This is a genomic window from Paenibacillus ottowii (assembly GCF_050516475.1).
Classification (GTDB): domain Bacteria; phylum Bacillota; class Bacilli; order Paenibacillales; family Paenibacillaceae; genus Paenibacillus; species Paenibacillus ottowii.
Genome location: NZ_CP191577.1, coordinates 3,557,334 through 3,672,676, shown reverse-complemented (window position 1 = coordinate 3,672,676; position 115,343 = coordinate 3,557,334). Strand labels below are relative to the sequence as shown.

Annotated in this window: 106 protein-coding genes, 1 pseudogene, 3 CRISPR repeat arrays and 1 other annotated feature (2 of these 111 cut by a window edge); of the genes and pseudogenes, 93 read left to right on the top strand and 14 right to left on the bottom strand. The window is 45.3% G+C overall.

What is annotated here, in order from left to right; all coding sequences use genetic code 11:
* The 49 genes from ACQQ6X_RS17015 to ACQQ6X_RS16775 all read left to right on the top strand — a co-directional run.
* On the top strand, nt 1-2,716 hold the 3' portion of the coding sequence (locus ACQQ6X_RS17015) for a PolC-type DNA polymerase III (protein ID WP_305166304.1). It extends 1,601 nt beyond the left edge of the window; 2,716 of the gene's 4,317 nt are visible here — the last part of the coding sequence; the start codon falls outside the window, past its left edge; its stop codon occupies nt 2,714-2,716.
* Nucleotides 2,717-3,031: 315 nt separating this feature from the next.
* The gene (gene rimP, locus ACQQ6X_RS17010) at nt 3,032-3,493 is read left to right on the top strand and encodes a ribosome maturation factor RimP (RefSeq protein WP_305166303.1); all 462 of its coding nucleotides are present in this window, start codon (nt 3,032-3,034) and stop codon (nt 3,491-3,493) included.
* Between the two features lie 102 nt (nt 3,494-3,595).
* A complete protein-coding gene (nusA, locus tag ACQQ6X_RS17005) occupies nt 3,596-4,693 on the top strand; it encodes a transcription termination factor NusA (protein WP_063208885.1) in 1,098 nt (365 codons plus the stop codon).
* 23 nt (nt 4,694-4,716) lie between these two features.
* The gene (rnpM, locus tag ACQQ6X_RS17000; RefSeq protein WP_007430067.1) at nt 4,717-5,025 is read left to right on the top strand and encodes an RNase P modulator RnpM; all 309 of its coding nucleotides are present in this window, start codon (nt 4,717-4,719) and stop codon (nt 5,023-5,025) included.
* Complete coding sequence (locus ACQQ6X_RS16995) at nt 5,018-5,341, top strand: L7Ae/L30e/S12e/Gadd45 family ribosomal protein (RefSeq protein WP_007430068.1); 324 nt, start codon at nt 5,018-5,020, stop codon at nt 5,339-5,341. The genes rnpM and ACQQ6X_RS16995 overlap by 8 nt, the downstream gene beginning before the upstream one ends.
* Nucleotides 5,334-7,862: a translation initiation factor IF-2 gene (gene infB / locus ACQQ6X_RS16990; protein ID WP_305166301.1), complete on the top strand. Its 2,529-nt coding sequence runs from the start codon at nt 5,334-5,336 to the stop codon at nt 7,860-7,862. Before ACQQ6X_RS16995 ends, infB begins: the two co-directional genes overlap by 8 nt.
* A 20-nt stretch (nt 7,863-7,882) precedes the next feature.
* Nucleotides 7,883-8,233, top strand: coding sequence for a 30S ribosome-binding factor RbfA (gene rbfA / locus ACQQ6X_RS16985; RefSeq protein WP_013370723.1), 351 nt, complete (start codon nt 7,883-7,885; stop codon nt 8,231-8,233).
* Nucleotides 8,234-8,287: 54 nt separating this feature from the next.
* A complete protein-coding gene (locus tag ACQQ6X_RS16980) occupies nt 8,288-9,265 on the top strand; it encodes a DHH family phosphoesterase (protein ID WP_305166300.1) in 978 nt (325 codons plus the stop codon).
* Complete coding sequence (truB, locus tag ACQQ6X_RS16975; RefSeq protein WP_305166299.1) at nt 9,262-10,200, top strand: tRNA pseudouridine(55) synthase TruB; 939 nt, start codon at nt 9,262-9,264, stop codon at nt 10,198-10,200. The genes ACQQ6X_RS16980 and truB overlap by 4 nt, the downstream gene beginning before the upstream one ends.
* 167 nt (nt 10,201-10,367) lie before the next feature.
* A complete protein-coding gene (locus ACQQ6X_RS16970) occupies nt 10,368-11,306 on the top strand; it encodes a bifunctional riboflavin kinase/FAD synthetase (RefSeq protein ID WP_149032788.1) in 939 nt (312 codons plus the stop codon).
* 132 nt (nt 11,307-11,438) lie between these two features.
* On the top strand, nt 11,439-11,708 hold the full coding sequence (rpsO, locus tag ACQQ6X_RS16965) for a 30S ribosomal protein S15 (RefSeq protein ID WP_007430074.1): 270 nt from the start codon (nt 11,439-11,441) through the stop codon (nt 11,706-11,708).
* Nucleotides 11,709-11,923: 215 nt separating this feature from the next.
* Nucleotides 11,924-14,026, top strand: a complete 2,103-nt coding sequence (gene pnp, locus ACQQ6X_RS16960; RefSeq protein ID WP_305166298.1) for a polyribonucleotide nucleotidyltransferase — start codon at nt 11,924-11,926, stop codon at nt 14,024-14,026.
* Between the two features lie 221 nt (nt 14,027-14,247).
* Entirely contained in the window at nt 14,248-15,255 is a 1,008-nt protein-coding gene (locus tag ACQQ6X_RS16955; protein WP_305166297.1) for a polysaccharide deacetylase family protein, read from the top strand.
* 66 nt (nt 15,256-15,321) lie between these two features.
* Nucleotides 15,322-16,581: a M16 family metallopeptidase gene (locus ACQQ6X_RS16950; protein WP_149032791.1), complete on the top strand. Its 1,260-nt coding sequence runs from the start codon at nt 15,322-15,324 to the stop codon at nt 16,579-16,581.
* Nucleotides 16,565-17,011 (top strand): dUTP diphosphatase, encoded by a 447-nt coding sequence (dut, locus tag ACQQ6X_RS16945; RefSeq protein ID WP_305166295.1) that lies wholly within the window; start codon nt 16,565-16,567, stop codon nt 17,009-17,011. The genes ACQQ6X_RS16950 and dut overlap by 17 nt, the downstream gene beginning before the upstream one ends.
* Before the next feature lie 202 nt (nt 17,012-17,213).
* Nucleotides 17,214-18,113, top strand: a complete 900-nt coding sequence (dpsA, locus tag ACQQ6X_RS16940; protein WP_305166294.1) for a dipicolinate synthase subunit DpsA — start codon at nt 17,214-17,216, stop codon at nt 18,111-18,113.
* A complete protein-coding gene (locus tag ACQQ6X_RS16935) occupies nt 18,110-18,703 on the top strand; it encodes a dipicolinate synthase subunit B (RefSeq protein WP_305166293.1) in 594 nt (197 codons plus the stop codon). The genes dpsA and ACQQ6X_RS16935 overlap by 4 nt, the downstream gene beginning before the upstream one ends.
* A 134-nt stretch (nt 18,704-18,837) precedes the next feature.
* Nucleotides 18,838-19,875: an aspartate-semialdehyde dehydrogenase gene (locus tag ACQQ6X_RS16930; protein WP_305166292.1), complete on the top strand. Its 1,038-nt coding sequence runs from the start codon at nt 18,838-18,840 to the stop codon at nt 19,873-19,875.
* A 36-nt stretch (nt 19,876-19,911) separates the two neighbouring features.
* The gene (gene dapG, locus ACQQ6X_RS16925; RefSeq protein ID WP_305166291.1) at nt 19,912-21,129 is read left to right on the top strand and encodes an aspartate kinase; all 1,218 of its coding nucleotides are present in this window, start codon (nt 19,912-19,914) and stop codon (nt 21,127-21,129) included.
* A 41-nt stretch (nt 21,130-21,170) separates the two neighbouring features.
* Nucleotides 21,171-22,052 carry a 4-hydroxy-tetrahydrodipicolinate synthase gene (gene dapA, locus ACQQ6X_RS16920; protein ID WP_305166290.1) on the top strand — a complete coding sequence of 294 codons (882 nt, stop codon included), beginning with the start codon at nt 21,171-21,173 and terminating at the stop codon, nt 22,050-22,052.
* Nucleotides 22,053-22,395: 343 nt separating this feature from the next.
* Entirely contained in the window at nt 22,396-24,075 is a 1,680-nt protein-coding gene (locus tag ACQQ6X_RS16915) for a ribonuclease J (RefSeq protein ID WP_013370737.1), read from the top strand.
* A 228-nt stretch (nt 24,076-24,303) separates the two neighbouring features.
* Nucleotides 24,304-25,152: a ClpP family protease gene (locus ACQQ6X_RS16910; protein WP_305166289.1), complete on the top strand. Its 849-nt coding sequence runs from the start codon at nt 24,304-24,306 to the stop codon at nt 25,150-25,152.
* Nucleotides 25,149-25,361, top strand: coding sequence for a YlzJ-like family protein (locus ACQQ6X_RS16905; protein ID WP_305166288.1), 213 nt, complete (start codon nt 25,149-25,151; stop codon nt 25,359-25,361). Before ACQQ6X_RS16910 ends, ACQQ6X_RS16905 begins: the two co-directional genes overlap by 4 nt.
* Nucleotides 25,362-25,464: 103 nt before the next feature.
* A complete protein-coding gene (locus ACQQ6X_RS16900) occupies nt 25,465-28,143 on the top strand; it encodes an FtsK/SpoIIIE family DNA translocase (protein ID WP_305166287.1) in 2,679 nt (892 codons plus the stop codon).
* A 225-nt stretch (nt 28,144-28,368) separates the two neighbouring features.
* The gene (sleB, locus tag ACQQ6X_RS16895; protein ID WP_142612982.1) at nt 28,369-29,205 is read left to right on the top strand and encodes a spore cortex-lytic enzyme; all 837 of its coding nucleotides are present in this window, start codon (nt 28,369-28,371) and stop codon (nt 29,203-29,205) included.
* A gap of 161 nt (nt 29,206-29,366) precedes the next feature.
* The gene (gene yfmF, locus ACQQ6X_RS16890; RefSeq protein WP_305166286.1) at nt 29,367-30,647 is read left to right on the top strand and encodes an EF-P 5-aminopentanol modification-associated protein YfmF; all 1,281 of its coding nucleotides are present in this window, start codon (nt 29,367-29,369) and stop codon (nt 30,645-30,647) included.
* A gap of 2 nt (nt 30,648-30,649) precedes the next feature.
* Complete coding sequence (gene yfmH / locus ACQQ6X_RS16885) at nt 30,650-31,930, top strand: EF-P 5-aminopentanol modification-associated protein YfmH (RefSeq protein WP_305166285.1); 1,281 nt, start codon at nt 30,650-30,652, stop codon at nt 31,928-31,930.
* 20 nt (nt 31,931-31,950) lie between these two features.
* Nucleotides 31,951-32,718 (top strand): elongation factor P 5-aminopentanone reductase, encoded by a 768-nt coding sequence (ymfI, locus tag ACQQ6X_RS16880; protein WP_305166284.1) that lies wholly within the window; start codon nt 31,951-31,953, stop codon nt 32,716-32,718.
* 102 nt (nt 32,719-32,820) lie between these two features.
* On the top strand, nt 32,821-33,075 hold the full coding sequence (locus ACQQ6X_RS16875) for a DUF3243 domain-containing protein (protein ID WP_064798078.1): 255 nt from the start codon (nt 32,821-32,823) through the stop codon (nt 33,073-33,075).
* A 240-nt stretch (nt 33,076-33,315) separates the two neighbouring features.
* Nucleotides 33,316-34,077, top strand: coding sequence for a DUF3388 domain-containing protein (locus tag ACQQ6X_RS16870; protein WP_142612986.1), 762 nt, complete (start codon nt 33,316-33,318; stop codon nt 34,075-34,077).
* Between the two features lie 30 nt (nt 34,078-34,107).
* Complete coding sequence (locus ACQQ6X_RS16865) at nt 34,108-35,199, top strand: RodZ domain-containing protein (RefSeq protein WP_305166283.1); 1,092 nt, start codon at nt 34,108-34,110, stop codon at nt 35,197-35,199.
* An 84-nt stretch (nt 35,200-35,283) separates the two neighbouring features.
* Nucleotides 35,284-35,448 carry a hypothetical protein gene (locus ACQQ6X_RS16860; protein ID WP_013370749.1) on the top strand — a complete coding sequence of 55 codons (165 nt, stop codon included), beginning with the start codon at nt 35,284-35,286 and terminating at the stop codon, nt 35,446-35,448.
* A gap of 144 nt (nt 35,449-35,592) precedes the next feature.
* Nucleotides 35,593-36,084, top strand: a complete 492-nt coding sequence (locus ACQQ6X_RS16855; RefSeq protein ID WP_013370750.1) for a YajQ family cyclic di-GMP-binding protein — start codon at nt 35,593-35,595, stop codon at nt 36,082-36,084.
* Between the two features lie 210 nt (nt 36,085-36,294).
* A complete protein-coding gene (gene pgsA, locus ACQQ6X_RS16850; protein WP_063208837.1) occupies nt 36,295-36,882 on the top strand; it encodes a CDP-diacylglycerol--glycerol-3-phosphate 3-phosphatidyltransferase in 588 nt (195 codons plus the stop codon).
* Between the two features lie 86 nt (nt 36,883-36,968).
* The gene (locus tag ACQQ6X_RS16845; RefSeq protein ID WP_305166282.1) at nt 36,969-38,237 is read left to right on the top strand and encodes a competence/damage-inducible protein A; all 1,269 of its coding nucleotides are present in this window, start codon (nt 36,969-36,971) and stop codon (nt 38,235-38,237) included.
* 226 nt (nt 38,238-38,463) lie between these two features.
* Nucleotides 38,464-39,525, top strand: coding sequence for a recombinase RecA (recA, locus tag ACQQ6X_RS16840; RefSeq protein WP_025679773.1), 1,062 nt, complete (start codon nt 38,464-38,466; stop codon nt 39,523-39,525).
* A 212-nt stretch (nt 39,526-39,737) separates the two neighbouring features.
* The gene (locus ACQQ6X_RS16835; protein ID WP_305166559.1) at nt 39,738-40,487 is read left to right on the top strand and encodes a regulatory protein RecX; all 750 of its coding nucleotides are present in this window, start codon (nt 39,738-39,740) and stop codon (nt 40,485-40,487) included.
* A gap of 359 nt (nt 40,488-40,846) precedes the next feature.
* Nucleotides 40,847-42,391: a ribonuclease Y gene (gene rny, locus ACQQ6X_RS16830; protein ID WP_013309958.1), complete on the top strand. Its 1,545-nt coding sequence runs from the start codon at nt 40,847-40,849 to the stop codon at nt 42,389-42,391.
* 76 nt (nt 42,392-42,467) lie between these two features.
* Nucleotides 42,468-43,262, top strand: coding sequence for a TIGR00282 family metallophosphoesterase (locus ACQQ6X_RS16825; RefSeq protein WP_058710511.1), 795 nt, complete (start codon nt 42,468-42,470; stop codon nt 43,260-43,262).
* A gap of 129 nt (nt 43,263-43,391) precedes the next feature.
* The gene (locus ACQQ6X_RS16820; protein ID WP_007430104.1) at nt 43,392-43,652 is read left to right on the top strand and encodes a stage V sporulation protein S; all 261 of its coding nucleotides are present in this window, start codon (nt 43,392-43,394) and stop codon (nt 43,650-43,652) included.
* A 118-nt stretch (nt 43,653-43,770) separates the two neighbouring features.
* Nucleotides 43,771-44,838 (top strand): dipeptidase, encoded by a 1,068-nt coding sequence (locus tag ACQQ6X_RS16815; protein ID WP_305166281.1) that lies wholly within the window; start codon nt 43,771-43,773, stop codon nt 44,836-44,838.
* Between the two features lie 185 nt (nt 44,839-45,023).
* Nucleotides 45,024-46,109 (top strand): low temperature requirement protein A, encoded by a 1,086-nt coding sequence (locus ACQQ6X_RS16810; protein WP_305166280.1) that lies wholly within the window; start codon nt 45,024-45,026, stop codon nt 46,107-46,109.
* Nucleotides 46,110-46,252: 143 nt separating this feature from the next.
* Nucleotides 46,253-46,825, top strand: a complete 573-nt coding sequence (pduL, locus tag ACQQ6X_RS16805; RefSeq protein WP_013370759.1) for a phosphate propanoyltransferase — start codon at nt 46,253-46,255, stop codon at nt 46,823-46,825.
* A gap of 295 nt (nt 46,826-47,120) precedes the next feature.
* Complete coding sequence (gene miaB, locus ACQQ6X_RS16800; protein ID WP_305166279.1) at nt 47,121-48,674, top strand: tRNA (N6-isopentenyl adenosine(37)-C2)-methylthiotransferase MiaB; 1,554 nt, start codon at nt 47,121-47,123, stop codon at nt 48,672-48,674.
* Nucleotides 48,675-48,761: 87 nt separating this feature from the next.
* On the top strand, nt 48,762-49,214 hold the full coding sequence (locus ACQQ6X_RS16795; protein WP_305166278.1) for a RicAFT regulatory complex protein RicA family protein: 453 nt from the start codon (nt 48,762-48,764) through the stop codon (nt 49,212-49,214).
* Nucleotides 49,215-49,334: 120 nt separating this feature from the next.
* On the top strand, nt 49,335-49,757 hold the full coding sequence (locus tag ACQQ6X_RS16790) for a PaaI family thioesterase (RefSeq protein ID WP_305166277.1): 423 nt from the start codon (nt 49,335-49,337) through the stop codon (nt 49,755-49,757).
* A 65-nt stretch (nt 49,758-49,822) separates the two neighbouring features.
* On the top strand, nt 49,823-50,611 hold the full coding sequence (locus tag ACQQ6X_RS16785) for an NUDIX domain-containing protein (RefSeq protein WP_149032811.1): 789 nt from the start codon (nt 49,823-49,825) through the stop codon (nt 50,609-50,611).
* Nucleotides 50,612-50,678: 67 nt separating this feature from the next.
* Nucleotides 50,679-51,245, top strand: coding sequence for a cysteine hydrolase family protein (locus ACQQ6X_RS16780; RefSeq protein WP_305166276.1), 567 nt, complete (start codon nt 50,679-50,681; stop codon nt 51,243-51,245).
* A 118-nt stretch (nt 51,246-51,363) separates the two neighbouring features.
* The gene (locus tag ACQQ6X_RS16775) at nt 51,364-52,827 is read left to right on the top strand and encodes a nicotinate phosphoribosyltransferase (RefSeq protein ID WP_063208817.1); all 1,464 of its coding nucleotides are present in this window, start codon (nt 51,364-51,366) and stop codon (nt 52,825-52,827) included.
* Between the two features lie 66 nt (nt 52,828-52,893).
* Here the strand turns inward: ACQQ6X_RS16775 and ACQQ6X_RS16770 are convergent, their stop codons facing one another.
* A complete protein-coding gene (locus ACQQ6X_RS16770) occupies nt 52,894-53,409 on the bottom strand; it encodes a MogA/MoaB family molybdenum cofactor biosynthesis protein (RefSeq protein ID WP_305166275.1) in 516 nt (171 codons plus the stop codon).
* A 261-nt stretch (nt 53,410-53,670) separates the two neighbouring features.
* Between ACQQ6X_RS16770 and ACQQ6X_RS16765 the strand changes: the two genes are divergently transcribed.
* From ACQQ6X_RS16765 to ACQQ6X_RS16755, 3 genes are all read left to right on the top strand, one after another.
* Nucleotides 53,671-54,000 carry a four-helix bundle copper-binding protein gene (locus tag ACQQ6X_RS16765; RefSeq protein ID WP_305166274.1) on the top strand — a complete coding sequence of 110 codons (330 nt, stop codon included), beginning with the start codon at nt 53,671-53,673 and terminating at the stop codon, nt 53,998-54,000.
* Nucleotides 54,001-54,077: 77 nt separating this feature from the next.
* Nucleotides 54,078-54,336 (top strand) — a binding site (T-box leader).
* A 59-nt stretch (nt 54,337-54,395) separates the two neighbouring features.
* Complete coding sequence (gene argS / locus ACQQ6X_RS16760; RefSeq protein WP_305166273.1) at nt 54,396-56,120, top strand: arginine--tRNA ligase; 1,725 nt, start codon at nt 54,396-54,398, stop codon at nt 56,118-56,120.
* A gap of 137 nt (nt 56,121-56,257) precedes the next feature.
* Nucleotides 56,258-57,226, top strand: coding sequence for an S-layer homology domain-containing protein (locus ACQQ6X_RS16755; RefSeq protein WP_305166272.1), 969 nt, complete (start codon nt 56,258-56,260; stop codon nt 57,224-57,226).
* A 119-nt stretch (nt 57,227-57,345) separates the two neighbouring features.
* Here ACQQ6X_RS16755 and ACQQ6X_RS16750 read toward each other — a convergent pair whose 3' ends face one another.
* On the bottom strand, nt 57,346-59,436 hold the full coding sequence (locus ACQQ6X_RS16750) for an ABC transporter ATP-binding protein (RefSeq protein ID WP_305166271.1): 2,091 nt from the start codon (nt 59,434-59,436) through the stop codon (nt 57,346-57,348).
* On the bottom strand, nt 59,436-61,193 hold the full coding sequence (locus ACQQ6X_RS16745) for an ABC transporter ATP-binding protein (protein ID WP_305166270.1): 1,758 nt from the start codon (nt 61,191-61,193) through the stop codon (nt 59,436-59,438). The genes ACQQ6X_RS16750 and ACQQ6X_RS16745 overlap by 1 nt, the downstream gene beginning before the upstream one ends.
* A gap of 50 nt (nt 61,194-61,243) precedes the next feature.
* On the opposite strand from ACQQ6X_RS16745, the gene ACQQ6X_RS16740 reads away from it, so the two are divergent.
* Together ACQQ6X_RS16740 and ACQQ6X_RS16735 are read left to right on the top strand one after the other, a co-directional pair.
* On the top strand, nt 61,244-61,444 hold the full coding sequence (locus ACQQ6X_RS16740) for a hypothetical protein (protein ID WP_305166269.1): 201 nt from the start codon (nt 61,244-61,246) through the stop codon (nt 61,442-61,444).
* A 334-nt stretch (nt 61,445-61,778) separates the two neighbouring features.
* Nucleotides 61,779-62,081, top strand: a complete 303-nt coding sequence (locus tag ACQQ6X_RS16735) for a HesB/YadR/YfhF family protein (protein ID WP_064798065.1) — start codon at nt 61,779-61,781, stop codon at nt 62,079-62,081.
* A gap of 134 nt (nt 62,082-62,215) precedes the next feature.
* Here the strand turns inward: ACQQ6X_RS16735 and ACQQ6X_RS16730 are convergent, their stop codons facing one another.
* From ACQQ6X_RS16730 to ACQQ6X_RS16720, 3 genes are all read right to left on the bottom strand, one after another.
* Nucleotides 62,216-62,728, bottom strand: coding sequence for a hypothetical protein (locus ACQQ6X_RS16730; RefSeq protein WP_063208793.1), 513 nt, complete (start codon nt 62,726-62,728; stop codon nt 62,216-62,218).
* A 121-nt stretch (nt 62,729-62,849) separates the two neighbouring features.
* On the bottom strand, nt 62,850-63,293 hold the full coding sequence (locus ACQQ6X_RS16725) for a DUF441 domain-containing protein (RefSeq protein ID WP_063208791.1): 444 nt from the start codon (nt 63,291-63,293) through the stop codon (nt 62,850-62,852).
* 22 nt (nt 63,294-63,315) lie between these two features.
* A complete protein-coding gene (locus ACQQ6X_RS16720) occupies nt 63,316-64,287 on the bottom strand; it encodes a YpdA family putative bacillithiol disulfide reductase (RefSeq protein ID WP_305166268.1) in 972 nt (323 codons plus the stop codon).
* A 294-nt stretch (nt 64,288-64,581) separates the two neighbouring features.
* Here ACQQ6X_RS16720 and ACQQ6X_RS16715 point away from each other — a divergent pair, with 294 nt between their 5' ends.
* From ACQQ6X_RS16715 to ACQQ6X_RS16705, 3 genes are all read left to right on the top strand, one after another.
* Complete coding sequence (locus ACQQ6X_RS16715; protein ID WP_305166267.1) at nt 64,582-65,178, top strand: metalloregulator ArsR/SmtB family transcription factor; 597 nt, start codon at nt 64,582-64,584, stop codon at nt 65,176-65,178.
* A gap of 475 nt (nt 65,179-65,653) precedes the next feature.
* Entirely contained in the window at nt 65,654-66,751 is a 1,098-nt protein-coding gene (gene rsgA, locus ACQQ6X_RS16710; protein WP_305166266.1) for a ribosome small subunit-dependent GTPase A, read from the top strand.
* An 82-nt stretch (nt 66,752-66,833) separates the two neighbouring features.
* Nucleotides 66,834-67,172: a L,D-transpeptidase gene (locus ACQQ6X_RS16705; protein WP_305166265.1), complete on the top strand. Its 339-nt coding sequence runs from the start codon at nt 66,834-66,836 to the stop codon at nt 67,170-67,172.
* Between the two features lie 119 nt (nt 67,173-67,291).
* Here ACQQ6X_RS16705 and ACQQ6X_RS16700 read toward each other — a convergent pair whose 3' ends face one another.
* Nucleotides 67,292-68,311, bottom strand: a complete 1,020-nt coding sequence (locus ACQQ6X_RS16700; RefSeq protein WP_305166264.1) for a flagellar motor protein MotB — start codon at nt 68,309-68,311, stop codon at nt 67,292-67,294.
* 213 nt (nt 68,312-68,524) lie between these two features.
* On the opposite strand from ACQQ6X_RS16700, the gene ACQQ6X_RS16695 reads away from it, so the two are divergent.
* Entirely contained in the window at nt 68,525-68,674 is a 150-nt protein-coding gene (locus ACQQ6X_RS16695) for a hypothetical protein (protein ID WP_023988262.1), read from the top strand.
* A 126-nt stretch (nt 68,675-68,800) separates the two neighbouring features.
* Here the strand turns inward: ACQQ6X_RS16695 and ACQQ6X_RS16690 are convergent, their stop codons facing one another.
* Nucleotides 68,801-69,040 (bottom strand): hypothetical protein, encoded by a 240-nt coding sequence (locus tag ACQQ6X_RS16690; RefSeq protein ID WP_013370782.1) that lies wholly within the window; start codon nt 69,038-69,040, stop codon nt 68,801-68,803.
* Between the two features lie 390 nt (nt 69,041-69,430).
* Between ACQQ6X_RS16690 and ACQQ6X_RS16685 the strand changes: the two genes are divergently transcribed.
* The 22 genes and pseudogenes from ACQQ6X_RS16685 to ACQQ6X_RS16580 all read left to right on the top strand — a co-directional run bounded on the left by ACQQ6X_RS16685 (nt 69,431) and on the right by ACQQ6X_RS16580 (nt 98,573).
* Complete coding sequence (locus ACQQ6X_RS16685; protein ID WP_013370783.1) at nt 69,431-69,751, top strand: hypothetical protein; 321 nt, start codon at nt 69,431-69,433, stop codon at nt 69,749-69,751.
* Between the two features lie 67 nt (nt 69,752-69,818).
* Nucleotides 69,819-73,814: a type VII secretion protein EssC gene (essC, locus tag ACQQ6X_RS16680; protein WP_305166263.1), complete on the top strand. Its 3,996-nt coding sequence runs from the start codon at nt 69,819-69,821 to the stop codon at nt 73,812-73,814.
* 16 nt (nt 73,815-73,830) lie between these two features.
* Nucleotides 73,831-74,673: a hypothetical protein gene (locus ACQQ6X_RS16675; protein ID WP_305166262.1), complete on the top strand. Its 843-nt coding sequence runs from the start codon at nt 73,831-73,833 to the stop codon at nt 74,671-74,673.
* Between the two features lie 5 nt (nt 74,674-74,678).
* Nucleotides 74,679-75,215: a WXG100 family type VII secretion target gene (locus ACQQ6X_RS16670; protein ID WP_305166261.1), complete on the top strand. Its 537-nt coding sequence runs from the start codon at nt 74,679-74,681 to the stop codon at nt 75,213-75,215.
* 257 nt (nt 75,216-75,472) lie between these two features.
* Entirely contained in the window at nt 75,473-75,748 is a 276-nt protein-coding gene (locus ACQQ6X_RS16665; protein WP_007430133.1) for a WXG100 family type VII secretion target, read from the top strand.
* A 201-nt stretch (nt 75,749-75,949) separates the two neighbouring features.
* On the top strand, nt 75,950-77,995 hold the full coding sequence (locus ACQQ6X_RS16660) for a hypothetical protein (protein ID WP_305166260.1): 2,046 nt from the start codon (nt 75,950-75,952) through the stop codon (nt 77,993-77,995).
* Between the two features lie 84 nt (nt 77,996-78,079).
* A complete protein-coding gene (locus ACQQ6X_RS16655) occupies nt 78,080-78,832 on the top strand; it encodes a vWA domain-containing protein (RefSeq protein ID WP_013370788.1) in 753 nt (250 codons plus the stop codon).
* 17 nt (nt 78,833-78,849) lie between these two features.
* Complete coding sequence (locus tag ACQQ6X_RS16650) at nt 78,850-79,686, top strand: hypothetical protein (RefSeq protein WP_305166259.1); 837 nt, start codon at nt 78,850-78,852, stop codon at nt 79,684-79,686.
* Between the two features lie 262 nt (nt 79,687-79,948).
* Entirely contained in the window at nt 79,949-80,758 is an 810-nt protein-coding gene (locus ACQQ6X_RS16645) for an SDR family oxidoreductase (protein WP_063208772.1), read from the top strand.
* 243 nt (nt 80,759-81,001) lie between these two features.
* A CRISPR array of direct repeats spans nt 81,002-82,241; the repeat unit is 32 nt; unit sequence GTCGCACTCTATGCGAGTGCGTGGATTGAAAT.
* A 263-nt stretch (nt 82,242-82,504) separates the two neighbouring features.
* The gene (locus ACQQ6X_RS16640) at nt 82,505-82,594 is read left to right on the top strand and encodes a hypothetical protein (protein ID WP_305166258.1); all 90 of its coding nucleotides are present in this window, start codon (nt 82,505-82,507) and stop codon (nt 82,592-82,594) included.
* Nucleotides 82,595-83,005: 411 nt separating this feature from the next.
* Nucleotides 83,006-83,370: direct repeats of the CRISPR family, unit length 32 nt.
* A 455-nt stretch (nt 83,371-83,825) separates the two neighbouring features.
* Nucleotides 83,826-84,140 (top strand): hypothetical protein, encoded by a 315-nt coding sequence (locus ACQQ6X_RS16635; protein ID WP_305166257.1) that lies wholly within the window; start codon nt 83,826-83,828, stop codon nt 84,138-84,140.
* Nucleotides 84,141-84,144: 4 nt separating this feature from the next.
* Nucleotides 84,145-86,628 (top strand): CRISPR-associated helicase/endonuclease Cas3, encoded by a 2,484-nt coding sequence (locus ACQQ6X_RS16630; RefSeq protein WP_063208768.1) that lies wholly within the window; start codon nt 84,145-84,147, stop codon nt 86,626-86,628.
* A 114-nt stretch (nt 86,629-86,742) separates the two neighbouring features.
* Complete coding sequence (cas5c, locus tag ACQQ6X_RS16625) at nt 86,743-87,459, top strand: type I-C CRISPR-associated protein Cas5c (protein WP_063208766.1); 717 nt, start codon at nt 86,743-86,745, stop codon at nt 87,457-87,459.
* Nucleotides 87,460-89,406 (top strand): type I-C CRISPR-associated protein Cas8c/Csd1, encoded by a 1,947-nt coding sequence (gene cas8c, locus ACQQ6X_RS16620; protein WP_305166256.1) that lies wholly within the window; start codon nt 87,460-87,462, stop codon nt 89,404-89,406. It abuts the gene before it with no gap.
* A 42-nt stretch (nt 89,407-89,448) separates the two neighbouring features.
* Nucleotides 89,449-90,324: a type I-C CRISPR-associated protein Cas7/Csd2 gene (cas7c, locus tag ACQQ6X_RS16615; protein ID WP_305166255.1), complete on the top strand. Its 876-nt coding sequence runs from the start codon at nt 89,449-89,451 to the stop codon at nt 90,322-90,324.
* Nucleotides 90,311-90,970, top strand: coding sequence for a CRISPR-associated protein Cas4 (cas4, locus tag ACQQ6X_RS16610; protein WP_305166253.1), 660 nt, complete (start codon nt 90,311-90,313; stop codon nt 90,968-90,970). Before cas7c ends, cas4 begins: the two co-directional genes overlap by 14 nt.
* Nucleotides 90,967-91,998 (top strand): type I-C CRISPR-associated endonuclease Cas1c, encoded by a 1,032-nt coding sequence (gene cas1c / locus ACQQ6X_RS16605; RefSeq protein WP_305166252.1) that lies wholly within the window; start codon nt 90,967-90,969, stop codon nt 91,996-91,998. The genes cas4 and cas1c overlap by 4 nt, the downstream gene beginning before the upstream one ends.
* A gap of 10 nt (nt 91,999-92,008) precedes the next feature.
* Nucleotides 92,009-92,299, top strand: coding sequence for a CRISPR-associated endonuclease Cas2 (cas2, locus tag ACQQ6X_RS16600; RefSeq protein WP_063208753.1), 291 nt, complete (start codon nt 92,009-92,011; stop codon nt 92,297-92,299).
* Between the two features lie 181 nt (nt 92,300-92,480).
* Nucleotides 92,481-93,472: direct repeats of the CRISPR family, unit length 33 nt; unit sequence GTCGCACTCTGTATGGAGTGCGTGGATTGAAAT.
* Nucleotides 93,473-95,881: 2,409 nt separating this feature from the next.
* Nucleotides 95,882-97,272 (top strand): annotated as a pseudogene (locus tag ACQQ6X_RS16595) (helix-turn-helix domain-containing protein).
* 418 nt (nt 97,273-97,690) lie between these two features.
* A complete protein-coding gene (locus ACQQ6X_RS16590; RefSeq protein ID WP_430493472.1) occupies nt 97,691-97,795 on the top strand; it encodes an aspartyl-phosphate phosphatase Spo0E family protein in 105 nt (34 codons plus the stop codon).
* Nucleotides 97,796-97,888: 93 nt separating this feature from the next.
* Nucleotides 97,889-98,083 (top strand): XRE family transcriptional regulator, encoded by a 195-nt coding sequence (locus ACQQ6X_RS16585; protein ID WP_305166251.1) that lies wholly within the window; start codon nt 97,889-97,891, stop codon nt 98,081-98,083.
* Nucleotides 98,084-98,204: 121 nt separating this feature from the next.
* Entirely contained in the window at nt 98,205-98,573 is a 369-nt protein-coding gene (locus tag ACQQ6X_RS16580) for a DnaJ family domain-containing protein (RefSeq protein WP_305166250.1), read from the top strand.
* A 64-nt stretch (nt 98,574-98,637) separates the two neighbouring features.
* Here the strand turns inward: ACQQ6X_RS16580 and gluQRS are convergent, their stop codons facing one another.
* Complete coding sequence (gene gluQRS / locus ACQQ6X_RS16575) at nt 98,638-99,633, bottom strand: tRNA glutamyl-Q(34) synthetase GluQRS (RefSeq protein WP_305166249.1); 996 nt, start codon at nt 99,631-99,633, stop codon at nt 98,638-98,640.
* Nucleotides 99,634-99,971: 338 nt separating this feature from the next.
* Between gluQRS and hrpB the strand changes: the two genes are divergently transcribed.
* From hrpB to ACQQ6X_RS16560, 3 genes are all read left to right on the top strand, one after another.
* Nucleotides 99,972-102,500 carry an ATP-dependent helicase HrpB gene (gene hrpB, locus ACQQ6X_RS16570; protein ID WP_305166248.1) on the top strand — a complete coding sequence of 843 codons (2,529 nt, stop codon included), beginning with the start codon at nt 99,972-99,974 and terminating at the stop codon, nt 102,498-102,500.
* A 118-nt stretch (nt 102,501-102,618) separates the two neighbouring features.
* Nucleotides 102,619-103,203, top strand: coding sequence for a general stress protein (locus ACQQ6X_RS16565; protein WP_063208742.1), 585 nt, complete (start codon nt 102,619-102,621; stop codon nt 103,201-103,203).
* 242 nt (nt 103,204-103,445) lie between these two features.
* Nucleotides 103,446-104,618, top strand: a complete 1,173-nt coding sequence (locus tag ACQQ6X_RS16560; protein ID WP_305166247.1) for an acyltransferase — start codon at nt 103,446-103,448, stop codon at nt 104,616-104,618.
* A 341-nt stretch (nt 104,619-104,959) separates the two neighbouring features.
* Here ACQQ6X_RS16560 and map read toward each other — a convergent pair whose 3' ends face one another.
* Both map and ACQQ6X_RS16550 read right to left on the bottom strand, forming a co-directional pair.
* On the bottom strand, nt 104,960-105,706 hold the full coding sequence (map, locus tag ACQQ6X_RS16555) for a type I methionyl aminopeptidase (protein WP_305166246.1): 747 nt from the start codon (nt 105,704-105,706) through the stop codon (nt 104,960-104,962).
* A gap of 26 nt (nt 105,707-105,732) precedes the next feature.
* Nucleotides 105,733-106,467 carry a TetR/AcrR family transcriptional regulator gene (locus ACQQ6X_RS16550; RefSeq protein ID WP_305166245.1) on the bottom strand — a complete coding sequence of 245 codons (735 nt, stop codon included), beginning with the start codon at nt 106,465-106,467 and terminating at the stop codon, nt 105,733-105,735.
* Nucleotides 106,468-106,847: 380 nt separating this feature from the next.
* On the opposite strand from ACQQ6X_RS16550, the gene ACQQ6X_RS16545 reads away from it, so the two are divergent.
* Together ACQQ6X_RS16545 and ACQQ6X_RS16540 are read left to right on the top strand one after the other, a co-directional pair.
* Nucleotides 106,848-107,210: a helix-turn-helix transcriptional regulator gene (locus ACQQ6X_RS16545; RefSeq protein ID WP_063208734.1), complete on the top strand. Its 363-nt coding sequence runs from the start codon at nt 106,848-106,850 to the stop codon at nt 107,208-107,210.
* A gap of 19 nt (nt 107,211-107,229) precedes the next feature.
* Nucleotides 107,230-108,234 carry a Gfo/Idh/MocA family protein gene (locus ACQQ6X_RS16540; protein WP_305166557.1) on the top strand — a complete coding sequence of 335 codons (1,005 nt, stop codon included), beginning with the start codon at nt 107,230-107,232 and terminating at the stop codon, nt 108,232-108,234.
* Nucleotides 108,235-108,348: 114 nt separating this feature from the next.
* Here ACQQ6X_RS16540 and ACQQ6X_RS16535 read toward each other — a convergent pair whose 3' ends face one another.
* Nucleotides 108,349-108,918 (bottom strand): TraR/DksA C4-type zinc finger protein, encoded by a 570-nt coding sequence (locus ACQQ6X_RS16535; protein ID WP_305166244.1) that lies wholly within the window; start codon nt 108,916-108,918, stop codon nt 108,349-108,351.
* A gap of 143 nt (nt 108,919-109,061) precedes the next feature.
* Between ACQQ6X_RS16535 and ACQQ6X_RS16530 the strand changes: the two genes are divergently transcribed.
* The 7 genes from ACQQ6X_RS16530 (at nt 109,062) to ACQQ6X_RS16500 (ending at nt 113,139) form a co-directional block, all read left to right on the top strand.
* On the top strand, nt 109,062-109,439 hold the full coding sequence (locus ACQQ6X_RS16530; protein ID WP_013370831.1) for a DivIVA domain-containing protein: 378 nt from the start codon (nt 109,062-109,064) through the stop codon (nt 109,437-109,439).
* Between the two features lie 97 nt (nt 109,440-109,536).
* Nucleotides 109,537-109,971: an Rrf2 family transcriptional regulator gene (locus ACQQ6X_RS16525; protein ID WP_305166243.1), complete on the top strand. Its 435-nt coding sequence runs from the start codon at nt 109,537-109,539 to the stop codon at nt 109,969-109,971.
* Nucleotides 109,972-109,995: 24 nt separating this feature from the next.
* A complete protein-coding gene (locus ACQQ6X_RS16520) occupies nt 109,996-110,496 on the top strand; it encodes a metallophosphoesterase family protein (RefSeq protein WP_305166242.1) in 501 nt (166 codons plus the stop codon).
* Between the two features lie 36 nt (nt 110,497-110,532).
* On the top strand, nt 110,533-110,859 hold the full coding sequence (locus ACQQ6X_RS16515; RefSeq protein ID WP_305166241.1) for a (2Fe-2S) ferredoxin domain-containing protein: 327 nt from the start codon (nt 110,533-110,535) through the stop codon (nt 110,857-110,859).
* A 128-nt stretch (nt 110,860-110,987) separates the two neighbouring features.
* Nucleotides 110,988-111,266: a hypothetical protein gene (locus ACQQ6X_RS16510; RefSeq protein ID WP_305166240.1), complete on the top strand. Its 279-nt coding sequence runs from the start codon at nt 110,988-110,990 to the stop codon at nt 111,264-111,266.
* Between the two features lie 106 nt (nt 111,267-111,372).
* Complete coding sequence (locus tag ACQQ6X_RS16505; RefSeq protein WP_305166239.1) at nt 111,373-111,975, top strand: nitroreductase family protein; 603 nt, start codon at nt 111,373-111,375, stop codon at nt 111,973-111,975.
* Between the two features lie 240 nt (nt 111,976-112,215).
* Entirely contained in the window at nt 112,216-113,139 is a 924-nt protein-coding gene (locus ACQQ6X_RS16500; RefSeq protein ID WP_305166238.1) for an NAD(P)/FAD-dependent oxidoreductase, read from the top strand.
* Nucleotides 113,140-113,149: 10 nt separating this feature from the next.
* Here the strand turns inward: ACQQ6X_RS16500 and ACQQ6X_RS16495 are convergent, their stop codons facing one another.
* A complete protein-coding gene (locus tag ACQQ6X_RS16495) occupies nt 113,150-113,479 on the bottom strand; it encodes a hypothetical protein (RefSeq protein WP_305166237.1) in 330 nt (109 codons plus the stop codon).
* 143 nt (nt 113,480-113,622) lie between these two features.
* Nucleotides 113,623-113,943, bottom strand: coding sequence for a winged helix-turn-helix transcriptional regulator (locus tag ACQQ6X_RS16490; protein ID WP_014599691.1), 321 nt, complete (start codon nt 113,941-113,943; stop codon nt 113,623-113,625).
* 291 nt (nt 113,944-114,234) lie between these two features.
* Here ACQQ6X_RS16490 and zwf point away from each other — a divergent pair, with 291 nt between their 5' ends.
* Nucleotides 114,235-115,343, top strand: the 5' portion of a protein-coding gene (gene zwf, locus ACQQ6X_RS16485; RefSeq protein WP_305166236.1) for a glucose-6-phosphate dehydrogenase. 394 nt of this gene lie beyond the right edge of the window; only the first 1,109 of its 1,503 coding nucleotides appear in the window; the start codon lies at nt 114,235-114,237; the stop codon falls past the right edge of the window.

The window sequence follows — 115,343 nt, the reverse complement described above, 5'->3', positions numbered from 1 at the left end:
GGAACTGGCTCGTTTGCTGTTTCCTACGTTGAAAAATCATCGTCTGAATACACTGACCGCTAAATATAAAGTTGCATTGGAAAGCCATCACCGCGCTATTGATGATACAGTTGCATTGGCAGAAGTATTGAACGGACTCCTCCATGATGCAGAACAAATTAAGGGTTTTAAAATGCTCGACCGTTTAAATGATTATGTTGGAAAAGACTTATCGACGGTTCGTCCTTTCCATTGCTGCATTTATGCTCTTAATCCGGTTGGTAAGAAAAATCTGTATAAACTGGTTTCTATGTCTCATACCGAATATTTCAAGCGTGTGCCATGTATTCCTAAATCGAAATTGTCCGCGATGAGAGACGGATTGCTTATTATCTCTGGTTGTGAAAAAGGTGAATTCTTTGAGGCTGTGTTGAACAAGTCAGAGGAAGAAGCCGAGGAGATTGCACAGTTTTATGATGTGCTAGAAATTCAACCTTTGACGATGTATATGCATCTGGTGGAAAAGCAATTGGTAAGCGGGCCTGATGCTATAAAAACGGCCATTCGCAAAGTATGCGAAATAGGAAAGCGACTTGATAAGCCTGTAATTGCTACTGGCAATGTTCACTATTTGGAAACTCGTGATAAGCTATACCGCGATATTACCATTCACGGCATTACTGGATTTAGCCCGCTAAAGGATATTCGAAAGCCAGATGCCCATTTGCGGACAACGGATGAAATGCTGGCAGAGTTCGAGTTTTTGGGTGAAGAAAAAGCATATGAAGTCGTTGTGACAAACACTAGCGAGCTGGCGGACCGTTTTGAAGAATTGGAACTGTTCCCCGATAAGCTTTTTACACCATTGCTGGATGGAGCAGACGAGGAAATTCGTAATACATGCTATGAGACGGCTCAATCCATTTATGGCGAACCCTTGCCTGAGGTCGTAGTAGCGCGTCTTGAAAAAGAATTGGAACCAATTATTAAATATGGATTCTCGGCTAACTATCTCATTTCTGAGCGTCTAGTTAAAAAGTCTAACCAGGATGGATACTTGGTAGGTTCACGGGGATCTGTTGGTTCTTCTGTAGTAGCTACGTTTCTCGGTATTTCTGAGGTAAATCCGCTGCCTGCCCATTATATTTGCGGTAATCCTGAATGCAGACACAGCGAATGGTTTCTGGACGGTAGTGTGCCGAGTGGTTTTGACTTGCCAGATAAAAACTGTCCGAATTGCGGTGGCAAGCTTAAGGGAGAGGGACAGGATATACCTTTTGAAACGTTCCTCGGCTTTAAGGGAGATAAAGTTCCCGATATTGACTTGAACTTCTCTGGTGAATATCAACCTGTTGCCCATAACTATACGAAAGTCCTGTTTGGTGAAAAAAGTGTTTTCCGTGCAGGAACCATTGGTACAGTTGCTGAAAAAACGGCGTTTGGTTTTGCCAAAAAATATGAAGAAGCACATCATAAAAAATGGCGCGGAGCTGAGCTGAACAGGCTGGCTTCTGGTTGTACGGGTGTAAAACGCAGCACCGGACAGCATCCGGGCGGGATCGTGGTTGTTCCCGATTATATTGAGGTCGAGGACATTACACCGGTGCAGTACCCGGCTGATGATACGAGCTCGGAATGGAAAACGACACATTTTGATTATCACGCCTTTGATGCGAACTTACTCAAGCTCGATATTCTGGGCCATGATGATCCGACCATGATGAGAATGCTCCAGGATTTGACCGGGGTCGATCCTACGACCATTCCAATGAATGATCCCAAGGTGATGAGTATGTTCAATTCCACGGAGGCGCTCGGTGTAACACCGCAGCAAATCCGCACGCCTGTCGCCACCTATGGTGTGCCAGAGATGGGGACAAAATTTGTACGTCAGATGCTGGTAGAATCGCAGCCGAGTTCTTTTGCCGATTTACTGCAAATTTCCGGTTTGTCTCACGGTACGGGGGTATGGCTGGGGAACGCACAAGAGTTGATTAAAAATAATACATGCAACATCAAGACCGTAATTGGTTGTCGGGATGATATCATGCTGTTTTTGATTTATAAGGCAGGGATGGATGCAGGTCTGGCCTTTAAAATTACGGAGAGCGTGCGTAAAGGTAAAGGGCTTAGTGCCGAATGGATTGAAGAGATGAAAAAATGCAAGGTACCGCAGTGGTACATTGATTCTTGTCTAAAAATCCAATACATGTTCCCGAAGGCGCATGCTGCAGCCTATGTTATTTCAGCGGTGCGTACGGCGTATTTCAAGCTGTATCATCCGATTGAGTACTATGCAACTTACTTCTCAGTACGTGCAGCCGATTTTGATATTGACCTGTGCTGTCAGGGGTATGATGCGATCGCACGGAAGATTGTCGAAATTGAGCAACTTGGTTTCCAGGCTCCACCGAAAGAAAAAGGAATGCTTCCAATCCTGGAGATGGCTCTGGAAATGACGGCTCGCGGGTTTAGTTTTAAATCCATTGACTTGTACCGTTCCGAAGCGACTCGTTTCAAAGTGGACGGGGACTCGCTCATTCCTCCATTCGGAGCCCTGCAGGGTATTGGAGAGAATGCGGCACGTAACATCGCAGCTGCCCGTGAGCAGGGTGAATTTTTGTCTGTTGAGGATTTTCAACAGAAATCGAAGGCTAGTAAAACGATTGTCGAAATGCTGTCGCAAATGGGTTGCTTTCGAGGTCTGCCAGAGAGTAATCAACTGTCTCTCTTTTAAGCAGAACTACAGTAGTCAAGCTCTGGCACTTGTCACATAACTACGGTTATGTTATAATTTTTTTGGTAATCATGGAGATAAAACCGTTGCTAAAAGAGTGGGGAAACCCACTCTTTACTGTTTGATATACAGTTACAACGTGAAAAAAAGGGTATTTTTGGGCAGGCAACCGGTACGCCGGTTTATTTGCAGTGAGCCCAAAATGAACATTACATCAAATGAAAATGAAAATGCCGGTGATGGAGAAGCATTGCCCAAGGCAATAGGGTATCTCTTTTTCACCACAGGAAAGTTCACTTTTGGAGGTTATAATCTTTGAGCACACCAAAGATCAAATCAGTAGTAGAAGAAATGGCCCAACCTTACCTCGATGAGCATGGTTTTGAACTGGTCGATGTCGAGTATGTCAAAGAGGGCAGCAATTGGTTTCTTCGCGTTTTTGTAGATAAAGACGGAGGAATTGATCTGGACGACTGTAGTATGATCAGTGAATATTTGGGTCAAAAGCTGGATGAAAATGACCCTGTTTCTACAGCATATTTTCTTGAGGTGTCTTCACCAGGCGCCGAGAGACCGCTGAAAAAAGCGGAGGATGTTACTAAAGCGGTAGGCAAAAACGTATTCGTTACTACATACGAGCCGATTAACGGTCTGAAAGAATTTGAAGGCCGTTTGCTTTCTTTTGAAGATGGGGAACTCACCGTCAAAAGCGGACAAAAGAAGCATACCATTCCTTATGACAAGGTAGCTGGTGCAAGGCTCGCGATCATATTTTAATTCAGATTTGATTGTTGTTGTTTGACATGTACTACATGTTTTTTTGCCTCGTGTGCCGACCAGTACGCAGGTGTCATCATTTGAAAGGGGGAGCAGTAATCCATGAGTATGGATTTTATTGAAGCAATGAACGAGTTGGAAAGAGAAAAGGGGATCAGTAAGGATGTGCTGTTTGAGGCCATTGAAGCAGCCCTGATTTCCAGCTACAAACGGAATTTCAATACTGCACAAAACGTGCGTGTTGATATGAACCGCAACTCGGGAGTCATTAAGGTATATGCCCGCAAGCTGATTGTTGAGGAGGTATTGGATCCTCGTACCGAGATTTCGTTGCCGGCTGCCCGTGAGATTAACCCACATTTTCAGTTGGAGGATATCGCTGAAATTGAAGTCACACCACGTGATTTTGGACGGATTGCTGCACAAACAGCGAAGCAGGTCGTGACCCAACGCATCCGCGAAGCGGAACGGGGACTGATCTACAACAAGTTTGTGGACAAGGAAGAGGATATTGTAACAGGAACTGTACAGCGTCAAGACCCACGTAATATTTATATCGATCTTGGCAAGGTGGAAGCGGTTCTCCCGTTGAGTGAGCTGATGCCTAATGAGAAGTTTAACCATCTGGATCGGATTAAGGCTTATATTACCAAGGTGGAGAACACAACTAAAGGACCGCAAATTATGCTGTCCCGATCACATCCGGGTCTGCTTAAGCGTTTGTTCGAACTCGAAGTGCCTGAAATTTTTGACGGTGTTGTAGAGATTCGTTCCGTAGCGCGTGAAGCAGGCTTCCGTTCTAAAATCGCAGTTCATTCTCGTAACGCCGAGGTTGATCCGGTAGGTTCTTGTGTGGGACCAAGAGGAACGCGCGTACAGACCATTGTAAACGAGCTGCGTGGCGAAAAAATCGATATTGTACGCTATTCTGATAATGTTGATGAATACGTGGCTAATGCTTTGAGTCCGTCCAAGGTGCTTGAAGTACAGGTATTTGAAGAAGAGAAAATGGCGCGCGTCATAGTGCCTGATTATCAGCTTTCGCTGGCGATTGGTATCAAAGGGCAAAATGCTCGCCTTGCTGCCAAGCTAACTGGCTGGAAAATTGATATTAAGAGTGAAACACAGGCGGAGGAAGAGTTCGGCAGACCGAGAACATCCACCGATGAAATGCATCAGGATTCCGTTTCTGTAGATTAAGCGGAGTGTAGGGGGGTTAATGCATGAAACAGAGAAAGATACCTTTGCGTAAATGTGTCGCCTGTCATGAAATGATGCCAAAGAAGCAGTTAATCCGTGTCGTCAAAACCCCTGAGGACGAAGTGTTGATTGACTTGACTGGCAAAAAGTCGGGACGCGGCGCTTACTTGTGCGGCAAAGCCGCCTGCTTCAAGCTGGCTCAAAAGAGCAAGGCACTGGATCGAGCATTGAAGCACTCGGTCCATCCTGATATTTATGAGCAGCTAAGTCGTGATTTTGCTGCCGTCGAGGAAGAATTCCTGGCGGCACAAGGCAGCGTGCAGGATGAATAAGGCGCTGTCTGGATTGGGGCTTGCCATGAGAGCCGGCAAGCTGCTAACAGGTGATGAGATCGTTTATAAAGCGATCAGGTCTTCAGAAGCCAAGCTGGTCATTCTTGCTAAAGATGCTTCAATGAATACTCAAAAGAAATTCCGCGACAAATGCGGAACGTACAAAATCCCCTTATTGATAGGATTTGACCGGGAAAGCTTGGGAAGCAGCATCGGCAAACCTGAACGGGTCGTGCTAGCTGTGACGGATCAAGGATTCGCGAAATTGATCATGAAACATGCGGGGATAATGTCGGAGGTGGAGTATATTGAGTAAACAAGAAAGCAAAGACAAAGTGCGGGTATACGAATACGCCAAATCGTTAAACATGAGCAGCAAAGAAATTATCACCATTCTTAAACGGCTGGATATTCCCGTAAACAACCATATGAGCGTCATAGAACATGATGCCGTAGGTAAAGTGGAAAATTTTTTTAAGAATATTAAATCCAATGCTGCGGTCAAGCAAGGCGAAGCAGGCACGGCGCAAGTAAGCTCGAATCAGACCGGTTCAAGCCAGAATAGTAATCAGTCAACGGAGCAAACCAAAAATCAACAGGAAAAGCAGGTAAGTATGAATAGGACAAACAACAACCAAAACAGTAACCGAAGTAGCGCTCCAAAAGCGCAAAGCAGTCAGCAGGGCGGTCAAAACCGCAGTCAACAAAGTTCTAGTAGACCAGGCGGCCAGCAAGGCGCTCAGAACCGTAGCAACGGTCAACAGCAGGGAGGACAACAGCGTACTGGTAGCAATAACACAGGTTCACGTCCTCAGGGAAGCAGCCAGGGTGGTGCGGCAGTAAGAACTTCCTCTTCTGCAGGAAGCAACAATTCGAACCGCAGTGGTGGCAACCGTACAGGTGGCAATTCCAACAACAGCGGTAACCGTTCCGGCCAAGGACGTTTTGACGATAATCGTCAAGGCGGAGGACGCGGTGGTAACGGTGGCCGTGGAGGCAACAACCGCGGGGGCAGCAATCGTGGTGGTAAATTCAACAACCGTGGTAAAGGTCAACAACAGGAGCGCCGCGAGAAAATCGACAACACGCCTAAGAAAATTATTGTGCGTGGTGAGATGACTGTTGGTGAAACAGCCAAGCTTCTTCACAAGGATGCTTCAGAAGTCATCAAAAAGCTGATTATGCTCGGAACAATGGCGACCATCAACCAAGAACTAGATATGGACACTATTCTCTTGCTTGCTGGTGATTTTGGCGTTGAGGTAGAAGTGAAAATCCCAGTCGAAGAAGATCGTTTTGAAACTGTGGAAGAAAATGACGATCCAGCGGATTTGAGAACACGTCCACCCGTTGTAACGATTATGGGGCACGTCGATCATGGTAAAACAACTTTGCTGGATGCCATTCGTTCAACAAATGTAACCGGTGGCGAAGCTGGTGGTATTACACAGCATATTGGTGCCTACCAAGTTGAAATTAACGGCAAAAAAATCACTTTCTTGGATACACCGGGTCACGAAGCCTTTACTGCTATGCGTGCACGTGGTGCGCAAGTAACAGATATGACGATTATTGTGGTTGCAGCTGATGACGGTGTTATGCCACAAACCGTTGAAGCTATTAGCCATGCTAAAGCAGCGGGTCTACCAATCATCGTAGCTGTAAACAAGATCGACAAACCGGATGCCAACCCGGACAAAGTAAAGCAAGAACTCACAGAATATGAATTGGTACCTGAAGAGTGGGGCGGCGATACAATTTTCGTCAACGTTTCCGCTAAACAAAGAATGGGTCTGGAAGATCTGCTTGAAATGATTCTGCTCGTAGCTGAAGTGAATGAGTACAAAGCGAATCCAGATAAACGGGCACGTGGTACCATTATTGAGGCTGAGCTGGATAAAGGTCGCGGTTCTGTAGCTCGTATTCTTGTTCAAAACGGTACACTGAAAGTCGGCGATGCTTTCGTAGCAGGTAACTGCTTCGGACGTGTACGTGCCATGGTCAACGATAAAGGCCGTCGTCTTAAGGAAGCAGGTCCTTCCACTCCAGTTGAAATTACTGGTTTGACAGAAGTTCCACTTGCTGGCGATCCGTTCATGGTGTTTGAGGATGAGCGCAAAGCTCGTGCTATTGCTGACAAGCGTGCGATTACACAACGTCAATCTGATCTGGGCAGCAATACCCGCGTAACGCTGGATGACCTGTTCCAACACATCAAGGATGGCGAGATGAAGGATCTGAACGTCATTATTAAGGGTGACGTACAAGGTTCTGTCGAAGCGCTGAAGGGCTCCTTGAACAAGATTGAAGTTGAAGGTGTACGCGTTAAAATTCTTCACAGTGGTGCAGGTGCAATCACCGAATCCGATATTATTTTGGCTGCGGCATCCAATGCCATTGTCATTGGCTTTAACGTTCGCCCTGATAATCAGGCGAAATCTACAGCGGAAGCTGAAAAAGTAGACATTCGTCTGCATCGCGTTATTTATAATGTTATTGAAGAGATCGAGCAGGCTATGAAAGGCATGCTGGACCCTGAATATAAGGAAAATGTGATCGGTCACGCTGAAGTTCGTAACGTGTTTAAAGTTACTAAAGTCGGAACGATTGCTGGTTGTATGGTAACGTCCGGTAAAATTACGCGTACAGCAGAAGCACGTCTGATCCGTGACGGTATCGTGATTTTTGAAGGTAAAATAGACTCACTGAAACGCTTCAAGGACGACGCAAAAGAAGTTGCCCAAGGTTACGAATGTGGTATTACCCTTGATGGTTATAATGATGTTAAGGAATCCGACATTATTGAAGCGTTCGTCATGGAAACAGTGGAGCGCTAACGGCAGAGAGGTGAGCATCCATGGCTAAAATACGTACAGGTCGAGTTGGCGAGCAGATTAAGAAGGAGCTAAGCCTACTTATACAGACCGAATTAAAAGATCCACGTATCGGTTTTATTACGGTAACGGGTGTCGATGTGACAAACGATTTGTCCCAAGCGAAAGTATACTTGAGCGTACTTGGAGATGAAGAACAAAAAACTTCCTCCCTGAAGGCACTGGACAAAGCAAACGGTTATCTTCGTTCTGAACTTGGCAAACGGATACGACTTCGTCATATTCCTGAGCTGATTTTCAAAATTGACGAATCTATTGCTTACGGCAGCCGCATTGAAAAGCTGTTGAGTGATATCGACAAGGACGAGAAATGAGATAAAATTTCTGTCAGTATGAAGAACCATGAACTGAATGTAAAGGAGACGGCAATGCATACCTATGAACAGGCACTTCAACAAGCGAAGGAATTTATTCTGGAGCATGATGATTACCTGATCGTATCGCATGTACAGCCGGACGGAGACGCAGTCAGCTCCACCGTAACGGTGGGCTGGCTTCTCTCATGTCTGGGGAAGAAATTCACCATGTTGAATGAGGGACCTATTCCTAAACGCATGGATTTTTTATGGCATGCCGATGAGATTATGGATATGAATCAACAACCGCCAGAACGGAAATACAACCGGATCATTTGTGTAGATTGTGCTGATTACCGTCGTGTTGGCTTGACAGAGCAGTTTTTTACGGAAGATGCCATTATTCTGAATATTGATCACCATCCAACAAATGATGCTTATGGTGCGGTTAATGTAATTAAGTCGGACGCTGCGGCAACAGCGGAGATTTTGTTTGATTTATTGGAAAAGTTTGCAGTAGCCTGGGACGTTGAAGTGGCAACGGCTGTATATACCGGATTGCTGACGGATACAGGAGGTTTCCGCTACTCCAACACTTCACCGAAAGTGATGTCTACGGTATCACAGCTTCTTGCTTACGGAGTGGATGGTCCGTTTTTGTCCGAGAAACTACTTGAGGAAATGACATTTCCCCAAATGAAAGTGCTGACCAAGGCATTGCAAACGCTCACGATGTCGGAGGATGGGAAAGTTGCCTGGGTCGTTGTAACACCTGATGATATGGTAGAATGTGGTGCTGTAAATGAGGATTTGGAAGGCATCGTGAATTATCCAAGAAATATCCGTGGGGTTGAAGTAGGCATTTTCTTTAAAGTTATTAATGATCAAGCGGCCAAGGCAAGTTTGAGATCGGCAGGGAATGTTGATGTAGCTGCGCTGGCTCAATCCTTCGGGGGTGGTGGACATGTACGCGCGGCCGGCTGTCGGGTAGAGGGGAAGCTGGAAGATATCATCGAGACCGTTGTAGGGCGGGTGAAGTCTGAGCTATGAATCCAATAAATAAGGGGCAGGCAGTATGGGAAGGTGTTCTTCCTGTCTATAAGCCTGCTGGATTTACCTCTCATGATGTCGTGGCCAAGGCTCGCCGTTTGTTGGGGATGAAGCGAATTGGACATACCGGAACGCTAGATCCACAGGTAACCGGTGTACTGCCGTTGTGTCTGGGACGCGCTACCCGAGTGGTGGAATATATGCAAGAGCGGCCCAAGGAGTACCAGGCTACACTGCGCTTAGGTATTGCTACGGATACCGAAGACCTGACTGGGACAATTACAGAAGAGAGCGAACGTTCGGTTGAGGTGACCGAAATGGAAGCCAAAGCGGTTTTGGAACGTTTTGTTGGTACGATTTCCCAGGTTCCACCAATGTACTCTGCACTCAAAGTAGATGGAAAACGTTTATACGAGCTGGCTCGAGAAGGCAAAACTGTGGAGCGTAAAAGTCGTGAAGTGAGTATTTATGAGCTCGAAATGACAGGTTTTGCGAAGATGGGACCGCATGTGGATATTTCTTTTCGTGCTTTATGCTCCAAAGGGACTTATATCCGTACGCTATGTGTTGATATTGGCCGTGAATTAGGATATCCTTCAACGATGGTTAAGCTGGAGCGAACTATGTCTGCGGGAATTACTGCAGAACATTGTTTAACATTCGAAGAAATTGAACGCTATGTAGCGGATGGCAGCCTGAGTGAGCGGCTTATTGCCACTGATAAAGCAATTGATTATATGCCCGAGCATACAGTGGCTGAAGCCAAGGCAGCTGCGGCTCTGCAAGGTCAACGCTTGTCGCTGAGTATGATTTCACCACCGGTAACGGACAGCCAGCCGTTCCGGCTCTATAAAGAGGATAAAACATTTTTAGGCATATATGGACGGGATGAATCAGGCGCGATCGCCCCAATTAAAGTTTTTTTAAGCGTATAGAATTTACAAATTCTCAGCGGAGCTGAACCATTCTATAATCGTCAGAAAACTTCCCCTAGGCACGGTTAGGCTTCCGTGAAATTATGCCTAAAGACGTTTTTCACCATGAATTGTGCTATAATTTTTGACGAAGTTAGTCAAATGATGTGAAATGCAGGTGAATGAATATGATTACCGTATCGTTATCTTATCCATTGAGTGATGAGCTATTGCAGCAATGGGGACGTCCACAAGTCACGGCGATCGGCCAGTTCGACGGCCTTCATCTGGGACATGCAAGCGTGATACGCAAGGCCGTCGCGCTCGCTCGTGAACAGAAAGTGCCAGTATCTGTCATGACATTTCACCCTCATCCGAAGGAAGTCATGAAAAAAGGCGATTATGAAGGTTATTTAACACCGCTTGCAGACAAGCAGACCATTTTGGCCGATATGGGCGTGGATGTACTTTATATTTTAAGTTTTAACGAACAATTTTCCAAGGTCAGCCCAGAGGATTTTATAACTGATGTGTTGCTTCCATTACAAATTCGAACGGCTGTAGTAGGTTTTGATTTTAGGTTTGGCCACCGGGGAGCCGGGCACGAGGATACGCTTCGGAAGCTGGGAGGAGACCTGATGTCTGTCTACACTGTACCACCATTTGAGCTGGATGGGGATAAGGTAAGCAGCTCAGGCATTCGCCGTGCTTTACAGACGGGGGATTTGGCACATGCTTCGCGCTGGTTGGGACGCCCTTATCGTATCCAGGGTACTGTGATGGATGGTGAGAAACGCGGACGCACAATCGGTTTTCCGACAGCTAATCTTAAGCTGGATGATTCTTATGTCATTCCGGTTAAGGGTGTATACGCTGTACGGGCGCTCGTAGGTGATCATTGGATAAATGGTGTAATGAATGTAGGGGTTAAGCCTACTTTTCATGAAGGTGTGCTGAATCCGTCGTTTGAGGTACATCTTTTTGATTTTAATCAACAAATTTATGGGGAGCCTGTGCTCGTTGAACTTCATCATTACATCCGCCCTGAACGCAAATTCTCGTCGGTGGATGAGTTGATTAATCAAATTGGCAATGACGCACAAACGGCTAAAAAGCTGCTGGGCTAATTTATTTACATAAGACAGGCGCTATGGTATACTGACTTATGTTGTGTAAACAACGATGAACCTTAGCTTGGTTGTCCGCTTTCACCGGCGGTTACGAGGCTAATGGCGATTATAATGAAGGAGGTGAACAGGATGGCATTGACTCAAGAGCGTAAACAGCAATTGATCGAGGAGTACAAAACTCATGAATCCGATACAGGATCACCTGAGGTACAAATCGCTATCCTTACTGAAAACATCGTCAACTTGCAAAGTCACTTTCGTTCGCACAAGAAAGACCATCACTCCCGCCGCGGGTTGTTGAAAATGGTCGGTCAGCGTCGTAAACTTTTGGCTTACCTGAAGAAGACTGATGTTAAACGTTACAGTGCGTTGATCGAGCGTCTCGGACTGCGTCGTTAATTTTCAGACATGTAATGAGAAAAGAAGCCTGGTTGTTCACCGCTTGTCCCTGCTAAGGCGACGGCGGACAGCAGCCGGGTTCTTTTTTGAAATGAGGAATCTTTTTTTGAATTACATTTCCTAATTTGTCTGTTGGGCTTCTTATGAATAAGACCTGCGCAGGAAATACTGGATATGTATAGAACTTTTACGATGAAATGAAATGGAGGGATACCATGGAGCAACGCGTAGAAATGCAACTCGGCGGAAGAAAGCTGGTGCTTGAAACAGGACGTCTTGCAAAACAAGCCAATGCGGCAGTTAAAGTAAGTTACGGAGAAACAGTTGTGCTATGTACTGTGACCGCTTCCCGTGAACCCAAAGATTTGGACTTTTTTCCGCTGACCGTGAACTATGAGGAAAGATTGTATGCTGTAGGGAAAATTCCTGGCGGATTTATTAAGCGTGAAGGACGCCCGAGTCAAAAGGCGATTTTATCCAGTCGCTTGACAGACCGTCCAATTCGCCCATTGTTCCCTGAAGGTTTCCGAAATGATGTACAGGTGTTGAACCTAGTTATGAGTGTTGATCAGGATTGCGAACCTGAAATTGCAGCCATGATTGGAACCTCGGCAGCACTCAGTATTTCGGATGTACCTTTTAATGGACCAATAGGCGGTGTTGCTGTAGGTCGTGTAGACGGGCAATTTGTAATTAATCCAGATATTGCACAGCAGAATGCAAGCGATCTGTACCTCGTTGTAGCCGGAACGAAAGATGCCATTATGATGGTAGAAGCAGAAGGCGATGAAATTCCAGAGGAAGTTATGCTCGAAGCTATTATGTTCGGACATGATGAGATTAAGAACATTGTGGCAGTTATTGAACAATTGGTGCAAGTAGCAGGTAAAGAGAAAATGCAGGTTAAGCTGCATGCTGTTGATGAAAAAGTGAACAGTGAAGTACGTGCTTATGCAGCTGAGCGTTTGGTGGAAGCTGTTAAAATTGCAGAAAAACATGCCCGTCAAGAGGCGATTGATGCAGTTAACAAAGAGACCGTTGCTCATTTTGAAGCACAATACATAGAGACACCTGAGCTGTTAAGCGATGTGAGCGAAGTTCTCTATGATATCGTTAAGGAAGAAGTCCGTCGTCTGATTACGCATGATAAAGTGCGTCCTGATGGTCGTAAGCTTGACGAAATTCGTCCGATTGAAAGTGATACTAGCATTTTGCCGCGTACGCACGGTTCAGGCTTATTTACACGTGGGCAAACACAGGCGCTTAGTGTTTGTACTCTTGGTGCATTAGGAGACGTACAAATTCTGGACGGTATTGATCTGGAAGAAACTAAACGCTTCATGCATCATTACAATTTCCCTCCATTCAGCGTAGGTGAGGCTCGTCCTTTGCGTGCGCCGGGTCGTCGTGAAATCGGACATGGTGCTCTGGGTGAGCGTGCACTTTCCAAAGTAATTCCTTCTGAAACTGAATTTCCGTACACGATCCGTCTAGTTTCCGAAGTGCTGGAATCGAATGGATCGACCTCACAAGCTAGTATTTGTGCAAGCACACTGGCTATGATGGATGCAGGTGTACCGATTAAAGCTCCAGTTGCAGGTGTGGCTATGGGATTGATCAAGGATGGAGATCATGTTTCCGTATTGACGGATATCCAAGGCATGGAAGATCATCTGGGCGATATGGACTTTAAAGTTGCTGGTACAGCGGAAGGCGTAACTGCCATTCAAATGGATATTAAAATTGACGGCATTGACCGCAAAATTTTACAGGATGCGCTTAAGCAAGCTAGAGAAGGACGTTTGTTCATTCTTAGCAAAATGATGGAAGCGATCCAGAAACCACGTGAACAGTTGTCTCCGTATGCTCCGAAAATTATGACAATGAACATTAACCCGGACAAAATCCGTGATGTTATTGGAGCTGGTGGTAAAATCATCAACAAGATCATCGAAGAAACCGGCGTGAAGATCGATATTGAACAAGATGGTCGTGTGTTCATCGCCTCTACGAATCAAGAGATGAATGAGAAGGCGCGTTCCATTATTGAAGGTATCGTAAAAGAAGTCGTGGTCGGCGAGATTTACATCGGTACAGTCAAACGGATTGAAAAATTTGGCGCATTTGTTGAAATTTTACCGGGTAAAGATGGTCTGGTTCATATTTCTCAACTGTCTACTGAGCGTGTAGCCAAAGTTGAAGATGTCATTGCTATTGGCGATACGATAACGGTGAAAGTAACTGAGATCGATCAGCAAGGTCGTGTCAATTTGTCGCGTAAGGCAGTATTGACAGCTGAAGCTCCTGCAAAGTCCTAGGTTATGCTTTGCGAGCCACAGTAATGGCTGTCAATACGTTTATGTTGGATAGGGATTTGAATAGCATTAATTAAGCTTTTGGAAAGAGGCAGAGCTACGTTTCTGGCTCTTTTTTCATACATATGCATATGCTGTGTCTAAACGAGCTTCTATAGTTTGCTACGTCATAGATCTTGTCCTCCTCGCATACAATGTGGACAAACGAGCGGGAGGATGAAGGAATGATGAGTAGGGTGAAACGTGCAGTGTGGGTGGTAGCCAGTTTAGCCATCACACTGGTAATTGGGCAGTTTAGCGGGGTTCGTGACTATGCTAGTCAATTACGCAATGGAGATGTTACAGGAACTGAAGAGCCTGAAGCTGTGCCCACGATGGCGGTAGCACCTTTACCTGATAATGCGCTTATGCAGCGATTAAAGACAGAAGCAGCGCGTCAGCGAAGGGAACCAGTTGATGCCAAGGTCGACAGGGTATGGAAGGCTATCCCAGGTTATAACGGACTGGAGGTCGATGTGGATGCTACCTATCGCAAAGCCATTGCAGCACCAGATCGGCCTATTCAATATGTATATCGCCAACTGGCACCCAAAATACATTTAAATCAACTGGGCAATGTCCCAATTTACAGGGGCAATCCTGAAAAACCAATGGTCTCCTTCATGATCAATGTAGCATGGGGTAATGAGTTTATCGAGCCTATATTGAATACATTGGATCAGGAGAAGGTGAAGGCCACTTTTTTTCTTGATGGAAGCTGGCTGAAAAAAAATCCTGAACTCGCCAAGGAAATTCAAAAAAGAGGACATGAGCTTTCTAATCATGCCTACTCTCATCCGGATATGAGCCGTCTGAGCCGGGCTAGAGCCGTACAAGAAATCGAAAAGACGGAAGAGCTTCTGCAACAAACTTTAGGTGTCAAAAATATTTGGTTTGCCCCTCCATCGGGCGATTTTAATCAACAAACGGTGGATATAGCGGCAGAGCATGGGCTCAAAACAGTACTGTGGACTTTAGACACCGTAGACTGGAGACATCCATCGCCGGAATCGGTGATTCATAAAATCAGCAGTAAGGTGGAGTCCGGCTCCCTGATATTGATGCACCCAACAGATTCCTCCGCTGCTGCTCTCAAGGGTATGATCCATGCCATTCGTAGTAAAGGACTTGTGCCTGGAACAGTCAGTCAGACGCTTTCCCCTGATCGGCAGCTACCAGCTCCGGTTGAGTGAACGTCTTTTTTCTGTTAGGATTGAACATTATGGCTAAGTATGCAATTCAGTTTAGGAGGGCCAAGCGTGGAAAGAATTCAACTCAAAAACGGCCTAAGAGTGGTCATTGAAAAAATTCCAACCGTGCGTTCTGTTTCTTTCGGCATCTGGGTTAAAACCGGTTCCCGAAATGAGACACCGGACAATAGCGGTATTTCTCATTTTATTGAACACATGCTTTTCAAAGGAACCGAGCGTTTTAGTGCTAAGGAAATCGCTGAGCAATTTGACGCCATCGGAGGAAATGTTAATGCTTTCACTTCGAAGGAATATACGTGCTATTATGCGAAAGTGCTAGATGAGCATCTACCGATCGCGGTCGATGTACTGTCTGATATGTTCTTTCATTCCAAATTGGATGGGGAAGAGCTGGCAAGAGAGAAAAATGTGATTTTGGAGGAAATCTCCATGTACGAGGACACACCGGATGATATGGTGCATGATCTTGTATCTCTGGCGGCCTATGGTGAACATCCACTGGCTTATCCGATTCTTGGAACCGAAAATCATCTGCTAGCTATGGACAGCTCACATCTCAGCCAATATATGAAGGAGCACTATACAATCGACAATACAGTTATCAGTGTGGCTGGTAATGTTGACGATCGGCTTGTAGAATTGCTGGAGCAACATTTTGGACATTTCGATAATCACGGAATCGTTTCGCCGCTGACAGTACCTGCGTTTAACGGCAAGCTGTTGTATCACGAGAAAGCAACAGAGCAGAATCATATTTGTCTGTCCCTGCCTGGATTTGCAATAGGCGACGATCTTCAGTATGCTATGGTTTTGCTGAATAACGCGATCGGCGGGGGCATGAGCTCACGTTTATTCCAAGAAATTCGTGAAAAACGTGGACTGGCTTATTCGGTTTATTCCTATCATAGCTCCCATGCAGATAGTGGAATGTTCACGATTTATGCAGGTACGGCTCCTAAGCAAACAAAGGACGTGCTCGATTTGACGCTGGAGCTGTTGCGAGATGTGGCTGTCAACGGCTTGGACGCTACTGAGCTTCGTAAAGGCAAGGAGCAGCTAAAAGGAAGTCTGATCTTAAGCCTTGAGAGTACAGGTAGTCGAATGAATCGTCTTGGAAAGAATGAGTTAATGTTAGGTCAGCATTATACGCTGGATCAAATGATCGAACACATCGATCAAGTGACGGCTGATGATGTGAACAAAGTGCTGGATCGGATGTTTTCGGAGCCGTTTGCTCTGTCCATGGTCGGAGCAAGTGATTCAGCGGTTAAGGATATGAGGAGGGACTATTTTGTTAACTTACGTTGAAATTAACAGACTCGGGGGCAATGAAGATATAGAGCTACCCCGTAAAATGTCAGAGCTTGCATCCGGGTTTGACTTGTATGCAGCAGTACAGGAGGATTTGGTTCTGGAACCCGGCAAACGTTGTCTCGTTCCAACTGGATTTGCAATAGCTATGCCAGCAGGATTAGAAGCACAAATCCGTCCTCGTAGTGGACTGGCTCTCAAGCATGGTATCACTTGTCTTAACACACCTGGAACGATTGATGCAGATTATCGTGGGGAAATTAAGGTGCTTCTTATCAATTTAGGCGAAGAACCGTTCACCATTACGCGCAATGAGCGAATTGCACAAATGGTATTTCAGATTGTGCCTGAGGTCGAGCTGAAGCAAGTAGAGCATTTGTCTGAAACCGTGCGTGGGGCTGGAGGCTTTGGTCATACAGGGCGCTGAATCTGCGGCTCACTTGCAAAACTTGCAATGTAATGTAATGCAATTGTCCATTTTATAAAAGTCTCAATATTACTTGCTTTAGAGTAAGCATACACATAAAAGTCGTTCCGTAGAGGGGCGGCTTTTTTTTGTGTTTTTTCACCCCTTCCCGGGCATCTGCATAGACTAAAAGCATATCGTGTCTCGGAAAGGAGTGATCCGGATGCTAACAGGAATGCGCATCGTTGTTTTGGGTGGGGATGCGAGGCAGCTTGAGGTAATCCGCAAATGTGTGGACATGGATGCTACCGTCACTGTGATTGGCTTTGACAAGCTCGAAGTACCACTCAAAGGAGTCACATTAGAGTCAATGTCTGTCAAGCTGCTGGAATCGTCAGACGCACTGATTCTGCCGGTGGTGGGATGTGATGAGGAAGGCAACGTGAGTGCACTCTTCGGAACACAAAAGCTTCAGTTTCTGAATGAGCATGCTGCTGCTCTTCCATCGCATTGCGTTGTATATACAGGGATGGCACGAACGTACTTAAAAGAAATTTGTACCAGACATGAATTGAAGCTGGTTGAGCTGCTGGACAGAGATGATGTGGCCATATACAATTCTATACCTACGGCTGAAGGCGCACTGATGATGGCAATTCAGCATACTGATTTTACGATTCATGGTGCAGAGTGTATGGTTCTAGGCATGGGACGGACTGGATTTACCATGGCAAGGGCACTACAGGGGTTGGGAGCCAAAGTGAGAGTTGGAGTACGGCGGGCAGAGGATGCAGCGAGAGCCGTGGAGATGGGTTGGAAGCCTTTTATGACAAGGGATTTAGCGAATGAGACAAAGGGGGTTGACTTGATTTTTAATACGATACCCTCTATGATTATCACAGCGCAAATCCTGTCTAAATTGCCACTGAGCACCGTGATTATAGATCTTGCTTCCGCCCCAGGCGGTTGTGATTTCCGATATGCGGAAAAGCGTGGAATTACGGCTATGCTTGCCCCCGGTCTTCCTGGTATTGTTGCTCCCAAAACTGCTGGTACTATTATAGCGAATACGCTGGTGCAGTTGTTAATGGAAGATAATCCTGATCGGGGGGATGCACAATGAGTTGGCAAGGGAAAACGGTAGGTTATGCAATTACAGGCTCACATTGCACATTTGAAGAGGTAATGCCTGTTATACAGCGCTTTGTTGATGAGGGTGCGAAGGTCGTTCCGATTATATCCAATACCGTACTAACAACGGATACTCGCTTTGGTACTTCGCAAAGTTGGCAAAAACAGTTGAAAGATATAACAGGGAATGATATCATTTCTACAATTGTGGAGGCAGAACCACTGGGGCCCTCCCAAATGCTCGATGTGCTGGTGATTGCACCTTTGACGGGGAATTCGATGAGCAAGTTAGCGAATGCGATGACAGACAGTCCGGTTTTAATGGCTGCCAAGGCGCATTTACGCAATGGTCGTCCACTTCTTTTAGCCATATCTACTAATGATGGACTTGGTCTAAATGCTGCCAATATCGCCAAGTTACTAGTAGCCAAGAACATCTTTTTTGTGCCGTTCGGACAGGATAATCCAGTCAAAAAGCCGAACTCGCTTGTAGCCAATATGGAGTTGATTCCAGAGGCTGCCTATGAAGCATTGCAGGGCAGACAGATTCAGCCGATGATTGTGGAACGCAAGACCCCATGAAGTACTATAGTTAACTGCTGAGCATCCCTCGCCTAGAAGACGATTCGATAATTCATCGGGTCTAATTTCTTGTTGGCGGTGGATGCTTTCAGAATAAAAAATGGTTTTTTAGTCGAGAAGGGGAGATACACCAGATGAGCAATAGAAAGTTTAATGTAGCTGTCGTTGGAGCGACAGGCGCTGTAGGGGAACAGATCGTAAATCTGCTGGAAAAACGAGATTTTCCGGTGGACAAAATCAAATTTCTTTCTTCGCCTCGTTCTGCCGGCACGTTAATTAGCTTTAAAGGTCAGCAGATTCCAGTAGAAATTGCTACCCCCGACAGCTTTGAAGGAATCGACATTGCTTTGTTTAGTGCAGGCGGAGATGTAAGTAAGGAACTGGCGCCGCATGCTGTTCGTCATGGAGCGGTTTGCATTGACAATACCAACGCATTTCGAATGGAACCGACAGCTCCTCTTGTAGTACCTGAGGTGAACAGCGACAAGATTGCCGAGCATCAGGGAATTATCGCTAATCCGAACTGCTCCACCATTCAGATGGTAGCTGCTTTGAAACCATTATATGATCAGTATGGCATTTCTCGTATCATAGTATCCACCTACCAGGCCGTATCCGGCGCTGGAAGCCGTGCTATTGATGAATTGAATCGTCAAAGCGCAGCAATTCTTAACGGTGATGACGTTCAGCCAGATCTGCTGCCGGTAGGTTCGTTACCAGTAAAGCATCAGATTGCTTTCAATGCTATTCCGCAAATCGATAAATTCCAGGATAATGGTTATACACTGGAAGAAATGAAAATGGTGCGCGAAACGAAAAAAATACTGGGTGACGATTCTGTAGACGTAACAGCTACGTGTGTGCGTATTCCTGTTGTATGCGGTCACTCGGAATCTGTCTATGTAGAGCTTAAAAAAGATTATGATCTAGAAGAAGTCCGTAATCTGCTGGCTTCCGCACCCGGAGTAACGCTGGTAGATGATCCTGCTGCCCAGCTTTATCCGCTGGCATCCGAAGCTGCAGGGAAACCTGACGTGTTCGTAGGGCGTGTACGTCGTGATTTGGGCAATAGCCGTGGTTTGAATCTGTGGGTCGTATCCGACAATCTGCTCAAGGGAGCGGCATGGAACGCGGTGCAAATCGCGGAAATTATTGCTGCAAATGCGGAGTAACGTTCCTAAAGCAGGGAGTAACATGGGGGAAGAATAATGGGTATTTTGGTGCAAAAATTTGGGGGAACCTCGCTATCCACGCCTGAAGCGCGTCAACTTGTGCTGGCACATGTGAAGCGGGAACTGAAGCAAAATTTTCAATTGGTTGTTGTTGTGTCGGCCATGGGGAGGAAAGGGGAGCCTTATGCCACAGATACGCTGCTGGATTGGGCGGCGTCAAACGGCGACAGTCTTCCAAAGCGCGAACGCGATTTACTGCTGTGCTGTGGTGAAATCATTTCTGCCGCTACATTATGTAGCCTGATGGAGAAGGAAGGTATCCCTGCTACGGTGCTGACTGGAGCACAGGCAGGTTTTGTTACGGATGATCAATATGGCAATGCTCGTATTTTAGATATAAAGCCAGACCGCATTGTGGAAGAGTTGAACCAAGGCAGAGTTGTCATTGTGACAGGTTTTCAGGGACAAACTGCGGACGGTGATATGACAACCCTTGGTCGGGGAGGCAGCGATACATCAGCTACTGCGCTTGGTGCTGCCCTGCATGCGGATATGGTTGATATTTATACGGATGTGAACGGTATATTAACCGCGGACCCACGTATTGTGGAAAATGCGAAGCCGCTTGCACATGTTAGCTATACGGAAATTTGTAATATGGCTCATCAGGGAGCAAAAGTGATCCATCCTCGTGCTGTTGAAATCGCCATGCAGGCTAATATTCCGGTCCGGGTTCGCTCTACCTTCTCCGAAGGAGAGGGGACGCTGGTTACCCACCCGGAGGGCTTTAAGGACGTGCAGGCAGATATCGTAGACCGTTTCGTGACCGGTATTGCGTATGTCGGCAATGTTACTCAAATTACTGTTGAATTAAAGCCGGGTTTTGAGCACTTGCAATTACAAGTATTCAAATCTATGGCTGAACATGGAATCAGCGTCGATTTCATTAATGTAACTCCATCAGGCGCGGTTTACACCGTATTTGACAATGATGGAAGCAAAGCAGTTGAAGTACTTAACGGTTTAGGCCTAGAGCCTAAGATACTGGCCGGGTGTGCTAAAGTTTCGGTCATAGGCGGTGGTATCAACGGGGTACCAGGTATTATGGCGACAATTGTGGAGGCATTGACAGAATCAGACGTACAGATCCTTCAATCGGCAGATTCCAACACCACGATCTGGGTACTTGTTAAAAAAGAAGATATGGTGCAGGCTGTACGCGCATTGCATAATAAATTTGAACTCCATCAATAGGCGCATTGTTCGTGCTCGGACTTGCAAAAAAAGGAGGCAGCATGGTGAACTTCGGCAGATTGATTACCGCAATGGTGACACCTTTTGATCAGCAAGGAGAGATTGACTGGACTGCATTGTCCTCGTTGATTGATTACTTAATAGAAGAACAACATTCAGAGTCACTTGTTGTATCTGGAACAACAGGGGAGTCTCCTACCCTGAGCGATGATGAAAAAATAAAGTTGTTTGCATTTGTTGTAGAAAAAGCAGCTGGGCGATGTAAAATTATTGCCGGAACGGGAAGCAATAATACACGTCATTCCATCCATCTCACCCGTGCTGCGGAGCAGGCGGGAGCAGACGGTGTACTGCTGGTAGTGCCATATTATAATAAACCGAATCAGGAAGGGATGTATCAACATTTCCAAAGTATTGCAAACTCCACATCCCTTCCAGCTATACTGTATAATGTTCCGAGCCGTACCGGTGCGAGCCTAACAGTGGAAACGACACTGCGACTTGCACAAATTCCGAACATTGTAGGAACTAAAGAATGTGCATCACTTGCACAGGTTACACAGATTGCAGCGGCAGCACCAGAAGGTTTTCTGGTTTACTCCGGGGATGATGCATCCGGACTGCCTGCCATGGCTGTAGGTGCTTATGGCATTATCAGCGTAGCGAGTCACGTGATAGGTGCAGAAATGAAGCAGATGATGGATTCATTTGTGGGGGGACACGCACAAGAGGCAGCAAAACTGCATCAGCAGTTGTTCCCGATTTTTAAGGGCTTGTTCAACTGTCCGCATCCTTTACCTAATCCGGTGGCTGTTAAGTATGCACTAGAACTACGGGGGATTAAGGTAGGTTCTGTTCGGTTGCCGCTTATTCCTCCTACCGAGGATGAAGCGAAGTTTATTAATAATTTATTTATCCGCTAAAATGAAATAGAGGTAACATGTTAATGAATATAAGGAGTACCTTGGTAAAGGCAACTGGTGGTATAACACCGACTGGGTTATCGTCTGACAAGGTCCTCCGTCATGAAGGGCGTTCTTATAGAACGTCCTTTTTGCTGTGCTGTTAACCAGGCATGTAGATAAAATGTCATATACTTATGGTTTGAGAAGGCAATGGGAAACCTAGCGTAACGAACAGGATGACTTGTTTTTTCGTATTTTAATCATGTATAATGGGGTCAAGTGACTGGGTGCGGTATTTTTTTGAAAATTAAATAACAAATCAAGGTACGACGTCCAACTACCATAGGAGGTTTAGATTCATTTGTCTAAAAAAACAAACAACGATAAATTGATGATTTTCGCTTTGGGCGGCGTCGGTGAAATCGGGAAAAATATGTATGTCGTTCAATACGGCAATGACATTGTCGTGGTGGATTCCGGTTTGAAATTTCCGGAAGAGGACATGCTTGGCATTGATATCGTTATTCCTGATATTTCCTACCTTACAGAGAACCGCGACAAAGTAAGAGGCATTGTGCTGACACATGGTCACGAGGACCATATCGGCGGTTTGCCTTACGTGCTGAAACATTTGAATGTACCTGTATATGGTACCAAATTGACGCTGGGATTGGTGGAAAACAAGCTGAAGGAAGCGAATTTGCTTGGTGAAACCAAACGTATTTTGATCAATGCTGATTCCGAAATCAAGCTGGGCTCCACATTGAAAGTAACTTTCTTCAAAACCAACCATAGTATTCCTGATTCCGTAGGTGTTTGCATTGATACTCCTGAAGGAGCTGTTGTTCATACAGGAGACTTCAAATTTGATCATACTCCGGTGAACGGACAATATGCAGATTTGCAGCGTATGGCTGAAATTGGCACACGTGGCGTACTGGCTCTTTTGTCAGACAGTACCAATGCCGAAAAACCGGGCTTTACACCTTCGGAAAAGAGCGTTGGCATTGTGCTGGAAGATATTTTCCGCAAGTCAAGACAGCGTGTGGTCGTAGCCACTTTTGCTTCGAACGTACATCGCATTCAGCAAGTCATTAATGCTGCTGAAGCAACAGGACGTAAAGTAACAGTTATTGGTCGCAGCATGGTTAATGTCGTAGGTATTGCTTCTGATTTGGGCTATTTGGAAATTCCAGATGGAATGCTGATTGAGCCTGAAGAAGTTGGCAAAATGTCAGCGGATCGCGTAGTTATTCTCTGCACAGGTAGTCAAGGTGAACCAATGTCGGCTTTGACAAGAATGGCTCGTTCGACACATCGTAAGGTAGACATTCTTCCAGGGGACTCCGTAATCATCGCAGCTACTCCGGTTCCAGGTAATGAAAAATATGTTGGACGTACTATCGATGAGCTGTTCCGTCTGGGTGCTAATGTCTACTACAGCGCAGCTAATCCTGGTATCCACGTTTCTGGACACGGCAGCCAGGAAGAACTCAAGCTGATGCTGAATCTGATGAAACCAAAATTCTTCTTGCCAATTCACGGTGAGTTCAGAATGCAGCGTCGTCACGCTCTTCTTGCTGAAGGAGTAGGTATCGAGCCTGAAAATATCTTTATCACGGATATCGGTGAAGTTATTGAGATTCAGAATGGCGGAGCACGCAGGGCTGGTAAGGTTACAGCAGGTAACGTACTGATCGATGGACTAGGCGTAGGCGATGTAGGAAATATCGTATTGCGCGACCGCAAATTGTTGTCACAGGACGGTATTTTGGTAGTGGTTGTCACACTGAGCAAGCAAGATGGCACCATTAAGTCGGGTCCAGATATCATTTCCCGTGGTTTCGTGTATGTTCGTGAATCAGAAGGTTTGCTGGATGAAGCAAATCGTATTGTTTCAAGTACACTGCATAAGCTCATGAGTGAAAATGTAAATGAATGGGCTTCCCTCAAGACAAATGTTAAGGATGCACTGGGTCGCTTCTTGTATGAGCAAACCCGTCGCAGACCGATGATTCTGCCAATTATAATGGAAGTGTGATTCAATTGAAATATGTTCGAAAACTTGAATTAAAAACTTAAGTCACAGGCACACAGTCGCCTCTCTCCCCGCAGGAAATATTGGACGGTTTCCGCGGGGAGAGAGGCTTTTTTTGATTTTCCGGTTGAGGAAAGGCATGGGGGGAGTATAAAATATTCCATTTCCATCCCATACTATAGGGTGAATACGGGACACATAGATGCGTAAACCGAAAGGAAGATCACCCACATGGAACATTACAGCAATATATTTTCTAGCAACGAGGAAACGGAAGCGCCAGAACAACCAGAAGTTGGACAAAGACCCGCCTTACCTGCGATGGAGGCTTTACAGCAGCTGGGTCAAACCTCGATGCCCGGAAGCGAGTCCAATATTTTTTGCATGACGATTATCGGTCAGATTGAAGGACATCTCATCTTACCGCCTCAAAACAAAACAACAAAATATGAACACATTATTCCACAGTTGGTAGCGGCCGAGCAAAACCCACGTATCGAAGGATTAATGATTTTGCTGAATACAGTTGGTGGTGATGTAGAGGCAGGACTGGCTATTGCTGAGATGATCGCATCCATGAGTAAACCAACAGTGACCATTGTCATAGGTGGAGGACATAGCATCGGTGTGCCGATTGCCGTATCATCTACTTATTCTTACATTGCCGAAAGTGCGACGATGACCATTCATCCGATTCGTATGAGCGGCCTGGTCATTGGAGTCCCACAAACTTTTGAATATATGGAAAAAATGCAGGAGCGTGTCGTACGATTTGTCGTTTCTCATTCCCGTATTACAGAAGAGCGGTTCAAGGAGCTGATGTTCAAAACCGGAGAGTTAAATCGTGATATTGGTACAGCAGTTGGGGGAGCTGATGCTGTAAAATACGGTTTGATGGATGCGGTTGGTGGTATAGGAGAGGCGCTAAAACAGTTGAATACCATCATTGAAGCGCGCCGTCAGCAAAACGGGATGACAGGGACTCCGCAGCAGACTCCATATGCCTCTTTTCCACCCAATCCAACTGGCAATCCTACAGGAACTCCTTCAAGTGAGCACAGCAAGGAGCTGCCCCAATGACGTTGTATACTGTAATGCCGATGGAATTGGTATGGGAGGGAATGTGGAAGGAGGCTGAGGAACTTGTAGAGGTTCGAGTAAACGGTCTGCTTATGCAGGTACAGCCGCTTGAAAGTCGGCGAGGGATCATTGTAAGGCTGTTGGACTGTCCATTGGAAGCCTACCTCGATCCTCGTTATGGACCAGGTCAGGTTATCGAGTGGTCATAGAAGCTGTCGAATCGTACAGGAATAGGTCATTTACTGCTGAAAAAGAACATATGTGCGGATAGCGAGTGACGTGGTATAATATTCTTCTGGGGGGTGACCTTGTATGTCCAGAAGAAGAAAAAGAAAAAAGAAAGCCATATTTGGTGGAGTTTTAAAATATGAAATTTACGGCATTGTGCTGATTACATTGGCGGTCATTGCGTTGTCGGGTGAAGCGGCAGTCGGTCGGTCGCTATCCAAGATGTTTGGGCTTGTATTGGGGAAATTCTATTTTGTGATCCCCCTGATTGGCATTTATTATGGTCTGATGGTGATGATTCACCGCAAGTGGCCGAACCAGTGGAACTCGCGAAAGACGGGTTTGCTGTTGTTGGTATTTGCCTTTACACTTATGAGTTCTATTTCATCCATGGAGCAGCGTTTAGGTCCGATCAACGCGCTTCAGCCGGGCGGAGTGATGAGCCAGATACATATAGATATGCGTGAGCAATTACTGTCGCCTGATCAGCAAGGACATACCTCTATGCTGAATAAGGATATTAGCGGGGGCTACGTTGGCGCCTTGCAGCTTACCGTTCTGTTATGGCTGTTTGGTCTAACAGGAGCTAAGCTGATCATGATTGTCATGTTCGTCATTTGTTTTATGCTAATGACCCAACTGTCCTATGTGGAATTAGTGCGGATTGTAAAGACCAAGCTGCTGACAGCCGGGGGAAGTGTGCGAAAAAAATGGGCTGGAAAAGCAACTCCACTTTCTGCATCTAGCAAAGGCAGTGGAAGTAGAAAACCCAAAGCAGAGCCTATTCCTGCCTATGAGGAAGATATGGATGATGACTTTGATGAGATGCAGCCTCCAGCACGCAAACAGCCAATTTTCTTCCAGTTGTTTGGTCTTAAAAATACAGATAAGGCGGACAAGGAAGAACAACCTGCCCATGCGGATGAGGATGAACAAGATCTTTTATATCAAGCTGGCGACGTGCAGCCCAAGTGGAGAAATGGCAACGAGGATGAAGAGATGTCTGGCTTGGTCGAGCACGCTGAGCAGGAAGCTTCAATGCCAGTAAAAAGATCACCCATTATTAGGGACTTCTTTGAGCAAGTGAAAAATGAAGAAAAAAGATCAGGGGCTGAACCTGGAGAGTCCCTGACAGCGGGAGAACTGAACGACTCCATTATTGATGAACCACTGGATCGTAATTTTGAGAATGCCGATGCGGATAAGGATATGAACGATTCGGCAACAATCCAGGGGGTATCAGAAGAAGCCCAGGAACAGGCACAGACGATTGCTAGCGGGGGAACAGACGGGGAAGCCGAAGGCAACAATGTAGCTATTCCGGCTCCACCGCCGCCTAAGCCTTACAAGCTCCCATCGTTCCGTTTGCTTGCCAAACCACAAAATGCAGGCAAAGGTATGGGGCAAAAGGATTACATGCAGACAGCACGCAAGCTGGAAGCGACGCTGGAAAGCTTTGGGGTTCGGGCGAAAGTGCTGGAGGTTGTCCGTGGTCCAGCCGTCACACGCTATGAAATACAGCCAGACATTGGTGTGAAGGTCAGCCGGATTGTGAGTCTAACGGATGACATTGCGCTTGCGCTTGCTGCAAAGGATATCCGTATGGAGGCACCTATTCCAGGTAAATCCGCTATAGGGATAGAAGTTCCGAATAATGAAGTTTCTATTGTAACTATGCGTGAGGTCATGGAGACGGCTGTTTTCCAGGAATCGGTTTCCAATTTGTCAATTGCATTCGGGCGTGATATTGCAGGACAAACGATTGTTGGTAATTTAGCCAAGATGCCCCATCTGCTTGTAGCTGGAGCTACGGGTTCAGGTAAATCGGTGTGTATTAATGGCATCATCACGAGTATTTTGTACAAAGCAAAGCCGGATGAGGTAAAATTTCTGATGGTCGATCCCAAAATGGTGGAGTTGAACGTGTATAATGGAATCCCCCATTTATTGGCTCCAGTCGTGACTGATCCAAAGCGTGCCTCACTGGCATTGAAGAAAATTGTAGTGGAAATGGAAAAAAGGTACGAGTTGTTTTCCAAATCAGGCACCCGTAATATTGAGGGCTACAACAATCTGATGAAAGATAACCCGGTTGCATTTCTACCTTACATCGTCGTTATTGTGGACGAGCTGGCAGATTTGATGATGGTTGCTGCAGGAGATGTGGAGGATGCGATTGCGCGACTGGCCCAAATGGCGCGTGCAGCAGGCATCCATCTGATTATTGCAACACAAAGACCTTCGGTTGACGTAATTACAGGGGTTATTAAGGCTAATATTCCTTCACGCATTGCCTTCGGCGTTTCCTCGCAGGTGGATTCCCGTACCATACTGGATATGGGCGGAGCTGAGAAGCTGCTAGGACGTGGTGACATGCTGTTCATGCCGATGGGAGCCTCCAAGCCAGTTCGTGTTCAGGGAGCGTTTATGAGTGATCAGGAAGTAGAGAACATCGTTAACTATGTACGTGAACAGGGTGAAGCGCAGTATGATGAAACGCTAGTGCCGGAGGTGGAAGAGGTATCCACTGATGCGGATGAAATGTTGGATGAGTTGTATGATCAAGCTGTCAACATCATTTTAGAGGCCAAACAAGCATCCGTTTCACTCCTCCAGCGTCGAATGCGGATCGGTTATACACGTGCTGCCCGACTGATTGACTCCATGGAAGCTCGCGGAGTCATCGGTCCTTACGAGGGAAGTAAGCCTCGTGAGGTACTTATCTCAATGGAGCAATATCAGCAGAATAAGGTTAGCTCCTGAGCATTATCTTTATCAGCATTTCATTTAAACGCTGTTTGTACGCATGATGGGTTGTTTAAATTTGACAACTCCATGTACGCAAATAGCGTTTTTTTCTGTTGTTTTTTTGAGGTGCGGGCCTGCCTGCTGAAAGAAGATTAAAAGGGTGAATAGCTTCTAGCGGAGCTTGTCATAATAAACGTAGCCATCCTGTTAATCCCACAAAAGAAAGGTAGAGCACAGCATATGAAAAAGACAATGGTCTGGATTTGCACGGGTATCCTCGCAGCTTCGGCTATTACGTACACAGGACTTTTTAAACATGACTCTGTACAGCAACAAGCAGAGTCGCTGAGCACACAGCAAAAAGTACAAGCAGCACAGCCTGTTCAGCCGACATTCAGTTCAGAAGCGGTTGATTTTGGCTCTTATGGACAGGATGTATATGAGCTGCAATCACGATTGAAGTTGCTGGGTTTTTTTGGCGGGACAGTGGACAGCAATTTTGGCAGCAGTACACTAACGGCTGTCAAGGGTTTTCAAAAGGAATTTGGTATCAAACCCGATGGAGTAGTTGGTGCGAAAACCAAATTAAAGCTGGTGAACGCTACTCCTCACTGGAAGCCAACAGAAACGCCGATGCATCGTAAAAACCAAGGTTCTGATCAGGGTCAGGCAGCCAATAATAATAATGATGAAACGATGGGATCGGCCAATACCATGGGACTATCCGAAAACGATCTTAAAATCATGGCCAATGCGGTCTATGGTGAATCGCGCGGCGAGCCGTTTGAAGGACAAGTGGCCGTAGCGGCTGTAATTTTGAACAGAGTCAAGTCGCCCAGTTTTCCAAATACACCGTCTGGAGTGATTTTTCAGCCGGGTGCTTTCACTGCTGTAGCAGACGGCCAAATTTGGCTCACGCCGAATGAGACTGCGCAAAAGGCAGTGCGCCAAGCTCTGAACGGCTGGGACCCAAGCGGAGGATGCCTCTATTATTTTAACCCTAAAACAGCCACCTCCAAATGGATTTGGAGCCGTCCGCAGGTAAAAACCATTGGGGAACATATTTTCTGCATGTAAAAACGCCGAAGCAGCCGGGAGCTTGTCTCCGGTTGCTTCTTGGCTTTTGCATGGTTAGAATAAAGATTGGTACACTTTACCTCTTTACAGGAAAAGGATGTACAGCAGCTAATGCTAATCAAAGGCTAGACGCAAATTGACGTCACAAAGGAGTTTTGGACTTGAACAAAACAGGTTTCGAGCGTGGCACACGCAGACAACTGAGAATTCATGTACTGCCGACCAAGCGCTTTAAGACGTTCGCTATATCGTTGTATGTAGGTACTCCGCTACGTGAGGAAACTGTAACTCGTGTGGGATTAGTACCTTTCGTTCTGCGACGGGGTACAGCATCGTATCCGCAGACTACACAATTCAGAGAACAGCTAGAGCAATTGTATGGTGCGGGTTTTGGATTCGATGTATACAAACGTGGGGATTATCAGATCGTACAATTTCGCATGGATACGATTAATGACAGTTTTGTAAGCAGCTCAGATAGTTTACTGGATCGTTCTTTTGCTTTCCTGGGAGAAGTTCTGACGAAGCCTGCAATGGAAAACGGTGCGTTTCAGACAGGATATGTACAGCAGGAGCGAGAAAATGTTCGTAAGAAGCTGGAATCTATAGTTAACGATAAAATACGTTATGCTGGGGAGCGTTGTTTGGAGGAGATGTGCAAGGATGAGCCTTATCGTCTGCATCCTCTTGGTCAACGATCTGATCTGGACAGCATAAATGCACAAAATCTGTACGAGGCTTATGGAGAATGGCTGAATAATGCCAGTATGGATTTATACGTTGTGGGAGATACCACGCTGGAAGAAGTTGAAAAGTTTGTGGATCGCTATTTTGAATTAAATCGCTCGAGGGAAACGGGATATGTACCTGAACAGCCCAAATCAGTAGAACGTGATATTCAAACCATAGTAGAGCGTCTTGATGTGAACCAAGGCAAGCTCAACATGGGACTGCGCACTCCGATTACGTATGGCGATGAACGTTATGCTTCTGCCCTGATGTACAATGGCATTCTGGGTGGGTATCCGCATTCAAAGCTGTTTGTCAATGTAAGGGAGAAGGAGAGTTTGGCGTATTACGCTTCGTCGCGGTATGACGGGCATAAAGGCATTGGCACAATACAATCTGGTATCGAAATTCCTAATTATGAAAAGGCGGTAACTATCATCCGCAAGCAACTGGAAGATACGCAAAATGGAGCGATTACCGAGCTGGAAATGACCCAAACGCAGGCGATGATACGCAACTTGCTAAAGGAAATGCAGGACTCCGCTTTTGAAATGATTGCCTATGATTTTAACAGACAGCTTTCCGGCAAAGAGCGGACGGTAGAGGAGCTGCTGAGCCAGGTGGAGGCTGTCAAGGTGCACGATGTTCAGGATGCCGCCCGGACGTTCCGACTGGATACTATATATTTCTTGAGAGACCAGAAGGGGGAATAACGTTGGAGCATATATCGTATGAGCACTTGCAGGAGACGCTGTACTATGAAGTAATGGATAATGGCTTACACGTTTATGTGTTGCCCAAACCGGGCTTTCAGAAGACGTATGCCACATTTGCGACCAAATATGGCTCGGTTGATAATCATTTCCGGGTGGAAGGTCAACAGCCCGTTAAAGTGCCGGATGGCATAGCCCATTTCTTGGAGCATAAAATGTTTGAAGAGCCTGAAGGCGATATTTTTGCCACCTTTTCCTCTAATGGAGCATCGGCAAATGCATTTACAAGCTTTGATCAGACCGTATATCTGTTTTCAGCGACCGAACGAATTCAAGAAAATTTGACGACACTAGTCAATTTTGTTCAGCATCCTTACTTTACAGATGAAAATGTGGAGAAGGAAAAAGGCATTATCGGTCAGGAAATCAATATGTATGAAGATAACCCCGACTGGCGGAGTTACTTTGGTCTGATTGAGGCATTGTACAAGGTTCATCCGGTGCATATTGATATCGCAGGTACTGTTCAATCCATCAGTACGATTACGAAGGAAACACTGTATAGTTGCTATGAAGCTTTTTACCATCCGAGTAATATGATTCTTTTTGTAGTGGGTGGAGTGGACCCAGCCGAAGTCATCGAATTGGTGCGTAATAATCAGGCGAAAAAGGACTATAAGCCGCAGGGAGAGATCGAGCGGATTTTCGATGATGAACCCACGACAGTTGCAGAACCGCGTCGTGAGGTAAAGCTGGCTGTTTCTTTGCCAAAGTTGCTTTTTGGATTCAAGGAGGCTGAATTAGGTTTAACTGGAGAAGCATTGCTCCGTCATGATCTGGAAACCAAGCTGATGCTTGATCTCTTGTTTGGTTCCAGTACACAGCTATATCAGAAGCTCTACGATGAGGATCTGATTTCAGATAGTTTTGGCCACGAGTACAACAGCACGCAGCAGTATGCATTTTCTGCGATCGGCGGGGATACTAAAGATCCTGATCGGCTGTTGGCTAGGATACGAGAAGAGGTAGAATCTATTCAGAAACAGGGTTTTACAGCAGAACATTTTGAACGAGCACGTAAAAAGAAGATCGGCGGTTATTTACGCACCCTCAATTCTCCTGAAAATATTGCGCATGAGTTTACAAGACATCGCTTCCGGGGCAGTGACTTTTTCCAACTGCTTCCGGTTTATGAAAGTATCACGCTTGAGGATGTAAACCGCCGTCTGAGAGATCATATACAGTGGAATCAAATGGCAATATCGCTGGTGGTGAGTCCGTAATGTCTAGGGAGAGGAAACCGATGACCACCGAGGGCGGAGAATTAAAGGCTATTGGCGATACGACTGTGCTGATTACAGGAGCAAGTGGTGGAATTGGTGCGGCTATTGCCGAGCGTTTTGCAGCAGTAGGGATGAATGTAGTCATTCACTACATGAAGTCCCATGAAAAAGCAAATGAAGTTGCCCGTCGTTGCATGGCTTATTCAGGCAAGGTAATGACTGTGTCTGCCGATCTGCGGAGTAAGGAACAGATTGAACGCATGCGAGAAAAACTGGAAAACCACGGAATGAAGCCAGATATACTTGTGAATAATGCTGGAGTGTCCCATTATGGGCTACTTACAGATGTTTCGGAAGAGGAATGGGACGAAGTAATGGCCGTGAATGTTAAGGGGACTTTTTTGTGTACACAGGTCTTTATGCCGCATATGATTTCCCAACGCTATGGTCGTATTGTAAATGTTTCATCCGTATGGGGCATATGTGGAGCTTCGTGCGAGGTATTGTACTCCACGACCAAGGGAGGCATTAACGCTTTCACGAAGGCGCTGGCTCAAGAGGTCGCTCCTTCTGGCGTAACAGTGAATGCTGTGGCTCCAGGGGCGGTAGACACGTCGATGTTAGATCATTTGGATGCAGGCGAAATTAACAGTTTGGAAGAAGACATCCCTGCCGGACGATTGGCACGACCTGATGAAATATCATCTCTGGTTTATTTTCTTGCGCTTCCTGAGTCAGGTTATATTAATGGGCAGGTCATAAGTCCTAATGGAGGATGGGTGACTTAAGAGAGGTAGCGTTTGGAGGAATTCACCAGTATAGTAAGCGTCTGTGAAGAGCATATTACAACTGTTGATTTTAAATCTGAATCATCTAAGGAGGATTTAAGCATGTCAACAGTTGTTCAGAATTTTGATGTTTGGAAAAAGTTCCTTGGTCAGCGTGTAGAGCAAGCAGAGAAGCTGGGAATCAGTCAAGATACCATTGCAGAGCTTGCTTACGAAATCGGTGATTTTCTGGATGAGAAGGTTGATCCAGCCAACCACTCCAACCGCGCACTGAAAGAACTGTGGGGAGTTGCCGATGAGGAAGAGCGTCACACCATCGCCCGGCTAATGGTTAAATTAGCCAAGAGCAACGCATAAGTAGGAACCAACATGAAAAGCTCCCTTTTTGGGGGCTTTTCTGTAATGGTTACAGAGCTGTTCTTGTAATTCCATTCTAATTTATATATCATAAACGTGATTGAGACTTACAACACAATGCAGCCTATCAAATTTCAATATTTGGTTTTGTCGAATGATGCTATCTTATGATACAATAATGCTTTGATTTGGCATTGTTGACGGTTTGAATGTGAATGAGGTGCTAAGGTGACGGAAGAGATGAAACAGTGGTACATGGAATACAAGATACATAAAAATCGACCCGGACTGCTGGGGGACATTGCTTCCATGCTTGGTATTCTGGGGGTTAATATACTGACGATTAACGGTGTTGAAGGCGAGAGACGTGGGATGCTCCTCGAAACAGACGATGACGAGAAAATACGCATTCTTGGCGATACGTTAAAAAAAGCCAGCAACATTACAGTCACGGCCTTACGTGCTCCGAGACTGGTCGATATATTGGCAGTAAGACACGGCCGTTATATCGATCGCGATTCGGATGATCGTAAAACTTTTCGCTTTACACGCGATGAGCTTGGGTTGCTGGTCGATTTTTTGGGTGAAGTATTAAAGAGGGATGGCAATCAAGTCATTGGTCTTCGCGGAATGCCGCGCGTCGGTAAAACGGAATCCATTATTGCCAGTAGCGTATGTGCAATGAAGCGATGGACTTTTGTGTCGTCGACGTTATTACGACAGACGGTACGCAGTCAGCTTTCTGAAGAAGAAATGAATCCCAATAATGTGTTTATTATTGACGGCATTGTGAGTACAATTCGCTCAAATGAAAGACATTATCACCTGCTTCAGGAAATTATGAGCATGCCAAGTACCAAAGTGATTGAGCATCCTGATGTATTTGTGCGTGAATCAGGATACAGCTTTGACGACTTCAATATCATTATTGAACTTCGCAATAATCCGGCTGAGGAAATTATTTATGATACCTTTACAGCCAGTTATACAGAAGATCTTTAAATAAGTGTAATTACACAAGGAGATGATGACATGTCAGAACTGGGTCAGCAATTAAAGGAGGCCCGGCTGCAAAAAGGATTGAGCCTTGACGATGTTCAGGAAATGACGAAGATACGCAAACGTTATCTGGAAGCCATTGAGACGGGCGATTACAAAGTGCTGCCGGGAAGCTTTTATGTCAGAGCTTTTATTAAAACATACGCCGAAACGGTCGGGTTGAATCCCGATGAGATTCTGGAAGGGCATCAAAGCAATGTGCCTGAACCTGAACCGGAAGCAGTCATGGAGCCTGTTACACAGAAACGCTCCAGTCGTCCCGCGACGATTGGTAATCTTAAATGGTTGCCTACAGCGTTAATGTGGCTTTTTCTAGTTCTCATTGTTGGGGTTATTTATGCTTATTGGGTGAGTAACAACCATTCCACTCCAAAAACAGCAGAAAACACAACGCCGATTACAACACCAAGTACAACACCAAACACAACGCCAAGTACGACACCAAATACATCTACTCCAAATACAACTACGACACAGCCGAATAATGGCCAGACGACGGCCCCGAATGGTGCTGGCGGGCAGACCCCTGGTACGGGGCAACCTGGGGAAACCCAGCCAAGTGGTACGGGAACTACGGATGCTACGACCCCAAATTCTGGTCAGCAGCCGGATACAACTACGCCAGCGCAGGGAGTAACTGTGACCCAGGATGGTAAGCAAGGCAAAACGACGATCTTTAAAGTCTCCAGCGCAACGGGGGGCACGGTCAAGGTTGATATTAAAGCAACGGGCGAAAGCTGGCTTGAGGTGTATAAGGGACAAAATTCTCGTGGAGAAAAGCTGAGCTACGGTATGACCAAAAGCGGAGATGCCATGTCTTTCGATATTGGCCCGGAAGGTTTATATATCAAATCAGGGCGGTCTTCTGCCACGGATATTTCCGTTGCTGGTCAACCGATAACAGATAATAAATCGACGACTCGCGTGTTGATCCAGCAAGGAGAAGCTTCTTCGACTGGAGCGAGTGCCGGAGTGACAGGGTCATCGACGGATTCTACAACAAATAGTAATACGGGTACTACACAAAGTGAGACAAATTCTAGTACAACTACTGTTGGGGAATAAATGCCTTAGTGCGAGGAGATACTAATGACTGTAATTCTTGGAAAGTCAGTCATTTCATTTTCCGCAAAGTGAGGTGTATACGTTATGACCGTCAGCTGGATTGTGACCGGGCTCGGGATAATTGTCAGTTTACTGGGCTATTATCTAACACCGAATGCTTGGGGCTATGGCATATTGGGCTTTGGTCTTGCTCACATTGTGCTTGGAATTTTAGATATGTTTAGAAATCCAACGCGAAGTCACTATTAGAAATGTTAAACTGCAATTGTATGAAAGGCGTTTTTGTCGGGGAACTGGCAAGGACGCCTTTTTAGTGAACGGATTATTGGATTTTTGTAAATGACTAGCCTATAATTAGATATTGAACTTTGTTGCGGAAAGGAAAGTGAAACGATGGCTTCAGAAAATTCATTTGATATCGTCTCCAAAATGGATATGCAGGAGTTAACAAATGCGGTTCATCAGACGGAGCGTGAAATTGAAACGCGATTTGATTTCAAGGGGAGCAAAAGCAGCCTCAAGCTTGAGAAAGATGCCCTGACTATTGCATCGGAAGATGAATACAAGCTGAATGCGGTGATTGATATTTTGCAATCAAAGATGGTCAAACGAGGTCTATCCCTTAAAAATGTGGAATTTGGAAAATTGGAACCAGCTTCTTTAGGTTCAGTGCGTCAGCGTCTTTCGCTTAAGCAGGGGATTGATCAGGATAACGCCAAAAAAATTAATATCCTTATTCGGGATTCCAAGCTAAAAGTAAAAAGTCAGATTCAAGGTGATCAAATTCGAGTGACTGGAAAAAACAGGGATGATTTACAGGCCATTATTCAATTACTGCGGAAAGCTGATCTGCCGTTGGAGCTTCAATTTACAAACATGAAATAAAGCTGTTTTTCTCTCATAGATTTTGTAGAAATAAACGTTGCTTGATGTGCAGCAGGTTATTTTGACATGCGTTTTGCACCATATTATACTTGTAACGAAAATGCAGACACTTTAGGTGTATAACGCTCGTCGAAAGCGATTTACATAGGATTGAATTCAATCCGAAAGCTGCCATTTGAATCAAGTACGATAATCAGGGGAGAGTGTGTTGTGAATTTACCCAACAGAATTACAATAACGCGGATTTGCCTTATCCCGGTGATGATGCTGGCTTTGCTGGTGGACTTTGATTTTTATCCGCCGCCGATTGAGATCGGCGCTTTCAAGCTGCCGTATAATCAGCTGATTGCGGCTATCATTTTCCTTGTAGCGGCCAGCACAGATGGCCTTGACGGATATTTGGCTCGTAAAAATAATATGGTCACCAATTTGGGCAAGCTATTGGACCCCCTTGCTGATAAGCTGTTGGTAACTGCTATTTTGGTTTCTTTGGTAGAAATGGGAAAAGTTGATTCCTGGGTTGTCGTTGTGATTGTCAGTCGTGAGTTTGCAGTTACGGGCCTAAGACAGATCGCCTTATTGGATGGCTCTGTGGTTGCTGCAAGCAATTGGGGGAAATTAAAGACGATCATCCAGATTGTTGCTATTGTAGCACTGCTCATTAATAATTTCCCGTTTGTTTTTCTGGGTATTCCGTTTGATTTAATAGCGATATGGGCAGCCGTGTTAATCACCATTTATTCGGGTATTGATTACTTTGTAAAGAATATCCATTTGCTGAGCTCCTCTAAAGTTTAACAGGATAAATCTTATGGAAACAGCAATAGGGGCTTAACTTATTGCTGTTTCTTTGTATCATTCCCACATCATAGGAGGACGAATTGATGAAAGCTGAAATCATTGCAGTAGGAACAGAGTTATTACTTGGACAAATAGTAAATACAAATGCCCAATATTTATCACAAGAGCTGGCTGCCATCGGAATTGATGTATATTTTCAGACTGTAGTTGGCGATAACATGGATCGACTTCAGGAAGCGGTACGACTTGCTCAAAAGCGTGCGGATATTATTTTGTTTTCTGGTGGGTTGGGACCAACTCAGGACGATTTGACAAAAGATGCGATAGCGGCTGTACTAGGCCGAAAATTGCAAATAGATCGTCTTGCCATGGACAAGTTGGATCAGTTTTTCCGTAACCGCGGGGTAGAAATGACTGAGAATAACCGTCGGCAGGCGCTTTCTATTGAAGGAGCCACTCCGCTTGAAAATGAGACAGGTTTGGCAATTGGGGATGCTATTGCACAGGACGGTAAATTTTATGTAGTTTTGCCCGGACCGCCTAAGGAACTTAAACCTATGTTTGCAAATCATGCTAAACCATGGTTGCTTCAGCAGGCATTGAGCGGTGAGGAGATGCCGATTTATTCGAAAATGCTAAAATTCGCTGGGATCGGTGAGTCAGCTCTTGAAACGCGCTTGCTAGATCTGATTCAATCCCAGACGGACCCCACGATTGCTCCTTATGCCAAGGAAGGGGAAGTCACAATCCGTATATCCACCAAGGCGGCCAGTGAAAGTGAAGCTTTAATTAAGCTTACGGCCACAGAAGTACAAATTCAGCAGCGTCTTTCCGAATATATGTATGCAAGTGAGGATGTTACCCTAGAGAAGGTTATTGTGGATTTAATGGCCAAACGCGGACTCACTGTGAGTGCGGCGGAAAGCTGTACAGGCGGTATGCTGATGGAACACATCACCTCTATACCTGGCAGTGCTGTTATGTTTAAAGGCGGAATCGTGTGTTATTCCAATGAAATAAAGATGAAGTTGCTTAATGTGCCTTATGATTATTTGGAAGGGGATCATGCGCCAGGCGCAGTGAGCAAGGAAGTTGCCCTTGTGCTTGCAGAGCAGGCAAGAATGATCATGGACAGCGATTTTGGACTTTCAGTTACTGGTGTAGCTGGACCTGGATATTCCGAGCGGAAGCCAGTCGGCCTCGTGTATATTGGTATTGCTGAGCGCGACAAGGAAACAGAGGTATATGAGCTGAATTTGAGCGGTAACCGTGAGACCATCCGTTTGCGATCCGTCAAAGCGATCCTGTATAGATTGTGGCGCCGATTGATAGAGAACGAGAAACTCTCTTAATTATCGATGAGTTGTTTTAGAGAGATATTCATGATATAATCTTCTTATCGGAAGAACCGTTGCAAAGCCTTTTGCCAGCGGTTCTTTTTTCGTTTTAAGAGACAGGTGCAATTATAGAAGAGAGTTACAGGAAATAAAAAAAACGAATGTATGTTCGAAAAAATGCTTGGCAAGCGTGTCAAAACAAGGTATTATTAAAGTACAAACAATGAAGGATGTGAGTTTATTGTCAGATCGTCGTGCTGCGCTGGATATGGCGCTCCGTCAAATAGAAAAGCAATTTGGTAAAGGTTCCATTATGAAGTTGGGTGAGTCTACTCACATGCAAGTGGAAACAATCCCCAGTGGTTCGATTGCTTTGGATATTGCGTTAGGAACGGGCGGCTTTCCAAGAGGCCGGATTATTGAAGTATATGGACCGGAATCTTCCGGTAAAACGACAGTAGCTCTTCATGCTATCGCAGAGGTGCAAAAAACAGGCGGACAAGCCGCCTTTATCGATGCCGAGCATGCGCTTGATCCGTCGTATGCGAGCAAGCTGGGCGTCAATATTGATGAGTTGTTACTATCGCAACCAGATACAGGTGAGCAGGCGCTGGAGATTGCCGAAGCTCTTGTGCGTAGTGGGGCAGTGGACATTATCGTTGTTGACTCTGTAGCGGCACTTGTGCCGAAGGCAGAGATTGAAGGCGAAATGGGAGATTCCCATGTCGGTCTTCAAGCGCGCTTGATGTCACAGGCATTACGTAAGCTGTCTGGAGCTATTAATAAATCGAAAACTATTGCTATCTTTATCAATCAGCTCCGTGAAAAAGTAGGTGTTATGTTTGGTAACCCTGAGACAACACCGGGTGGACGTGCCTTGAAGTTTTACTCTACGGTGCGTCTGGATGTTCGTCGTATCGAGAGCCTGAAAATGGGCAACGACATCGTGGGTAACCGTACACGTATTAAAGTTGTGAAGAACAAAGTTGCGCCACCTTTCCGTCAAGCTGAGGTGGATATTATGTACGGTGAGGGCATTTCCAAAGAAGGAAGCTTGATCGATATCGGTACGGAGCATGACATTGTTGACAAGAGTGGAGCTTGGTATTCCTACGAAGGCGAGCGCCTGGGTCAGGGACGTGAGAATGCAAAGCAATTTTTGAAGGAAAATCCGAACATTGCTAGTACGATCGAGCAAAAAATCCGCGTAGCTAGTAATTTGATTACAACCATTGCTCCACCGACAGAGGAAGAGTTGGCGCAGGAAGCCAAGGAAGAACAGGAATTGCTGGAGCTTGAATAAGCTTGCCTGAGACTTCATTTCTAATCTGTCATGTGAACTGTAGCCTAGGGATTATGGTACAGTCCGTTTGAATAGCATGATTCTGATGCCCTGCACAGTTGTGCAGGGTATTTTTGCATCAAATAAAGTCTTGTTTTGCCAGCAAAATTTAACTTTTGCGTAGCAGGTGATTGCAGGCTGCTTTCGTGAATTTCAAAGTGAGGGAAAACATATTGCAGTTGAACGATAAGGATGTATACACTTCCGAAGAAAACAAAGAGCAAGGGATTTCTCTTTTTCCGGATCATGAGGAATTGATGATTACTAGAGTGGAGCAGGGACAGGGGTGCAAGCGTGGAAGATACGTCATCCATTTTGGTCCATACTCACTGTCTGTGCTGGAAGACGTAATGATCAAGTACAACATGTTCAAGGGGACGTCATTCGCCAAAAAAGAACTAGAAGATATCGTTCTGGCAGATGAAAAACAACAGGCTTATGTACATGCGTTGCGCTATTTGGGACAAAAGCCTCGTACACGTCAGGAAATTGCCCAGCGTTTAGCACAAAAGGAAGTGGCTCAGACTGTTATTGATGAAATACTGGTCCGCCTGCAAAGGGAGAAGCTTGTTGATGATGATTTATACGCCCGTCAGTGGGCAAGACAGCGGATAATGAGCCAACGTAAGGGTAAGATGTGGATCAGGCAGGAACTTCGTCAGAAAGGCATCTCTAAAGCCTCTATCGGGGAAGCGTTAGGTGAAATCACCGACAATGAGGAGTGGGAGAGTGCCTTGACGGTCGGACGTAAGAAATGGAACCAGGTACGTGGTGATATAATGGATAAAAAAAGGAAGACATTCCCGTTTCTCATGAGACGCGGATATTCGGGAGATATAACACGCCGCGTAATCAATCATCTCTCTGTGGACGAGCAAGACGAAGCTTACGATGACGGGGAGTTAATGCATTGGGAGGAATAGTTGCAAAACGGTAGCTGAAGCTTTGGTTAGATGAGCCAGTTATTATATGAACAGTTGCACGGAGTCTACTAATGTTTGCATTCCCTTGACAATGCCATTTGTCAAATAATAAAATATATATGAAACGATATTTGTGGAGTGCCCTTTTTCCTTCCAAAAAAGCGGAGTCCACGGTAAAGTTCTCATCGCCAAATAACAAGTGATGCCGCTATGCCAGGCGGAATTGTACGTGTGAAAGCATGTGCATATGAAATGAAGCGACCTTGTGTCGTTATCTTAGTTTGACGATCAAAGTAAATGTGACAATTGCAAAAAGTCCCAAGGAATGCCTTGGAGGAACCAACGGGGAGGTGAACAGTATGATGACTGCGATCTGGTTCGTTCTCGTTGCTGTAGCCGCGTTATTCTTTGGGTTCGGGATTGGTTATTTTATTCGCAAATCTATTGCAGAAGCTAAGATCTCCAGTGCGGAAGAAGCTGCCGCGCAAATCGTGGAGAACGCGAAAAAAGAGGCAGAAGCGCTGAAGAAGGAAACGGTACTGGAAGCGAAAGATGAAATCCACCGCATCCGTGCCGAAGCTGAAAAAGAAACTCGTGAACGTCGTAATGAAATTCAACGACAGGAACGAAGATTGCTGCAAAAAGAAGAATCGCTGGATAAAAAATTGGAATCGCTGGAACGTAAAGAAGAACAAGTGGCCAACAAAGAGAAACGAATCGATGAAACCCAGCAGCAAATTGATTTGATTTACAAGAGCCAGGTAACTGAGCTGGAGCGTATTTCCAATCTTACGATGGAGGATGCAAGAAGTATTATTCTGACCAACGTAGAGCAGGAAGTTCGTCATGAAACAGCTCAGATGATTAAGGAAATTGAACAGCAGGCCAAAGAAGAAGCGGACAAAAAGTCTCGTGAAATCATCACACTGGCCATCCAACGTTGTGCGGCAGATCATGTAGCAGAAACGACGGTTTCTGTTGTAACATTGCCGAACGAAGAAATGAAAGGCCGGATTATAGGGCGCGAAGGCCGTAACATCCGTGCACTTGAAACCCTTACAGGGATCGACCTCATTATTGATGATACGCCGGAAGCTGTTATATTGTCCGGATTTGATCCGATTCGTAGAGAGATTGCACGTACAGCTCTTGAGAAGCTCGTAGCGGACGGACGGATACATCCGGCTCGTATTGAAGAGATGGTGGAAAAATCCCGTAAAGAGGTGGACGAACGAATTCGAGAGTATGGTGAGCAGGCCACTTTTGAAGTGGGTGTGCATAGTCTGCATCCGGATTTGATCAAGATCTTGGGACGCCTCAAGTTCCGTACGAGCTACGGACAGAACGTATTGAAGCACTCGATGGAAGTTGCATACTTGACAGGTCTGATGGCCGGGGAACTGGGCGAGGACGTTGTACTGGCAAGACGGGCAGGTTTGCTGCATGACATCGGGAAGGCGCTGGATCACGAAGTGGAAGGATCACACGTTGAAATTGGCGTGGAACTGGCGAAGAAGTACAAGGAACACCCGGTCGTTATCAACAGCATTGCTTCCCATCACGGCGACTGCGAAGCGACTTCAGTAATCGCCATGCTGGTCGGAGCAGCAGATGCTCTGTCAGCTGCAAGACCGGGAGCGCGTCGTGAAACGCTAGAGACGTATATCCGTCGTCTTGAGAAGCTGGAACGCATCTCCGAGTCTTTTGAAGGCGTTGAAAAATCATACGCAATTCAAGCCGGACGCGAAGTTCGTGTTATGGTACAGCCAGAGAAAATTGATGATGCAGAAGCATTCCGACTGGCCCGCGATATTACGAAAACGATTGAGAATGAACTGGATTATCCAGGACATATCAAGGTTACCGTTATTCGTGAGACCCGTGCGGTAGAATACGCAAAATAAAAGCATTTCAATGAAAAGTGGCCGCTGCTCGTAGGGCCACTTTTCATTATGTAAGGCAGACTAGGGAGGGTTTTCTATCAACGTATTATTTATTGGAGACATCGTCGGCAGTGTAGGCAGAAAAGCACTGAGGGAGAATCTGCCTTCGCTTAAATCAAAATACAACCCGCATGTTATTATCGTGAACGGAGAAAATGCAGCCTCGGGAAGAGGGATTACTCAAGCCATCGCCAGAGAGTTCTTTGATTGGGGCGTTCATGGGATAACGATGGGGAATCATACCTGGGACAATAAGGAAATATTTGATTTTATAGATGATGAGCCGCGGATTATCCGTCCCGCTAACTTTCCACCAGGGACACCAGGCCGGGGTTATACTGTGGTAAAAGGTGGGGGGAAGGAACTAGCCATTGTTAATCTGCAAGGTAGAACCTTCTTGCCGGCTATTGACTGTCCATTCCGTGCAGCGGATGACATTGTAGACGAGCTCCGCAAAAAGCATAAACATATTCTAGTAGACTTTCACGCTGAAGCCACCTCCGAAAAAATTGCTATGGGTTGGCATTTGGATGGACGTGCATCCATCGTGGTAGGGACACATACACACGTACAGAGTAATGACGATACGATTTTGCCACAAGGAACTGCGTATCAGACAGATGCGGGGATGGTAGGCCCTTATGAGGGTGTGCTCGGTATGCAGAAAGAGGCTGTGTTACAAAAATTCCAGACCCAGCTTCCAGTACGCTTCCAAGTGGACATGGGCAAATGGCACTTTCATGCCATTAGCGTAGAACTCAATGATCACGATGGAAAAGCTCGCAAAATTGAGAAAATCAGACTTAAAGAAGATGAATGGCGGATGGATTAAGTTTTTAGTGAGCTGCTTAAGGAAAGAATAAGGAAAACTGTCACCAAAAAGCAGGAATTTTTTGCTGACCCTCGAATAACATCTAATAGTGGAATCAAACCATCATCATTCCCAGGGGAGGTACTTACTATGGATGTATTAAAAGTATCAGCAAAATCCAATCCCAATTCAGTTGCAGGCGCACTCGCAGGAGTACTGCGTGAACGCGGAAATGCAGAATTACAGGCGATTGGAGCGGGTGCACTAAACCAAGCCATTAAAGCGGTAGCCATTGCCCGGGGATTTGTCGCACCAAGCGGAGTGGATTTGATTTGTATTCCTGCTTTTACAGACATTGTTATTGATGGAGAAGACCGGACTGCGATCAAGTTGATTGTAGAGCCAAGATAATAAATGGAAGTTACCTGAGCCTGTTTACGTTTTGTAAACGGGCTTTTTTGCTTTGTGGTCTAGTTGTTACGGTTTTCAAAATAAATTTATGGACTTTAATCTAATGGAGGTAGGGTGCATGTATGATAAGCATGAAGCGAATTGGCCAGTAGTAGACTTACACTGTGATGTGTTATGTAAAATGCAGCTTGATTCACAGGTGGATTTTAGTCATTCATCGCTTGATGTCACAAAAGAGCGTTTGCTAGAAGGCAACGTAAGGTTGCAAACGTTCGCTATATATATTTCGCAGGTATTGGGCACACCCAAATTTGAGCATGTGGTTCGTCAAATTGAGCTGTTCAGACAGCACGTAACTCCTACCTTAGGCGGATTAAAACCTTTGCTGTGGAGAGAAGACTTGGCAGCATTTAAAAATACGTCCGCTGTACGTCAAGTAGAGCAAGCACAGCAGACAGGAGTAGAGAAGCAAGCGGGAAAGATAACGAATGGGCATGGAAGTGGGACGAATCACATAGGGTCACCTTGGGCGTTGCTCTCGCTTGAAGGGGTAGATGCACTGGAAGGCAATCCATTTTATGCGGATGTATGTTATGCCATGGGTATACGTTTGATCGGACTGACATGGAATTATGCAAATTGGGCTGCTGACGGCATTATGGAGCTAAGAGGTGGCGGACTGACCCGCAAGGGTCACGATCTGGTTAATCGCTGCAATAGTCTGGGACTACTGCTAGATGTATCACACTTGTCCGTACAAGGGTTCTGGGAAGTGATGGAGGAGGCGTCCTTACCGCCTATCGCCTCGCATTCCAACGCCTTTGCGAAATGCGCTCATCCCCGTAACTTGCGAGATGAACAGATTCGGGCACTGATCGCCCGTAACGGACGCATTGGATTGACCTTTGTCACGATGTTTCTGAAGGAGCAGGGTCCAGTGCACGCTGAGGACCTGCTACCGCACATTGAGCACATCTGTTCATTAGGTGGCGAGAGACATTTGATGTTTGGCTCTGATTTTGACGGTATTGAGACCCATGTACGAGGATTGGAGCACTCGGGGAAATATCCGATTTTTGCAGAACTATTGTTGAAATATTACCCTGAGGAACTGGTCAAGGGATGGTTGGGAGAACATGCGCTGGACTATTTGCAAACGAATCTGCCGTCTAAAATATCTTCTTAATTAGCTGATATAGCAGTTGTTTTCGTCTGTGCAATTCCTTGACAAAGCGAGAACGATTACGAAATAATTGGAGCATCCGCGGACTGCATGGTGCTAAATAACGCTTGCCGAAATTTTACATAGGTAGAAGCGAGCCTAACAGTCACCATGCTGTCCGCCATACTAGAGGGGAGCTCCGTTACATCATGTTGATAAAAAAGGTTACCTGGCTTGAACTTTTCTATGATTTATTGTTTGTAGCAGCTGTCTCCAAGGCGACCCATGTGTTGGTTCATGTAGAGCATGGTAGTATCAATTGGCATAATTTGGGGAAGTTTATTTTGATTTTTATTCCAATCTGGTGGGCATGGGTGGGGCAAACTGTCTATAACAATCGTTTTGGTCAGGACAGTATAACGCATAGGATTTTTATGATTCTGCAATTGTTTTTTGTGTTAATCATGACTGCTAGCCTTAATGTAGATTTTGATGCGTATTATGTATCTTTTTTTGTTGGCTATATTGGCTTAAGAGGTTTGACTGTCGTTCAATATTTGCTTTCGGCCTCCAAAGAAAAAGCTCATAAACAGGAAACCGCTCGTTTTTTTGGAACCTATCTTTGGGTCGGGATAGTCATCTCTAGCTGCTCCCTTTTCTTCGACTCGTGGGTTCGATATTTGATTTTATATACTGGCATTGCTGTTGATATCCTCGTTCCTTTGATCGGTCGTAAGAAGCTGGTGATCACACCTATCCATACAGAGCATCTTTTGGAGCGGTTTGCACAGTTTACCTTAATCCTGCTTGGAGAATCAGTGATAAGTATACTTTCTGTTTTACAATCCGATCATTTCACAGTCTCCTCCATTGTATTTGCTGCTTTGACATTTGTACTGGTCATCGCAATCTGGTGGCAATATTTTGAGAATATAGAGAAGCGCATAGACAAATCAAAACAAACAGCAGGTCAGACTATTATTTATGGTCATTTGTTTATTTATCTTTCTCTTAGCATGCTTGCGGCTTCCATACAGCTCTTATTTTTGGGGCAAGTAGCCTATACTTTTGTACTTTGCTTTACTTTTGCTTCTGTTTTTATTTATTTTATGTCAGTTTTGTTGGTATTCCATCAGTACAGATTAAGCCATCTTAGACCTCGTCTCAGAGTCATTTTTTTCTTAACTGGAATCCTCGGTGTCCTGTTTATTCTGAATATATTTATTATTGCTCCTCATCTCATCGTTGCGGAGATCATGCTGTTCTTTCTTCTGTTTGCAAAAATGACGGTTTGATCCAAGTTTTATATGGACAATATGTATGCGGGTTAGGGCGAAAAAGGGAACTTTATGCGCTATCCTTTTCTTTCTTGTCGAAATAGGAGTATAATAGCATAGATGTGTAAAGTATTGTATAGAGAAAAAGGAGTGACCACACGATGACTAAAATCGTACCTGTCGGCGTTTCCGCCCGTCATATTCACCTGACTCAAGAGCATATTGAAATTTTGTTCGGAGCAGGCTATCAATTGACTGAATTTAAACCTTTGTCCCAACCAGGACAATTTGCCGCAAATGAAACGGTAGCTGTAATTGGTCCTAAAGGCCAATTTGATAAGGTTCGTATTTTGGGACCTGCTCGTCCTGCTTCCCAACTGGAAATCTCTCGCACAGATTCCTTTGCGATTGGTGTAAAGGCACCTGTACGCGAATCTGGTAGCATTGATGGTACACCAGGAATTACAGTAAAAGGTCCAGCTGGAGAAGTGGAACTGCAAGAAGGCGTTATTGTAGCAGCCCGCCATATTCATTTCCATACATCCGATGCAGCTAAATGGGACATTAAGGATAAGCAGCTGCTGAAAGTACGTGTTGGCGGCGAACGTGGCCTTGTATTTGAAAATGTTATTGCACGTGTGTCCGATTCTTTTGCGTTGGATATGCATATTGACACGGATGAAGCAAACGGAGCCGGCGTGAAAAACGGTGACAACGCTGAAATCGTTGACTAATATACGTATTTGATCTGGAAGGTGTAAAAGTCCGACTCTTGCAAAAGAGTTGGGCTATTTTTATATGCACTAGAATAAACAAATATTTACCTATATACATAAAAACCTCAGCATCACATGGCATCCGATTGGTATCCAAGGATGATCTATGGCTATGACCTATAAATCATGCTATAATTTAGTGTAATGCCTTTTTCAAAGGTTTTTGGAGCTTAAATAAAATAAGCAATGTCTAAAGATACAGTAAAATCATAAATGAGCTCGTGAAATAGATGGTGTAAGGAGTGACCAAGGAATGGCTAAGGAGACAAAAGACTACTCCAAATATTTTGATTTTTCGGATGCGAAGATTATTTCTGAAGATGAGCATAGCAAAAAGATTCGTATTCGCGGACGCGAAATCAACATAATGGCGGAGCCGAACCATAGAAAAGAGAAGCAGCGCGGTAAAGAGGACGTGCAGGTATTATATGATAACGCAGTTCCAGATGAGCTAAAGCATATCGGTGAGGGTAAGCATTATATCGTATATACATTCGGTTGTCAGATGAATGAGCATGATTCTGAAACAATCAAAGGCTTGCTGGAGCAAATGGGCTATCAGGCAACCGAGGATCGGAAGCAAGCAGATATCATTTTACTGAACACTTGCGCTATCCGTGAAAATGCAGAAGATAAAGTGTTTGGGGAGCTGGGTCACCTCAAGCATCTCAAAACAGAAAAGCCGGGACTGCTGCTCGGTGTGTGTGGCTGTATGTCGCAGGAAGAGAACGTCGTGAACCGGATTATGCAAAAGCACGGTTTTGTCGATATGATTTTTGGAACCCATAATATTCACCGTTTGCCTCAGCTCGTCAAGGAAGCACTCTTTAGCAAAGAAATGGTGGTCGAAGTGTGGTCCAAGGAGGGCGACATTATCGAAAACCTGCCGAAGAAGCGCGAGGGTATGCGGGCTTGGGTAAACATCATGTACGGCTGCGATAAGTTTTGCACCTATTGCATCGTTCCCTTCACACGTGGTAAGGAAAGAAGCCGTCGGCCAGAGGATGTGATTGCTGAGGTACGGGACTTAGCCCGTCAAGGATTTAAAGAGATTACTCTGTTGGGTCAAAATGTCAATGCCTATGGCAAGGACTTGAAGGATATGAATTACAGATTTGGGGATCTGATGGATGATATGCGCAAAATCAATATTCCGCGTGTACGTTTTACGACCTCACATCCGCGTGATTTTGACGACCATTTGATTGAAGTGCTTGGTAAGGGCGGCAATCTGGTGGAGCATATTCATCTGCCTGTACAATCCGGTAATACGGATATATTGAAAAAAATGAACCGAAAATATACTCGTGAGCGAGTTTTGGAACTGGCAGCGAAGATAAAAGCAGCTGTTCCACATGCCTCTCTCACAACAGATATTATCGTAGGTTTCCCGGGTGAAACAGACGAGCAATTTGAAGATACTCTATCTTTGGTGCGTGAAGTGGGCTATGATTTTGCCTACACATTTATTTATTCACCACGTGAAGGTACGCCAGCGGCTTCGATGGAAGATAATGTGCCTATGTCGGTCAAAAAAGAGCGTCTCCGGCGTCTGAATATTGCTGTGAATCAAAACAGCCTTCGCTTCAACAGTCGATTGCGTGGCGAAGTGGTGGAAGTACTGGTGGAAGGCGAGAGCAAAAATGACAGCAAAGTGCTTGCTGGTCGGACTCGTTCCAATAAGCTGGTTCATTTTGAAGGATCTAAGGACCTGATTGGTTCTTTTGTCCAAGTAAAAATTACAGAGCCTATGACTTTCTACATTAAAGGTGACTTGGTTCAAACGCCAGTAGCGGTTAACGAATAAGAAGAATAATCTAACGAGCGGTCTGCATGCGGTTTGAATAAAGGGTTGCGTGCAAGACCATTTAAGTGAGAAAAGGAGCGATGGACAATGACAGAGGAGCGGTTGCAACATACAGAACTTCAATCGGCGGCGCGCCAGCATGATCATTTGGTCAATCGCGATATGATATTGGCAAAGACCAAAGAGTTGGCGGGAATTCTGGGCAACAGTGAGGAAGTACAGGTATTCCGAAAAGCAGAAGAAAAGATTCAGGATCATGAGCGCATCCAGCAGCTAATTGCAACGATGAAGAAGAAGCAAAAGGAAATTGTAGCATTTGAATCTTTAAAGAACCAAAAAATGATTGCCAAAATCGAGGCTGAACTTCAGGAGCTACAGGAAGAGCTTGACGGTATTCCAATTGTAACGGAGTTTCAGCAGAGCCAGGTGGAAATTAATGAGCTGCTGCAAATGGTCATTACGGCCATCCGTGATACGGTTGCTGAAAAGGTGAACGTAGAAGAGGGAAAGATTACTTCTTCCTCGAATTGCAGTGACTAGAATAAGATTTATGGTGTGGAGGCTTAGCTTCCACGCCTTTTTTTCGGAAGCAATTACTCATTGTAAATGTTCATGAGGCACTAAGAGAATTGCGACATCATAAAGGGATGGAAGCGAGGAATGGATAGGTTGCGTAAGATGTTAGAAGGTGAAGAAAATACTTTTTGGGAGTATTTAGGATGTGAGCTGATTGCAGCTGATGCTAACGAGGCGCATATCGCTTTGGAGGCCAAACAACACCATACCAATGTAATGGGGATTGTACATGGGGGTGTGCTCACATCATTGATGGATCAAGCGATGGGGATGGTCAGTATGGCTTCACGAAATATGGATTCATGTGTAACAACGAATCTGAACGTTCATTTCTTGTCAGCCATGAGACAAGGACGGCTGGAGGTTAAGGCACGGATTGTTCATCAGGCAGGCCGCACCATAACCACTCAGGCAGAAGTGAGGGATAGTGAAGGTATACTTGGTTGTACAGCTACAGCAACCTTCCGAGTATTGCGTCAACAAGCAAGCGATTCAGGCAAGGCCTGACGCTTGACAAAAATTTTTATTATGTCATAATGAATTTATCAAAACGATATAATATGGTGATGCCAATGGATAGCAATCGTATAAACGAAGAGGCGCAGAAGGCGTCGTACAACATTAAGAAATACCGTACCCCGGATGGTGCTCCGGCAGATATCGTAATGTTTACTTTAACGAAGCGTGAGCGCAAGACGGTAACAAAAACATTGCCGATTCGTGAGCTGAAAGTAATGCTCATCAAGCGCCGTAGTTGGCCGTTTGCGGGACGCTGGGCGTTGCCTGGAGGGTTTTGTCAAGAAGATGAATCCATATATGGAGCGGCCAAGCGGGAACTGTTAGAAGAAACCGGTGTAGACGGCGGGCATCTGGAGTATTTGGGCGTATATAGTGGACCAGGCCGTGATCCGCGCGGGTGGATCATATCGCATGCGTTTTTTGCGCTGGTAGAGGAATGGATGCTGGAGCAACGTCAGGCAGCTGATGATGCTTCGGAGGTCGGGTTATTTACGATCCGAGAAGCGTTGGAGGAATTGGAGCTGGCGTTTGATCACCGGGATATCATAGTTGATGCTTATCGCAAAATTCAGCTGCAGATGCTTCAGACAACGATAGCCAAGCAATTTTTACCGCTGCATTTTACACTGGGTGAATTGTATCAGGTAATTCAGAGCGTCGTACCGGATTTCGAAGAGCCGAATTTTATTCGCAAAATAACATCGACTCGAAGCAGACAGGGAATACTGGAAGAGGTTCGGGATGAGAATGGCAAACCGCTCAGTTCCAATCAGTATTCACAAAGACCGGCCCAGTTGTACCGCTTTAGTGATAGAGTACCGCGTTTATCTATTTATACGTAACTTTTAATGGAATAGATTACGCATAGAGTGTACAATCTCACTTTGAGGATAAGGAGCTGACTGTACGATGAAGGCACTGATTGTTATTGATTACACGAATGATTTTGTGGACGGTAGTCTGCCTGTGGGGCAACCTGCGATTGAGCTGGATGAACGGATCACAGCAATTACGCAGGCCTACTTGGATCAAGGGGACTTTGTTGTCATGGCTGTCGATTTACATGAGGAGAACGACCTTTACCACCCGGAGAGTAATCTGTTTCCTCCACATAATATACGTGGAACCGATGGACGACAATTGTATGGTAAGCTTCATAGCTTATATGAGCAGCAAAGTGATCATATCTACTGGTTGGATAAAACACGGTACAGTGCTTTTGCTGGTACAGACCTAGAACTCAGGCTGCGCGAGCGCGGGATCTTGGAAGTTCATCTGATTGGTGTGTGTACAGATATATGTGTGCTGCATACGGCTGTAGATGCCTATAACAAAGGATTTGCTATTACTGTCTACAAGGACGCTGTGGCAAGCTTTAATCAGGCGGGGCATGATTGGGCTTTAGGTCATTTTGAGGGAAGTCTTGGAGCCACGGTACAGTCGGCTGAAAATACGATTTTATGCCAGAAGAAGTAAAATAACTGAACGATTGTACACCAATGTCCGATAACAAATTAGAGCCGGATATTGCTGAATCTGGGCAGATGAACGGTACGCCGTTACCAAGCCAGGGACAGTCAGAGAGGATGATACGATGAAGTCAACGAGCCTCGCATTACATACAGATAAATATCAGATAAATATGATGTACGCCCATTGGGTGAACGGAAGTCACCAACGTAAAGCTGTGTTCGAGGCGTATTTTCGTAAGCTCCCTTTTGGCAATGGATATGCCGTGTTTGCTGGTCTGGAACGCATTGTGAATTACATTTCAAACTTGCGGTTTACAGAAGAGGACATTCGCTATCTGTCAGAGCAGGAGGAAAAGTACGATCCGATGTTTATGGAGGCATTGCGCCAGTTTAAGTTTGGCGGAACGATCCATTCGATGAAGGAAGGAGCGCTTGTTTTTCCAAATGAGCCTCTGGTACGGGTTGAAGGGACAATTATGGAAACGCAGCTTGTCGAGACGGCGTTGTTAAATTTTATGAATTACCAGACCCTTATTGCGACAAAAGCATCGCGGATCAAGCAGGTGGCTAGCGACGATACACTGCTCGAATTTGGCACACGGCGCGCGCAGGAGGCAGATGCAGCGATTTGGGGAGCGCGTGCAGCTTATGTGGCAGGTTTCGATGCGACTTCTAATATGCTGGCAGGCGAACACTTCGGGATACCGACAAAAGGGACACATGCCCATTCCTGGGTGCAGACTTTTATGACGGAGCAAGAGGCATTTGACGTGTATGCGAAGGTTTTGCCAGATCAGGTCACGCTGCTGGTAGATACGTTCGACACGCTGGAAAGCGGCGTCCCCCATGCGATTCGGACAGCAAAGATGCTGGAGAGTCAAGGCAAGCGCATGAATGCCATCCGTTTGGATAGCGGTGATTTGGCTTATCTATCTATTCAGGCACGGGAAATGCTAGATGCTGAAGGTTTGGATTACGTACAAATTGTAGCTTCCAACGATTTGGATGAAAATACGATCTTCAATCTAAAAGCCCAAGGGGCACGTATTGATGTATGGGGTGTAGGAACACAGCTGATTACGGCTTCAGATCAACCTTCACTGGGTGGAGTGTACAAGCTGGTAGAGCGGGAAGTAGACGGCGAAATGCTGCCGACGATTAAGATCTCGGGTAACCCGGAAAAAGTATCTACACCAGGCAAAAAGGATGTATACCGCATTGTGGATAAAAAGAAGGGGAGAGCTGTGGCTGATTATATTTCTTTCCCGGATGAAGAACGCCCGCGTAATGGTAAGCGCCTGAAGCTGTTTAACCCTTTGCATCCATATATGAAGAAGTATGTTGAAAATTACGAAGCTGTGCCGATGCTTGAACCTATTTTTATAAATGGACAGAAGGTATACGAGCTTCCTGAGCTGGACGAAATTCGTGCCTATCATGCTTCACAGCTGAAACTGTTTTGGCCAGAATATTTGCGGAAGCTGAACCCTGAAATTTATCGTGTAAATCTTAGCGAGAAGGTGTGGGAGCTGAAGCAAAAGCTGATTGACAGCTACATGCAGCCCGAAGTTGAAGAAAAGGAATAATGTAAAAGGCACCTCATCCACGTATGGGGTGCCTTTTTTGTGTCGGCGTGTGTGTGAAATAAGAGCTTATTTATATATTTCTCTCATCACATGTCGCAGCTCAGGGACAATAATACGTTCCATTGCCAAACGAACGGCTCCGCGGGAGCCAGGCATAGAAAACACAGCTGTTTGGCCCACAGTGCCCGCTACAGCCCGGCTTAATATAGCTGCTGATCCAATGTCCTCAGCAAAGCTTAAATAGCGGAAGATTTCACCAAAGCCAGGTAGTTCCTTATCCAGTAGAGAGGAGACAGCTTCATATGTAGTATCACGCGGAGAAATGCCAGTACCACCTGTTAAAAGTACAGCCTCGATCTCCTCATATGCCGCAGCTTCGGTTATCAACTGTCGGATACCTTCATATTCGTCCTTGACGATAACGTATCGAACAACCTTGTATCCATTCGTTTCTAGTAGTTCCTTGAGCAGTCGTCCCCCAGTATCTGTCTCCATGGTGCGTGTATCAGAGACGGTCACGACCATGCAGTTAACCTGCTGCGGAGATTCCCGCCGGTGCTCCTCTACCGATGTTATATTCATTACAATGTTCACTCCTTGATCAGTGGTTAGCATGCTCTTTTTTTACAATAGAGGAATGATTGACTGTATGCAAGTCAGAAACGATAGCAAAGAGTTATGTGATTAATATCCTTGCGCTTGCACCTTGGAATATAGTACACTTCCTTACATAAGTCGGGATTTTTTGGGTTTATTTTGTTGGAAGCGCGAACATCGAATGATTAATTTCAAGGTGTAGCGGGTAATAGTACAGCAGGATCAACAACTGGGAGGTAATCTAATATGAATCATTCATATCAAAAATGCGTGGATGCTTGCCTGGAATGTATGAACGCTTGCAATGTATGTTATGTAGCAAGTTTGAAGGAATATGATCTAGCTATGCTGCGTGAATGTATTCGAGTGAGCAGGGAATGCGCAGAGATATGTGGGTTTGCTGCTCAAATGTTGCAGCGTGGAACGGATTTTGCTGAGCAGATCTGTGAGCTATGCGCTAAAGCCTGTGAGGTATGTGTTGCTGAATGCAGTAAGCATTCCCATAATCATTGCAAACATTGTGCAGAAGCCTGCCGTCAGTGTGTTGAGGCTTGTCGCCAATTGGTGGCAGTGTAATTACATATACAGAACTAGTACCTGAAGAGGAAATAAAGGGTTGCTTTCTGCTAAATAGGTTTGTATAATGGTGGGAATTAACGTCAGGGAACGGGAGAGTAGCAACGGAACCGTGTCATTACAGCGAGCCGGAAGAGGTGGAAGCCGGTATGAGATCCGATGTGAAGCGCACCCAGGAGATGGTTGATCCAACGATAAAAAATTCTAGTAGGTCAGCCCGGCAGACACCGTTATTCGTCATTGGAGTGAAATCGCGATTGGTGTAAGCTAATTTTAACTACACCACCGATTTACGAAGAGTGGTACCGCGGGGATATCGAAGTTCTCGTCTCTTGATTATATCAAGAGACGAGGACTTTTTTTGTTAGATCCTATAAAAAGAAGGAGAGAGAAACATGTTGTTGATGATTGCTGCCCAAGCTATATTGGCTCATACGGGCTTGGAGGAGAAAGAAGTTTTATCTTTATTCGAGGTGCCTCCGCAGCCTGAATGGGGAGATGTGGCGTTTCCCTGTTTTGTGCTGGCTAAAAAGTTCCGAAAGTCTCCACAGCAAATTGCAATGGAATTAGCAGAGCTTGTAAGCCATGAAGCAGGTCTAACCGCTTCAGCTTCGGGTGCCTATGTAAATATTATATTGGATCGATCTGTTCATATTCCGACGGTGCTTGCTGAATTGAGCAAGACTGAATTTCTCAAGCCCAATATCGGAAATGGACAACGAGTCGTGATTGATATGTCCTCGCCCAATATTGCCAAACCCTTTGGTATCGGTCACCTTCGTTCTACTGTGATCGGTGCTGCCTTGTATCGCATACTTGGTGAAACCGGATATGTGCCGATTAGTGTCAATCATCTGGGAGATTGGGGAACACAATTTGGCAAGCAAATCGCAGCCTATAAAAGATGGGGAAATGAGGAGCAGCTACAACATGATCCGATTGGGGAATCGTTGAAGCTATATGTGCGTTTTCATCAGGAGGTCGAGAATGACCCGTCATTAGAGGATGAAGGCCGCGAGTGGTTCCGACGCTTGGAGCATGGGGATACTGAGGCTCAACAGCTATGGGAGTTTTTTGTTGAAGTCAGTCTAGGTGAATTTGACCGTATGTATCAACGTTTGAACATTTCGTTTGATCATGTATTGGGGGAAAGTTTTTACAATGATAAGATGCAGGCAGTTGTTGCCCGATTAAGGGCCAAAGGCTTGCTGGAGGAAAGCGATGGGGCGCTTGTAGTTCGTCTGGATGACGAACAGCTGCCGCCGTGTCTTATTTTGAAAAAGGACGGGACTACCATCTATCCCACCCGGGATCTAGCGACAGCGATTTATCGTCATGAAGTGATGAAGGCTGGTCGGCTGTTATATGTCGTTGGCGGAGAACAGAAGTTACATTTCCAACAGGTATTTGCGGTGCTAAAGCAGGCGGGAGAGACATGGGCCGAGCAATGTGAGCATGTACCGTTTGGTTTAATGCGGTTTGCGGGTAAAAAAATGTCCACAAGACGTGGCAAGGTGGTAAAACTGGAGGAAGTGCTGGATGAAGCTGTAACGCGTGCTCAAGCCATCATTGCAGAGAAGAATCCCAATTTGCTGGAACAAGAGGCAATAGCTGAAGACGTTGGTATCGGAGCGATTATTTTTGGTGATTTAAAAAATAACCGTCTGAATGAAGTGGATTTTTCATTGGAAGAGGCACTGACCTTTGAAGGTGAGACTGGACCTTATGTGCAGTATACCCATGCGCGCATACGCAGCCTTCTGGAGAAAGCTCGCGCTCGCGCGGATGTCGATTCTAATTCTAGTCACAACACCCTTGCCCAAGACGGTCATTCTCCTGATTTGCATATCGTTTCGGATGAAATGCTGGGTGACGCAGGCTGGGCACTGCTTAAACAGTTGGATCGCTATCACGGACAGCTGATACGTGCTGTTCAGCAACTGGAACCTTCGGTTATTGCAAGATTTGCAATAGATACGGCACAGGCGTTTAACCGTTTTTACGCTAAGGAAAGAATTGTCGATGGCGGACAATGGCGCCTTCAGTTGGCGGAGCAGACTGCGGATATGCTGGCAAGTACACTGCGACTTCTTGGGCTGAAAGCCCCTAACCGGATGTAAGCAGAAAGAAGCTGAACGGGTTACACTAATCGTAGGTTATTCCGTTGTTTTGCAACCAATTTGTGCATATTTGAAACATTTGATGGTTTTATGGCGTCCGTAAGTATAGAAGCATAGTAAACATGGAGGTGTTTCTCATGATCAAAAATAAAAGCGTGGCAGCTGCGCTGCTTGTCGTCTGCTCCTTGGCTGTGGCTACGTCGGCTTCTGCTTTTCGTGATATAAAGGGAGCTGAGCAGGAGAAGATCGTAAGTTCACTTCAGGACAAAGGAATCATTCAAGGGATAACCAAGGATAAGTTTGCACCAGATCAAACACTCACGTATGCACAAGGGGTACACATGGTTGTTCGTGCGATGGATCTTCAGGTTATGCCTGATTTCACCACAGGCTCCTTTGCAAACATTCCAGCTTCTGCATGGTATGCCGATTCTTACCGGATTGCAGTCCAGCACCAAATCCCTCTGTCACCGGATATTGATCCGAGCACTCGTATGACAAGGGAACAATTTGCGAATATTTTGTACAAAGCTGTGAGTGCAACGGGTGAATATCCAACGGTCCGCATGTTAATTAATGTAGCAGATGGCAAAAAATTAGACCAAGAGTCAAACGAAGCAATTCAATTTCTCCTGTTGACCAAAATTGCAAAATTGGACGAAAAAAGCAACTTTAACCCGGATCGTAAAGTAACCCGGATGGAGGCAGCAGAGATGGTCTATCATGCATCCGAGTTTGTACAAAGTCATAAACCGGTGCAAACTATCCCTGAAAATCCAGCTGAGTCTGTCAATCCGGATCAACAAACTAATATTAGTATGAGCATAGAGAAGGCGAATGACCAGCAGAATAAAGTGACCATTACACGCCTACAGGCACCTAATCCAGGTTACGGCATTGAAGTGGATCATATTGACTACGTAGATGATACGAATGCTGTCATTTACTACAAGCTGACAAGTCCAAAACCGGGGGAAATGAATATTCAGGTTATTACGGATACCCACACCAGTACATTGGTAGACAGTAAGTATAAGGTTACGCTCAAAGCAGTCGATGGAACAGTGCTTCCGCCCACTGGAACAGGCACGTCTGTAGCAAAATAAAGCGACAAGCTATATGTCATTTAGAAAATAAAGCCAGCGAGTCCCCAAATGAATGGAGACCGCTGGCTTTTTCATGCTAAATGTTTATTTGTAGGCCCAAGCTCAAGCTCTAGTATCATTTAAGCTTTAAATGCGACTTTGCCTGTAAGCAAGTCGTTTTGCTTAGCAGATGCAGCTGAGGAAGACGAAGCTTCTGCTGCAACCGTGCCTGACTGGAGCTGGTACATTTGGAAGTAACGTCCACCTTGGGCCATAAGCTCGTCATGGCTACCCCGTTCAACAATTTCACCCCGATGCAGCACCAAAATTTGGTCTGCACTACGAATAGTGGATAGACGGTGGGCAATGATAAAGGTCGTACGTCCCTTCTTGAGCACCTCAAGAGCAGATTGGATGAGCGCTTCCGTTTCGGTATCAATGTTGGCAGTGGCTTCATCCAGAATCAAAATGGCGGGATCAAAGGCTAACGCGCGAGCGAACGAAATAAGCTGGCGTTGTCCGGCAGATAAGGTGCTGCCTTTTTCAATAACAGGCTCGTCAAATCCTTGGGGCAGATGGGCTAACAGTTTGTCGGCTCCAACATCATGCAGAGCTTTATTCACCTGTTCTCTCGTGATTCTGCTGTCTCCGAGACTGACATTAGAGGCTACCGTACCTGTGAACAAATATGGATCTTGAAGAACAATACCCATATGATGGCGAAGCCATTGCTTAGGAATGTTTTTGACAGGTGTTCCGTCAATGGTGATCGTTCCTTTTTGCGGATCATAAAATCGGAATAGCAGGTTGATAATCGAACTCTTACCAGATCCAGTATGCCCGACAAGGGCAACGGTTTGGCCAGGCTGTGCTGTAAAGGAAATATGCTTAAGCACATCATCCTTTTTGTAGGCAAAGGAAACGTCGTTAAATTCTACCTGACCTTTGTAACGCGGCATCGTACCGTCTGTCACGGGCTCTCCTGTTTCGTCCATCAATTCAAATACGCGTCCTGAGGATACGATGGAAGTATCCAGTACGGCGAGCTGGTTGACCATACCTGTCATAGGTTGGAATAATCGGCCCAATACATCGACGAAGGCATACAATACGCCTAATGATATTGCACTACCTGTAGTGCCAAGCGCCGCAGAGCCAAAATACCACAACACAACAGCGAAGGCGAGGTTTCTTAACACGTTGACCAAATTGTGCGATGTAAAAGCGTTCAAATTCAGCATTTTATTCTGATGCTTCATATAGTCATCATTCAGTTCTTCAAACTCTTGCTGTGTTTGTTTCTGATGCCGAAATACACGAATAATGGACATTCCCTGAATGGATTCATTAATAATCGCATTAATCTCACTGAGTCTGGACCGAATGATCGTATTATAGCGGGTCGCGACCTTGCGGTACAATATAATCCATAAGATCAGCAACGGTACAATAAATAGAGAGATAAGACCGAGTCTGAAGTCCAGAAAAAAGAGTGCGACATATACCCCTGTCATCGTTACAATCCCTGAGGTGAAGTTGGAGAGTACAGCCACAAACAAATCTTTGACTGCCTCGGTGTCATTCGTAACACGGGATACGACCTTGCCTGCAGGCAAGTTATCAAAAAAGTAAACTGGCAGGCGCTGAATGTGTGCGTAGAGATCAAGCCGAAGCTTTTGAATGACCTTGTTCGCCGAGGATTGCAGCCAGTATGTTTTGCCGAACTCGGCAAAAATCGAAACAACTAAAAAGAAGCAATACCACCCAATCAGCTGAAAGATGCCAGGCATTTCCGGTTTGTAAAAGCTATACAGCTCATCAGCGGTCAGAGCCTTGGCTTTGTAATGAAAAGTGTCGGAGCCGCGTGTCACGGTCAGCATACCGTTCGTAAAGGATCGGTTACCATCTGCTACTTGGACAGAGCCATCGACAAATACAAAAGATTTGCCAACTTGTAAGATCCTCGCTTCGCGTCCTTTGGTCTCCCCGGCTTCAAAGCGGTCTTCACGTTTAAAATGGGTACCAGCATAACTTACAGTCCCGTCCGTGCTAGTCGTCTCATAAAAAGGTTTTTCAATAGCGAGCATATGGTCGTCAATCATCGTTTTGGCGATGAAGGGACCGGCCAACTCCGCGGCTACTCCAATAGCCAAGGCGATGAGAGCGGCAATAAAACCCGCTTTGCTCGTCAGTGCGTACTGGAACAGCCTTTTGCCGATATTAGGTTTCATTAGGATACCTCCCCTGAGGTCAGATCAGATTCCACTTGCTGCCGTTCATATTGTCGTCGATACCATCCGTCAGTCTGAAGCAGCTCATTGTGGGTTCCTTCCTCAATAATGCGTCCTTGCTCCAGTACGACGATCCGGTCGGCATGCTCTACAGCCGATAGACGGTGGGTGGAGATCAAGGTTGTTTTGCCCGAGCGCTTACGCCGGATATTGTCAATAATACGTGCTTCCGTCCGGGCATCTACTGCTGACAGTGCATCGTCGAGCACTAGAATATCCGGATCACCGATAAAGGCGCGCGCAAGCGATACACGCTGCTTCTGACCGCCGGACAGAGCAATGCCTTTTTCCCCGACCAGTGTATCCAGCCCATCGGACAGGGTTCCCAAATCCTGGTCAAAGGCAGCTGTACGGATCGCTTCCATGATGTCGCCATCATCTGCCCCAGGCTTCCCGAACTGAATGTTCTCACGCACCGATTTGGAGAACAAAATTTGTTCTTGCGGCACGTAGCCAATCCAGCTGTGTAATTGTTCCACTGCAATGTCCTCCAGCCGCGTGCCGGAGATTAAAATATCACCACTGCCAGTCGGATATTCATGCAATAGCTGTTTGAGTAAAGTAGATTTCCCACTGCCTGTTCGACCAACCACACCTAGTGTTTCTCCGCGTTTGAGCTCTAAGTTCACATGTGACAGATTGTCAACTGTGGACGTAGGATAACGGAAAGTCACGTCTTTCATGGTGATGGATTCGGGATGATCTACTGGAACAGGTTGAGCTACATCCTGAACATCCGGCGGGACATCAAGAGTCTCATTGACCCGGTCCAGGGAAGCGCTACCGCGCTGCATAATGTTAATCAACTCGCCAATGGCAAACATCGGCCAAATCATCATTCCTAAATACATGTTAAAGGATACCAGTTCGCCTAGCGTGATATCGTTATGAAATACCAGATAAATACCATACCCGAGCCCGATCACGTAGCTAAGTCCTACACATAAACGGATCGTCGGTTCAAAGAGCGCATCCATCCGGGCCACTGCCAAGTTTTTACGAAACACATCCTCAGTAATATCGGCAAAACGTTTTTCGTCCATTCGTTCTTGCACATAAGCCCGAATGACACGGATACCAGCTACCGACTCCAACACCTGGTCGTTCATATCGCCAAATGCATCTTGTGCCAGTGTGTAACGTTCATGTACGGCTTTACCGTAAATACTCATGGCCAGTGCAATAAAGGGAAGGGGAAGAATGGCCGCCAATGTTAGCTTCCAGCTAATCAGGGTGCCCATGGCAACCAATACAACGGTCAGGTAGACAGTGGAGTCCGTTAATGTCAACATACCGAAGCCTGCTGTACTTGCGACAGAGCGAAGATCGTTCGTAGCACGAGCCATCAGATCGCCTGTGCGATTGCGTTCAAAAAATGGAGGGGTCATCCGCAGCAGATGATTCATAAAACGTGTGCGCAATAAACGCTCAACCAGATTAGCACCACCGAACAGCTTGTGCATCCATATGTACGTAATGTAGTAGATGACGGCAAGAATGCCTATGATGTACAAAATATAACGCCAAAGCGAGGACCAGGAAATCGAACCTCGTACAATCTCATCAATGGCGCTGCCCAGCAGTCGAGGTGGAGCAAGCTCCAACACGCCAACGGCAATCAGCAAAAACAATCCAATCGAGTATCGGCTTCGTTCTCTTTTAAAAAACCAGCCTAAATTTTTGAGTACTGAAAACAAGAGGAATCCCATCCTTTCATGTCAAGTTCATTCGAGAGTTGTGTACCATTTTGAAGAAACAACAGCGGCTTGCTGCCACAAGTACAATTCGGCAACAGGCGCAAAAAAGGCATACCGTCCGCAGACGATATGCCTTAAATCTCAATATCATATGGCGCGCAGGTATTCTCAGCACACTCACCACTGAAAAACTGCTCAAACGCAGGCAGCCACTCGTATTAAACCATACAATCGGAATGGTCCAATTTTGAAGGATGCGACAGGGGAGATGCTCCGGTATGAAGTTGTTGTATTTGTAGATATGGGTGAAATACAATCATAAATTTTAGCACCGGGAACACTCCTTTCTTCCTCAAAATGGATTCATTCTTACATGAGTTATCGTTCAAATTGGTAATAAATTTCAAAATGGATCTCGTATGGTTGAATCTTAACACCCTTTTTTGCGTATTGTCAAACCTTTTTCAAAAAAATGTATATGACTTGTCCAAGACGCCACAGGAGGAAAGACGGTTGGTGGCTATTTCAAAAGATGCTATGATATAGTTGGCAGGACGTCATTGTACAAGGAGATGAGCATAACGCATGAGCATACAGGTAACTGAACCTGCAGCACAGTGGTACATTAAGGAGCTTGGTTTGAATCGTGGAGATTCCATCCGTTTTTTTGTTCGCTATAGTTCCGGCGGTGGGTTGCATCCAGGCTTTTCTCTGGGAATTGCCGTAGAGCCTCCGCAGCACCCCGCATTACAGCATGAAGCGGCTGGCATTACGTTTTATATGGAGGATCAGGATTATTGGTATCTGAAAGGGCATCATCTGGAAGTGAAGTATTTGGAGGAACATGACGACATTATTTACACTTACGTTAAGGATGAACAAGCTTAATGCCTCCACGTTCAAAATAGCATGCCAGTATAATGGTTTGTGAACATGAAAAGCGGCGGAGTATCGTGTGACAGGAGATAAACCTGCACATGGTACTCCGCCGCTTTATTGTGGTTAGGGCAGGATGCCGTATGCTAAGGGTTGTTAAACATCGGACCATCAACTGCAAAATCAAAATCATCAATATCGTACACATGTACAGGTACGGAAGCTTCGATAATGCGGTGGATCCAGTCCAATTGATCAGTCAGGATGGGTAATGCCTCACGCTGAGCTGTCAGCACCAGTTCGGTTTCAATCGGATCAAAATATTCTCCGTAATGCGCCGTATCAACAGCATTAATGACAATGAGTGATGTATTGGCGTCGAATAGGATAGGCAAGCTTTTCGCCCAAGGCATCTGAAGGGCGCGCCGAATTTTTTTCTGATTCAACGGCTCTTCAAAATAACTGATCAACGCACTTACTTTCCGCTTCACATGTTGATCGTCCATAGGGTTATCCATGAGAGGCTCTGTGCTGTCCTGAAATTCGTACAGCTCTAGCAGTGATGTGTAAGGCACTATATATTCCACAGGGGCGGGAGATGTAAGCAGCTGGCCGTAGATAGCCACCATTACAGCTTCCGTTACAAATTGTCGAGACATCAGTCAAGCCTCCTGCATTTACCAAATTATGCGATAAGAGTATAACACAAAGCGGGGCTGAATTCAGCCAGATATGCAGATTGCTATCATTGCTGGCGTACCCAAAGAGCAACCCAGAAATTTAGGAGCGGCCGATTAATAAGGAGAGCAGTCCGGCAGCAATCAGAGGACCAACAGGAACTCCTTTAAAGAAGGCAACGCCAATGACAGTCCCGATCAGTAAACCTGTCACTATCATGGGCTGTCCGGACATCAGCGTTACTCCGCGGCCGCCAAGGTAGGCTACCAGAATTCCGATGCCAATCGCAAGCAGGGATTTCCAGTGCAGGAAGGACTCTGTCACCTGATTGATGCTGATTTTACCGCTGGCTAGCGGGGTCATGACCCCGATCGTCAAAATAATAATCCCGATTGTCAGGCCATACTTCTCAAGCCAGGGAAAAGCAGTATGAAAGCTGGTTACCCGCAGCAGCAGTAGTACAACCATAGCAATCGTCACGGTTGAGTTGCCGCTGATAATTCCAAGACCAGCCAGTACCAGTAAGATAAGGGAGCTGTAATCCATTCAGTTCTTCTCCTTCGGTCGTTTAACTTTGGATATGTTCGGCGATCTGACGTCCGTGCCAGCGACCTGTTTCAATAAACACTTCATTGGCATTGCTGCCTGAAGCGATGACCCCGGCGACATATATGCCTGGGATATTAGTCTCCATCGTGGCAGGATTATATTCAGGTTTGTCCAGATCCTCAGCCATGTGGACACCGACAGACTCCAATAATTTTCGTTCCGGGTGGAATCCGGTCAGTGCCAGTACAAAATCGTTTTCGAGCTGGAACGCTTCCGCGTTCAGCGGAGTAACGATGACGTGGTCTGGATGAATTTCGGTAATGCGTGCGCCTAAATGCAGCGTGATTTTTCCTTTTTGGACCATACTGTCGAACAAAGGACGAACCCACGGTTTGATGTATGGAGACAACTCGTTTCGGCGGTAAACCATATCAATTGTGGCACCAACCCGCACCAATTCCATCGCAGCGTCTACCGCAGAGTTGCTGCCGCCGATGACTGCGACCCGGGTTCCTGTATAGGGATGGGCTTCGCTGAAATAGTGAGTAACTTTATCCAATTGTTCCCCAGGGATGCCTAAATAGTTCGGATGATCAAAATATCCCGTAGCCACTACGACATAGCGTGCTGAATAGCTCTTGGCTATTTCACGTTTGCTTAGGGTATGTACAGTAAATGTACCGTCTTCTTGGCGCTGAATGGATTGAGCCTCCTCATAATGCTGAATGTCCAGGTTATAATGGGAGGCTACTTTGCGATAATAAGCTAGTGCTTCATGTCGGAAAGGCTTGTCATTGGGAGTGCTGAACGGAATATCACCGATTTCCAATAGTTCGGCGGTGCTAAAAAACTGCATATTTGTCGGATACAGAAAAATGGAGTGGACGATATTGCTTTTTTCAATAATGATCGTTCGCAAACCTCTGCGGCTGCATTCGATTGCAGCGGATAGTCCGCAAGGACCGCCACCGATAATGATTACGTCGTGCATTTGGATGAACCTCCAGTGTATTGGTTTATTTCGTCAGTTTTGTAGGGTTAGATTAGTTTGACGATTAAAAACAAATCTCAGGAATTGATGCAAATAGCTCAGTATGTGAGAAGTTTTCAAATAATAATCCTACCGCAATGTGTGCACAATATCCAGCCGTTTTCAGAAAGAGATGATGAGAGGGGAGAATTGACAGACAATTTTAACAAACATATAATTAGATAATCATCTATTTAGATAAGGTGAATTTGTTTGCATAGCAAATCTGTAGTAGTGAAGAGAGGTGCAGTCACGATGCAACTAGATAAAATGGTCAATTATCATAAAGCACTTGCTGACCCAACGCGTATGCGAATATTACTTCTTCTATCCCGTGGGGAGATGCATGGCCAAGCTTTGGCGAAAAAGCTGAATCTGTCGCAGCCTACAGTTACGCATCATGCTTCCAAACTCCGTGAGGTTGGGTTGATTAAGGAACGACGTGATAAAAATACAGTGTATTTTACATTGAACCCAGAGCTGATTCGGCAGCATGCCGAGGCGACGGTGCGTTTTATTTTTGAAAAAGGAGAGGAAGAGGAAGAGATGTCGGAACTGAATGAAACGCTGGAAGCAACGGTCTTACGCAATTTTTTTGCCAAGGACGGTAAGTTGCGTCAAATCCCTGCCCAGTATAAGAAAAAATTGATCGTACTTCAGATGCTCGCGGAAAAGCTGGAGCCAGGCCGCATCTATCCTGAACGTGAACTAAACGAGTGGATCAAGCAATACCATGAGGATTTTGCGACAATTCGGCGTGAACTGATCATGCATCAGTTTATGTACAGAGAGCGGGAAATGTACGAATTAAACCCGCGTGAAATGTGGACACGATGGGATCAAGTCCGTTAAACGAAACTCAAAATAGTTTAAAATGTTTGGAATTAGCCTTGACAGACAATTCATGGACTTGTATGATAAAGGAAATTTTAGGAGGAGGCGATGTTATATGCGTACGAACATGAGTGAATGGGTTCAGCAGCAGAATGACTTGTCTCCCGCACGGACGATGCACAGCTAAAGACTGTTTAGATCTATAGTCTTAGCGTAGCAGTTGGTTGGACAGTAGAACCAACGAAATCCGCAGGGAGTGATTCCCTGCGGATTTTTTTATGGTCAAGTGTTTTGTTATCCGGTTGTTGCTATTGAGAGTAGTCCGAGTAAGACTGCTTGCATAAGTGAACGAACGGATCACATTGCCTGAGCTGTATACCCTCCGCAGGGGTTTCCCTGCGGATTTTTTGCGTTGTTTGCTTGCGGAGAGAAAATGTACACCTATTGAGTAACGCTACATCAAAAAATCAAACATGATTTCAGGAGGAAAACAATGAGTATACATGAATACGGTTGGTCTGATTACTGGAACGGTTTTTGGGATCAATGGAAGCAAAGCAATGAGGAGCGTGCAGGAGACACACAGCTACGTCCTGCCCGTTTGATTGCCGATTATGGACAAAAGGTGAAGCTTATCACGATGGATGGGGAACGTTGGGGAGCCGCTTCAGGTAAGCTGCGACATGCTATGGTTGACCCAGCGGAAATGCCGGCGGTAGGAGATTGGGTGGTCATCACTACATCGGATGAAGTATCAGATGCAGTAATTCATGCTGTCCTGCCACGCAAAAGTCAAATATCTAGACAGGCTGCGGGTTATGAGACAAAAGAACAACTGATCGCGACTAATGTGGATACGCTTTTCCTTGTAAATGCGCTGAATCATGATTTTAATATGCGCAGATTAGAACGATATTTAATTATGGCCTGGAATAGTGGCGTAAACCCGGTTGTCGTGTTGAGTAAGAGCGATCTTTGCGATGATGTCGAACAGCGGGTTGCAGAGGCAGAGGGGGTTGCTCCTGGAGTACCTGTTATCGTGATTTCTGCTTTGCAGAACGAAGGCAGAGGGCAGTTGGAGGCGTTTCTTCAACCAGGCTCTACGGTTGCTTTGACCGGCTCTTCCGGTAGTGGCAAATCCACAATCGTGAACTGGCTCTCTGGGGCTGATGTGCAACTGACACAGGATGTGAGGGAGGAAGACAGCCGGGGCAGGCATACAACCACGCACCGACAGCTTTTTCCCATTGCAAAGCAAGCGGTCCTGTTGGATACCCCCGGTATGCGTGAGCTTAATCTATGGGATGATTCCACAGGCGTAGCTCATACCTTTGCCGATATTATAGAGATAGCGCAGCAATGTCGTTTTGCCGACTGCAAGCATAAGGGAGAAGCAGGCTGTGCGGTGGAGGAAGCGATCCAAAGAGGAGAATTGTCGGAGTCCAGAGTGAACAATTATCGCAAGATGCAGCGGGAATTGGAATATCAGGCGCGCAAGGAAGCAGATCGACGAAGAAAGGATAGCCGTTCAAGTACAACCTCAGGCCGAAGGGATCAGCGAAGCGGTTGGCGACGTGATGTAGAGTGGTAAGCTGAGCTGTTATGAAACATCGTTTGTAGAATGATAAGAAAATTTATGTTGTAGTCGGCATATGGTGTAAAGGGGTGAATATATGCCGAACTACAGCATTGTGGTGGATTTATCGGATCGTCGTCTATATTTAAAAGATGGAAACCAGACCGTTCTTAGTTATCCAGTCGGTATTGGAAAGATGGCTACACAGACACCAAATGGGCAATTTACGATTATTAACAAACAGCCCAATCCGGGCGGTCCTTTCGGAGCATTTTGGATGGGGCTGTCCAAGCCGCATTATGGCATTCATGGTACCAATGAGCCATGGTCCATTGGCAAGTTGGTGTCACATGGCTGTATTCGAATGCACAATAAGGATGTGCTGGAGCTTCAGGAGAAGGTAAGCATAGGTACGCCGGTCACGATACAGTCATAGCAGCTAGACATTATAGACCCTTTTCGTCTGCTGTAAACGTTGGCATCCTTTCATATGGCTGTATCTGATACGTGCATTTCATGGCGACCGACCATAACTTAAACTTAGATACTGTCTAGTTACGATTTGGGTTGGATTTGGACACGGGCTTCAATCCGTTTGGAGCCCTTTTTGTCATCTGCGGATTTAACTAATGATCCTGCCAGATGTTCTCCTTGTGTACCGTAAGCCTGTTTGGCGTTGCTCCACATGTCTTCATTCGGCTCGAAAGTTATGACCAATGCGTAGCGGTTGGCCAGGCTCGGTTTTTTGACCCTCATACTGAAGGAACCGTCAGGCATGACTTTGGTTTGATCATCGTAGCCAAACTGCCATCGTCCCGGAAAATCAATGGTCAGCTTAACGTCCGACCCTTCCAGCAAATTGCTGCGCACATATACATGGTAATAATTACCCTTTTGTTTTACATCAGGCTTAATCCACACCTGAGGACTACCATAGTCCTTTGGTTTGTTCCAGACAGGCTTAATTAGAGAGACATGTCGGTCTTGCTCAGGATCAAACTCAGCACCTATCCGAATTTCTTGCAAAATTTGTTCGTTTTCTTCGTATTGATATACATAAGGACCTTCCAATTTGCTGCCACCATCGCCATACAGATTTCGTATTTCTTGGTCTTGGTCATCTGGACGGAACAGAACAGTCAGATCCATACTGCCCTGAATACCAGGCCGGTGTACTTGGAGTACAAAACTTCCGTCCTTTTGAATAGTTGTCTCGTCCATGTATCCAGTTAACAGAGTGTTTTTGACCGCAAGATTCCCTTTGATTCGTGCTCCAGCTGGCAGGTTGGAATGTCCTGTAACCTTCACGGTATTTTTATCTATACTTACGTCACCTGATATTTCGACATAGCTGCTGCCCTGCTGATGTACAATCGTTTCGTTGGCAGCTCGTTCATCAAGAGTTGATGCAGCTTGGCTTGGATTACCCGTTACGGTGTAGGCACGTGCTTCCGCTTCATGTTGGGCTATACTCCGGGTTGAGGCTTTTTCCCTGCTGCATGCAGCCAGCATGATTAGAATTAAGGATGTACATAAAAGCTTCCAGCCTATTTTCATCATTTTGTACTTACTCATGATTTTTGCTCGCTCCTTGTCCGTAGCTTTCAGGCTTAATTAAAAAAAATTCGAAACTTTATGTATTTACCCTATTTAAAGGGTTTGTAATCCCGTTTGCTTTATCTACTAAAAGTGTACGTGTTTAAACAACAGGTGGAATGGTTAAAAATGGATAGCCTGATCATCCCCTTGAAAAGCAGGGGTAGCTTGCTGTAAAGGAGCCTGAGTCATATGTCCATTGACCGTTTTATCTTAAAAAAGTTGGACAACTGCCGGGAAGAGCATACACGCGCTAATTTACTAGAGCTGTTTAGAATACGAATCGAGAAGGCGCAGAATAAAGAACGAGGCGGTAAAAAAGGTTATCGCAGAATACTATAAAATAGAGTTTGATCAAATGATAGGCTGCGGTAAGTCACATGTAGTATGTTTTAAAACCGTTGATTTGGAGAGGGTGCTGAAATGCCCCTCTCTTTTTTATGTTATTACAAACAAAAAAAGTCCCTCTTAATAGAGGGACAATGCTAGTGAATCATTTTCACTTACGCTATGCAGGATGGCTTCACAACCGACAATCTCTATACTGATCAAAGAGTTAAGACATTTTTGAAGGGCGCGCTTGCCGCTAGAGATTTTATTCTCCAAAGTGTTACTTAGAAGTTTTAAGGTTTTTTGTACCGGTTGCTTATTTTCTTGATTGAAGTATACGGGAATACGTTTGTTTTGAAATGTAATTAATGTTCTCACAAAAATCACCTCACCTGAGTTATTTCATGGCTTTATTGTAGTGCCCGTTTCTTAAAATTACCTTAAAAACACCTTATAAAAACATAAAGGTCTGAAAAATTTACAAAGTGTTCACAACAATTTGGGTAACAATCGAATTTAGTTCTAACTAATCGACAAAATGACGTAAGTATTCAAATTAAACTTTGTAAATACAAATTTTTAATCCATATGACTCTACCATTACTTTTTAACATGACTAAAGTCACTGTTTTATTTTGAGTGTGGGTATTTTGTAACAAATTGACAGTCTAATAGGTGGATGCTACAGTTACGATAGCCATATTTCCGTAGAAATAGGCTTTTTGCGTGAATATTGTTATATAGATTAAGGATCGGGAGGGATGACTGATGATCCTGACCGTGCTTTCAGGACGACAGGAAACAGAGTGGTTTGATATTGAGGTAGCTGATGAATACTCGGTGGAACATTTAAAATTGATGCTGGGTGTGCGCATTTTTGGTGAGCCTCCGGCTGAAGGCATGCAATATATTATGGAAGCAAAGTTTCCAGAAGGGCTTTGGTTCAGAGTGGAGGATAACCAGCTTCTCACAGGAGCAGGCTTGCGAGAAGGCTGTACTGTGCGCATTCAGCGAGCTTTTTCGACAACTCAGGACGAAGCGCCTGTATACGGAAGGCGTTCCTTGTTTCAAACTGAAAAAAATGGGTAAATACACACATGAAATAATATGAAACCTTGGTAAAATGAAATAGTAAGCGAAAAGGGGGACTTTTGTCTTGAATGTATTATACCAGCGATCCCCGAGATTAAGACCAGCCCTCCGCGAGGAAAAACTGGAGATTTTACGGCCTCCGGCTGAGCCGAGCAAGCCATCTTTTTCTATTATATCTATACTTATTCCGTTAATGATGACGTTGGTGACTATAGGCTTTTACGTATATATGAGCAGAACAGGCAAGATGGGCAACAGTAACTATTTGATGTTCCAGATGGTTACGGTGGTCATGATGCTTACATCTTATACGATTCCTTTTTTCGTCTATTTAAATAATAAGAAGGAATACAAACGTAAGTTGGAGGAGCGGGACCGTATGTATCGGGAACAGCTCCAAAAGCATCGTGAAGAACTTGAAATGAAACGCGAAGAACAAATTCGCACACTATATGAAATTCACGGTGATCCGCAAATATGTACGCAAATCGTAAAAAATCGCAACAGTTCTCTTTGGGAACGATCCCCGGAGGATGAAGATTTTTTGCAGGTACGTATCGGGACTGGACAAGTTCCCTTTCATATTAAATTGCAAATCCCACGGCCTGACGGTTATGACCGAGATCCCTTGCTGGGGGCTGCTGATGAACTGGAGGAAGAATTTCGTTTGGTGGATGATGCTTCCATCACATTACCTCTGTTTCAATCCAAAGTGGTTGGATTGGTTGGCGAGCGAGAGCACATCCTTGCTGCGTTAAGAGTGATCTTGGCACAAGTGACGGTTCGTCACTCGCCAGATGAAGTGAAAATTGCCTCCTTCTATGATGAACGAGAGGAAAGTGAATGGACTTGGATGCGCTGGCTCCCGCATGTGTGGGACGATGACCGAATCCAGAGAATGATGTCAGACCGCAGTAGCAGCGCCCATCAATTAGCTGACTTTCTGTTTGCCAGATTGAACCGCCGAAAAAATAATCGCAATGAACGTCAGGGCAAAGGTATGGAAGTTCCGTGTTATGTAGTTGTTTTATCTGACACCCAACTGATTGAGGAAGAGCCTTTGCTGCCGTTGTTGCTGGAAGACGGCCGAGCGATTGATGCATGTACGATTGTGCTGGCTTCTCGTAAAGAGGCTTTGCCGATGCAGTGTCAGCTGATTGTGGAGGCTTCCAAGGAGCAAGGGGTATATGCTCTTAAATCAGAATCGGCGGAGGTTGAACAGCAAAGTTTCAAACCGGACCGTTTGTCAAAGGAGGAAGCCGATGCACTGGCGCGGTACATGGCACCTATTCGCTTGAAGCGTTCCTCGGCTTCAGATATTCCCGCTGTTCTGTCTCTTTTTGATATGATGAGTGTAGAAAGTGTGGAAGAACTGGATGTGGCAGAGCGGTGGCGACGTAACCGCCATCCTGATACTTTACCTGTGCCAATGGGTGTGCGGGCAGGCGGTAAAAAGATTATGATTAACCTGCATGATAAAATAGAGCGTCAAGGGCATGGTCCCCATGGCTTGATCGCTGGTACGACCGGTTCGGGCAAGAGTGAAGTTATTCAGTCCATTGTAGCCTCGCTCGCTGCCGAGTTTCATCCGCATGATCTTGCTTTTATGCTGATCGATTACAAGGGTGGAGGCATGTCCAATACGTTCGTTAACTTGCCGCATGTGGTGGGTACAATCACGAACTTGGACAACAATTTGATTGAACGTGCTAAAATATCTCTTAAAGCAGAACTGGTTCGTCGACAAAAGATATTGAACGATGCAGGCAATTTACAGCATATTGATGAATATTACAGACTACTCCGGCAGCGGCAGGAACAACCGCTGCCTCATCTGGTTATTATTATTGATGAATTTGCACAATTAAAGCGGGATCAGCCAGAGTTTATGGACGAGCTAATCAGTATTGCCGCGATTGGGCGGACATTAGGTGTCCATCTGATTTTGGCGACTCAAAAGCCGGCAGGTGTTGTCGATGACAAGATTTGGAGTAACTCCAGGTTCCGCATCTGCTTGCGGGTGCAAAGCGAAGGTGATAGCCGTGATATGTTGAAAATACCAAATGCCGCGTGGATAACGAAGCCGGGACGAGGGTATTTTCAAGTGGGTAGCGACGAAGTGTTTGAAGAAATGCAATTTGCTTGGAGCGGTGCGCCGTATATAGGCAACAGAGACGTTTCTTCTGCCTTACCTGTTCATGAAGTAAGACTGAATGGGAAACGTGAAGCGCTATTAACTGGTGGCGAACGGGCAAGCTCAGGCTTAAAAGGAGAAGAAGCTCCCAAACAGCTTCAAGTATTTATTGATTATATTGCAAAAGAAGCAGCTAAGGCAGGAATCGAACGTCTTCAGGGACCATGGCTTCCGCCACTGCCAGAAATGCTGGACTTAACTAATTTGCCGCAATGTACCGAAATAGATAGTACAGCCTCATCTTTGGAGCTGAAAGCCCTGATCGGGTTGGTCGATGATTTACCGAACCAACGACAGGAGCCGATATATGCGTCGCTGGATCATGGTCACTGGGCGGTGTATGGTATGCCAGGCATGGGAAAAACGACCTTTTTGCATACATTGCTGATGTCCACAGCCCAGCGTTTTGCTGCGAATCATTGGAACGGTTATATCATTGACATGGGGCGAACCATGCGCGACTTTGGAGAGCTTCCACAAATCGGTGCTGTTATGATGGCCGAGGAGGATGACCGGATTAAACGCTTGTTCCGCTATCTGTTCAAGATGGTGACTGTACGCAAGGAAATACTTTCTGAGGCTGGCGTCAAAACAATAAGCTCTTTTCGGCGTTCTGTCGTCGAGGATGTACCGCAAATTGTCGTCGTTATTGATGGATATCTTAATTTTCGTAATGCGTATCCGGATGAAAATGAACTGCTGGAATCACTTTTACGTGAAGGCGGTAGTCTAGGTATCACCTTCATCATTACAGCGAACCGGATTACCGATGTGTTTGAGAAGTTCCGCAGTAACATACCTAATGCTGTTTCTTTCGAATTGGCCGATCCTAGTGACTACTATTATGCGGTAGGACGACCAGCCAAAACACCAGGACCATTAATTCCGGGTCGGGCTCTGGTTAAAGGGCATGTTCCACCGCTGGAGTTCCAGACGGCACTGCCTTCACCAGGAGAAGATGAGGCGGAACGCTCAGCGCAACTACGTCGCAATATCGCTGGCATTGTGCAGAGGTGGAAGGGCAAGCACGCACCGGCCATTCTCCCATTACCTGAGCGGATTCCATTGCTGGAACTGCTTCAGCAGTGGGATCGGACGAGTGGGCCATCGAGCGCGCTTCCGTATGAAGTACCTGTAGGCTTACAGAGTGACGATCTTGAGCCTTTTCTCCTGAATTTGAAAGAAGGGCCTAATTTTATCGTAGGTAGTCCGATGGAGGGTGGAAAAACCTCCTTTTTAATGAGTTGGATTATATCACTTGCTTATTACACGTCACCGGATCAAATGCAAGTCTATACGATTGATACACGCTATGGAGGCGGAGGACTATCCCGGTTACGGCATCTTCCCCATGTTAAGGCTGCTGCCGAAAGCGAGGAAGAAATGGGACCTCTGGTACAACAGGTGCATGATATCGTTCAACAACGGAGCAAGGATGGGGATGATCCTGAACTGCTCCTTGTCATTGATGATGCGGATATGTTAAGCAAGCAACTGAACGATTTTATGATAAAGGATCAGCTTTCCGCCATTGTACGGTTGGGACGTGATCGCAATGTGCATGTCGTGCTGTCGGGTGTGCCATCTGATTTCCCTACCTTTGGTGTGGACTGGTTTAATGATGTCAAGGCAAGTCAAAGCGGTATGCTTTTTGGAACACTGGATTCGAATGATTTATCGTTCTTTCGTATCCCTTATTCGGAAGCAAATGCTGCTGCTGGTGGCCTAAAAGTCCTGCCTCCCGGGCAGGGATACTACGTACGACGCAAATTTACCAGGATAAAAGCGGCGATTCCCTTCTCAGAGCAAATGAGCTGTGAGGATTGGATAACGAAAATTCGCGACCGATGGCATGTTGTAGTTTGAAGGGAGGTGGCTCATAATGTTAACGTTTCAAGCTTCCAAGCAGAAGTTAATAACCCTCAAGGCAAAGGAACTGTTTTTTCTGGCAGGCGTATTGGGTTCTGACAGACTGCTTGGGGTGGAAGATCCGTTTAAGGGCTATCTAGCAGAGGAATTGGCGGAAGAGTGGGAGCAGGTCAAAGCTGCTCTTCTGGAAAAGGGTTATCTAAAGCAGGCCGATAAGGGTAAAGAGCTGGCTATGCCTCCTACCGTTTTTTCAAGAGTTGCTATCGCGGGATTATCCAACAGGGCCTGCCGTATACGCTATGTAAGGGGAGGTAAGCAGTTTGAAGGCTATCTCCATTGCACGAATGAGCGTGTGGTGGAGCTTGTAAAATCTGCTGATGAACCCGATGAATATCGTCTGTACGATCTCGGTAATGTGGAAAAGGCTTGCGAAACATTGGTTGACAAAATGGGCTGGGTTGATCGGCTTGTACCTGAATCTCCTGCGCTTATGTTTTCCAAGCAGGCTTTTAATAAAATTTACGAGCAATCTGCTGGAGAAAGTATGTCTCAAATCAGCAGTAGGCTGACCGAGGCTAGCGGCGATGAAGAAGGGGCAATGAGACTGGCTCAGTCTTTGAGTTCCCGTGTAGCCGAGGGAGAATTGCAATTACTGGTCTGGAACGGCAGGGAGTGGGAATCACAACGGGCAGCTTTTGTCCTGTGTCCTGCAATGAACTGGATATTTCGGATGAGCTCTGCTGGTAACGGAGATTGGTTGATTGCAGCCATGGCTTCAAGAGATCAGTTTGTAGACTTATTATTGAATTGGTTGAAACAGTCGGCAGTGACTGAAGAAGTGACAGAAGAAGGGTGATGGATATGCGCATTCGAGTTGAACCGGATGTGCTTCGGGGGCTTAGCGGGCAGCTACAGCATGCGGCGGAGCAAATTCAACAGTTAACATCAAGTTTGGAGCAGGCGTTACAATCGCTGGATTGGGATGTATCTGCACGTGAGGCGATCTTGAATCATTGGATGCAAGCCAAGCGGATGTCAGAGCAGATTCATGCTTACCTCCATACATCAGGTACACAACTGAACCGAAAGGCAGAGCAGTTTCAGTCTGTTGACCACAACTATCAAACGATTCTGCCATTTGCCAGCCAACCATTGGGACGACCTGTCACGATGCTCGACTGGTCGAATCAACAATCACCGTCTATTCTGCCTGGGCAAGCCTCGGAAGGAAGCAGTCTAATTTCCAACCCGCAGTCTGTCGTACATGCCATTGCAGGTGTTCAGTCTTTGGATGCAGACACGCAGCATCAGGATATTCTGAAGCAGGCGTCTTCTAGCAGTCCACAAGATTGGTATTTTACTGATCCGTCTATAGCAAGAGATCAGCCTGTTGCTTAGTTCGGATCGTTCCGGGATGATCAGGAACAGCTTGTAATTCCATATGAATTCATTATACTATTCCCGGTTTTATAGGACTTATATGGGACTTATTAGGTGGTTATTTATTAAGATTGTACTGTTAGATGCTGTTTTATAGTTAAAAAGTGGGATTGTTGCAATTAGGTCCTTTGCCTTTTGTAGGGAATTAAATAGCCATAGTACAATTTGAACCAGCTAAACAAAAACATTTTTTATCATCAAGGAGGACGCAAAAAATGGCAGGACGCATTTTAATTACCCCAGAACAGGTTGATCAGGTAGCTAACCAATTTAAACAAAGTGGTGAGCAAAGTCAGCAGATCGTTTCCAGCTTGACTCAATCCATTTCCGGTATGGAAGGTCAATGGGAAGGTATGACTAAACAACGCTTTTTCCAAGAGTTTCAGGAAGCTAGCAAACAAATGCAAGCTTTCGTTACGACTTTGAACAGTATTAGCCAAGAATTGACAGCTATCGCTAACAAATTCCGTACAGTTGACCAAGCGAAATAAGTTGTCTTGCCTGATCGGCATTAACTTATCATATATCACTCTATAAAGAAGCAATATGTGAACCCATTCCTCACGGATTGGCACAGATTTACAGGAAAAACCGGGCGATCTTCGGATACCCGGTTTTCTTGCCATCCATAGATGTATATAATAAGGTGAGGAAAACTAGCATACTGAACGATATAAGGAGAGGGATGTTTCATGTCTTTTCAACCGAATCCGGGAGACGAATTGATCATAAACGGCACAGCTTATGTGGTTGGGCGACATCCCGCTGCACCCGGTTTAGCTTATGCTCAAGCAGGGAGGCAGGGAATCGTATACCAGCTGAATGCCAAAAACGGAGCGCCACATGAGGCAAAAGCCCTCAAAGTGTTTTTTCCGAAGTTCCGCATCCCGGCTATGGTTTATCAATCGGAGCATATGGAAACATACGGGGACATTCCCGGTTTGCAGGTATGCAAGCGTGATGTGCTCACTCCAGAAAGAAACGGAAGTCTGATCGCCGAGCAGCCTGATTTGCTGTATGCGGTGCTGATGCCATGGGTTCATGGTATGACATGGTTCGATTGTCTCACAGATCAGCGTCAGCTTGAGGCTTCCGATAGTCTGGCTTTAGCCAGAGCACTGGCAGGGATCGGTTCAGCGATGGAGCAAAAAGGATTGGCACACTGTGATTTATCGGCGCCCAATGTGATGCTTCCGTTTTTTTCTGAAGTGGAACTGCCTGAAGGCACGTCAGCTGTCGAATTGGTAGACGTGGAGCAAATGTATAGTACCAAAATGGATCGTCCAGATGCACTATTGGCAGGATCGCCAGGGTATGCTGCACATCGTACTGTTCATAGCGGGTTATGGAGTGCGTATGCAGACCGTTTTGCGGGGGCTATCATTATTGGAGAAATGCTAGGCTGGTCTGACCGTGTGGTAGTCGATAAAGCGTGGGGCGAAAGTTATTTTGATCAGCATGAAATGCAGACGCCTTGCGAACGTTATTTTATTTTACGAAAATCGCTTGAAGCCCGTTGGGGCAGCAAGGTGGTAGAGTTGTTCAGCCGTGCTTGGGATAGTCAGGATCTAAGCAGTTGTCCTACCTTTGGCGAATGGCTGGTTGTACTTAATGCGGTTACTGAGCAGAAAATTCCTGTTGAGACTATAGAATCTGAGCCAGCTGTGACAGAAACAAAAGGACCGGCTGCGACGAGTGGGCCCTCCAGTGAATTAGTATCCCCTTTAGCAAGCCCTGCACCATTCAAAGCTGAACAAGCTGCATTGCTAAATCAGGATGTCCTAGAGCAGGGAGAGCGAGGAGTAACAGACAAGCTGTTTCGACAGGCGCGCGATCTGGAACAGCAGAACAAGCCGGCTGCGGCGTTGGAAGTATATCGTTCGCTGTATCATTTTGTAGAGGACGGTAGTCCGTTGCATGTGGAGGTGTCGGCTGCGATAACAGGGCTGGAGGAGCAGCTGAATCCCAAGATACCAGAGCAGCCTGAAAAATCGAAAGCTTGGTATCGCTCCAAAATGTTTATCGTGACAGCATCAGCCGCAGTCGTTCTATTGGCAGCTGGAATCCCTACTGTGAGTATTCTTGCGGATCAGTCTAATCAGCGACAAATCGAGGCTGCTAAGCAAGAAGAGGCGTTGAAGGCTGCAAAAGCGGCCGAGGAAAAGTTGGCAGCCGAGCAGGAGGCCGCTCAAAAATTGCTGACAGAAAAACAACAGCAGGAAGCTGAACAGCAGGCCAAACAACAGGCTCTTACTGCTCAAAAGCAACAGGAAGAGCAGAAGAAACAACAAGCCCTAATCGATCAACAGGTTAAATACGAGGCTTATCTAGCCCAAAAGGAGAAAAACAAACAGGCAGCTGCCAAGTTGGCAAAGCAAAAAGCATATGATCAACAGGCAAAGTATGAGAAATACCTGGCCTTGAAAAAAGAGCAGGAAGCTCGTGCCGCCAAGGAAGAGACAGCTCGTAAAGCAGCAGTGGAGGCGGAACAAAAGCGAAAAGATGCTATAAAGGCACGTAACAAGGAGAATGTTCTTCAGCTTATTTCCTTGTATAACAAGGCTTATGCTTCTCAGGAAGGTGGAAGCACGGCGAAGGCAAAGAGCTTTGCCAAACGTTTTAGGGCACTATATGACAGTAATCCTTCTTATTATCGTTCAGTAGGGGAAGTGGGCTATCGGGCTTCCTCTATTTATAACTTTTTAGGAGATACGAATTTTAGACTGCCTAAAATTTGATGTTTCATATGTTTTTATATGGAAGAATGATAGATTAGGAAACAGATATAGATATAAGGTAACTGAGGGGAGCATGTACCAACTATGAATTATACAATACAGGCTTCACAACGTACTCCCGCCCTGATCATTTACCTGATTGACATCAGCGCGTCGATGAACATGCTGATGGAAGGGCGGCGGCGTATTGACGTTGTGTATGAAGCTATATCATTGGCGATTCGACAGATGGTTTTCCGATCAACTAAGGGAAATCGGTTGACTGCGCGGTATCGGATTGCAATATTAGCTTATAGTGACGACGTATATGATCTGCTGAATGGTGTCAAGGGAATTGATGAAATCGCAGCTATTGGTTCGTTGCCTGATTTGACACCCAAACGATTCTCAGATTCAGCAAAAGCCTTCTTGCAAGCTGAACGTATTTTGCAGGCGGAATTACCAGGGATGCAGGATTGTCCTGCACCGTTGGTCTGCCACATGACAGATGGTGTTTCTACAGGCGACGATCCGGAACCGATTGCGAAACGCATTATGAACATGAGTGTGCCAGACGGCAATGTACTGGTGGAAAATATATTTTTATCCGACAGGTTGCTGGAAACGCCTATTCAGGACCCTCGTCGCTGGAAAGGTCTGACTCATAATACGCCGTTGCAGGATGAACATGCTGTGAAATTGCGTAATATGTCTTCTGTACTTCCTGAAAGCTATCGGGAAATGCTGTTTGAGGCAGATTATCAGTTAGGTGAAGGAGCCATCATGATGCTGCCTGGAACCTGTGCGGAACTGGTGTCGATTGGTTTTCAAATGTCAGCCGCGACACCTGTACGGTAAGGTAAGGAGGTAAAAGCATGAATCCACTGCTGTCCCTGCTCCCCACGAGCAAGAAAAAGGGATTGAATGCAAGGCTGACTCAGCAATTTGCTTACATAAGCTCTCAGACAGGCGATCAGCCTTTATCATCTCATCACAATCGTTTTATGTGTCGTTATGGCTATGGAAGGTCTGCTGAATCTGCTAGTATGGGGGAAAGCGGACAGGATTTTGCCGCCGTACGTATTCATAAATCTGTCTGCTGTTTTGTCTTGTGTGATGGTGTCGGGCTCAGTTACCGAGGAGATTTTGCAGCCCGCTATCTGGGTTCTTCTTTACTGAATTGGATGGAACAGAGACAGGATCTGTCTGCTGATCAATTGAAGAAATATCTTGAACGTCTGGCAGGTGCAGCTACGGAGGAGCTGGATCGGCAGCCTCTGGATCACGAATCAGGCTTAATGCGTTCAGTATTGGAAGATAAACGTCGTCAGGGAAGCCAATCCATGTATATTTGCGGTAAAATCGAACTACCGAAACGAGGTACCCGAGGGCGTCTCCGACTTGCCTGGCAAGGGGATTCGCGTTTGCGGTTGTGGAACGGTGCGGAAGAAATCAGTGAACTGTTCGATCATACCTTTTCTACCGCGGAGCGCTGGTCTACCAGCCGTGGGCCGATCGGAGGGAAGCCGCATTGGTACGAAAGAAGCATACCCGCCGATATGCCGATGAGATTACAAGTCTATACGGACGGTTTGTCCGATTTAGATCCTATTCGCGAGCCTGTCCCTGATGAGCAGATACAGGTATTGCTGGATGCGTCTCATACCGGAGGACTTGATGATGATGCTGCATTTATTGAACTGCAGTGGTAAATGAATAAGCAAAAGGACGTATGCATCCATATTGATGGTTGTAGGACGTCCTTTTTTGATGAATACACATAAGACTACGAATAGGTAAGATATTACGGAATGTAATGAGAAGAGAAGAAAAGATGCACGAATCCATAAAATATTCGATCTTTTCCTGAATTTCGTAAAAGAATAACAAAAAATGCGCAAAAATGGTGATTATAAAGTATACCCTTTTGGGTAATCTTGTGATTATACAGATTATTGAAAGGGAGCGATACATATGAGCTACACATATGCAGGAGGCGCGCGCTTTGAAGGCAAAACTGCTCTAATTACGGGGGCTGGTTCTGGCATTGGCAAGGCAACGGCTATTCAAATGGCTAGAGAAGGAGCAAATGTCGCTCTTTTTGACGTAAGTAATGATCGTATTTTGGAGACAGAAAGAGAAATTAATGCTATACGTGAAGGGGCAGCCCGGGCTTTTGACGTGGACATTGCCGATCCGGTACGTGTGGAAAAAGCAGTTCTGGAAGCGGTTGAATTGTTTGGCGGGCTGCATATCATTTTTGCCAATGCGGGGATTAACGGGGTTGTCGCACCGATCGAGGAGCTGAGCATTGAGGATTGGCGGCAAACTTTGTCAACGAATCTGGAGGGCACCTTTCTGACGGTGAAGTATACAATACCGCATTTGAAAAAGAACGGTGGCGGCAGCATTATCATTACCAGCTCGATTAATGGAAATCAGCGCTTTACCAGCTTTGGGATGTCCGCCTACAGCACATCAAAGGCAGGTCAAACCGGTTTTGCTAAAATGGCAGCCCTAGAGCTGGCTAAGTTCCGTATTCGTGTCAATGTCATTTATCCAGGGGCCATTTCGACGAATATTGATGAAACCACAGAGAAATCGGAAGGGTTAAAGCGGATCACCATCCCTGTGCAATTTCCCGAAGGCGATCAGCCGTTGGCAGATGGACCGGGACAACCCGAGCAAGTGGCTGATTTGGTGACATTTTTGGCGTCTGATCATTCGCGTCACATCACTGGCGCACAAATTGTGATTGACGGGGCTGAGTCATTATTGTTCTAAAAAATAGAGCATTATCTGGGATAGAGAAAGGTTTTGTGGTATCTTAAGTGTATTCTTACTTACGGTGCGAATGGGAAGCTCACATAAAAACCCCAGATCCTTCGCACCTCGAAATTTGTCGAAATACATTTATATTCACTTTATCGTTAGTTGTCAATAGTCGATTCAAGCTTTTTAAGCATCGTTTTTTTCGAAAATATATGGAATTAATACCGTTAGGGTATTAGTTCCTTCATTTTCGCTGTCGCACTCTATGCGAGTGCGTGGATTGAAATCATTGATTGTCGAATTTCGTCGTTTGACAATCTATGTCGTCGCACTCTATGCGAGTGCGTGGATTGAAATCCCTCTCAGTTGTTTTATTTATAGAAAACGAACGTCGCACTCTATGCGAGTGCGTGGATTGAAATCTACAGAAGATAATGAGACACTCACAACATCAGAAGTCGCACTCTATGCGAGTGCGTGGATTGAAATTTAACGGGCCTGTGGATAAGAAATGGACGAGGGCAAGAGTCGCACTCTATGCGAGTGCGTGGATTGAAATCCCTTCTGTTCAAAATCGCCGTACGCAGCAATTTGTCGCACTCTATGCGAGTGCGTGGATTGAAATTGACATTTTCAAACCCGATACAACAAACGATGTTGTGGTCGCACTCTATGCGAGTGCGTGGATTGAAATTTGATCCATAACACCACCCCAAATTCCGAACATTACTGTCGCACTCTATGCGAGTGCGTGGATTGAAATGTTACCGCTGGTGCTGGTGCTTCCGGCATGATAAGTCGCACTCTATGCGAGTGCGTGGATTGAAATTGGAGCGCCAAGGAAAAAGTAATTTGATTTTTGTGTCGCACTCTATGCGAGTGCGTGGATTGAAATTATTGATTGGGTGCTAAAAGAGCCGTATGCAGCGTCGCACTCTATGCGAGTGCGTGGATTGAAATATGTGTTGCCCTCCTTTATTGCTCGGCTAGATAAGTCGCACTCTATGCGAGTGCGTGGATTGAAATGGGGCACCTGGCGGACGATAGATAACCTTAATAGTCGCACTCTATGCGAGTGCGTGGATTGAAATCTTTAAGTAAGTGGTACAAGCTGTTCGCGCAACGTCAGTCGCACTCTATGCGAGTGCGTGGATTGAAATATATCCGCTTTGGAATGGGTTATCTTGCGCTTGCTGTCGCACTCTATGCGAGTGCGTGGATTGAAATCTTACAAAATCCATTATCTGCATCATTTCATTTTCGGTCGCACTCTATGCGAGTGCGTGGATTGAAATAACACCCGTAAATGACTTATTGGCAGGTGTACCCGGTCGCACTCTATGCGAGTGCGTGGATTGAAATATGTGCTGGATGCTATGGGCAGCTGGCACAAGTTTGGTCGCACTCTATGCGAGTGCGTGGATTGAAATACATGCGTGTGGAAGGATGGCGGACAGATCATGGTCGCACTCTATGCGAGTGCGTGGATTGAAATCGGCAGGTGGAGGGGCGCAGCCGGAGGCTCGGCCTGGTCGCACTCTATATGAGTGCCTGAACCAAGACTGAGTAGCTGCACTTGGTTGCACAAGTGGTGAGTGCTTCTTGTTATCTCTACCATTGAGCAAATCTGTGAATTGATGAAACTGGGTATTTTACCCGGTTTGAAGGGGACGTGGTGGCTCAGTATAAATCTGTATGGGATGATCTGATCTTACAGCAAAAAAAGATAATTTTTATTTCCATGGATGTCATAAGCGCTTGCCGTTAGATAATGTGAATGCCTTATTATCTTTTGCCTATGCACTGTCGTCCAATAATATGAAATTGGCTGTCTGGACGCTTATGTAGCTCCTCTATATAGACATCGTCCTGGGGGAGCCTTATTGACACTAGTTGTGATGGAAGAACTTCGAGAAGTATATGCCGACCGTTTTCTCCAAAAAAATAATTAATGGCAAGTGATTTACAAGAAAGAAAACGCACTTTTGCTTCTACAACTAGGAGATGACTAAAAAAAGAAAGTAGAGCATGTAGGAACTAAGAAAGCCTTATGATATGAAAGGCCCACTGATTTTGTAAGGTGCGAATGTGAAGTTCACATAAAAATCCCGGTTCTTTCGCACCTCGAAATTTGTCGAAAAGCAATTGGATCAGTGATCTTCAGTAAAAGTCAGTGGTTGATACAAGCCTTTTGGCATCGTTTTTTTGCAACAATGTGTGGAATTGATATCATTAGGGTGTGAATTCCTGCACTTTTGCTGTCGCACTCCATGTGAGTGCGTGGATTGAAATATCTGACTGAAAGACATTATCTTATCCATGAGACGTCGCACTCCATGTGAGTGCGTGGATTGAAATATCATATCAAATGATACAAAAAATTAGCATTTATGTCGCACTCCATGTGAGTGCGTGGATTGAAATTGTAACATATGCCGCCTGCGAGCAGATAACTGAAGTCGCACTCCATGTGAGTGCGTGGATTGAAATAACATAAATACGGTGTTTTGGGAAGCGGCTTATCAGTCGCTCTCCATGTGAGTGCGTGGATTGAAATCCCAAAAGAGGGTCCAAGGTAATATGATAACCAAAGTCGCACTCCATGTGAGTGCGCGAATTAAAATTATCTATATTATTTAACTTTCGTAATAGCTCCCAGCAGATTCTTCATGATTGTAGCCAAGATATATTGATAACTTCAGGAATATCAGTATCGTTTTCTTGAAAATATTATTTCCATATGACTATAAAAATATTTGTTTACATAACGAGAATAAATCTAATATGATTAAGAAGTCGCAGATAATCTAGTATTTTTAGGCGAAATGCAAACCTCTTCACATTAAACAACCATAAGTTCCTAAAATGAATCCTTAGACAGGATGCGAAACCGAGAGCCTTGAATTAAGTAGATAAAAGATGAGGGTGGAGCATATAACGCTGCGAGAATATATGAAGATTATCTAATAGTTCACTTAACAACGTAAAATGTTTAAGTTGCTTATTCTGGGCTTTGTCGATATTACCTTATGCATGGTCACACATTTAAATTATTTGTTTGTTCAATGGAGGTAAAAAGATGAATTTATTAGCTATTCCTGGTCTGTATTTTTATATCTATTTAGGCATAGGCCTTATCGTGGGATATCGGTTTGTGTCTCAAGAATTAACTGAACGTGCACAGGAATTGCGGCAAGACAACGAAGAGGAAAACGATGAGGAACTGTCTGCAGCACGAGAGGGGCTATATCAATCTCTACATGATCTTCATCGTTTAATAGGTCAGAAAGGTGTTATTGCCACGATATATATTTTATTTATGCTTTTTTGGCTTCCGTCATGGTTAGTAATTACTTGGAAAAGGTTATTTACAAAGAAAACTGAAGGAGACTGAAAAAATGCAATATATCGCCCACATACGGGAAAGCGACCAAGAGATTCAAACCGTTGCTGAACATCTATACGAAACCCGACAATTGGCAGAAGTCTATGGTGACAAAATAGGTATACGACATATTACCGGATTAGCTGGTATGCTGCATGACTTGGGGAAGTACACAGAAAAATTCCAAAATTACATACGTTTAGCGGTACAAAATCCTGATAATCCGCCAAAGCGAGGAAGTGTAGATCATTCCAGTGCAGGTGGGAAATTATTATATACTCTCTTTCACATCCAACCTCAGGGTACATTTGATAAGCAGGATGTATTTATTAAATATGTATTGACCGAAGTTGTAGCAAATGCTATTATTTCACACCATTCTTATTTACAGGATTTTTTAAATCCACAGCTGGAATCTAGATTTTTGTATCGGGTGCGTGACCTAGATATAGAGGGTTTTGAAGATGCAGTAGTGCTTTTTTATAAGCAGGTCATAGACAAATCTGCATTTTTTGATTATGTGAACCAAGCAACGGCTGAGTTGGATCAATATATGAAACGAGAAGGTGAAGTAGATTTTGAACTTAAATTAATGTATTTATCCAAGTTTGTTTTTAGTGCTTTGATAGATGCGGATCGAACTAATACCCGCTGCTTTGAAGAAAATAAGAGTGCAGGTGATAAAACCAAAGTTGGATCAATGCATCACCAAAAGCTATTTCATGAGTATTACGAAAAATTAATGATGCACGTCAAATCCCTGCAGGCAGGCAGTGATGCCAATACACCTATTAATTTACTTAGAAAAGAAATGTCCGAACAATGTGAGCAATTTGCAAAAAGACCTTCTGGAATACATACGCTCTCTATCCCTACAGGCGGTGGTAAAACACTCGCCAGTTTTCGTTATGCCTTAAAACATGCTTCAACATTTGAAAAAAAACATATCATTTATGTTATTCCATTTACAACTATTATTGAACAAAATGTACGAGAGGTTCGCAGAATAATATTGGACGATGCAAATATTTTGGAGCATCACTCTAATGTGGTCGTGGACGATCATGAAGAGGAAGAGAGCAGTGAGTTCGAAGATGTAGTTGTGAGTACGCGTCAAAAATTAAAGCTGGCTAAGGATAATTGGGATTCACCGATCATTTTCACCACAATGGTGCAATTTTTAAATGTCTTTTATGCTGGCGGAAGCAGAAATATTCGTAGACTTCACAATTTAAGCGAGTCCGTCATTATTTTTGATGAAGTACAAAAAGTCCCTACTCATTGTATTTCATTATTTAATCAAGCAGTGAACTTTTTGAAAACCTATGCTTACTCAAGTATTGTTCTTTGTACGGCTACGCAACCAGAATTAGATTTTGTACATAACAAGCTGGCAATCGAACCAGATGCTGAAATGGTACACGATCTGGATCATGTCATAGAATCGTTTAAGCGGGTTGAAATTGTAGATAAAGCAACAGATATGAAGTTTAATACGGAGAAACTTGGCGATTTTGTTGAACAAAAACTTGCTGATGAACAAAGTGTACTCGTTATCTTAAATACAAAAACGGTAGTGAGAAATCTATATCAGAGATTAAAGGAAGGAAACGGTACAGTCCCGATCTACCACTTAAGTACATCCATGTGTCCGGCCCACCGTAATTCTATATTGGAGGATGTTAAAAATCACCTGAAACATAAAGAACCTGTCATTTGTATTAGCACACAATTAATCGAGGCTGGAGTAGATATCAGTTTTAAGTGTGTCATTCGATCATTGGCTGGTCTGGATTCCATTGCTCAAGCGGCGGGGAGATGTAATCGTCACGGAGAGTATAAAAAGAAACAAGTGTATGTCATTGACCATGAGGAAGAGGATCTCAAGAGACTAAAAGAAATCAAAATCGGTAAAGAAATAACTAGAAAAATGTTCATTGACTTAAAAGATGATAAAACTCGCTTTGGTGGAAATATATTATCTGCTCAAGCCATGGAAATATATTTTCAAAAATATTATTCCGAGTTAAAGACTGACATGAATTATTTTATTCCTAAACTGAGAAAAAACATGACTGAATTATTATATGCCAATCGCATAGAAAATACTTACTATCAATCTTATTGCAAAGAAAATGAGACGATTCTACCCTTACTCTTAGCGAATAGCTATAAGACTGCTGCAGACCATTTTCAAGTCATTGAGGATCATACGACCGCTGTCATTGTTCCTTATGGAGATGGAGAAAAAGAAGGAAAGGAGATCATCGCGGATCTAAACGGGCAGAAAAGCATAGAAGACCTTACGGATCTGTTGCGCAGGGCACAACAATTCACTATTAATATATTTAACTATGAGAAAGACCGATTAGATCAAAATAAGGGGTTAGTCTCTTTTTTGGATGGGAAAATATATGCACTAACTGACGGGGCTTATGATGATTGTTATGGGCTTAACCTTGAAAATGACAGTCTGCATCATGGATTTATCCTTTAAAAAACAACTCAATTGGGACTCTGGACTTATATTCTGCATTGACTACCCCTGTCAAAAGTAATATTCTGGAACTATGTTTAGAAAATATAGGCATAGAAAGGAGGTATATGCTAGTTGAGAAATGCAATCGAATTTAAAGTTTATGGCGACTATGCCCTGTTCACAGATCCACTAACCAAACTTGGTGGTGAGAAATTAACTTATAGTGTTCCAACATATCAGGCATTAAAGGGAATTGTCGAAAGTATTTATTGGAAACCCACAATAATCATGGTTGTAGACAAAGTTCGTGTTCTACATGCCATCCGGATGGAATCCAAAGGTGTTCGTCCCATCGAGTATGGCGGCGGTAATACGCTTGCTAATTATACTTATCTGAAAGATCCCTGTTACGAGGTTCAGGCTCATTTTGAATTTAATCCGCATCGTCCTGAGATGGAATATGATCGTAATGAGAATAAGCATCATAATATTCTCAAGCGCTCATTACTTGCTGGAGGGCGCAGAGATATTTTTTTGGGTACACGAGAATGTCAAGCATATGTAGAGCCTTGTGAATTTGGTATAGAAGCTGGTTTCTACGATAACTATGGTGACATTCATTTAGGCAATATGGTGCATGGGATTAACTATCCAGATGAGACAGGCAGGGACCAAATGGAAGTCCGCTTGTGGAATCCAGTAATGAAGGATGGAGTCATTGAATTTATTCGGCCGGAGGAATGCACACAGGTTCGGACAATAGCAAATATGCAATCCAAACAGTTTGATAAAGATAACGTTCAGTCTGCGGATGAGTTGCTTGCCCAATGGGAGGAGTGGGGGAATTAAATGAGCTGGTTGTTAAATTTATATGAAACGTATGAATCTAATCTTGATCGTGTGGGCGTGATTGAGAAGAAACATAATGATCGTGAATATACACTGTTGCCTATCTCCCACACGACCCAAAATGCGCAGATCGAAGTTGAAGTTACAGAACAAGGTGATTTTCATTCAGCCAGGATATTGGATAAAACTGAGTTTAGTACATTGATTCCCTCTACAGAAAAATCCGCCAGTCGGGCTGGTTCTGTCATATCCCCCTATCCGCTCCATGATAAATTAAGTTATGTTGCCGGAGATTTTGTAGCATATGGTGGAAAAATAAAAAAAGAAGAGCCGTTTGCTGCTTATATTCAGCAGTTAGAAGGTTGGGCTACCTCAGATTATGCCACTTCTAAGGTGAAAAGCATATATCGATACTTAAGCAAGCGACGCCTGATTAAAGACTTGGTAGACAAGTCTATTTTATATCTTGATGAGGATCAGAAATTAATAAGGACATGGGACAAGAAGTACGAACCTTTACATGGAGAAAAACCACCTATATTTACAGCGGTCCCAGGTGAACAGGAGAGCGTATTCATTCGTTTTAATGTGTACTCTCCAGATAAAGCTTTAGATAAAGTTTGGGAAGATAAAGAGATGTATGATTCATTTGTGGGTTACTATAGTCAGTTGCTGGGAGAAGAAGACATTTGCTATGTGACTGGAAAGCAGCTCCCTAGCACAGACAAGCATGCTAATAAAATCAGAAATTCCGGGGATAAAGCGAAGCTGATTTCTGCTAATGATACGAGTGGATTCACATTCAGAGGACGATTTGCCCACAGTCATGAAGCTGCAAGTATCAGTTATGAAGTATCGCAAAAGGCTCATAATGCCTTAAAATGGCTCATTAACCGTCAAGGTAAAGTCATAGAGCAACGTGTTTTTCTAGTGTGGGGAAATGATGAACCGAGCATTCTGAATTTTACTGAAAATGATAGCATCTTTGCAATGGGCTTGCCAGCCAAGGCTAAAGAATTAAAGAGTCATACGAACGAAGAGTTTGCTTTTGAATTTGCCAAAGCCTTGACGGGTTATGCCAATACACTTGTTGTCAAATCTGGTTCCAAGGCAAAAGTTAATATTCTTGTGCTTGACTCAGCAACAACGGGCCGGATGGCTGTAATCTATTATCGGAATTTGGATAAAAAATTGTATTTTGAAAAGCTTATTCATTGGCATTCCACCTGTGTGTGGCTTCATCGCTATCAGAAGGATGAGCAGGGTGAATATCTACAATTTTGGGGTGCTCCAGCAACGAAAGATATTGCTTTTGCAGCATATGGGTCAAAGGCTAATGATAAGCTCGTTAAGGGTTTGATGGAACGAATGCTCCCCTGTATAGTAGATGGTCAAAACATTCCTCAGGATATTGTGAGGAGTGCGATTAACCGTGCTTCTAATCCGGTATCCATGGACAAGTGGGAATGGGAGAAAACACTAAGCGTGACCTGTGCTTTGGTTAACCAACGGGAGGGATACAATGTGGCATTAGATACAGAAAATATGGATCGCAGTTATTTATTTGGCAGATTGTTGGCGATCGCTGATGTGATGGAACGAAGTGCATTAGACAAGGATGAGAAGCGATCTACGAATGCCATCCGATATATGAACGCATTTTCACAACATCCAGAAAGAACCTGGAGGACCATTCAGAATGCCTTGCAGCCATATCAGGCCAGACTTGGGAAACGCTTAAACTATTATTCTAACATGATAGATGAAGTTGCCTCGAAAATTACATTTGATCAATTTGATAACAAACCATTATCCGGCAAGTATTTGCTTGGATTCTATAGCCAACGCTATGAAATCTATCATAATACTCATAAAAAAGCTCTTGAGCATAATAACGACAACAAAGAGAACAACACCTTAGACATGATTGAACACCAGGAATCCTAAGTACTTTAAAAATATGTAGGTATATTAAAGGAGAGTAATCATATGTCCGTGTTGGATCATAAAATTGATTTTGCAGTTGTATTGTCGGTTACTAAAGCAAATCCCAATGGCGATCCCCTAAATGGAAATCGTCCACGGCAAAATTACGATGGATATGGCGAAATCTCAGATGTGGCTCTAAAACGCAAAATAAGAAACCGTCTGCAAGATATGGGAGAATCTATTTTTGTCCAATCTAACGATCGGAAATCGGATGATTTTAATAGTCTGAGAGAACGTGCAGATGCCAATCCGGAATTGGAAAAATTTTTTAAGGGTAAGGAATCCTCAAGTGAAGAATTTGCTAGAATTGCTTGCCGTGAATGGATTGATGTCCGTAGCTTTGGTCAGGTGTTCGCATTCAAAGCTGCGGGTAAAGGAGCCGGAGTTTCTGTAGGGGTAAGAGGTCCTGTATCCATACATACAGCAACCAGTATTGATCCTATTGATATTACAAGTATGCAAATCACAAAAAGTGTGAACTCCGAACCGGGGAAAGAAAGAGGGTCCGACACGATGGGGATGAAGCATCGAGTGGATTTCGGCGTATACCTTTTCAAGGGAAGCATCAATACACAGCTAGCTGAAAAAACAGGGTTTACCAGCGAAGATGCGGGTAAGATCAAGGACGCGCTGATTTCGTTATTTGAAAATGATGTCTCATCCGCTCGTCCCGACGGGAGTATGGAAGTTCATAAAGTATATTGGTGGGAGCATAGTTCAAAACTTGGACAATACTCATCCGCTAAAGTGCACCGTTCTTTGCAGGTGATATCAAAAGAAAGCGTAGACGAATCCGACAAATCTTTTGACACCCATTATGAATGTATTCTCACACCGCTCGAAGGTTTAAAGGTTCAAGAGTATGCAGGGCTATAACGAAGAAGATTATTTGCTGCTATCCGGTTTACAGCATTTTAATTTTTGTAGAAGACAGTGGGCGCTTATTCACATTGAGCAGCAATGGGAAGAAAACGTGCGCACGATTGAAGGGAATCATTTGCACAGGAAAGCCGATCAGCCCATGATTCGTGAAAAAAGAGGGGATAAGCTCATCGTACGCGCATTACCTATACATTCCAGAGAGCTTGGGATTACAGGTATCTGTGACGTAGTAGAGTTTATAAGTGATCCACATGGCGTTCCACTTGCAGGGGAGGAAGGAACATACCTCCCTTTTCCTGTTGAATACAAGCGCGGCAAACCGAAACGAAATGACTCGGATCATTCACAATTGGTTGCACAAGTGATGTGTCTTGAAGAAATGCTCGTGTGTGAGATTTCCAAAGGCTACTTTTATTACGATGAGATCAAACACCGTGTAGAGGTCATCATCACGACCGCTGACCGAGAGCGTGTGCGCGCAAGTTTGCAGGAGATGCGACATTATTTTGAGCAAAATCATACACCCAAAGCCAAAGCGGGACCACACTGCCTGAGCTGCTCACTACATAACATATGTGTTCCCGAAATACTGAGTAAAAAATCAGTTTCGAGCTTTATTGAAAGCAGGCTGGCTGAATGAAAAAATTACTGAACACGTTGTTTGTGACCATGCCGGATACGTACTTGTCACTGGATGGGGAGAATATCGTGGTCAATCAAGAAGAGTCCATTCTCGCACGGTATCCCTTGCACAATTTGGAGGCGGTCTGCACTTTTGGCTACGCAGGTGTTAGTCCAGGCCTCATGGGAGCTTGTGCCACACGCAACATAGATCTAACCTTTATGACGCGAAGCGGTCGTTTCCTGGCACGAGTTACCGGGGAAAGTAGGGGAAATGTAGTGCTGAGAAAAGAACAGTACCGCATTTCCGATGATGATAGAAGAAGCGCTCTTGTCGCTAGAAATATGATTATAGGCAAAATATATAACCATAAATGGATTTTGGAACGGGCAACGAGAGACTATCCACTTCGTATTGATACGGAACGCATGAAGAAGGTGACTGCGTCTTTAACCGAAATTATGAAGCAAGTCCGCGAAGTGGAGGAGTTGGACATTTTACGCGGTTTGGAAGGAACGGCGGCGGTACAGTACAATTCCGTGTGGGATGATCTGATCTTACAGCAAAAAGATGACTTTTACTTCCATGGACGTCATAAGCGCCCGCCGTTAGATAATGTGAATGCCTTATTATCTTTTGCCTATACACTGTTGTCCAACGATATGAAATCGGCATTGGAAACTGTCGGTCTGGATGCCTATGTAGGTTTTCTGCATAGAGATCGCCCAGGGCGAGCCTCATTGGCACTAGATGTGATGGAAGAACTTCGAGGAGTATATGCCGACCGTTTTGTTCTTACACTGATTAACAAAAAATTGATTCATGGCAAAGGATTTTACAAAAAAGAAAACGGGGCTGTCATGATGGACGATGATACGAGGAAAATCGTATTGAAGGCATGGCAAGAACGGAAGCAGGAAAAAATAATTCATCCTTATTTGAATGAGAAAATATCCTGGGGACTGGTTCCCTACTCACAGGCTTTGCTCTTGGCTAGATATATTCGGGGGGATCTGGACGAGTATCCTCCATTTTTGTGGAAGTAGGTGTGAACACTTGCTCATTTTGATTACGTATGATGTAAGCACGGTAGATAGAGAAGGTAGAAAAAGACTGGCAAAAGTTGCGAAAAAGTGTGTAGATCACGGACAAAGGGTGCAAAATTCTGTGTTTGAATGTATCTTAGACTCGACCCAGTTCCGCCGTTTAAAATATGAACTCGAAGAACTGATAGACAAAACAGAAGACAGCTTGCGCTTCTACAACTTAGGAGATAACTATAAAAAGAAAGTAGAGCATATAGGGGCTAAGGAAGCTTACGATATGGAAAGTCCTTTGATTTTATAAGGTGCGAATGTGAAGCTCACATAAAAACCCCGGGTCCTTCGCACCTCGGAATTTGTCGAAAAGCAATTGAATCAGTTACTATCAGTAAAAGTCAATGGTTGATACAAGCCTTTTTGGCATCAGTTTTTGCGACAATGTGTGGAATTGATATCATTAGGGTATCAATTACTGCATTTTCGCTGTCGCACTCTGTATGGAGTGCGTGGATTGAAATTTCGCATTGGAGATGAGGCGCAATATACACTACCGTCGCACTCTGTATGGAGTGCGTGGATTGAAATACAACGCTATGTAATCGTAGCGGTATGGGGGTAGAGTCGCACTCTGTATGGAGTGCGTGGATTGAAATTATCTCCTTGTCTGATTAAAAAATTTAGCTAGCAACGGTCGCACTCTGTATGGAGTGCGTGGATTGAAATTAATTGGGCCAACAATCAGGATAAAATGTCTGCTGGTCGCACTCTGTATGGAGTGCGTGGATTGAAATATGTACACATAAATTTTCTGGGCTTGAGCACACGTCGCACTCTGTATGGAGTGCGTGGATTGAAATTGGAATCGCTGGAGGTGCTGGCTGGCTTGGGCTTCATGTCGCACTCTGTATGGAGTGCGTGGATTGAAATTGTACCACCTGTAGAGCCTCCAAATACATAAATAGTCGCACTCTGTATGGAGTGCGTGGATTGAAATAACTCATGGTGTATAGCCGCCATCAAATGGCTTTTCCCGTCGCACTCTGTATGGAGTGCGTGGATTGAAATCGTTGCCAGTTCTGCGGTGTATCCCATGTGCCTTAGTCGCACTCTGTATGGAGTGCGTGGATTGAAATATCTTTCCCGATTTCAGCAACGGTTTCAGAAGCGTGTCGCACTCTGTATGGAGTGCGTGGATTGAAATAGCGGCGGCGCAGGATTAACAGTGACTATGAATTAAGTCGCACTCTGTATGGAGTGCGTGGATTGAAATATTAAAAAGGATGTTCCTTCCGGTGGCGCGGGGCGCGGTCGCACTCTGTATGGAGTGCGTGGATTGAAATCTGTACGCGAATTGAGGGGGCCAGCGGTGCCAGAAAGTCGCACTCTGTATGGAGTGCGTGGATTGAAATAATCTACTCGCCCAAGGTAAGCAAAAGGGGCTGGAGTCGCACTCTGTATGGAGTGCGTAGATCATGACGAAGCAGCTGCCACTTGGTTGTACGAGTGGAGAGTGCTTCTTTTTTCGAAATTACGAAGCAAGTCCGAGAAGTGGGGGCTGGACATTTTGCACGGTTTGGAAGGAATGTCGGCAGTACATTACAAAAAGAAAGTAGAGCATATAGGTCTAAGGAAGCTTACGATATGGAAAGCCCACTGATTTTGAAAGGTGCGAATGTGAAGCTCACATAAAAAACCCGGGTCCTTCGCACCTCGGAATTTGTCGAAAAGCAATTGAATCAGTTACCACAGTAAAAGTCAATGGTTGATACAAGCCTTTTTGGCATCAGTTTTTGCAATAATATGTGGAATTGATATCATTAGAGCATCAATTACTGCATTTTCGCTGTCGCACTCTATATGAGTGCGTGGATTGAAATACTGGGGGATGAACGAACACGGGATTATTAACTTTGTCGCACTCTATATGAGTGCGTGGATTGAAATTTCCTGCAACTTCACGCGCATGTCTCCCGGCTGATAGTCGCACTCTATATGAGTGCGTGGATTGAAATTTCAAGGATGCGGTCAATGGCTGTGTTCAGGTCTGGTCGCACTCTATATGAGTGCGTGGATTGAAATACGGCATTGGTTCCAATGGCCCCGATGATGGCAACGTCGCACTCTATATGAGTGCGTGGATTGAAATACATTTCCCCGTGTGACCCCGTTCGGTGTCAATTGTCGCACTCTATATGAGTGCGTGGATTGAAATTTGCTCAAAACTATCGGCAAAAGTCCGGGTGTACAGTCGCACTCTATATGAGTGCGTGGATTGAAATGCTGTGGCGTTTGGTATTAAAAAGTTGGTGATTGAGTCGCACTCTATATGAGTGCGTGGATTGAAATAGGAACACCGCCAACGTAATTCCGAAGGTGGTTGATAGTCGCACTCTATATGAGTGCGTGGATTGAAATATAACAAATAAAAAGGCCACGTTTCACGGCGGCTTGGTCGCACTCTATATGAGTGCGTGGATTGAAATTGTACGATGCATTCTAACAGCAACGCCCTCAACAAGTAGTCGCACTCTATATGAGTGCGTGGATTGAAATAAATCCTGCTTTGGTAAGGTACTCAACGCAAGGGTCGCACTCTATATGAGTGCGTGGATTGAAATAAAAATGGAAACGAACGCTGGTTATGTAGTTGGTATAGTCGCACTCTATATGAGTGCGTGGATTGAAATCACCAAACTGTATCAATAATCATCATTGTCATTCACGTCGCACTCTATATGAGTGCGTGGATTGAAATGTATCAATCAGATCGGCAACGTTATTATCGACATCGTCGCACTCTATATGAGTGCGTGGATTGAAATCAAATTCAGTTGCGTTTAACCGGATATCTACCAACGTCGCACTCTATATGAGTGCGTGGATTGAAATTTTCGTGTAGGGCTAAAAATAAAATTGCATTTGTCGTCGCACTCTATATGAGTGCGTGGATTGAAATCATTTATCATTTTCCTTGTGGAATAATTGGGTGAAGGTCGCACTCTATATGAGTGCGTGGATTGAAATGGCAACGGACAGCAGTTTATTACGTGTATAGTACAGGTCGCACTCTATATGAGTGCGTGGATTGAAATCTTACATATTGCTGGCTGTGGTGTGGCTACTGTTGTCGCACTCTATATGAGTGCGTGGATTGAAATCTCCCCTTGGAGCTGTAGCAGCTCCGGGTTATCGTCGCACTCTATATGAGTGCATGGATGATATGAAAAGAAGTCTCGTTTCGTGCCCCGCCCAGCAGTAAATAGTGCAAATTTTTTTTAATGGATTCCTTATTCGACAAATTCCCCCTTACTTTTATGCAATAATTAACTAACATTACTATGTTGAAGTATAAAATTAACTGGGGAGTTGCTTATGAGAATTTCCATGAGTAAGTTTCTAAAACGTTATGCAACGATTTTATTGAGCTACGCCATAATCATAGGAATATTTTACGCATGGGGATATAAGGTGAGCGCTATAGGGATCTATGCAATTTTGACAGGAATTGTGATTGGAGAAATAATCAACTTCGCATTATCAAAGCGCGAGAAATGAACTTATGTATCCCTTGATTGCATCAATATCAGGGGATTTTTCATGTAATTAAAAGGTCCCGTGATTTTCTGCATGTGACCTCTATATCATTTGCTGGTGGGAATGCACAAAGGGAAATGAGTTAGTCATGTCAACCTTGTAAAACCTTTTACTTGTATCAATCCAATCATTTCAGGATGTCGCTCGTCTCACATGTCTCAATATGTGTAAGATATGCTGAATTTTCGTTATAAACCTTAGTTGCATGATATATTGACAGATGGTTAATTTTGAAGAAGAATAGAGGGTGTTTTTAAAATTATGGAATTTTTATGTGAAGGGTGGTTATGACTTGAAGCATGCACCTACGATTTCAGCGGAGTTTGAGGATTATCTAAAACAAAATGATATGACGTTGAGTCAATTTGCCGAATATTCAGGGGTTCATCAAAGAACGCTTAGTAATTGGATTACTCAGCATCGTCCTGTTTCTGTACAGCAGCTAGACCGGATTACTGCGGCTATGGATTTGCCAGAAGGCTATTTTTACGATGTATACATAGAAAATTATATCATTGAACTTTCTCCGAATTTTAGGCGAATCGAGCCATTATTGTATCGTTGTGCGGAGCTGGACAAGCTGGATGCAATCCGTCGAATGGTTGGTCATATTATGGACAATCCGCTGTATGCATCCAGACTATTTGATATTGCAGAAGCATTATTTGAACAGAGAAGACATGCTACTGCGCTGCTGCTTTATGAGAATGTCGCAGAAGTGGAGAAATATCAGCATTCTGAACGCTTGGCCATCTGTCAATATCGTATATTTACGATTCAAGTTGGAGACGATCAGGGCCTTAATCTCAAGGCAGCCACATTATTTGAACCCTTCGTGGAACGACTGGATGAAATAGATCAGCTTGATGCCTTAAAGGATTTGGCGAATGTGTATCGTTCTTTGCGCTTATGGGACAGGCTTGATGTGATTGCTCACAAAATGAGAGATAAAGCTGAAATCCAATACACATTGGAGCATCAGCAGAAGAAGCGAAACCATGCGCAACTTGAAAAAAAGCTGACTCGTCCCCTGTTTGTGTATATTACCTATGCCGATTTATTGTGGGCCAGTGTATATGAGGCCAAAGGCGATTATGAGCAGGCATTAGAATATACATACGCCTACGCTAATTTAGATTGGGTCAAAGAGACGGACGAGAATACTCTGCATTGGATTAAACAGTTTCAAGATTGGGCAGAAGGTAATATTTACACTTATAAACTATTATCTGGAGATATAAGTGTACTAAACAATTATGCTGAATATATTGCTGCCTCGCCAGATGCTTCTGAAAAAGAAATGATTACAAAGCTGTTGAATGTTATGATGGCAGCAAACCGATATCAAGTTGATGTAGATGACATACTTAAACAGTTCGAAACGGAGATTGATTCGATTACCCAACAGCAATTATCTGCTGATATGTACACTCATCAAGTGGTTCCAGAACAATCAACACGATTTAAATATGAGCTGGCTAAATACTACTTAAATAAAGGTAATTACGATTTAAATACTTACTAGACGTGTTATCTAAATCATTAGTCATTAACAAAGAAGCTTTTTTCATTAGCTGCATAAAATTATTTGAGCAGTTCAAACCATTTGCAGACTTTAGATTGTGTACGAAGTATGAGAGTTTAGTTAGAGAAGGGCGGAAAGAAAGATTATTTTATTATTAGTAGTAATCAATCATTTCTCAATGTTGATTCCAAGCTGAAAAAATAAATGTATATGGAAAATGGAGAAAAGAATATTACTGTGCAAGTAAAGCGATCACTTTTGCCACAGATTTTAACCCACGCCTGACTTTATTCAGGAAATACGGAGGGGGTGGCAAAGGGATTAATATCCGACTGTATAGTGAATAATAGTTGGGTTTTAAGTTCAGCTTGTAGGAGTCAGTTGCATTTTAAATAAACATAAAACGTCAAAAAGTGCCTCTGGAATACTCCAGAAGCAGTTTTTCGTCGAGCAAATTTTCAAAAAATCCAAAAGTTTACGTTTTACATTAGAATATGACACAGAAGGGGGAATCAAGCTGATGAATCCAGTGTGACTTTACTTCGTGTCGAACGGGCCTGAAAAAGACTGTACCAAGTGCAGAAAAAGTACGGCTTTTTAACGCATCCTAAAGTAATTGAACAATCCATGAAACTGGATGAACTATTGAATCAATACCAAACCTGCAAAATGAAATCTTAGCTAATGTGTGTGCATAATGCACTTTAAAGGAAGACGAACTCCAAACTCTAATAAAAATCCTAAATTCTATACTATGAAGAGATGGTAAGGCTGTTGAACAAACGAAATCCTGTAACCCCTTTCGGCTGGAAAATCAAACAAAAGCTAGTTGAAATTCAAATGGACCAGAGAACTTTTTGTGACACCTATCATATTCCTGCTAGCCGCCTGTCCAATCTCATTCATGGAACACGCAAGGCCAAAAAATATAGAGAACAAGTATGTCTGTTGCTTGGGATCGAAGAATAACCATCACTCTCCTACAGGAATACAGGACAACCTCATAATATGTAAGCTAGAGTGGCAAAGGACTCCAGGTTTATTTAATATAGATTGTACATAGGATGCTTAATACAAGGAGTGGACGAGAATGTTCTCTAGAATGGCAGAGCAGAAGATTGCCGAAGCGATGGCCAAAGGTGAGTTTGATCATTTGCCGGGAGAGGGCAAGCCACTGGTAATTGAGGATTTGTCACATGTTCCAGAGGAGCTTCGGATGTCGTACAAGCTGCTGAAAAATGCAAGCATTTTACCAGAAGAGCTACAGTTGCAAAAGGAATGTGTCCAGCTACGTGATTTGCTTCACGCTTGCCATGAGGCAGGGGAACAACAGCGGATCAGTCGCAGACTGACTGAAAAATCACTTCGTCTTCGGATGCTGCTGGAGGAAAGAGGGCTGAATACGTCGTCCGTTTTTTATGAATATGAGTCGGCTGTGCGTCAGCGACTGGAGAAATAGAAGCGAGAGGAGCCAAGGGCGCAATGCCCTTGCCCGTACATTTTGCTTTCCGTGCTCTGTCCCATTACCGTTGTAGTGCAGATAATTTCATGAGGCATTGTTTCGTTAGGATGACGGGTTCTTTGGGCAGTTTGTCCAAATGAAAGCCAGCGATTAAATCCACAGCCTTCACAGGCTCGGGAGTATCCAGCAGCCCGGAAAAGTAGGCGAGCCAGCCAATGACGGCTTCCGGTGTAATTCCTTGCCGCCGCATGGCTCGGAGTGCTACGCCGCCATGTCGCTTGGCCAGTCTTCGTCCATCCGGGCCCAGGACAAGGGGAACGTGTGCAAAACGCGGCGGCTGCAAGCCCAGAGCTTGGTATAACAATAGCTGGCGGGGAGTCGAATCAAGAAGATCGTAGCCGCGCAGCACATCAGTCATATGCATATCCGCATCATCGACGACGACGGCAAGCTGATAGGAAAACATGCCATCTGCCCGTTTGATGATAAAATCGCCCCCCTCCGCCGCAGCGAAGGATACATGACCAGCTACCTGATCATGAAAAGAAATAATAGCATCTGAATGCTGCGGTACTTTAAAACGAAGTGAAGGGAGTTTATGCTGTGCTTTAGCCAGAGCTTCTGAAGAGCTAAGGTTACGACATGCCCCTGAATATGCAGGTCCTTCACCAGACAGTCCGTGCGGAGCATGGGCGGCAGCCATAATGTCTGCCCGACTGCAAAAACAAGGATACAGTAAATCTTGCCCCTGAAGTTTCTCCAATGCAGATTGGAAGCGTTCCAGCCGCTGGCTCTGAGTGTAAGGACCGTAGGGACCGTCAATGTCGGGTCCTTCGTCCCAATCCAGCCCGATCCAGCGCAAATCCTCCATTATTCCTTGCGCTAGTGCGCTGCGAGCTCGCGTTCTATCAATATCTTCCATACGCAAAATATAGGTTCCGCCCAGGGAACGAACATGCAGCCAGGATAATAAGGCGGTGCGAGCGTTTCCTAAGTGTATCCATCCCGATGGTGTTGGGGCGAATCGTCCTCTGATGGGTTGGGTTTGTAATTCCATACGAAAGTTACCTCGATTCTGTATTCCGTATTTCTATATTCCGTCCTTTAGCAATCCACAACAATATTATAAAACGATCTTGGCGCGAGTGCATCTCGACAGGTATAGAAGCCAGCAACAGAAAGGTGTATACCTGTGATGACCAGACGGGAAATTTAAATATCTGTATAATAGGTTTAGAAGAATTAGGCACGATAGGTGAGGCGAAATCCCGGTACCGGGACCAACGTAACATTTTTTGTTCTTTTTTTAATAATTACAGGTAGTGAAAAATTCACAATAACAAAAGAATTCAACCTTAGATTCTACGCCACAAGCGTATCATTGGAGAGATTTCATTGACAGATAAACAATTGCCTATTATGCAAGTCATCCCCGACCTTAAACATGCATTACTATTCCATTCGGCGGCGGTCCTGATTGCACAGCCAGGAGCGGGAAAAACAACAGTAACCCCACTAGAACTGCTGCATGAGCCGTGGTTGGCGGGACAAAAGATAATTATGCTGGAGCCGCGACGTTTGGCAGCACGTGCGGCAGCAGCACAAATGGCGAAAGCGCTGGGTGAGCCCACCGGGAAGACCGTGGGTTACCGCGTTCGTATGGATACCAAGGTAGGACCCAGCACGCGAATTGAAGTGGTTACGGAGGGTGTGCTGACCCGGATGCTGCAACATGATCAGGCTTTGGAGGGAGTCGGTCTGATTATTTTTGATGAATATCACGAGCGCAGCCTGCATGCAGATCTGGGATTGGCACTTGCTCTGCAAAGCCAGGCACTGCTGCGACCGGATTTGAAGATATTAATCATGTCTGCCACCCTGGAGGCAGAGCCTGTATGCAGACTGTTAGGAGATGCACCTTTGCTGGAATGTCCAGGCACCGTATTTCCAGTAGAGACTTTGCATATGTCCAAGCCTTCGTCAGCTTCATTAGAGTCTTTTACGGCTGAGACGGTAGAAAAGGCACTTTATGCTCATGAAGGCGATCTGCTGGTGTTTTTACCAGGGGCTAGAGAAATTCATAGAACGGAACGAGAGCTGATGTCCAGAAAGTTACCGGCCTGCGTTAAAATCATTCCGCTGTACGGCAGCATGAAGCTGGAGCAGCAGGACGAGGCAATACGTCCGTCGGTTCCGGGCAGCCGAAAGGTTGTGCTGGCCACCTCAATTGCCGAGTCCAGCTTGACCATCGCGGGGATCACGGTGGTAATTGATAGCGGACTGTCACGGGAATCGGTATTTTCCGCGCGAACCGGCATGAGCCGTTTGACCACCGTCAGGGTGTCCAAGGCCTCCGCCGACCAGCGGCGCGGGCGGGCGGGACGTCTCCAGCCGGGCGTGTGCTACAGGCTGTGGAGCGCGCAGGAGCATGCCGCGCTCTCTGATGCCAGCCGCCCGGAAATCGCGGTGGCGGATCTGGCCCCGCTCGCGCTGGAGCTGGCGGCCTGGGGCGTGCGCGAGCCTGCCGAGCTGGCCTGGCTGGATGCCCCGCCTGAGGCGGCGTACCGCCAGGCCACAGGCCTGCTGCGTCAGCTCGGCTGCCTGGAGGCCGCAGCCGATGGCACAGCAGGCGGCATCACCGCGCATGGGCGCGAGGTATCCGCCCTGGGCACGCACCCGCGCCTCGGGCACATGCTGCTGCGCGCGGCAGCCCTTGGCCTGGCTCCGACGGCCAGCCGTCTGGCGGCGCTGCTGCAAGAGCGGGACCCGTTCCGTGCTCAGGGCGGAACGGATTTGCGCCCGCGGCTGGATGCCCTGCGCGAGGCGGCCTACGCCCGCAGCGCGCATAGCCTGCTGGGGGCGGCAGATGATACGGTGATTCGCCGTATCGTGCAGGAAAGCCGGCAACTGCTAGCCACGCTGCCGACCACAGCCGCAGCTCAGGATGAGCCTGACGGCTCCGCGGCTTGCGGTCTGCTGCTGGCCTTTGCGTATCCGGATCGGATCGCGCAGGGCCGAGGGGATGGCCGCTTTTTGCTTAGCGGCGGCCGGGGAGCGCGACTCCGACAAGTGGAGTGGATGTCGCGTTCGTCCTATCTCGTCGCCGCCGAAGTGGACGACGAGGGAGCAGATGGCGCCATTCAGTTGGCGGCGCCGCTTGAACTGCAAGAGCTGATCCAGCATTGCAGCGATTTGCTGCTGGAACAAGCCAACGTATACTGGGACAGCTCTGCTTCAGCCGTGAGAGCCCGCAAAGTAATTCGGCTGGGCTCGCTTATCCTAAAGGAAACATCCTATGAGCGACCTCCAGCTGAGGAAATCGCTGCTGCCTTAATGCAGGGTATCCGGGAACGTGGTCTCAAACTGCTGTCCTGGAATCGGCAAACCCTCCAGTTGCAGGCACGTTTGATTTTTATGCACTTCTCAGCACCTGAGGAATGGCCAGACAGCTCAGAATCCGCGCTGTTGGATTCACTGGAGTCGTGGCTGCTGCCTTTTGCGCTTGGAGCCAAAAATATAGCTGATCTGCAACGGCTGGATGGTAGCGAATTGCTACTGGGCAGGTTGAATTGGGAACAGCGGCAGCAGCTCGAACAGGAAGCACCGACGCATATACGTGTACCCAGTGGTTCCCGTATTCCTGTTGATTATTCAAAACCTGAGACTCCTGCACTGGCCGTAAGACTTCAAGAACTGTTCGGCATGAAGGATACCCCCCGTATTGGACGTGGACGTGTGCCGATTGTGCTGCATTTATTGTCACCTGCCCAGCGACCTGTGCAAGTGACTTCTGACTTGTCCAGCTTCTGGAGCAAGGCTTATTTTGAAGTTAAAAAGGATCTGAAAGGCAGATACCCCAAGCATTATTGGCCAGATGATCCATTGGAAGCGGTGGCCACCAACAGAGCAAAGCCTAAGCGTTGATTGACAGACGAACTTAAAAAAGATTTAATATGATTTTGTAAAATCGTTTAAACGTCAGGATAGTAGGGTAATGAAAAAACGAACCACTCACCATACAACATATTGGGAGGTAACTATCATGGCTAATAACTTAAACGATTATAACGAAAAGAAAATTGTTGGTGTTTTTGATACCGAACAAGAAGCATCTCGTGCAATTGGACAATTGCAGAGCAAAGGAATCCCGAGCAGTGAGATTTCTGTGATCACACGTGACCGTGAGGACCTGAGGACGATTAGTGAGGAGACGGGGACTAAAGCACCGGAAGGTGTGGCTACAGGTGCGGCTACAGGTGGAGTTGTAGGCGGTGTTGCTGGCTTGCTGGCAGGCATCGGAGCATTGGCTATTCCAGGTATTGGACCTATTCTTGCTGCTGGACCTATCGCCGCTACCCTTACCGGGGCAGCTGTCGGGGCGGGAGCAGGTGGCTTGGTCGGTGGACTAGTCGGACTTGGCATTCCAGAAGATGACGCCCGCCAATATGAGACATATGTTGATCAAGGCAAGATTTTAGTGCTAGTGGATTCCGCTGATCATCACAGAGATGTATATGATATTTTCCGCACCAACCGTTCCTTGAATGCAGATCGTTACAGAACATATGATGATACGGTGGCAGATACGCGGACAGATGCGTACACAGATACTAGAAGGAATTTGTAATCGTCGCCACGACTGGTGGAAAACGTAATTTACAGCAGTCTGGCTCCTTCTAAATATATAGGCTTTCTACAGCAGCAGTCTCCCCATGAGGAGATTGCTGCTTTTATGTGTTGGCTATTTATTGAATATACCTAAGAAAGATGACGCATGGCTTGGCATTTGCACCTTTATCCCTCTATATATTTTTACAGAATTGTCGTTATAATAGATTTATAAATTGCTAGATGTAACAGGAGAGGGACATGAGTCAAAAAGAGAGAATTTCCGAAGTCGCTTTGCTGAGAGGGCTGGCTTTTGCAGCCGTTGTTCTTCAGCATTCCGTCGCACACTTTGCGGTTGAGCAGGGGGCGCGCATCCAGGACGGAGTTGTAATGACACTATTACTGCTGTGTTCCAAATTTGCAGTACCTGTGTTTGTGTTCATCACTGGGATGGTGCTATTTTACAATTATGATGGGACGTTAAAGTATGGGACTTTTTTACGTAAACGATTCATGGACATCATCGTTCCTTATATCATATGGTCTCTTTTATACGAGTTGGGGAATCAGCTTGTCCAAAGTGGAGGATTTATTCACCCGTTAGATTTTTTACAAAAGCTGTTGAATGGGAAAAGCAGCTATCATCTGTGGTACATCGTTATGATTATTCAATGTTATGTGTTGTTTCCTGTGTTTCGTTATGTTGTACGTCGTTTGTCTGCACTGCTGCCATCAACATGGCGACCCGCCACATTGGCAGGATTCGGCATCCTCTATATTTTGCTCATGTTTGCAGTGGGACCCGTATATCAAATGATGGATCAGTTCCAGCTTCCCGTTATTTCTTCTTGGTTTACCACATACGCTGACCGGAATGTGATCTACTTTTTCTTTTATTTTGTATTAGGGGCGGCAGCCGGAATGAACGTCAAACGTTGGAATGCTTGGGTCATGAAGGCGCAGATGGTATATTGGCCTTTGTTTATCGTGATTACAGGGTACTTACTTTATGAGATGATCGGTCACTTCCAGACGCCGCGAGGTACAGTTTTTTCCTTTAACTATTTGTCTCTGCTGCGTCCGGTCATGGCAATATATTGCGTCACGTCTATTTTTGCAGCTTATCGGGTAGCAACGTGGATTGCTCACAAGGGAGGACGTGCGGCGCGGATGCTGACCATCATGGGGACGTTGTCCTATGGGGCCTATCTGATGCATGCCTTTATGCTGCGCGTAACCTACTACTTTGATGGAACGTTATTTGCTGACTGGAGTCATGTTCTTCGTACACTGGCTTCATTCGTTCTCTGTGTAATCTTTTCTCTTGTGGGAACATGGTTGCTGGCACATCTGCCTTTGGGCAAATGGATCGTAGGGCTGCGGATTCGTTCCCGCCCTGCTGAAGGTCCGCCAGCCTTGCAAAAGCAAGCGTGATCTGCAAATCGAGTAGATCGATCCGAAATTTCAAAAAAATAATGCAGTTATATTCTATTTGTTTATGATATACACTTCATAGAACGCTTCGAACGGACAGATACCATGCCTTCCAAATACAACAAACATAAACTGCATTAGCGGATGCGGAGCGTGAAATATTTCAGCGAATAAACAAAATGTGATTGAAAGCTTTTTTGCAGAGATGACGAAACAATTGCTTCGTCATCTTTGATTGAAGTCCAAGGAAGAATGGAAACAACGTTATTGAATTGTGCTTACAGGAATTCAACGCCAATCCTGTTCCTAAAACGACGCATTCACGTGCGTTCCCTCTGTTCTTACTGGGCCGTTAAAATCAGTGGTCCGTCTGCCGTAATTGCGATCGTATGCTCAAATTGGGCCGACAACTTGCCGTCGGCCGTTCTCGCCGTCCACTGATCGTCGTCGATCGTGATACGGAACGTACCTTCGTTGATCATCGGTTCAATCGTAAACACCATGCCTTCCTTTAATCGAATGCCCTTGCCGGCTATGCCGATATGCTCGTAGCTCGGCTCCTCATGCAGGCTCCGCCCGATCCCGTGCGCCAGCAGATCGCGTACGACTGAAAACCCGTTCGCTTCCGCATGCTGTTGAATCGCCGATGTTATGTCGCCGAGCCGACCTCCGGGGAGTGCCCGGGCGATCCCCAGATCCAAGCATTCCTTTGCCACCTTCATTAATTTTTGCGCCTCCGGTCGGATATTGCCCACCGCATAGCACCAGCACGCATCGCCGAACCATCCGCCATACTCCACGACGATGTCGAGCTTCAGCAAGTCACCGTCCATAAGCTTCTGGTTCGAAGGAATGCCGTGGGCCACCACATCGTTGATCGAAATGCAGGTTTCAGCGGGGAAACCGTTGTACCCTTTCGTAAACTGCTTGCCGCCCAGCTTGGTGATATGTCTGGCAACAAAGTCATTTATTTCCCGGGTAGTAATCCCAGGCTCGATTAGCTTGCCTACCTCTCGGTAGCAGTCTGCAACGATTTGGCTCGCTGGCTTCATCTCTTCGATTTCCCTAGGTGATTTTAAAATGATCATCTTTGTTTGTTCGCTCCTTATCCATTCTATAATTTTAAAAACTGGACGATATCCCTGGCCTCCTCGTGCAGCTTTCCGCGGCGAAGCGAAAGCGAGGCGCAGCCGACCAAGGCAGCCAGAAGCATCTCCGCGCGTTGTAGCTGATGCGGTGAATTCGCCGCGTTTCCGCCAGAAGCGGCAACCCCGTCGACCGCACGCTCGGTTTCCAGCAGCACGGCCAGCGGCGCGAGCACTTCCCGGCGATAAGCGGCCGAGAGCGGGGCCGAGCGCCCTTCAGGCAGCACGGCAAAGCCCTCGCCGGCCAGCTTGTGCAGCAGGTACAGGGCGTGGTCCTCTGCCCAAAGCTGCAACAGCCGGACGCCGGCGGCGGCGACAGGGCCGAGCTCTGCGGCAGCAGTTGTTTCGCGGCTTTCGCTTTGGAAATCCGCGGCAGCCGAGTTCCGGCTGTCCGCCGCCGCAGCCAATCCGAAATGCCCGCCTGCCAGCGCCTCTCCCGAAGCTGAAGCGCCAGGGACCTCCAGCCCGGTCTCAGGCCATCCCCCGGCACGCTCCAACGCGTCCCATAGCAGATCGTTGAGCAAATCGCCTTTATTGCTGTAATAATGGTAAACCGTGCCATAGCCGAGTCCCGCCTGCACAGCCACATCGCGGATTTCAAGTAGAGGACCTTTATTCAAAAACACATCGGCAGCGGCTTTTCGGATTTGCGCCAGACGCCGCAGCCGGATCTCTTCGTTTTGTTCTTTCGTGCGTGGAGACATCTTGTCCGTTCACCTCTTTTATTTTTGACCTACTCTTATGTCAATATAAAACATCGGGTTGCGAATAACAAGGGATTAGCTAAAAAGATTTCCGGCCAGCCTAGAAGGCCGGAAAATACTTTTTTAAGTATGAATTATGTTATTTCAACATGTGAAAAATTCATAACAGAAAACCCAAAAATCACTCCTCAGCGTTCTACATACTACCCTAGAACACTTCACTCCACGGCTCTCGTCACCTTAAAACAGTCACAAGGGACGAAAAATTCTCGTAAGCTCTCCTATTTATGAAAGGAAATAGTCTATGGACCCAGAGTGGTTTATAATGGAAGGTAAGCTGCTTAAATAAGGTTTAAATAAGGTGTAGAGGAGGTTGTGAAATGGCGTTTATGATATCCCAGCGGGCTTTTATCAAAATTTATCTAATCACAATGGTAGAGAGGCATCGCGGATATGGATATCAGATGCTCGAATCGATGAAAGATGAGTTCAGTAGTTTCGGCTATGTTCCGCCTCAAAGCGAGGTATACCGGGCACTGCATGAACTGGTTCAGGAAGGTGTTTTTTACCGTACCAAGAAATTAAAAGGAACAGACCCGCGTGTGGATTTTCAGGAGATTGTGCTCTATCATTTTACAGACGATGGGGAGGAGAAAGCACGGCTGTACAAAAAGCAGGTCAAAGCCGATCTGGACCGTTGCTTAGGTATGCTGCATAAAGCGGAACAAGACAACTATTCCTAACGACGAAAGGATGAGAATGATGGGTAGAAAGCTGAAATGGGGCATTTTAGGCACGGCGGAGATCGCTAGAATTGCTGTAATTCCGGCGATTCAGCAGTCCGAACGTGGAGAAGTGCTAGGCATTGCCAGTCGTGATGCGGATAAAGCCGCCGAGGCTGCCCGGGAGTTCGATATTCCGAGAAGTTATGGAAGCTATGATGAGCTGTTGGCTGATCCCGACATCGGAGCGGTATATATCCCGTTACCGAACCATTTGCATGAAGAGTGGACCATTAGGGCCGCGGAGGCCGGGAAGCATGTTTTGTGTGAAAAACCGTCTTCACTCAGCTCTGTCGGAACAAGCCGCATGATTGAAGCGTGTCGCCGGGCAGGAGTAACTTTTGCAGAGGCTTTTATGTATCGCTATCATCCCAAACATCGAAGAATTAAGGAAATCATCAATAGTGGGGAAATTGGTGACATTCGCGGCATTCATTGTACGTTTACATTTAACAATACCGATCAGGCAGACAATGTACGCTTTAATAAAAGCATGGGCGGCGGCTCGTTATATGATGTGGGCGTGTATCCGATCTCAGCCGCTCGTATGTATTTGGATCGGGAGCCGGAGGCAGTGACGGTACATGCTTTATTTTCCCCCGATCATGACAACGTCGATATGATGGCTTCCGGCCTGCTGGAATTTCCGGGTGGAGTCAACCTTACCTTCGATTGTGGTATGTGGGCAGCCAACCGTTCCAATATGGAAATTCTCGGTAGCAAGGGTACGATTGCGATGCCCAAAATGTTCGGTTGGGAAAGAACGTCTGTCGTACCGCAAATTTTCGTTCACGTCGGCTCGGTTACGCGTGAGGAACGTTTGAAAGGTTTTAATTCTTTTGAACTGCAAGCAGATGCTTTTGCCGAAGCGGTGCTTGACGGTATTCCGTTGCCATATGAGCCAGAAGATGCGGTGAGCAATATGAAGGTAATCGACGCTTGTATTGAGTCAGCTCGCAGTCGAAAGCGGATAGAAATTGGGTAAGCGAGATCATCGTATTTCCGAAAGACATAGAAAAGCAGCCTGTCTATGGACAAGCTGCTTTTTTAGATGAACCAATACATAGGGATTTTCAATGAACTTTTGCACTTTCTAGCATTACATATTTTCATCATAATCTGTAACATCACGCTTGGCGGCTGTCGCAGGCGAGTTTGATGTGCCGTATTTTTCCACCGCGTCCCATGCGCCCGCATCGTCAAATCGCCCTGCATTCCGTTGGCGAACCTCACCTGCACCTTTGGGTGGCGGAGTCATAACCTGTTCCTCAATTGGGCGGTCATTCGATAATTCTCGATTTGGAGTGTGCTCGACGGTATAGGCGGTATATGGAATGGCCTGCAACCGTTCAAAAGGAATTTCTTCGCCGCTCTCCACACATATTCCATACGTTCCATCCTGCATCCGTTGCAAGGCTGCATTGACCTGCTCCAGCTCGTTCTCCAGCGACTCATTAATCGCCAGATCACGGGATCGTTCAAAGGTTTCGGTCCCTATATCAGCGGGGTGGTTATCGTAGGATGAGAGCTCACCTGTGGAATCTGTCAGTGTTTCTCCCAATTGCGTATTTTCCTGACCGTTTTGCTTAAAATGCTTTTCTAAATCCTTTTTCTGCTCCAGCAACATATGTTTCAGCTCTGCAAGCTGCGAATCGTTCAAATGTTTCATGATCATCTCTCTCCTTCATGGTCTGTATGAGTGACGCGTATGCTTTTTTATACCCGTTCATAGGGCAGCGCAATCAGCAGAGACTTTTATTTCCAGCCTAGAATGTGATATAAAAAGAATAGTGTGTTAAGGAGGGAAAACCGATGGATGAACATATGAAGCGTCGTCTGGATAAGCAAAAGCAGTTGTTTAAACAACTGGGCATTCAGCTGGACGCGCTCTCCATTCATGAGAAACAGTTTAAAAATAAAATGCGCGGCTATGATCCAGATGAGGTGGATGCCTTTCTGGATGAAGTGATCAAGGATTATGAACGCTTTTATGCGAACATAGCCGACCTGATGGACAAGTGGCAGGAGCAGCAGGCAACCATACGTGATTTGAAAAATGCACCCAAGCCTGCCGCCGACTTTAATGCACTTGACCGTCGTCAACTGGAGGATATCATTAAGCAGTTGGAATATAGTGTGCGCCAATTAAAAGTGCGAGTACGCCCTGAAAATGACTATTTTCCCGAGTAAGGAGTAGTAAGCACTGTGTCGCTGACCCTAATGTGGTATGATGTAAACATGCATTTTACCAAACATTTAAAGAGGCACACATATAAAGGTGGTTAACATGAGTACCCATTTTTCCGTTAGTATCCATTGTCTGCTTCTTCTGGCTGAAGGAGCACCCGAGCGAATGACTTCGTCACTTATTGCTTCCAGCATTAATACCAATCCGGTAGTTGTGAGAAGAATTATGAGCCGGCTCAAGCAAGCGGGTCTGGTTGATTCGTCGCCAGGAGCGCGTGGCTTTCGTCTAAGCATGTCAAGTTCCAACATCAATCTAAAAATGATCTATGAAGCGACCAAGGATGAAGGTCCGCTGTTCGCCATTCATACCGACAGCAACTGTAATTGCGAGGTTGGCAGGAACATAGACGCTTTGTTGGATGGTTTATACACCGTGGCAGAGCAGAAAATACATGCGTTTTTCGAGACCGTTACGTTGCGTGATCTGGAGCAGGCTCTCAAGCAGCGGGTTGGGCAACAAAGTTCATCCGTGTAATGACGCCGGTAAGGAGAAATTGATATGAAAATCATCGTACTTTCAGACACTCATATGCCGCACAGAAGCAAAACGCTGCCTAGTCGGCTTGTACAGGAGCTAAAAGGCAGTGACCTTATTCTCCACGCCGGAGATTGGACGGATTGGTTCGTCTATGAACGTCTAGCTGAATTTGCGCCTGTGCAAGGCATTGCTGGAAACAATGATGGAACCGACATTGTGGAGCGTCTAGGCTATCAACGAATCGTTGAAGCCCAAGGCAAGCGAATCGGCATGGTTCATGGTCATGGCTGGCGCGGCTCGACAGAAAATATCGCTTTAAACACGTTTAAGGGAGAAACGCTGGATTGCCTGATTTATGGACATTCACATATTCCTGTGGTCAAAAAAATAGATAATCTGCTTGTCCTTAATCCCGGGTCTCCGACGGATAAACGCGGTGAAGACGAATATTCATTTATCGTGCTGACGATTGAAGGCGGGCGGATGGAAGCACAGCTTGTTCTTTATCCAGATAAACATTAATTCAAAAACCAACAACTGTTGATTAAAGGGGAAGCTATGGCTATTTTTGATTTAGAACCGATGAAGCATCATGTATTGATCTGCAATGGAGGCACATGTCTGCGACATGAGGGTGAAGAAGTTACCCAAGCAATTCGGGATGAAATTCGTAAACAACATGCTGAAGCATATATTCACACAACCAGAACTCGTTGTAATGGGCGCTGTCATGATGCGGCCGTTGTAATCGTATATCCGCAAGGGGACTGGTATGGTCAAATGACTCCGGCCTCAGGTACAGAGCTGGTGCAGAAGCTCGTAGCGGGAGAGAAGCTGAAGCCTCATCTTTTTCATGAGTGTACACGTAAATCCAGCTCGGAATAATCCAGTCAACGATTAATAAGAACATGAGTAGAGAAAATCTTTCGGAGATTTTCTCTTTTTTGCGTTTAATCCCCAATTTGAAAGGTAAAAGTATACTGTGAACACAATCCGATAGGGAGGGAAGAAAGATGACCCCATTTGAAGATAATTTACACAGTAAGAATGAGCAAAAAGACCAGACGGGGAGAGAAACGACGGAGTCTAAACATCAGAATCAGCCGATTAATCGTGATCATGCGGAGCAGTATCCGACAGATCAGGAAAGCTTATTCGACAGGTTTGAAATGGAGCAGACAGTAGATGCCATTCCTGTAGAGGATTTAAAGATGGAAAGACAGGAGGAGAGAGACAAAGATGTAACCAAGCACACCTCTTCCAGTGAGAAAAAATATAATGGCAACGTATAATTTTCAACTAACTGGTAATATTTAAAAAGGAATCTCTTGACTTTAAGATATGTACGATGTATATTAAGTTACGAAAAGTAATTAATTTTTCTCAGGAGGTAACAAAATGACTAAAGACTTCTTCACAGCGCTGAAAGACAGACGCTCCTATTATGGCATTAGCAAAGAACAAGTAATTTCTGACCAACGAATTCAAGAGATCGTAGAGGAAGCTGTGAAGTATACACCTACTTCTTTCAACTCCCAAACTTCACGCGCTGTAGTGTTGCTCGGAGAGCATCATGACAAACTGTGGAATATTACAGAAGATATTTTGCGGGAAGTGGTAGGTAATGAAGAACAATTCCAATCTACTGCTGAGAAAATGAACGGTTTCCGCAGCGGTTACGGAACAGTGTTGTTTTTTGAAGACAACAACGTGATCGCTGGTCTGCAACAACAATTTGAAGCGTATGCGGACAATTTCCCAATCTGGGCCAATCAATCTAACGGCATGCTGCAATTGGTTGTATGGACGGCTCTGGAGCAAGAAGGACTCGGTGCGTCCCTTCAGCATTACAACCCACTGATCGATGAAAAAGTGAAAAACGAATGGAACATTCCTGAGCATTGGAAACTGATTGCTGAAATGCCATTTGGTAAACCGACCTTCCAACCAGGCGACAAGGAATTCCAACCTATTGAAGAACGCGTAAAAACCTTTAAATAATGACTACAATAGTATAATGATTCAGATTCGATCTGAGAACAGCACTGCGGATAATCCACAGTGCTGTTTGCCATTCCATTTTTTTAAGGAATGTGACCTTTTTGAACATGGGGAACAAGGTTAAATCATCTGTAAATGGGTGATATTATGTTTGAAATTGGGTGAGAAGTTTACATAAGTGTGATTGCTTTTTTTGCAGATGTTTAGCAATTTGAGCGCATTTGAAGGAGGAGTTATGGCATGAACTACGATTGCATTATTGTCGGTGGGGGAATCGCCGGATTGCAGGCAGCCATTCAATTAGGGAGATACAGCAGTCATCGGGTACTTGTGATAGATTCGGGCTATGGTCGATCAACGCTGTGCCAGCAGTATCATAATATTTTGGGCTTTCCTGACGGGATTTCTGGTGACGAGCTGCGACGACTTGGACGTAGTGAAGCCACGAAGCTAGGCACTGAATTTGTTGATGGCAAGGCGGTAAAAGCGATCAAGCGAGATGAGCTTTTTGACATTGAAGTGGAGACAGGCTCAGTATATACGTCAAAAACGCTATTATTAGCCACAGGGCTAACGGACCGTTTTCCAAAACTGGAAGGGATACAAGCCTGCTTGGGCAACAGTGTGTATGTATGCCCGGACTGTGACGGATATGAGGTCCAGGATCGCAGGACGGTCGTGATGGGGGCGGGCAAAGTGGGAGCTTCCATGGCCTTAATTTTGTCAGCACAGACTGACCACCTGATCTATGTCAATCATGAGCGTTCAGAGGTACCGGACGAGCTGATCGTTAAGCTGCGGGAAAAAGGGATCGAATATAAGGAGTCAGCCATTACTGAGATTATCACCGGACAACCAGGCTGTTTTGAGGGAGTGCAGTTGGCTGATGGACAAGTCGTTCGAGCAGAACGGGGCTTCTTAGCTTTTGGAAGCAACCATGTTCATTCAGAGCTGGCGGAGCAACTGGGTGTCCATCTGCTGCACAACAAGCATATTGAGACTCATCCCCGCAGCAAAATGACCAACGTGGAGAATGTATGGGTTGCCGGAGACTTAGGAGCCCATGCCGAGCAAGCGACTGTAGCGATGGGAGAAGGAGCGATGTCAGCAATCTGGATACACAAGGTATTATCCGGGATGAAAACAAAAGTACCGCAACTCTGAGAGCTGCGGTTTAGAACGATGGGCGTGTACTTGGTTGAAGATGAGGTTCGAAGCGTCTTAACTGATCGCTCATGCTATACTTGCGTAAAATTTCCGTCTGTTTGGTACCGATGAGATCAAAATGAGGATAGGGCTGACGCTGATGTATATATTGAGGGTCCAATCCGTTATGGTTGCACCATAAGCGCAGCTTATCCAAGTCAGAACAGCCCACCTTGGTGACCGTTGTAATGCCTGGAAAACGGTCATCCAGCCAGTAATGCGTTAGAAAAGCAATCTCGCCACGGCTGACCTCTCTTTTCCAGCTCATCAGTTCCTGCCGGGTAATGCCAAATGCCATCGATCTCATCCTTTCCTGGCTCATTCCTGAAATCATGAGCTATTGCTGCGATTGTCCCATTATTTACGTTCTACTGCTTGTATTATGATCCACATGGAGTAACACAATAACAGGAGAGCGAGTGGCGATCTCCTGTTAGCGGTTTAGAGCCATCTTTCGGCCCAGCTCTCCACACCATTCAATGCATCACCTAGCTCTTTTCCTTTACGTGTCAGCGAATATTCGGTACGCACAGGCCGCTCTGTGATGACATTGCGAAGGATTAGGCCCGAAAGCTCTAGTTCCTTGATGCGCTCGTTCAGCATGCGTTTGCTAAGATCAGGTATGGAAACTTGAATTTCACTAAATCGTTTGGGATGTTCCATCAAAGTATGAATGATGAGAGCGGTCCATTTTTTGCTGATGATCTGAAAGGACTGTTCTACCTTACCGCACAAAAGCTTAGGCTGCCTGTCGTCGCTCATCTGAATCCCCTCAATTTCATTGTTGTTTTAAACAGTATACTAAAAGTAACCCTGTATACCAATAGTAACTATAATGCTTTGTATCAACTGTGACAATTTTAACAGTTTTTGCTCTTTCATACTGTCAATCATACCATAGAAAACGTTGTCATTACAGGATATATCGAATGTTCACGATTTCGCTAAAATTTGATTGACTTGCCCCTTATTTTGGGTGTATTATGGGTTACGTTAATTCCTCAGGTAACTTTTAATAACCTCATCTTTTATAATGGGAAGAAGGAATATTTCATGGATTCAATGACATTTGTCTTATTTGGAGCGACAGGGGATTTGGCCAAACGCAAAATTTACCCTGCCTTGTATAATTTGTTTGTAGAAGGTAAAATTCCGGCTTCCTTTTCTGTAATTGGGATGGGGCGTCGTGAAGTGGCAAACGAGCAATTTCAAAGTAATGTAGAGCAATCCATTAAAGATTTTTCCAGACATGTGAACGATGACCGTGCACAGATGGATCAGTTCTTAAGTGCTTTCCGTTACTGTGCATTGAACGTTAACCACCCGGAAGATTATAAAAAGCTGCTACAGCTTGCTGAGCAACGTGAAAATGACTTGGGAATTCCGGGGAACCGCATGTTTTACTTATCGGTGGCACCGGAATTTTTTGATGTGATTGCCCACAACATTCGCGAAAGCGGTTTGGCTGAAACGAAGGGTTGGAAACGACTCATTATTGAAAAACCATTTGGGCATGATTTGGAATCGGCTCGTGAGCTGAATGATCGCCTGAGCAGAACCTTTGCTGAGGATGAGATTTATCGTATTGACCATTACTTAGGTAAGCCGATGGTTCAGAACCTCGAAGCCTTGAAATTTGCTAATCCATTGCTTCAAGGGGTATGGAACAATCAATACATTGCCAATGTACAAATTACTGCTTCTGAGACTGTAGGCGTAGAGGAGCGAGCAGGGTACTACGATCACTCCGGCGCTATTCGTGATATGGTACAAAATCACATGCTGCAGGTGCTGATGATGACGGCTATGAACAAGCCGGGACATATCACAGCAGATCAAGTGCGGGACGAAAAAAGTAAGGTGATGGACGCGCTTCGTGCCCTTGATCCTTCCGATATTGCTTCCAACGTAGTTAGAGGACAATATACCGCAGGTGAGATTAACGGGAAAGCAGTTCCTTCCTATAAAGAAGAGCCGGACATCGGACCTGATTCGCAAAATGATACGTTCATTTCAGCCCGCCTTTGGATTGACAATGAACAATGGTCGGGTGTGCCGTTCTATATTCGTACTGGTAAACGCATGAAAGAAAAATCCACTCGTATCGTCGTGGAATTCAAAAAGGATATTACAGACCCTTATGCTGCTCAAGGGCAACCGAC

What these genes read in the sequence shown, in the direction of transcription:
- nusA (WP_063208885.1), top strand. Translation starts at nt 3,596, where the DNA reads ATGAGTATGGATTTTATTGAAGCAATGAACGAGTTGGAAAGAGAAAAG.
- rnpM (WP_007430067.1), top strand. Translation starts at nt 4,717, where the DNA reads ATGAAACAGAGAAAGATACCTTTGCGTAAATGTGTCGCCTGTCATGAA.
- ACQQ6X_RS16995 (WP_007430068.1), top strand. Translation starts at nt 5,018, where the DNA reads ATGAATAAGGCGCTGTCTGGATTGGGGCTTGCCATGAGAGCCGGCAAG.
- rbfA (WP_013370723.1), top strand. Translation starts at nt 7,883, where the DNA reads ATGGCTAAAATACGTACAGGTCGAGTTGGCGAGCAGATTAAGAAGGAG.
- ACQQ6X_RS16980 (WP_305166300.1), top strand. Translation starts at nt 8,288, where the DNA reads ATGCATACCTATGAACAGGCACTTCAACAAGCGAAGGAATTTATTCTG.
- truB (WP_305166299.1), top strand. Translation starts at nt 9,262, where the DNA reads ATGAATCCAATAAATAAGGGGCAGGCAGTATGGGAAGGTGTTCTTCCT.
- ACQQ6X_RS16970 (WP_149032788.1), top strand. Translation starts at nt 10,368, where the DNA reads ATGATTACCGTATCGTTATCTTATCCATTGAGTGATGAGCTATTGCAG.
- rpsO (WP_007430074.1), top strand. Translation starts at nt 11,439, where the DNA reads ATGGCATTGACTCAAGAGCGTAAACAGCAATTGATCGAGGAGTACAAA.
- pnp (WP_305166298.1), top strand. Translation starts at nt 11,924, where the DNA reads ATGGAGCAACGCGTAGAAATGCAACTCGGCGGAAGAAAGCTGGTGCTT.
- ACQQ6X_RS16955 (WP_305166297.1), top strand. Translation starts at nt 14,248, where the DNA reads ATGATGAGTAGGGTGAAACGTGCAGTGTGGGTGGTAGCCAGTTTAGCC.
- dpsA (WP_305166294.1), top strand. Translation starts at nt 17,214, where the DNA reads ATGCTAACAGGAATGCGCATCGTTGTTTTGGGTGGGGATGCGAGGCAG.
- ACQQ6X_RS16935 (WP_305166293.1), top strand. Translation starts at nt 18,110, where the DNA reads ATGAGTTGGCAAGGGAAAACGGTAGGTTATGCAATTACAGGCTCACAT.
- ACQQ6X_RS16930 (WP_305166292.1), top strand. Translation starts at nt 18,838, where the DNA reads ATGAGCAATAGAAAGTTTAATGTAGCTGTCGTTGGAGCGACAGGCGCT.
- dapG (WP_305166291.1), top strand. Translation starts at nt 19,912, where the DNA reads ATGGGTATTTTGGTGCAAAAATTTGGGGGAACCTCGCTATCCACGCCT.
- dapA (WP_305166290.1), top strand. Translation starts at nt 21,171, where the DNA reads ATGGTGAACTTCGGCAGATTGATTACCGCAATGGTGACACCTTTTGAT.
- ACQQ6X_RS16910 (WP_305166289.1), top strand. Translation starts at nt 24,304, where the DNA reads ATGGAACATTACAGCAATATATTTTCTAGCAACGAGGAAACGGAAGCG.
- ACQQ6X_RS16905 (WP_305166288.1), top strand. Translation starts at nt 25,149, where the DNA reads ATGACGTTGTATACTGTAATGCCGATGGAATTGGTATGGGAGGGAATG.
- ACQQ6X_RS16900 (WP_305166287.1), top strand. Translation starts at nt 25,465, where the DNA reads ATGTCCAGAAGAAGAAAAAGAAAAAAGAAAGCCATATTTGGTGGAGTT.
- sleB (WP_142612982.1), top strand. Translation starts at nt 28,369, where the DNA reads ATGAAAAAGACAATGGTCTGGATTTGCACGGGTATCCTCGCAGCTTCG.
- ymfI (WP_305166284.1), top strand. Translation starts at nt 31,951, where the DNA reads ATGACCACCGAGGGCGGAGAATTAAAGGCTATTGGCGATACGACTGTG.
- ACQQ6X_RS16875 (WP_064798078.1), top strand. Translation starts at nt 32,821, where the DNA reads ATGTCAACAGTTGTTCAGAATTTTGATGTTTGGAAAAAGTTCCTTGGT.
- ACQQ6X_RS16870 (WP_142612986.1), top strand. Translation starts at nt 33,316, where the DNA reads ATGAAACAGTGGTACATGGAATACAAGATACATAAAAATCGACCCGGA.
- ACQQ6X_RS16865 (WP_305166283.1), top strand. Translation starts at nt 34,108, where the DNA reads ATGTCAGAACTGGGTCAGCAATTAAAGGAGGCCCGGCTGCAAAAAGGA.
- ACQQ6X_RS16860 (WP_013370749.1), top strand. Translation starts at nt 35,284, where the DNA reads ATGACCGTCAGCTGGATTGTGACCGGGCTCGGGATAATTGTCAGTTTA.
- ACQQ6X_RS16855 (WP_013370750.1), top strand. Translation starts at nt 35,593, where the DNA reads ATGGCTTCAGAAAATTCATTTGATATCGTCTCCAAAATGGATATGCAG.
- ACQQ6X_RS16845 (WP_305166282.1), top strand. Translation starts at nt 36,969, where the DNA reads ATGAAAGCTGAAATCATTGCAGTAGGAACAGAGTTATTACTTGGACAA.
- rny (WP_013309958.1), top strand. Translation starts at nt 40,847, where the DNA reads ATGATGACTGCGATCTGGTTCGTTCTCGTTGCTGTAGCCGCGTTATTC.
- ACQQ6X_RS16820 (WP_007430104.1), top strand. Translation starts at nt 43,392, where the DNA reads ATGGATGTATTAAAAGTATCAGCAAAATCCAATCCCAATTCAGTTGCA.
- ACQQ6X_RS16815 (WP_305166281.1), top strand. Translation starts at nt 43,771, where the DNA reads ATGTATGATAAGCATGAAGCGAATTGGCCAGTAGTAGACTTACACTGT.
- ACQQ6X_RS16810 (WP_305166280.1), top strand. Translation starts at nt 45,024, where the DNA reads ATGTTGATAAAAAAGGTTACCTGGCTTGAACTTTTCTATGATTTATTG.
- pduL (WP_013370759.1), top strand. Translation starts at nt 46,253, where the DNA reads ATGACTAAAATCGTACCTGTCGGCGTTTCCGCCCGTCATATTCACCTG.
- miaB (WP_305166279.1), top strand. Translation starts at nt 47,121, where the DNA reads ATGGCTAAGGAGACAAAAGACTACTCCAAATATTTTGATTTTTCGGAT.
- ACQQ6X_RS16795 (WP_305166278.1), top strand. Translation starts at nt 48,762, where the DNA reads ATGACAGAGGAGCGGTTGCAACATACAGAACTTCAATCGGCGGCGCGC.
- ACQQ6X_RS16790 (WP_305166277.1), top strand. Translation starts at nt 49,335, where the DNA reads ATGGATAGGTTGCGTAAGATGTTAGAAGGTGAAGAAAATACTTTTTGG.
- ACQQ6X_RS16785 (WP_149032811.1), top strand. Translation starts at nt 49,823, where the DNA reads ATGGATAGCAATCGTATAAACGAAGAGGCGCAGAAGGCGTCGTACAAC.
- ACQQ6X_RS16780 (WP_305166276.1), top strand. Translation starts at nt 50,679, where the DNA reads ATGAAGGCACTGATTGTTATTGATTACACGAATGATTTTGTGGACGGT.
- ACQQ6X_RS16775 (WP_063208817.1), top strand. Translation starts at nt 51,364, where the DNA reads ATGAAGTCAACGAGCCTCGCATTACATACAGATAAATATCAGATAAAT.
- ACQQ6X_RS16770 (WP_305166275.1), bottom strand. Translation starts at nt 53,409, where the DNA reads ATGAATATAACATCGGTAGAGGAGCACCGGCGGGAATCTCCGCAGCAG.
- ACQQ6X_RS16765 (WP_305166274.1), top strand. Translation starts at nt 53,671, where the DNA reads ATGAATCATTCATATCAAAAATGCGTGGATGCTTGCCTGGAATGTATG.
- argS (WP_305166273.1), top strand. Translation starts at nt 54,396, where the DNA reads ATGTTGTTGATGATTGCTGCCCAAGCTATATTGGCTCATACGGGCTTG.
- ACQQ6X_RS16755 (WP_305166272.1), top strand. Translation starts at nt 56,258, where the DNA reads ATGATCAAAAATAAAAGCGTGGCAGCTGCGCTGCTTGTCGTCTGCTCC.
- ACQQ6X_RS16750 (WP_305166271.1), bottom strand. Translation starts at nt 59,436, where the DNA reads ATGAAACCTAATATCGGCAAAAGGCTGTTCCAGTACGCACTGACGAGC.
- ACQQ6X_RS16735 (WP_064798065.1), top strand. Translation starts at nt 61,779, where the DNA reads ATGAGCATACAGGTAACTGAACCTGCAGCACAGTGGTACATTAAGGAG.
- ACQQ6X_RS16730 (WP_063208793.1), bottom strand. Translation starts at nt 62,728, where the DNA reads ATGTCTCGACAATTTGTAACGGAAGCTGTAATGGTGGCTATCTACGGC.
- ACQQ6X_RS16725 (WP_063208791.1), bottom strand. Translation starts at nt 63,293, where the DNA reads ATGGATTACAGCTCCCTTATCTTACTGGTACTGGCTGGTCTTGGAATT.
- ACQQ6X_RS16720 (WP_305166268.1), bottom strand. Translation starts at nt 64,287, where the DNA reads ATGCACGACGTAATCATTATCGGTGGCGGTCCTTGCGGACTATCCGCT.
- ACQQ6X_RS16715 (WP_305166267.1), top strand. Translation starts at nt 64,582, where the DNA reads ATGCAACTAGATAAAATGGTCAATTATCATAAAGCACTTGCTGACCCA.
- rsgA (WP_305166266.1), top strand. Translation starts at nt 65,654, where the DNA reads ATGAGTATACATGAATACGGTTGGTCTGATTACTGGAACGGTTTTTGG.
- ACQQ6X_RS16705 (WP_305166265.1), top strand. Translation starts at nt 66,834, where the DNA reads ATGCCGAACTACAGCATTGTGGTGGATTTATCGGATCGTCGTCTATAT.
- ACQQ6X_RS16700 (WP_305166264.1), bottom strand. Translation starts at nt 68,311, where the DNA reads ATGAGTAAGTACAAAATGATGAAAATAGGCTGGAAGCTTTTATGTACA.
- ACQQ6X_RS16695 (WP_023988262.1), top strand. Translation starts at nt 68,525, where the DNA reads ATGTCCATTGACCGTTTTATCTTAAAAAAGTTGGACAACTGCCGGGAA.
- ACQQ6X_RS16685 (WP_013370783.1), top strand. Translation starts at nt 69,431, where the DNA reads ATGATCCTGACCGTGCTTTCAGGACGACAGGAAACAGAGTGGTTTGAT.
- ACQQ6X_RS16675 (WP_305166262.1), top strand. Translation starts at nt 73,831, where the DNA reads ATGTTAACGTTTCAAGCTTCCAAGCAGAAGTTAATAACCCTCAAGGCA.
- ACQQ6X_RS16670 (WP_305166261.1), top strand. Translation starts at nt 74,679, where the DNA reads ATGCGCATTCGAGTTGAACCGGATGTGCTTCGGGGGCTTAGCGGGCAG.
- ACQQ6X_RS16665 (WP_007430133.1), top strand. Translation starts at nt 75,473, where the DNA reads ATGGCAGGACGCATTTTAATTACCCCAGAACAGGTTGATCAGGTAGCT.
- ACQQ6X_RS16660 (WP_305166260.1), top strand. Translation starts at nt 75,950, where the DNA reads ATGTCTTTTCAACCGAATCCGGGAGACGAATTGATCATAAACGGCACA.
- ACQQ6X_RS16655 (WP_013370788.1), top strand. Translation starts at nt 78,080, where the DNA reads ATGAATTATACAATACAGGCTTCACAACGTACTCCCGCCCTGATCATT.
- ACQQ6X_RS16650 (WP_305166259.1), top strand. Translation starts at nt 78,850, where the DNA reads ATGAATCCACTGCTGTCCCTGCTCCCCACGAGCAAGAAAAAGGGATTG.
- ACQQ6X_RS16645 (WP_063208772.1), top strand. Translation starts at nt 79,949, where the DNA reads ATGAGCTACACATATGCAGGAGGCGCGCGCTTTGAAGGCAAAACTGCT.
- ACQQ6X_RS16635 (WP_305166257.1), top strand. Translation starts at nt 83,826, where the DNA reads ATGAATTTATTAGCTATTCCTGGTCTGTATTTTTATATCTATTTAGGC.
- ACQQ6X_RS16630 (WP_063208768.1), top strand. Translation starts at nt 84,145, where the DNA reads ATGCAATATATCGCCCACATACGGGAAAGCGACCAAGAGATTCAAACC.
- cas8c (WP_305166256.1), top strand. Translation starts at nt 87,460, where the DNA reads ATGAGCTGGTTGTTAAATTTATATGAAACGTATGAATCTAATCTTGAT.
- cas7c (WP_305166255.1), top strand. Translation starts at nt 89,449, where the DNA reads ATGTCCGTGTTGGATCATAAAATTGATTTTGCAGTTGTATTGTCGGTT.
- cas4 (WP_305166253.1), top strand. Translation starts at nt 90,311, where the DNA reads ATGCAGGGCTATAACGAAGAAGATTATTTGCTGCTATCCGGTTTACAG.
- cas1c (WP_305166252.1), top strand. Translation starts at nt 90,967, where the DNA reads ATGAAAAAATTACTGAACACGTTGTTTGTGACCATGCCGGATACGTAC.
- ACQQ6X_RS16580 (WP_305166250.1), top strand. Translation starts at nt 98,205, where the DNA reads ATGTTCTCTAGAATGGCAGAGCAGAAGATTGCCGAAGCGATGGCCAAA.
- gluQRS (WP_305166249.1), bottom strand. Translation starts at nt 99,633, where the DNA reads ATGGAATTACAAACCCAACCCATCAGAGGACGATTCGCCCCAACACCA.
- ACQQ6X_RS16565 (WP_063208742.1), top strand. Translation starts at nt 102,619, where the DNA reads ATGGCTAATAACTTAAACGATTATAACGAAAAGAAAATTGTTGGTGTT.
- ACQQ6X_RS16560 (WP_305166247.1), top strand. Translation starts at nt 103,446, where the DNA reads ATGAGTCAAAAAGAGAGAATTTCCGAAGTCGCTTTGCTGAGAGGGCTG.
- map (WP_305166246.1), bottom strand. Translation starts at nt 105,706, where the DNA reads ATGATCATTTTAAAATCACCTAGGGAAATCGAAGAGATGAAGCCAGCG.
- ACQQ6X_RS16550 (WP_305166245.1), bottom strand. Translation starts at nt 106,467, where the DNA reads ATGTCTCCACGCACGAAAGAACAAAACGAAGAGATCCGGCTGCGGCGT.
- ACQQ6X_RS16545 (WP_063208734.1), top strand. Translation starts at nt 106,848, where the DNA reads ATGGCGTTTATGATATCCCAGCGGGCTTTTATCAAAATTTATCTAATC.
- ACQQ6X_RS16540 (WP_305166557.1), top strand. Translation starts at nt 107,230, where the DNA reads ATGGGTAGAAAGCTGAAATGGGGCATTTTAGGCACGGCGGAGATCGCT.
- ACQQ6X_RS16535 (WP_305166244.1), bottom strand. Translation starts at nt 108,918, where the DNA reads ATGAAACATTTGAACGATTCGCAGCTTGCAGAGCTGAAACATATGTTG.
- ACQQ6X_RS16530 (WP_013370831.1), top strand. Translation starts at nt 109,062, where the DNA reads ATGGATGAACATATGAAGCGTCGTCTGGATAAGCAAAAGCAGTTGTTT.
- ACQQ6X_RS16525 (WP_305166243.1), top strand. Translation starts at nt 109,537, where the DNA reads ATGAGTACCCATTTTTCCGTTAGTATCCATTGTCTGCTTCTTCTGGCT.
- ACQQ6X_RS16520 (WP_305166242.1), top strand. Translation starts at nt 109,996, where the DNA reads ATGAAAATCATCGTACTTTCAGACACTCATATGCCGCACAGAAGCAAA.
- ACQQ6X_RS16515 (WP_305166241.1), top strand. Translation starts at nt 110,533, where the DNA reads ATGGCTATTTTTGATTTAGAACCGATGAAGCATCATGTATTGATCTGC.
- ACQQ6X_RS16510 (WP_305166240.1), top strand. Translation starts at nt 110,988, where the DNA reads ATGACCCCATTTGAAGATAATTTACACAGTAAGAATGAGCAAAAAGAC.
- ACQQ6X_RS16505 (WP_305166239.1), top strand. Translation starts at nt 111,373, where the DNA reads ATGACTAAAGACTTCTTCACAGCGCTGAAAGACAGACGCTCCTATTAT.
- ACQQ6X_RS16500 (WP_305166238.1), top strand. Translation starts at nt 112,216, where the DNA reads ATGAACTACGATTGCATTATTGTCGGTGGGGGAATCGCCGGATTGCAG.
- ACQQ6X_RS16495 (WP_305166237.1), bottom strand. Translation starts at nt 113,479, where the DNA reads ATGGCATTTGGCATTACCCGGCAGGAACTGATGAGCTGGAAAAGAGAG.
- ACQQ6X_RS16490 (WP_014599691.1), bottom strand. Translation starts at nt 113,943, where the DNA reads ATGAGCGACGACAGGCAGCCTAAGCTTTTGTGCGGTAAGGTAGAACAG.